Here is a 115,343-nt window from a genome sequence, read left to right as displayed (position 1 = left end):
CCAGCCGCACGGCGCGCTCGGTGCGGCGATGGCGCGCGCGGCACGAAAGCCGGCGGCATGGACCAGGCAACCCACCGAAGGGCTGCCCGAGCTGCGGGAATGGTTCGCCCACGACATCGGCGGCGGATTGCGCGCGGCGGACATGACCATCTGCTCCGGCGGTCAGCCCGCCCTGGCGGCGGCATTCCGCGGCCTGGGCCGTCCGGGCGACGTGGTGCTCGTGGAAGCGCCCACCTATCTCGGCGCGATCGCCGCTGCCCGCGACGCCGGCCTGCGGGTCGTCGGCGTCCCGGCCGACGAGCACGGAGTCCGGCCGGACCTGCTCGCCTCGGCGTTCCGCTGCACGGGCGCTCGGCTGTTCTACTGCCAGCCCCTGCACGCCAACCCGCACGGTGCGGTGCTGTCCGCCGAGCGGCGCGCCGCGGTACTGGACACAGTCGCGAAGGCGCACGCGTTCCTCATCGAGGACGATTACGCGCGCGGACTCACCCTCGACGGCGTCGCCCCGGCTCCGCTCGCGGTGGACGATCCCGACGGCCATGTCGTCTACGTGCGTTCGCTGACCAAAGTGGTGGCCCCGGGCATGCGGTTGTCCGTCATCGGCGCCCGGGGCGTAGCGGCGGCGCGCTTGCGCACGGCCCGCCTGCTGGACGATCTGTTCGTCGCGGGCCCGCTGCAACACACGGCGGTCGAATTCCTCACCTCGCCCTCCTGGCCACGGCACCTGCGGGCGCTGCGAGCCGGACTCCGGCAGCGGCGCGACGCCCTGGTGCAAGCCCTGCGCACACACGTCCCGTGGCTGCACGTACCGCGGCCGTCCGGCGGCATGCACCTGTGGGTGCGGTTGCCGGACGGCTCGGACGAGCAAGCGGTGACGGCCAAGGCGATGGCGCGCGAACTCGTCGTCTTCCCCGGCCGTCCCTGGTTCCCGGCCGAGCCGACCGGGCAGTACCTGCGGCTCAGCTTCGGCGCGCTGACTGCAGAACTGGCGGCTGCGGCGGCAAGCCGGCTGGCCGAGGCGCTTCGTGCCGCCGGATCAGGCCCGACATGAGTGCGGCGAACCCGCACAGGCCGCCCGCCACGTACCACGCGAGGTCGTAGCTTCCGTGCACGTCCCGGATCGCCCCGGCGCCGTAGGCGGCGGCCGCGGCGCCCAACTGGTGCGCGGCGAACACCCAGCCGAAGACGATCGGCCCGCTCATCCCGAAACGTTCCCGGCACAGGGCCACGGTCGGCGGCACGGTCGCGACCCAGTCGAGCCCGTAGAAGATCACGAACACCCACAGGCTCGGCTCGACGTGCGGCTGCAGCAACGACGGCAGAACCAGCAGGGACAGCCCGCGCAGCGTGTAGTAGCCCACCAGCAGGTAGCGCGCATCGAACCGGTCGACGAGCCATCCGGACAAGATCGTCCCGGCGATGTCGAACACGCCGACCAGCGCCAACAGTCCGGCCGCCGTGGTGTGCGGCATTCCGTGATCGTGGGCCGCGGACACGAAGTGCGTCCCGACCAGGCCGTTGGTCGACGCACCGCACACCGCGAACCCACCGGCCAACATCCAGAAAGTCCTGGTCGGGATCGCTTCCCGGAGCGTGTGCAAGGTGCGCAGCACGCTGCTGCCTGCCACCGGGCGAGCGACTTCGGCCGCTTCGGTCGCACCGTAAGCGGTGGTGCCCACGTCGCTCGGGTAGTCCCGCAGGAACAACACGACCAGCGGAACCACGGCGAGTGCCGTAGCCGCCACGGTGATCGACGGGACCCGCCAGCCGTGTTCGGTGGCCAGCGCGGCCAGCAATGGCAGGAAGATCAGCTGACCGGTCGCCCCCGCGGCGGTCAGCACGCCGCTGACCAGACCCCTGCGCTTGACGAACCACCGGCCGGTGATGACGGCGACGAACGGCATCGACATCGACCCGGTCCCGACGCCGACCAGCACACCCCAGCACATCAGCAGCTGCCACGGCTCGGTCATGAACACCGTCAGCCCGGCCCCCGCCGCCACCAGAACCAGCGCCCCGGCGACCACCCGGCGAACACCCAACCGGTCCATCAACGCCGCGGCGAACGGCGAAATCACCCCGAACAGGATCAAGTTGACGGACACCGCGGAGCCGATCGTGCCGCGCGACCAGCCGAACTCGTCGTGCAGCGGATCGATCAGGACCCCGGGCACGGTGCCGAAGGCCGCCGCCGCGATCAGCGTCAGGAACGCGACCGCGGCGATCATCCATGCCCAGTGCAGCCGCCACCGCCGAGATCCGGCAGGCGCACTCGCTTCGATCTCAACCCCTCGCTGAATCACGCGGCCAGTGTTGATCAACAAGCACGTCGGCAACAGTGGCCTGATTGCCAATATGTGAAAGAATCTGGCCATGTTCCGCGACCTGCACCGCGTCGTCGTGCTGGCTTTGGATCCGGTGGTCGGCTTCGACCTCGCCATCCCGCCGATGGTCTTCAGCTGCGCCACCGACGCCGACGGCTCACCGCTGTACGACATCCGCGTCTGCGGCCTCGGCACGGCGCCCATGCCGACACCGTCGAACTACGCGATCGTTCCCGGCAGCGGCCCGGAGGCACTGCGCGACGCGGACACCGTGATCATTCCCGGCACCAAGATGCCGGGGCCCTTCCGGCACGGCGTCCTGCCGGACGACGTCGCTCGCGCGCTCGACATGATCCCGTCGCACGCCCGCGTGATGTCCATCTGCACGGGCGCGTTCGTGCTCGGCGCGGCAGGCATCCTGGACGGCCGCCCGGCGACCACGCACTGGCATCACGCCGACGAGTTTCGCCAGCTCTATCCGCGAGTGAAGCTCGACGAGACGGTGCTGTTCGTGGACGACGGCGACGTACTGACGTCGGCCGGCCTGTCCGCAGGGATCGACCTCTGCCTGCACGTGGTGCGCTCCGACCACGGGAGCGAAGTCGCCAACCGTGCCGCCCGCTACTGCGTCGTCCCGCCGTGGCGCGAAGGCGGGCAATCGCAGTTCATCGAACGACACGTGCCCGACGACGACACCGCCAGCACGGCCCCGACCAGGGCGTGGGCCTTGCAGCACCTGGCCGAGCGGCTCGACCTGGCCACGCTGGCTGCGCACGCCCACATGAGCGTGCGCACCTTCTCCCGGAAGTTCCGGGCGGAGACCGGGATGTCGCCCGGTGCATGGCTGACCCAGCAGCGCATCGACCACGCCCGGCACCTGCTGGAGACCACCGACCTGAGCATCGACGAGGTGGCCAGGGTCTGCGGGCTGGGCACCGCGGCGTCGCTGCGCCAGCACCTGAGGTCGAGCATCGGGGTGAGTCCGCTGGCCTACCGGCGCACGTTCCGTGCCCCGGACGAACGCGCGGGCTAGGGTGAGTCCGTGCTGCTGAGTGACCGCGACCTGCGCAAGGAGTTGGAATCCGGGCGGCTGGTGCTCGACCCGTACGATGCGGAGATGGTCCAGCCCTCCAGCATCGACGTGCGGCTGGACAGGTACTTCCGGGTGTTCGACAACACCAGGTACACCCACATCGACCCCTCCCAGCAGCAGGACGAGCTCACCTCGTTGGTCGAGAAGTCCGGTGACGAGCCGTTCGTGTTGCACCCTGGCGAGTTCGTGCTCGGCTCGACGTTCGAGATGGTGACCCTGCCCGACGATCTGGCCGGACGGCTGGAAGGCAAGTCGTCACTGGGCAGGCTGGGCCTGCTCACCCATTCCACCGCGGGATTCATCGACCCCGGCTTCTCCGGGCACATCACCCTGGAGCTGTCCAACGTCGCCAACCTGCCGATCACGTTGTGGCCGGGGATGAAGATCGGGCAGCTGTGCCTGTTCCGACTGTCCAGCGCCGCGGAGCACCCGTACGGCTCGGAGCGGGCCGGGTCGCGCTACCAGGGCCAGCGCGGGCCGACGCCGTCGCGTGCCTATCTGAACTTCCACCGCACCGACACCACCCGCTGACCCGGCGGGCACCAGGGGCCAGAACTTCCTGGACGTTCGTTCAGATACTCTGGAGCGATGTACGCCTACCTGCTGCTGGGTCTGGCCATCGCGGCCGAGGTGACCGGCACGGTCGCACTGAAGTTCTCCGACGGCTTCACCAAGCTCGGGCCGTCGCTGGTGGTGGCGGCCGGCTACGGCCTGGCCTTCTACCTGCTGTCCCTGGTGCTGAAGGCAGGGATCCCGGTCGGCGTGGCCTACGCGATCTGGGCGGCGTTCGGCATCGCCCTCATCGCCCTGGTCGGCGTCGTCTTCCTCGGCGAACGGCTGAACGTCACCATGATCGCCGGGCTCGGGCTGGTCGTCGCCGGCGTCGTCCTGGTCGAGTTGGGGAGGTCGGCGACATGACCACCATGCAACGCGACGGCCGCAAGGCCCGCGGCGAGAAGCGCCGCCAGGAGATCATCGAAGCCACCCTGCGGGTGATCGAACGCGACGGCGTCGCGGGCGTGACCCATCGCAGCGTGGCGCGCGAGGCAGGCATCCCCACCGCCTCGATCACCTACCACTTCGCCACGCTCGACGACCTGCTCATCGCGACGCTGATCTCGTGCGCCAGGGACATGGCCACCGAGGTGTACTGGATGATCGACCGCGCCCGCTCGCGCGAGGGCCTGCGCCGGTCGAGCGGTTCCCCGTACAGCGGCCCGAGCGCCGCCGACGAGGTCTCCGCGCTGCTGGCCGAGGCCCTCGGCCCGCGCCGCGGCCGCACCATGGCCGAATACGAGCTCTACCTGCTGGCGGCGCGGCGGCCGTCGCTGCGTCCCGCCGCGCGCCGCTGGCTGGACGTGCTCACCTCGATGGTCAAACACGACGACGAGGTGGCCTTTCGGGTCTTCCTCGCCGGCATCGACGGCCTGCTCATTCAGGGACTGATCGACGACGAGCCGCCGACCGCCGAAGAACTGCGCCCGGTCGTGGAATACCTGCTCAACCCGACCGAGCGCCGCCGGCGTGCCCGGCAGGAGGCCTGAGCACGCCGGCGTGCGGCATCAGCCCTTGTTCTCGTAGACGGGGGTGATGTAGGCGCGGGCCAGGGTGTGGAAGAACAGATTGAAGCCCAGCACCGTCGGCGTGGTGTCCGGGGAGAGGTCGAGCTTTTCCACGTCCACCGCGTGCACCACGAACATGTAGCGGTGCGGACGGTGCTTCGGCGGCGGGGCGGCACCGATGTAGCCCACGTGACCGCTGTCCGCGCGCAGCTGGACAGCGCCCTCGGGCAGGCCGGAGCCGTTCTCGTCCCCCGCGCCGGACGGCAGTTCGGTCACGCTCGCCGGGATGTTGAACACCGCCCAGTGCCAGAAGCCCGCCGCGGTCGGCGCGTCCGGGTCGAAGCAGGTCACCGCGAAGCTCTTGGTCTCCGCCGGGAAACCTTCCCACCGCAGGTGCGGCGAACGGTCCTCGCCGCCCGCGCCCATCTTGCCGGACAAGTGCGGCTGCGGCAGGGTCTCGCCGTCTTTGATGTCGTTGCTGGTCACCGTGAACGTCGGGACCTGGGGCAGGAAGTCGTACGGGTTCGGTGGTGCAGGAGTCTGCTCAGTCACGGGCACCTCCATCCGGTTGGGTCAGATGCGCTTGCGAGGTTAGTGGACCCCGGGGTCCGTTCCCCGGTGACAACCAGGGTCGAACCTGGGGATTTCCCCGATGCCGCGCGGGTTCCCCCGGCCTACCGTGAGCACCGTAAGCACGAACGAGGAGACCAGTACATGTCACGTACCGTCAAATTCGTCGCCGGAGTCGCGCTGCTCGCTGTGGCTGTCGGTTTGGTGACCGGATGGTTCTGGCGGTCGGAGGCCACCACGGTGGAACGCGTCGACCAGCGCATCAACACCGTGGAGATCGACAACGAATCGGGCGACGTGGTGGTGCGTGCCGCGGACGTGACGACCATCGAGGTCCGGCAGAAGTTCTCCTACCGGTTCACCGCCCCCGACCGGGCGTTCTCGGTCGACGGCAGCACCCTCACACTGGACGGCTGCGGCTGGTGGTGCGCGGTCGACTACGAGGTGATCGTGCCGCGCTCGGTCAAGGTCGTCGGCGAGATCGACTCCGGCGACCTGCAGCTGGTCGGAACCATCGGCGGCGAGATCGAACTGAACAGCGGCGACGCCGTGGTGCGCGATGTCACCGGACCGCTGTCGATCAGGGCGAACTCCGGGGACGTCACGGTGACCGGGATGTCGTCCGACCTGACCGTGAAGGCGAACTCCGGGGACGTCACCGCAGAGCTCGCCAAGCCGGCGAACGTCACCGCGGACATCGACAGCGGCTCCATCCAGCTGACCGTCCCGGAAGGCCGCTACCAGGTGGACGGGCAGACCGACTCCGGGCGCAGGGACATCCGGATCGGCAACACCCCCGGCGCGCCGTATCGCCTGCAGCTGGACACCGACTCCGGCAACGTACTGGTGCGCACCGCGAGCTGAGTCACATCGACCCGCCCACCGGACCCTTCGGGAACACACGGCACAGCCCACTCGTTGTCCGGGCAGCAAGGTTGAGTGTGGCAGACTCAAGTTCGCACTCCGTCGCCGAACCGGCGGCATCCCAAACTTGAGCGAGTCAGACTCAGGGGTCGAGTCGCACCCCGACGCAACACCACGAACGACTTACAGGAGGAACACCCCATGGCGCGAGCGGTCGGCATCGACCTCGGCACGACCAACTCGGTCGTCGCTGTCCTGGAGGGTGGCGAGCCGACGGTCATCGCCAACTCCGAAGGGTCCCGAACCACCCCGTCCGTCGTCGCCTTCGCCAAGAACGGCGAAGTGCTGGTGGGTCAGCCCGCCAAGAACCAGGCGGTCACCAACGTCGACCGCACCATCCTGTCCGTCAAGCGCCACATGGGCGAGGACTGGAAGAAGGAGATCGACGGCAAGCAGTACACCCCGCAGGAGATCTCCGCCCGCGTGCTGATGAAGCTGAAGCGGGACGCCGAGGCCTACCTGGGCGAGGAGGTCACCGACGCGGTGATCACCGTGCCCGCGTACTTCTCCGACGCCCAGCGCCAGGCCACCAAGGAGGCCGGGACGATCGCCGGGCTGAACGTGCTGCGCATCATCAACGAGCCCACGTCGGCGGCGCTGGCCTACGGCCTGGACAAGGGTGAGAAGGAGCAGACCATCCTGGTCTTCGACCTCGGTGGCGGTACGTTCGACGTCTCCCTGCTGGAGCTGGGTGACGGCGTCGTCGAGGTGCGCGCCACGTCGGGTGACAACCACCTCGGTGGTGACGACTGGGACCAGCGCATCGTCGACTGGCTGGTCAACAAGTTCAAGATGTCGCACGGCATCGACCTGACCAAGGACCGGATGGCCATGCAGCGCATCCGGGAAGCCGCCGAGAAGGCCAAGATCGAGCTGTCCAGCTCGACGACGGCGAACATCAACCTGCCCTACATCACCGTCGACGCGGACAAGAACCCGCTGTTCCTGGACGAGACGCTGACCAGGGCGGAGTTCCAGAAGATCACCGCGGACCTGCTGGAGCGCACCCGCGAGCCGTTCAACAACGTGCTGCGTGACGCCGGCATCTCGGTCAGCGACATCGACCACGTGGTGCTGGTTGGCGGCTCCACGCGTATGCCCGCGGTGAGCGACCTGGTCAAGGAGTTGACCGGCGGCAAGGAGCCGAACAAGGGCGTCAACCCGGACGAGGTGGTCGCGGTCGGCGCCGCGCTGCAGGCCGGTGTGCTCAAGGGCGAGGTGAAGGACGTCCTGCTGCTGGACGTCACCCCGCTGTCGCTGGGCATCGAGACCAAGGGCGGCGTGTTCACCAAGCTGATCGAGCGCAACACCACGATCCCGACCAAGCGCTCGGAGATCTTCTCCACCGCGGAGGACAACCAGCCGTCCGTGCAGATCCAGGTCTACCAGGGTGAGCGGGAGATCGCCGCGCACAACAAGAAGCTCGGCATGTTCGAGCTGACCGGCATCCCGCCCGCCCCGCGCGGCGTGCCGCAGATCGAGGTCACCTTCGACATCGACGCCAACGGCATCGTGCACGTCACCGCGAAGGACCTCGGCACCAACAAGGAACAGTCCATGACGATCACCGGTGGATCGGCCCTGCCGAAGGAGGAGATCGACCGGATGATCAAGGAGGCCGAGGCGCACGCGGAGGAGGACCGGCGGCGCCGCGAGGAGGCGGAGACCCGCAACCAGGCCGAGTCGCTGGTCTACCAGACGGAGAAGTTCGTCAAGGACAACGAGGACAAGCTGCCGGACGACGTCAAGACGAAGGTCAACGACGCCATCAAGGAAGTCAACGAGGCGTTGAAGGGCAGCGACGTGGCGGCCATCCGCACCGCCATGGAGAAGCTGACCAAGGAGTCGCAGGCCATGGGCACCGCGCTGTACGCCAACACGCAGGCGGCGCAGCAGGCCGCGGCGGGCAGCGACGGTCCCGCTTCCGGCACGAACGCCGGTGGCGCCACGGCCTCGGCGGGCGCGGGCGCCTCGGGCGATGACAACGTGGTGGACGCCGAGATCGTCGACGAGGACGAGAAGAAGTGACTGAACTGCGCAACGACGGCAACGGTGAGGAGCCACGGGTAGTAGTGCGTGACCGTCGCAAGATCGACCCGGAGACCGGTGAGGTCCGGCGGCCGGAGGCCGCCGAGGCCGAGCCCCAGCAGGCCGGTGAAACCGGCCCGGCCGGGGCGCCGGGTGGCTCCGCACCGGCGGCCGGCAAAGCTGACAGCGACAGCGGCGCCGCTGCTGCGGATCTGCAGAAGCAGCTGGAGGAGCGCACCGCGGACCTGCAGCGAGTCACCGCCGACTTCGCCAACTACCGCAAGCGGGTCGAGCGCGACCGGCTCGCGGTGATCGAGTCGGCCAAGGCCTCGGTGCTGACCGAGCTGCTGCCGTTGCTCGACGACCTGGAGCGGGCCGACGCGCACGGCGACCTGACCGGCCCGTTCAAGGCGGTCGCCGACAAGCTGCACAGCACGCTGCGCAGTATCGGCCTGGAGTCCTTCGGCAACGAGGGTGATCCGTTCGACCCGCTGGTGCACGAGGCGGTGCAGCACTCGACGTCACCGGACGTGAAGGAGCCGACGGTGACGACGGTGCTGCGGCGCGGCTACCGGTTCGGCGAGCGGGTGCTCCGGCACGCGCTGGTGGCGGTCACCGACCACGAGCCGGAGCCGTCTGCCGAACAGGCCGAGCAGACCGCGGACCAGGCGGAGCAGCAGTCATCTGCGGACAACTGACGAAGCGAGCGAAGGGAGGGGCGTCCGGTGAGTGCACGGGAGTGGATCGGTAAGGACTTCTATCGCGAGCTGGGCGTCTCTCCCGACGCGTCGCAGGAGGAGATCAAGCGGGCGTACCGGAAGCTGGCGCGGGACTACCACCCGGACGCCAACCCCGGTGACGCCAAGGCCGAGCAGAAGTTCAAGGCCATCTCCGAGGCGTACGGCGTGCTGTCGGACCCGAAGAAGCGCCGCGAGTACGACGAGGCGCGCGCGCTCTTCGGGTCCGGCGGCCAAGGCGGGTTCGGCTTCCCCGGCGGCGGGGCGGGCGGCTTCGACTTCGGCGACCTGTTCAACGCCGCCAGGGGCAGCGGGCTCGGTGGCCTCGGGGACATGCTCGGCAACCTGTTCAACCGGCGCTCGTCCGCCACGGCCACGTCGGCCCGGCGCGGCGCGGACGTGGAGACGGAGATCCGTATCGACTTCGTCGAGGCGGTGCGCGGTGCCACGGTGCCGTTGCGGCTGTCCAGCCCGGCGAAATGCGGCACGTGCGGCGGGACCGGCGCCCGGCCGGGCACCCAGCCGCGGACCTGCCCGACCTGCGGCGGCGCCGGTTTGGTCAACAGGAGTCAGGGGGCGTTCGCGTTCTCCGAACCGTGCCGTGACTGCCGCGGACGCGGGGCGATCATCGACTCCCCGTGCCCGGAGTGCGCGGGCGAGGGCGTGAGCACCCGGACGCGCACCTTGACGGTGCGCATTCCGCCGGGTGTGGACAACGAGCAGCGCATCCGGCTCGCCGGTCAGGGTGAGCCGGGTCGCGGCGGCGCCCCGGCCGGTGACCTGTACGTGAAGGTCTTCGTCACGCCGCACCCAGTGTTCGGCCGCTCCGGCAACAACCTCACCATCACCGTCCCGGTGCACTTCTCCGAGCTCGCCCTCGGCACCACCCTGAGCGTTCCGACCCTGGACGGCAAGGTGTCGGTCAAGGTGCCGCCGGGCACCAACAGCGGGCGCGTGCTGCGCGTGCGCGGCAAAGGCATCACGAAGCGAAACGGCCAGACGGGTGACTTGCTGGTGACCCTGCAGGTCGCCGTGCCATCGTCGTTGAACGGCAAGGCAAAAGAGGCCTTGCAGGCCTACGCCGATGCGGTGGCGCAACACGATCCGCGGCCGGAGATCACGAGGTTGCTGCAGGAGCGAGCATGAGCGGGCGTGAGGAAAAGACATACGTCATCTCGGTGGCCGCCCAGCTGGCCGGCCTGCATGCGCAAACGCTGCGGGCCTACGACCGGCAGGGCCTGGTGACCCCCATGCGCACGCCGGGCGGAGGCCGCCGCTACTCGGCGCGGGACATCGAGCTGTTGCGCGAAGTGCAGCGGTTGTCGCAGCAGGAAGGCGTCAACCTCGCGGGTATCAAGCGCATCATCGAGCTGGAGAACCAGATCGACGAGCTCAAGGCCCAGGTCAAGCAGCTCACCGAGGAACTGGCCAGGGCGTACGCGGCGGCCGAGCAGGCCGCGGCCGCGGTGCACGCCAGCTATCGCCGGGAGCTGGTGCCCGCGCGGCAGGAGACCGCGTTGGTGATCTGGAAGCCGCGGAGCCGCCAGGGCGGTCGCTGACGCGCGGAGAATGCCAGCCACTGCGCTGTTCGTTCCGAGACCCGCTGCACAGGTAGCTGCCGGAGACAGCACGGGACGGCAGCTGCCGGAGGCAGAACGGGACGACCGCCGGCGAAAAGGCCCGCCCAGGCCCGCTGACGAGCGCGGCATCGACCCACGCGGGTTCGTTCCAGTGCGCGGCGCGGGTGAAGCCTCCAGCGGAGCCTCCGGCAGCGCGCCGATCATGGTGTCGAGGCGCTGCCACCCCCGTGGAAGTGACAGGTCAGTCCTCGTACCTGTCGTCGCCGTCCCGGGCCTCCCGCTCGACGCGCAGGACCTTCCCGTCCCTGGCTACCACGTCGACCTCGATCTCCTGACGCTGGTGCACGACCTCCACGTGCCACACGCGGCCACCGAGCTCGTAGTCCCGCTCGATGTCGCCACCTTGTCGCCCACATGACCGACGGCGACCGCGACGGCCTCTTTCGCGCTGATCCCGTCGGCGGTGGACGCTAGCTTGCTGACCGCGGCGAGCTGAGCGGACGTCTCGACGGTCTGCCGCTGCATCGCCGGCTCGACCTGAGCCACCTCGGTGCCGTTCGTCGCCAACAGGACAGCACCGGCTACCACCACCGCAGCCGCCGCCAGGCCCGCGAGGGTCGTATCGGCGTCATGACCGTCCTTTCGTCGATCCTTGCTGTCGCCGACGATGATCCCGCGAGTCGCTCGAACTCCACGCTGCTCGACGGTCGAGACAGCCCTAGATGCGGCCCTCGGTGATGAACGAGTCGTAGGAGATCTGGTCGTACGACGTGCCTTCGACCAGCAGCCGGGAAACCGTCGCGCGGATCATCCCCGGTGATCCGGCCACCAGCACGTCGTGTCCGCTCCACGCACCGCCGAGTGCGGTCACGACCTCGGGCAGCTTGCCGCGCTCGCCGTCGTCGACGCTGCCGTCCTCGGTCACCGGGACGAGCTTCAGCCACGGGAGATCCGCCGCCAGCTCGCGCAGCTCCGGCAAGAAGTACAACGCATCTGCGGTCGGGCCGCCGAAGAACAGCGTCACCGACGACGGCTGCGTGGCACGTCCGGCCAGATCTTCGACCACCGCATGCAGTGGCGCAACGCCCGTCCCGCCGGCGATCAGCACGAGGTCGCGCTGCACGTCGCGGTCCCGCCACAGTTCGCCCATCGGCGCACCGACACGCCACCGGTCACCGGGCACCGTCTGCCGCACCAGCGCCCGGCTCACCCAGCCACCGGCCACGACCCGCACGTGGAAGTCGACGGTCCCGTCCTCGCGGGGCGCGTTGGCCGGGGAGAGGTAGCGCCACAACCGCGGCCGTCGGGGCGACTCGACGCTGACGAACTGGCCCGCCAGATAGGGGATCTGCGACTCCGGCCGGACGCGGATGATCGCCGTGTCCCAGTCCCGCCGCTGGTGCGAGACCACCTCGGCGGTCCACCACGCGGGCAGGCTGTCGTCCGCGACGCCCTCCTGCATGATGCGCGCGACGACCTCGTAGGCCTGTGTCCAGGCCTGCTCGACCTCGTCGGTCCACTCGACCGTGGTGTAGGTGCGGACCGCCGCCCGCAGCGCCACCCCGAACGCGCGGAAATGCTCCTGCCGGACGCCGAACTTGCGGTGATCCCTGCCCAGCCGTCGCAGGTACGGAGTCAGTTCCTCCGGCCGATCGGCCGCCTCCACCAGCTGCACCAGCGCCCGGAACAACCTGGTGCGCTGCTTCTGCATGTTCACCGGGAACAGGTCCCTGGCGCTCGGGACGAGCGAGAACAGCACCGCGTAGAAGTGCTCTGCCATCTCGTCCGCCCTGAGCTCGACCGGAGCGAAACTGGCCTGGATGATCCGTACCATGCGATCGCTTCCGGTGCCGCGCGGCCGGGGCTCCGGCGGATCGGCGAAGGAGTTGAGCACAGCGTTAACAGTCATGGACGACGCATTCACTCCAGATGGTGAGGGCGAAGCCCTGCCGAAACGGTGGTCGATACCGATTCTGACGGAAAAATCCGCTGGTGACTGGGGCCAAACGGGGCTTGTGGGGTCTTCCCTGACGGGATTGACACAGAGTGCGGACCGGATGGAAGATGGCGCAATTTCCGCCCAATCGCGTGAGTTCCTTACCCCAGTCGTGGCACAGTAGGCGGCACCCGACCCGAAGTGATCCGGTATGGACCCGACGCTGAAGCACTCGCTCCGGCTGGCCCGCATGGCGCGGATGGACCTGCCGCCGAATCCGCGCCCACGCAGGTCCCGGCGATCCCGGCCCGAAGCGCCTGCGGAGGCGGCCCCTTCGACGCACCCTTCGACGCACTCCGGCGACCGCGCCGCACGGCCCGGCCGGTCAGCCGCCGACCGTGCGCCCGCGCGGCCGGCGGACCCCGCCCCGCCGACCGAGGCCCAGCAGCAACCCCCACCGGACGAAGAGCCGACCGAACAGCTCCCGGTGGTGCGGCCGCCCGCGTTCGCCGACGTGCCACCACCGGACGACCCGCTCGACGGTGCGGCCGACGACCTGCCCGGATCGGCAGGGGAACACCTGCTGCAGCTCGCCTACGACACCCGGGAACAGGCCGAGCGGTTCTACGCCGAGCAGATGACCGACCGGCTGACGCCGACCATGGTGGAGTTCGTCGGCCGGATGGAGATGGCGTTCATCGCCACCGCCGACTCCCGCGGCGAAGCCGACTGCTCGTTCCGTGCCGGGCCGCCCGGGTTCATCCGCGTGTTGGACGACAAGCACGTGGCCTACCCCGAATACCGGGGCAACGGCGTGATGGCCAGCCTGGGCAACATCAGCGAGAACCCGCACATCGGCATCCTGTTGATCGACTTCGCCCGCGACCGCGTCGGCCTGCACATCAACGGGCGCGCGATGATCGTGGAGAACGACGCGATGCGCGCGGAGTTCCCGGACCTGCCGGTGACGGAGGATCGGGGACGACGCGCCGAGCGTTGGGTACTGGTGGAGGTCGACGAAGCCTACATCCACGGCAGCAAGCACATTCCGGCGATGCAGCCGGTCGCCGCCGACCCCGGGCCCGAGCACGACGACTACTTCTGCGTCCGGGCATCACGGCTTGCCGACGCGCGAGCCGCACGCGACACCAGCCAACCGAAAGCGCCGGCGGCCGATGGTGCACCTGATCCGCAGCCTGCGAACGCCGAGGCGGCACCGGATCGCAAGGCGCAGCGGGCGAATGGCAGTCCGGCGCGCAACGGACGGCCGAATCCGCCGGAGACCGATCCGGCCGACGGCGATCACCAACGGTCCGAGGCCGCCGGGAGCAGCCCCGCGCCGCAAGCCGGATCAGCCGGGCCCGATCGAGGCCGGGACGGCCGCCCGGACAGCAGGCCCGACGTGCCAGGGCGGTCCAACGGTGCGGCGCGCCGACGGTCCACGGTTGCGGCCGGTCAGTCCAACGTGAACGGGTCGTAGGCGATCTGGTCCAGCGACGTTCCGGCCACCAGCATCCGTGACACGGTGGCCCGGATCATCTGCGGCGAGCCGGACACCAGGATGTCGTGATCCGGCCAGGCACCTCGGCGGGTCACCGCTTCGGCCAGCGTGCCGCGCTCCGCGCCTGCCACCTCGCCGCGTTCCACCACCGGAATGACGCGCAGCCACGGGTTCGCCGACGCCAGGCGGTGCAGGTCGTCCACCACGTACAGGTCGTCGACCGTGCGACCGCCGAAGAACAGCGTCACGTTCGGGTTCTTCCCCCACCTGGCCAGGTCGTCGAGCAGCGCCAGCAGCGGCGCCACCCCGGTGCCACCGGCGATCATCAGCACGTCCCGGCCCGACTCCCGGTCCACGCTCAACCGCCCGAGCGGCGGACCGATCTGCCATACGTCCCCGGGCTGGGTGTGGCTCACAATCGCCCGGCTCACCCACCCGCCGTCCACCGCGCGGACATGGAACTCCAGCGAGCCGTCCGGGCGCGGCGCGTTCGCCGGGGAGAGGTAGCGCCACAGCCGTGGCCGCTGCGGGATCTCCACGCTCACGTACTGGCCCGCCCGATACGGCAGCCGGGCCTCCGGTTCGACCCGCACCATCGCCAGGTCCCAGCTCAGCCTGCGGTGATCGGTGACCGTGGCGGACAGCCGCGGCGGGGAGGGGTCGGATGCGGCGGCTTCTTGCATCGAGCGGGCCACGATCGTGTAGCCCTCGGCCCACGCCCGCTCCACCTCGGGTGTCCACGCCGGACCGAGGTGGTCGCGCAGCGCCGCCAGCATCGCGGTGCCGATCGCCTCGTAGTGCCTGCTCTGCACGTTGTACTTGCGGTAGTCGCGGCCGAGCTGGGTGAGGAACGGGACCAGGTCCCCCGGCCGGTCCACCATCTGCACCACCCGGGCGATGGCGCGCAGCAGCTTGCCCCTCCGGATCTCGACGTTCACCGGGAACATCTCCCGGATGTCCGGCGCCAAGGTGAACAACAGACCGTAGAAGCGCTGCGACATCTCCGGCAGATACGGCGACGCCTGCCGCCAGGTGTCGGAAATGAGCCGCACCATCGCGGTGACCGCCGGCGGTGCTTCCCGCGGCGCAGCGGACCGCGGCACAGGGCTCACGTCGTCGGTGCTCATCGATCTCCGGGGGATGGTCTCGCCGCATGTCGGGCGGAGGGGCGAACGGGTGCGCGCACCTTGCCCAGCACAGTATCCGCTGTCGCCAGGAAAAACAGGATCAAGCTGCGGAAAGACCCGACTGGCGCATCCGTGAGAGTAACCATATGATCACGCCATTTCGGCGTGTGATCACCCGAACGAGGACCGTGACCATCCCGCCGTGGCGAGCCCCGGTCGGACGCGCCCGGATCGCCACCGAACACGAGCATCCGACGCCCGTGGTTCGGCGCCGACGCGGAGCCGAGAGTGCCGGGAATCCCGGCCTGGAGCACCACAGGCAGGACAGTTTCCCGGCAATTCTGCTCGACACCGGCTCGGGAAGGCGCGTCCCCTGCCAGGGGTACCCCCGGCGGCGGCGCTCGGGTGTCCGCGACGAGCGGAACACCGGGAGCTCGCGGCAGACAGCAATGCCGTCAGCCGCCGAACCGTCCGGACGTCTTCGGCCTCGCACCTCCGCTTCGCCGGCAACCCCAGCCCTACGGACGCCGGACCGCTCCCGGAGTCCCGAGCCGCCCAGCTGGCTTCGCCGCACCAGCCCGGGTGTCCACGGCACCTCACGCCGGGCAGCGTCAAGTCAAGCAACGTGGGCCCCCGAATCGCCCCTCCTTCCGCCCACGACCACCCGACGTCACCCCGAAACCCCCAACCACCCACCCGACCCCACAGGACGCCCGGTGTCCTGCGCCGCCAGCACGGTCCCGCCGGACGAACCAGCCCCGGCAACCGCCGGCCGCTCAGCCCAGCGTGAACGGGTCGCGGGTGGCGCCGGACAGCTCGACCCACACCGCCTTGTCCTCCAGGTAGGCGTCGATCGCTGCGGTGCCGCTCTCCCGGCCGATACCGGACAGTCCCATGCCACCGAACGGCACGCTCGGAGCCACCGCCCGGTCCGGCACGTCTCACCGCACGGCAAGCTGGGCAACCTCTGCGTGACCCACGAAACCTACGCCCGCGGTGTGCTCGACGCCGTGCTCGCGTTCGACCAAGAACTCGTCGTCGTCTGCCAGGAAGGCGTGCTCACCGCGATGGCACGCGAACACGGGCTTCCGGTCGCGGTGATCGGGTTCGCCGACCGCAACTACAACGACGACGGAACTCTGGTCGACCGTCGCCACCCCGACGCGCTCGTGCGCAACGCCGATCTCGTGGTCGAACGCGCTGTGCAGCTGGCCACCAAGGGCACCGTCACCACCGTCAGCGGAACCGAGATACCGGTGCCGTGCGACACGGTGCTCGTGCACGGCGACACGGCTGGTTCTGTCACGCTCGCCCGCCGCGTGCGCGCGGCCCTCGAGGCCGCAGGCGTCACCATCGCCCCGTTCCACGCCCCGGCTGGCGTGCGCTGACCGCGGGCGGAGGCTCAGATCCCCGAGCTTCTTCTTCATGCCTTTCAGGCCGATCCGGCTGATCACGTCGCGCAGCCGGATCGGCGCACCCCGGTCCAGCCACCACGTCACCCGTGCGCCGAGCGGGGCGACGATGACCGGCGCGTCGGTCTCCAGCCCGCGCAATGCGTCGGCGGCCAGCCGCTCCGGCGGGTAGAACTTTGCCGCCCTGCAGCAGCTTCGCCAGGTCGTGGAAGAGCTCCCTGGCTTTCGTCCCGACCGCGGTCTGCGGCAGCCGGTCGTTGGCCTGCGCGAAGATCGGGGTGTCGATCACGCCCGGGCACAGCACGCTCACCTGCACCCCGTGCAGGGCGGCCTCGGCGCGCAGGCTCAGGCTCAACGCCACCACGGCGTGCTTGGTCGCGGTGTACGGGCCGGTGAGCGGGCTGACCACCAAACCGGCCAGCGACGCCGTGTTGAGGATCTGCCCCCGCCCGCGGGCCTTCATCTTCAGGTAGGCGGCGTGCGCGCCGTGCACGACGCCGCGCAGGTTCACGTCGATACAGCGATTCCAGTGCTCGAGCCCGAGCTCGTCGGCCGCACCGCCGACCGCGATCCCGGCGTTGTTCACCATCAGATCCAGCCCGTGCTCGGCGTCGACCTCGTCGACCAGCGCCTGCACGGCTGCCGCGTCGGTGACGTCCAGCCGGCGGGCGAACGCGCGGGACCCGAGCCGTTCGGCCACCCGTGCGGCGCCATCGGTGTCGAGGTCGGCGAGGTAGACGGTGTCGCCGCGGGCCACCAGCTTGTCGGCCAATGCCTCGCCGATCCCGGAAGCGGTACCCGTGACGATCGCAGTTGCCATCAACCGAGCCTACCGATACGAAAGTTGAGCGGAACTCACTCAACTTTTCCGACGTTGACCAGATGACGACGCTGCACACAGCGGTCACACAGGCTTCATCGGAACGCACGGAGAAGGCAGGGGATGGACGCGTTCAACCCGACAACCAAGACGCAGCAGGCGATCTCGTCGGCGGCGCAAGCGGCGACGGTCGCGGGCAATCCGGACATCACGCCCGCTCACCTGCTCGGCGCACTGCTGGCGCAAAGCGACGGCCTGGCCGGCCCGCTGCTCACCGCGGTGGGCGCGGACCCACGGAAGGTGCACGCCGAGCTGGAGTCGATCACCCGCACGCTGCCCACCGCCACCGGTGCGACCGTGTCCGCCCCGTCGTTCGACCGCTACGCGGTCAAGTCGCTGAGCAAGGCGCAGCAGCTGGCCACCGAACTCGGTGACGAGTACGTCTCCACCGAGCACCTGATGGTCGGCCTGGCCTCCGAAGGCGGTCAGGTGGCCGACCTGCTCAGGCGGCACGGCGCCACGCCGGAAGCGCTGCGCGAGGCGTTCACCAAGGTGCGCGGGTCGGCGCGGGTCACTTCGCCGGACCCGGAAGGCACCTACCAGGCGCTGGAGAAGTACGGCGTCGACCTGACCGAGCGCGCCCGCAAGGGTGAGCTCGACCCGGTGATCGGGCGCGACGCGGAGATCCGCCGGGTGGTGCAGGTGCTGTCCCGCCGCACCAAGAACAACCCGGTGCTGATCGGCGAGCCCGGCGTGGGCAAGACGGCCATCGTGGAGGGCCTGGCGCAGCGCATCGTGGCGGGTGACGTGCCGGATTCGCTGCGCGGCAAGCGGGTGGTGGCGCTGGACGTCGGCTCGATGGTGGCCGGCGCGAAGTACCGCGGCGAGTTCGAGGAACGGCTCAAGGCGGTGCTGAAGGAGATCACCGAGTCGGCGGGCCAGATCATCACGTTCATCGACGAGCTGCACACCATCGTCGGCGCGGGCACCACCGGGGAGGGCTCGATGGACGCCGGCAACATGATCAAGCCGATGCTGGCCCGCGGCGAGCTGCGCATGGTGGGTGCCACCACGCTGGACGAGTACCGGAAGCACATCGAGAAGGACGCCGCGCTGGAGCGCCGCTTCCAGCAGGTGCTGGTCGGCGAGCCGTCGGTGGAGGACACCGTCGGCATCCTGCGTGGCCTCAAGGAGCGCTACGAGGTGCACCACGGTGTGCGGATCACCGACAGCGCCCTGGTGGCCGCGGCGACGCTGTCCGACCGGTACATCACCGCGCGTTTCCTGCCGGACAAGGCGATCGACCTGGTCGACGAGGCGGCCAGCAGGCTGCGGATGGAGATCGACTCCCGGCCGGTGGAGGTCGACGAGGTGGAGCGAGCCGTCCGCAGGCTGGAGATCGAGGAGATGGCGCTGGAGAAGGAGCAGGACGAGGCGTCCCGCGAGCGGCTGGCGGCGCTGCGCACCGAGCTGGCCGAGAAGCGCGAGCAGCTGGCCGCCCTCACCACGCGCTGGCAGAACGAGAAGCGGTCGATCGACCGGATCCGTGACCTGAAGGAGCAGCTGGAGCAGCTGCGCGGGGAAGCGGACCGGGCGGAGCGGGACGCGGACCTGGGTCGCGCCGCCGAGCTGCGCTACGGCAAGATCCCGGCGCTGGAGAAGGAGCTGGAGGCGGCCTCGCAGGCGGCGGGCGACAAGGAGAGCCCGATGCTCAAGGAAGAGGTCGGGCCGGACGACGTGGCGGACGTGGTGTCGGCGTGGACCGGCATCCCGGCGGGCCGTCTGCTGGAGGGCGAGACCGGCAAGCTGCTGCGCATGGAGGCCGAGCTCGGCAAGCGGGTGATCGGCCAAGAGGAAGCGGTGAAGGTGGTCTCGGACGCGGTGCGGCGGTCCCGCGCCGGGGTCAGCGACCCGGACCGGCCGACCGGCTCGTTCCTGTTCCTTGGTCCGACCGGGGTGGGCAAGACCGAGCTGGCCAAGGCGCTGGCCGAGTTCCTGTTCGACGACGAGCGGGCGCTCACCAGGATCGACATGAGCGAGTACGCCGAGAAGCACTCGGTGGCCCGGCTGGTCGGCGCCCCGCCCGGGTACGTCGGCTACGACCAGGGCGGCCAGCTGACCGAGACGGTGCGCCGCCGCCCGTACTCCGTGGTGCTGCTGGACGAGGTGGAGAAGGCGCACCCGGACGTGTTCGACGTCCTGCTGCAGGTGCTCGACGACGGGCGGCTGACCGACGGCCAGGGTCGCACGGTCGACTTCCGCAACACCATCGTGGTGCTCACGTCGAACCTGGGCTCGCAGGCGATCGCCGACCCGACGCTGGACGACCGGGGCCGCAAGGACGCCGTGATGAGCGTGGTGCGGCAGCACTTCAAGCCGGAGTTCCTCAACCGGCTGGACGACATCGTGGTGTTCCACTCGCTGGACACCGAACAGCTCGGGTCGATCGTGGACATCCAGGTGCGCAGGCTGAGCGAGCGGCTGGCGCAGCGGCGGCTGACCCTGGATGTCACACCGGCGGCCCGCGAGTGGCTGGCGGTCAACGGCTACGACCCGATCTACGGGGCACGGCCGCTGCGCCGCCTGGTGCAGACCGCGATCGGCGACCAGCTGGCCAAGTCGCTGCTGTCCGGGGAGGTCCGGGACGGCGACAAGGTGCGGGTGGACGTCTCCGACAACCCCACGGCCGACACGCTCGTCGTCACTCGAGCGAGTTGACCTGGATCTGGCGATAGGCTGGCTGACGTGCCTGCCTGGGTTTGGTTCCTGATCGCGTTCATCGCCCTGGTCGCCGGGTTGACCCTGCTGGCGATCGACAAGTCGCGGGAAGGCTCCCGGCATCGTGAGCGGCTGCGCTGGGCGGACTTGCGCGGCTGGAAGTTCGCCGACGAGGACGCCCGCATGGTCAGCCACTGGACCGAGGGCGCGATGGGGTACTACGGCGCCGAGGCGGCGGTCAACGTGGTGGCCGGGTCCACGTTCACCAGCGAGGGCCGCCGCACGGTGTACGTGTTCGACATCGAAGCGGACCGGCAGATCCCGGCGACGGTGGTGGCCATCCGGCTGGGCGAGGTGTTCCCGGTGCTGCTCGAGCTGTGGTTGCCGTCGGTGCCGTTCCAGCGCGCCGAGATGCCCGAGCTGCTCGGGCCGGCAGGCCACCGGTACGCCTTCACCGACGACCTCGAGCTGGCCAAGCAGCACCTGTCGGAGGAGTTGATCGACCACGCCGACGAGCTCGGCGGCGACGTGAGCGTGCTGTGGCTGGAGCAGGACTGGGTGCTGGCCGCGGTGTCGCCGAACGCCGGGCCGACCAGGCTGGAACGGCTGCTGCGCGACCTCGGTGACATCGCCGACATCGTGGACCCGGGTGACGTCAGCGCCTCGGACAAGCACGTGTGGCAGGACCCGCCGGAAGGTGTCCGGCACGTGGATCCGCTCCACGAACGGCCGCACGGCCCGCTGTGAGTGCGGCCGCGAGCGCTGCGATCACCGTTGGTTCGCCGAGCTGCCGGGGCCGTGAGCGGCATGCGCGCCGCCCGGCCCGCGCGCCCGGCCCGTGCTGCCGCGCCACGTTCGACTACGACGTGCTGGTCATCGGGCCCCGCGCGCCCGGCCCGCGCTGCCGCGCCCGGCTGACGCCGCTACGACCGTCGCCCGCGGCTCGACAGGCCGGCGGCGACGACACTCCGGCCACACCGTGGGCTGGAACCGGCACGCTCGGTGATCATGCCGCTAAGCTGGCGGCATGCCGACCGCATTGATCACCGGGGCCAGCGCGGGCATCGGCGCGGAGTTCGCCAGGCAGCTGGCCGGGCGCGGCTACGACGTGGTGCTGGTCGCCCGCACGCGGGAGACGCTGGAGAAGGTGGCGGCCCAGGTGCGTGGCGCGCACGGCGTCGAGGCGCACGTGCTGCCCGCCGACCTCGGCGACGCCGCGCAGCGGCGCACGGTCGAGCAGTGGCTGGCGGACAACCCGGTCGATCTGCTGGTGAACAACGCGGGCTTCGGGCTCAACGGCGCGTTCGCCGACGTGCCGGTCGAGCGGCTGAACGAGCAGCTGGAGGTCAACGTCACGGCGGTGATGCGGCTGACCCACGCCGCGCTGCCCGGGATGATCCGGCGGCGTTCCGGGGCGATCGTCAACGTGTCCAGCTTCGCGGGCTTCTTCCCGGCCGCGGGTGCCGCCTACGGCGCCACGAAGGCGTGGGTGACGGCCTTCTCGGAGGGCTTGGCGGCTTCGCTGGCCGGCACCGGCATCCGGGTGCTCGCCCTCGCCCCCGGGTTCACCCGGACCGAGTTCCACGACCGGGCGGGCGACCAGGATCGCGGTCCACGGTGGATGTGGCTGAACGCGGACCGCGTGGTGCGGGAATGCCTGGCGGACCTCGACCGCGGCAAGGGCGTCTCGGTGCCCGGCAAGCGGTGGAAGACGCTGCTGGCGCTGGTGCGGCTGCTGCCGCCGCCCGCGCGACGGTGGGTGGGGGCCAAGGTCGCGACGCAGCGCGGCCGCACCTGACCGTGCGGCACCCCGGCAATCCGGCCCCCAAGCCACATACGTTTCATCCACGGCACCCGCGAAACGAACCGTGCGGCACGAGCTCGTAGGCTGAAGATTTGTGACGTCATCCCGCCCTACCGCCGCTGTCGACCAAACCGCCCGCGCCCGGCTTGCCCGGCTGATCACCGAGCTGTGCGTCGTGCACGGCAAGGTCACGCTCGCTTCCGGTAAGGAAGCCGACTACTACGTCGACCTGCGCCGCGCGACGCTGCACCACGCCGCCGCCCCGCTGATCGGCAAGCTGATGCGCCAGCTGACCTCCGACTGGGACTACGTCGCCGCAGGCGGCCTCACCCTCGGGGCCGACCCGGTGGCCACCGCCATGCTGCACTCCGCCGCGGCCGACGGCGTGGTGCTCGATGCGTTCGTCGTGCGCAAGGAAAGCAAACAACACGGCCTGCAACGGCGTATCGAGGGCATCGACGTGGCAGGCCAGCGCGTCCTTGCCGTGGAGGACACCTCGACCACCGGCGGCAGCGTGCTCACCGCGGTCGACGCGCTGGAGGAAGCCTCCGCGACCGTGGTCGGCGTGGCGACGATCGTGGACCGCGACACCGGTGCGCGCGAGGCCATCGAGGCCCGCGGCCTGGAATACCGGTCGCTGCTCGGGCTGGAAGACCTGGGACTGGCGTGACGACCGACGAACCGGGCCCCACCGAGTGGACCGCGCGCGGCCAGGTCGGCGTCGGCCCGTGGGAGGGCCCGTGGCCGTCGGACGATCGCTACGACCCCGAGCTGCTGGCCAACGGCGACCGGCGCAACGTGGTGGACCGGTACCGGTACTGGCGCCGGGAGGCCATCGTGGCCGACCTGGACCGGCGCAGGCATCCATTCCACGTGGCCATCGAGAACTTCCAGCACGACCACAACATCGGCACCGTGGTACGCACCGCCAACGCGTTCGCCGCGAAGGCGGTGCACATCGTCGGCAAGCGCCGGTGGAACCGGCGGGGCGCCATGGTGACCGACCGCTACCAGCACATCCACCATCACCCGGACATCGCCGCGCTACAGGCTTTCGCCGACGAGCACGGGCTGACCGTGGTCGCGGTCGACAACACCCCGGGTGCACAGCGGCTGGAACGATGTGAGCTACCGCTGAAGTCGCTGCTGTTGTTCGGCCAGGAGGGGCCGGGGTTGTCCGCCGAAGCGCAGGAAGCCGCCGCTCTGCGGGTGTCCATCGCACAGTTCGGGTCGACCAGGTCGATCAACGCAGGCGTCGCCGCGGGAATCGTCATGCACGCGTGGATCCGGCAGCATGCCGATCTGAACCAGGCCTGGTAGCCCCGCGACGGCATCGTCATCCATCGCAAGCCTGCCCGTTCGAGGCAGGCGGGCAGGGCGTGTCCGGACTAGCCTGCACAACGTGATCGAGCGGGCGGCCGAGGCGGAAGCCGCGGTCCTCGGGCGGCACCTCGGGTTGCTGTGGGCGCTGCCCGGCACCCGGCTGGGCAGGGACGCGTGGCCGCAGGCCATGCGGCACCGGATGCACGCCGGCTGGAACTACTGGTGGCAGGCGCACCTGCTGGATTGCCTGGTCGACGCCCAGCTACGGGCGCCGACGCCGCGGCGCGCCGGGCTCGTCCGCGGTCTGGCCCGCGGCGTGTGGTTGCGCAACCGCATGCGCTGGATCAACAACTACTACGACGACATGGCGTGGCTGGCGCTGGCCTTGCACCGAGCCGCTGCCGTGACCGGCATGAACACCCGGCGCGCCGTGCGTCGGCTGTCCGCCGAGCTGTGGTCGGCCTGGTCCACTACCGAGGGTGGTGGCATCCGCTGGCGACGCGGCACCGAGTACAAGAACGCTCCGGCCAACGGGCCGGCCGCCATCCTGCACGCCCGCCTCGGCGAGCGGGACCGCGCGGCGGCCATCGCCGAGTGGATGACCGAGTGCCTGGTCGATCCGCGCACCGGCCTGGTGTTCGACGGCCTGGCGATCTACCGCGACGGCCGCCCGGCCAAGCTGTCCCGCCGGATCTACACCTACTGCCAGGGCGTCTATCTCGGCGCGTGCGTGGAGCTGTGGTCGGCGCAGGAGCCGAAGTGGTGCGACCGGGCGGTGCGGACCATCGACGCCGTCGCGGAGCATCTGGCTCCCGGTGGCGTGCTGCGCGGAGAGGGAGGCGGGGACGGCGGGCTGTTTCCCGGCATCCTGGCCCGCTATCTCGCCGATGCCGCCATCCGGCTGCCCGGCGAGGCCGCAGGCACGGCAGCGAACCTGGTCCGGACATCGGCGGAAGCATGCTGGCACAACGCCGCACGCGTACACGGCAGACCCCTGTTCGGCCCGGACTGGTCCCAGCCGCTGCGGATCCCGTTTCCCGAGGCGGCCCGCGACCTCACGGTGCAGCTGAGCGGCTGGATGCTGCTGGAGGCGGCGGCCCGGCTGGACCGGGCGGCGCGGTGACCCGGGTCAGCCGACCGGCTCGTCCTCCACCGGCTTGGCGATCTCCTGCCGGTACTTCCACAGACCCCAGATGGTGCCCGCCACGACGCAGACGACCATGCCCCACATCACCAGCTCCTGCAACCACGGCAGCTGATCCAGCAGACCCGATCCGTAGTAGCCGAGCAGCACCAGCGTCGGCACCCACAGCACCGCTCCGACGGCGGTGGCGAACAAGTACTTGCGCTTGTCCATACCGGCGGCCCCGGCGACCAGCGGCGCCAGCGTGCGCACCCACGGCAGCCACCTGGCCAGCACGATCGCGAACACGCCGCGCCGGTCCAGGAACGCCCTGGCACGTTCCAGGTTCTCCCGGTTGAGAATCTTGCCGCCGCGCCTGGCCACGAACCGGGTGCCGACCTTGCTCCCGATCAGATAACCGACGTGGTTGGCCACGACGGCCACGCCCAGCGCCACCAGCGACAACCACCAGGCACTTGCCTCGGCGTCGTGGTCGGCGAGGATCACTCCGGCGGCGAACAACAGCGTGTCCCCGGGCAGGAACAAGCCGACGATCAACGAGCATTCGATGAAGACGAACGACAGAACCACGACCCACACCACGGTCGGCCCTGCATCCGTCAGCCAGCTCAGTCCCTGCACAATGCGTCAGCCTACGTCGATCGGGTGAAGACGACAGAAACCAGGGGCCCGAAGTGCCGTACCCCACGATACGAGCCGTACGACACCGTTTCCACGAACTCCACGGAATTCGGCGTCGTACGGCTCGATGTCTTGTCGTTTCTCACCCCGCGGTTGTTGCCGCGAGTTCGGCATTCGATTCCCGATCGTGCGGGCCGCGGGCGTCGGCCAGTGGGATTTCCTTCAGGAACAGCAGCACCACGGTCGCCAGCAACGCCACGGCGGAGGCGACGTAGAACACCGAATTGATCGACTCGGTGAAGCCGATCAGGAACGGCTTGGCCTGTTCCAGCGGAATTTCCTGCAGGAACGACGAGTCCGCCATGACGTCCACGCCCTTGGGCACGGCCGCGGGCGAGACGCCGAGCGAGCGGAACGCCGACGCGATGTTGCCGGACAGGGTGCTGAACAGGATGGACAGGAACACCGCCACCCCCAGCGTGCCGCCGACCTGACGGAACAGGGTGGCCGACGCCGTCGAGACACCCATGTCCCGGCGCGGCCCGGCGTTCTGCACCGCGATCATCAGCGTCTGCATGCAGGCGCCGAGACCGGCTCCGATGACCGCCATCAGGACCAGCGCGTGCCACGTCGGGCTGTTCCACTCCAGCTGGGCGAACAGCAGCGATCCGAGCGAGATCACCATGGTGCCGATGATCGGGAAGATCTTGTACCGCCCGGTCTTCTGCGTGATCCGGCCGACGATCAGCGTCGACGACATCATCCCGACCATCATCGGCAGGCTCAGCAGGCCGGCCTCGGTCGGCGAGAAGCCCTGCACGATCTGCAGGTACTGCGGGATCAGCACGATCGCACCGAACATCGCCACGCCGAGGATGAACCCGGCGATCAGCGCCACGGTGAACGTCTTGTTGGTGAACAGCCGCAACGGGATCAGGCCCGCCTCGCCCATCCGGCGCTGGACCAGCACGAAGGCGACCAGGCTGGCCAGGCCGACCGCGACGCAGACCAGCGCCGTGGTGGACGTCCAGCCCCACTGGCGTCCCTGCTCGGCCAGGATCAGCAACGGCACCAGGAACGCGGTCAGCGTGGCCGCGCCCCACCAGTCGATGCGCTGCTTGCGCGGCTGGTGCGGGACGTTGAGCACCCTGGTCACCACGACCAGTGCCACGATGCCGACCGGCAGGTTCACCAGGAACACCCAGCGCCAGCCGTCCAGCCCGACGAACGTGTCCATGCCGGCGAACAGCCCGCCCAGGACCGGACCGAGCACGCTGGAGACACCCCAGACGCTCATCATGTAGCCGGCGTAGCGGGCGCGCCGCCGCGGCGGGATGATGTCGCCGACGATCGTCATGGCCAGCGACATCAGGCCACCGGCGCCGAGTCCTTGCACGGCACGGTAGACCGCCAGCTCGTACATGGACGTGGCGAACGTACAGGCCAGCGATCCGATCAGGAACACGGAGATGGCCGTCAGGTAGAGCGGCTTGCGCCCGTAGATGTCGGACAGCTTGCCGTAGATCGGCGTGGTGATCGTCGCGGTGATCAGGTACGCGGTGGTCGCCCACGCCTGGATGCTGAGCCCGTGCAGGTCGTCCGCGATGGTGCGGATGGCGGTGCTGACGATGGTCTGGTCCAACGAGGCCAGCAACATGCCCATCATCAGCCCGGACAGGATCGTCACGATCTGCCGGTGCGACAGCAGCGGAATCTCGTCCGCGTCAGGGGCCGCCGTCGGCGGCTGATGGGTGGTACCCCTGCTCATGCGGTCCTCTCGGTGTGCGATGCGCGATTGCGTTCGGCGGATGGTTCGGTGGCTGCCAGGTTGCGGGTGATGTCGTCGCTGAGCCGGCCGAGCAGCGTCACCAGGCGGTCGACGTCGTCGTCGGGCCAGTGCTGCAAGATCGTCGCCAGCCATCGGTTCCGTACCGCGCGTACGCGCTCGTGAATCTCGTGGCCGGCCTCGGTGAGGGCGAGCAGGCAGGCCCGTCCGTCGTTCGGATCCGCCTGCCGCTCGATGAACCCGGCCTGTACCAGTGCGGATGTCTGCCTGCTGATCGTGGAGACGTCGGCGTGGACCCGCTCCGCGATGGTCGACGTCCGGCTCGGGCCTTCCCGGTGCAGCACGGCCAGGATGGGGAAGGCGCTCGGCTCGATCTCCGGGAGCTCGCTGGACATCCGGAATTTGGCCTTGGTCAGCACCCGGATCAGCCGGCTGAACGTGTCACCGAGCCGCTCGGCGCTCACCATCTTCTCCGGCGGCATCCCGCCGGTGGAGTCGGTGACGGTCGCCGAAAGGTCGGTGGGGGTGGCGGTACCGGACATCGGATGGCCTCACTAGTTGCTTGCATCAATCAACTAATTTCGTCTGTCAACTATCCAGGAAGTCGGGGCGCGTCGCAACCGAATTTCCTGGCGTGTGACCAGATGCACGATTTCGGCCCTACACCCGGGCGGCGCTGCACACCGTGACGGCCGCGCCCGCTGACCGGCCCGAAAGGGAGGTCGCCGACGATCCGGGCGAAGACCGCAGTGCCAAGGCATCGGTGGGCTGGTGAGCCGGACCGTGCGCAACTCGATCGGCGTCCAACACACCGCAGACCGCTCACCCGACCGCCGCACCGCCACACGCCGTACCGAGCCAAACACCGCCCCACCAACCCAAGCGGCAACCACAGCCTCACGCACCCCGGACTGCAGCGACGACCATGCCCACGCGGCCCGGGCGTTCCCGGCGCGCCGCTGACCGATCGCTCGATCAGTGGCAGTCACGGGCAGGCGCTTCCGCTGGGCAACGCCTGCAGCGCTGTCCACACGTGCCAAGCACCAGGAAAAAGGTCCGGCCGTCGCACTCGCCGAGCGAACCTCTCGGCTTGGACGCTTCAAGCCGGGTGCTCGGCGCGGGCAGGCGGCCGCCGCGAAAACATCGCGTCCAGGCGCAGCAGTTACGCCACTTCGATGCGCCGCGGCCCGGGCATCGCCGTCCGGCGGATCGAGCGCATCACGCCGACGCGATCAGTTCTCCGCTTGCGGGCGCACCGGCTCATCGGCCTGCGACTCGGCCGCGTTCTTCTTCTTGCGGCGCGACCGCACGTATTCGATCACGATCGGCAGTACCGACACGAGCACGATCAGGATCGCCATCGCGTCGATGTTGTCCCGGATGAACGCGATGTCGCCGAGCAGGTAGCCGAGCACGATCAGCCCGGCCGCCCACAGGATGCCGCCTAGCACCGTGAAGGTGAAGTACTTGCGCGGATCCATCCGGCCCACGCCGGCGATCCAGGTGATGAACGTCCGCACGAACGGGACGAACCTGGCCAGCACGACCGCCTTGGCACCGTGCTTGTCCAAAAAGGCGTGCGTCTTGTCCACGTACTGCGGCTTGAAGAACCGCGAATCGGGTTTGAACAGCGCGGGCCCGACCTTCCACCCGATGCTGAACCCGACCACGTTGCCGACGACCGCCGCGACGGTGGCCAGCGTGCACACCAACCACAGCGGAGCGTCGATGGCCCCGGTCGCCACGAACAAGCCCGCGGTGAACAGCAGCGAGTCCCCGGGGAGCACCGGGAAGATGCTGCTCTCGGCGAACAGGATCACGCACAGGATGGCGATGACCGCCGGCGTCAGACCGTCGAGCAGTCGCTCGGGGTCCAGCCACTCCGGCAGCAGCGACGCTTTGGCAATCGGCAACGCGAGGTCCACGGGACTTCACGCTACCCGAGTCGCCGGCCACATTCGCAGCGCGGTCGGCCTGTCACGCACCGTCGAAAGCCCGGGATCCGGCCATCGCGGGCGCATGCCGACAGCTCCGAGGCATCCCCGGTCGATCACCAGCTGAGCGTGACCGGAACCAGGCCACGGCCACGGACAGCCATGCGCTGCCCCCTACGGCGAGACACAACATCGACGCGGGCCAGCTCCAGCGCGCCGAAACCGGCCCCCGACCGCGAGGCACAACACACCAGCGCATGCCGGCAGCCCTGGCCGACACCACCTCAACGGTGATCGAGGCCGAGACCACCGCGCCACCTCTGCCGGGAGCGCTCACCGCCGAGGACGGCCACACCGGTCGCACGCTGCACCGTCGACGACGCCTTACACCTGCGCGGTGACCTGGCGATCGGCCAGCAGTTTCCGCAGCTTGGCCAGCGCACGGTGCTGGCACACCCGCACCGCACCGAGCGACATCGACGTCGCCTGCGCGGTCTCCGCCACCGACAAGCCGACCACGAGACGCAGGGTCAGGACGTCTCGCTGGGTGTCGGACAGTTCCGCGAGCAGCGCACCCACCTGCTGACCCAGCTCGTCGTGCAGCAACCGCCGCTCCGGTTCCGCGGCGGTGGTCACCACGTCCGGGATGTCCGCGACCGGCGTGGACCGTTCCCGGGAGTACTTGCGGTGGAAGTCCATGATCTTGTGGGTGGCGATGCCGTAGACGAATCCGAGGAAGCTGGCGCCGGTGGATCGGTACGACCTCAGGGAGGTCAGCACCGCGATGCACACGTCCTGGGCGACGTCGTCGGCGGAGGCGAAGGTGCTCACCGACCGGCCGATGCGGGCGCGACAGTACCGCACGATCAACGGGCGCAGCTGGGCGATCAGGCGCTCGATCGCCCATTGATCGCCCGCCTTGGCCGCTTCGACGAGCTCCGCATACGGATCGGGGGTGGCTTGCTCCGCGCGGCTCGCTTGTTGCGGCCGGCTTGCTTGCTCCGAGCGGCCGGCCTGCCCCCGGCTGGGAGGCGCGGCTTGCCGGCGCTCACCCCGCGCGGGCATGAAGTGCTGGCGCACCCCGAACGACGGAGCCGCTGCGATGGAACTGGACATAGGAACCCCTAACGAGCGCCGATTTCGCGTGGCGTCGCCGGGGTCCAGGACGACGAGAAAGTGTTACTCAAGGTGACCGTGGACTGGGGCCTTTGTAACACACAAGAAGGAACTGTCTGTCATCATAGCGAAAACGGCCGTTCGTCACGATTGGTACATTCGAGGGATTTCGCCAACGGCGCGTCATCGCGCCTACACCACGGTCAGTAATCCGATGACTGCGCCCGCGGCAAGGCCCAATGCCGCGGCGAGCAGCAAGATCCATCGCGGGCTCGCAGACCCTCCCGCCGACCGCATCCCGGCGTCGTGCACGCTCGGTGACCAGTCGTCGGGAACCACCGTCTGTAGTTCTTGCGTAACTCGTTCGGATGAGCTTTGCCGGAAGAGTGCTCCACCGCCGTGGCCGGCTTTCGCCTTCAGCGCGTCGGCGATCAGTCGTTCCTCGTCACGGTCAGTCATCGGTCACGTACGCTTCATCGTCGCCTGCTCGACCTCACGCATGACGCGCTGGAGGGCGTCCAGGCCCCGGCTGGCCGTCGACTTCACCGACCCCCTGCTGATCCCGGTGGCCTCGGCGATCTGCTGTTCGGTCAAGCCGCCGTAGTAGCGCAGCACCAGGACCTCACGTTGCCGGGGCGGCAGCTTGGCCAACGCCTGCACCACGGCCTGGTGCTCGGCCGACATCATCGCCATGGACTCCGCGGACCGCGCCGTCACCGCATGCGGCGGGACGTACTCCCGTGCCGTCTTCCGGCGGCGCAGCACGCTCCTGGCTCCGTTCACGACCGCCGCACGCAGGTATCCGACGGCGGCCGCGGAATCACGCAGCCCTTTCCAGTTCCGGTGCAGTCCGGCGAACGCCTCCTGCACCACGTCCTCTGCGGTCGCAACGTCGTCCACCAGCAAGATCGCCAGCCGGACCAACCGCATCCGGTGCGTCTCGTACAGATCCGCCAGCGTCAACGGCTTGTCGCGTGCCTTGTCGCCGGAAGCCTCCTCGGGAAACGACTGGGGAGCATCCATTCGTCGCAGCTGTCCGAGTGTCCGCTCGACGGCGCTCTCGACGTCAGCTTTGGTCATGCTTCCTCCCCATTCGCACTGCCGCCCACGATATCGGCCCCCCGGCTCCCGCGTGGGAGCCGAACCGGCGAACACCCGCAGATACACCCGAGCGAGCAGTACCGGTGTACCGATTGACAATCGCCGATTTGGCGATCGACCGCTCCTGATCCCTGCGCGAGAGGCGGCAGCGCTGGACGCCACGGACGCGGTAACCGGTCAGTCTTGCCCCGAGCCCCGCACGAAGCGCACCCTCCCGCACAGAACCCCACGAACACCGCACCCACTCCCGCCCGATCCCCACACGACAAGCACCACTACCGGACCCCACGATCCGGCAACCGAACCGCCCCGAGCCACACAGCACCCTCCGCCCCAGGACCCCCCCACACACACCGCACCCACTCCCGCCGACCCCTGCACGCAAGCCACCACTACCGGACCCCACGATCCGGCAATCGGACCTGCCCCCGATCCCGCACGATCCGGCCCCGTAGAGGCACACCGGACACGGCAGGGAGCTCCTCCGACCCTGCACAAAAAGGGGCCCCTCCCCGCTTGGCACCGCGGGGAGGGGCCGTGAGAAGGATCGATGACTCGATCAGCCCTGAATGTGCATCTGCTTGCCGCTCAGCGCGCCGGTCAGCTTGGCCCACAGGCCACGCAGCCCGGTCTGCTTGATGCCGGCGTTCCGCTCCACCGTCGGCAGGTCAGCCGGCGCAGGCAGGTCGACCTGCGGCAGCTGGACGTCCACCGGCAGCTCACCGGCGTCGGGCAGTTCCGGCAGCTCGGGCAGGTCGGCGATCTTCGGCAGCTCCTGGGTGACGTCCGGGGCGCCGGAACGCTGGTACGCCACGGTCTTCACCGGCAGCCCGTTCACCGACGGCAGCTCGGTGGCGAGCAGCTCGGCGCCGTCCAGCACCAGGCTGTGCAGCTCGTCCTCGCCGACGGTGACGTCGACGGTGTTGCCGGTCACCGTGCCGACCGCCTCGCCGAGCACGTCGACGCTGAAGTTGTACACCTGAGCCAGCACACCGACCGGCAGCTGCGCGTCGATCGCGTCGGTGTCGACCGCGCCGCCCGCGGCGCCGACCACCTCGTTCTCGGCGGTGCCGAACGCGTGGCCGCCGACGGCGACCGCGTTGCCCAGGACCTGCGCGATCGCGGCAGCGGGCAGGTCGAAGACGTTGCCGCTCAGCGCCCCAGCCTCGCCGGAGCTGGCGATGTCACCACCGGCGAACGGGTAGGTGCTGTTCTCCGCCCAGCCGTCGGCGAAGCCGGCGACGGTCACCGCGTCACCGAACACCTGGGCCACCGGCACCACGTCGGCGCTCAGCACATTGCCGGACACCGAGCCACCGTCACCGTTGGTCTCGGTGAAGTCACCGCTGATCGCCGTCACGTCGTTGCCCGCAGCGCCCTGGGCGAACCCGACGACCGAGACGGCGTCACCGAACACGCCGGCCGCACCGCCGATCGGGCCGTTGACCACGTTGCCGCTCAGCGCCCCGCCGGAGCCGTCGGTGGTCGTCATCCCACCGGCGAACGCCTCGGTGACGTTGTCCGAGTAGGCCGTGGTGTTGCCGATCAGCGAAGCGCCGAGGCCGTGTGCCTGCGCGGGCAGCGCGTTGGTCACCGCCGCGACGTTGCCCGACGCCACGCTCCCGGCACCGCTGGTGTCGTTGTCACCACCCGCGGAGGTGGAGCTGAAGTTCTCCGCAGCGGCGGTGGTGATGCCGCCCGCCGCAGCGGACGCGCCGAACACCTGGATCGGAGCCGCGCTGGCCGCCTGGACGATGTTGCCGGAGCCGACCGCGTGCTCACCGGAGCCGGTGTACTTGCCACCGGCGGTGGTCTCGGTGTCCGAGGTGGCGAAGCCGTCGGCGATGCCGACACCGGCAGCGGACAGGCCGAACGCCTGCACCGGCTGCGCGATCGGCGTGGCGATCACGTTGGAGGCCAGCACCGCGTTGTCGTCCTCGGTGTTGCCGTCGCCACCGGAGCTGACGTCCTTCTCCTCTTCTGCCGAGGCGTAGCTGTTGCCGACCAGCGAAGCGGCGCCACCGAACAGCTCGATCGGGGTCGCCACCGGGGTCTGGACGATGTTGCCACCGCCGACCGAGCCGTCACCGCGCGAGCCGTTGTAGCCGCCCGCCTTGATCTCCTTGGTCTCGGTCGCCTCGGCGTCCGCCGTCCCGATCACCGAGCCGGCCAGGCCGAACGCCTCGATCGTGCCGCCGACCGGGGTGGTGGCGGTGGTGCCGCCCAGCACCGAGTCGGTGCCGTCGGTGAACGTCTCCCGGCCCGCCTTCGCCGTGGTCTCGTTGTCGCACTGCGCCGAAGCCTTGCCGACCACACCGGCAGCCGCGCAGTAGCCCTCGACCGGGAACGCCACCGGCGCGTCGGCCACCGTGCCGCTCAGCACACCGCCCACCGCGGAGGTGTTCGAGTAGCCACCGGCCTGCGCGGTCGTGCTGCTGGTGTTGCCTGCCGTGGTGCTCTTGCTCTCGCCGAGCCCCGAAGCGGCGATGCCGCCCACCGCACCTGCCAGGCCGTGCACGTTGACGTCGCTGGCCACCTGCGGCTGGATCAGCGTGCCGGAGGCCACGCCGTTGTCACCGTGGGTCTCCGCGTAGGTCTTCATGACCCGCGAGCCGTGCCGCACGTCGCCCGCCTGGGCCTCCGCGGAGGTGGCGTTGTCCGTGCTCTGGGCCTTGCCGATGCCGGCAAGCGCCGAGTTGTTCAGCTCGACCGGCAGCGCGACCGGCACACCGGCCACGTTGCCCGCCAGCACACCGTCGGTCCCGTCGGACAGCAGCGAGCCGCCGCTCTGGGCCTTCACCTCGCTGGTGTTGCCGCTGGAGTCGGCCTTGCCGATGAGCGCCGCGGCGTTGTTGGTCAGCTGCACCGGGGTGGCGCCCTGCGGGGCGATCACGTTCCCGGCGAGGACCCCGCCGGAGCCGTCGGTGGCGGTGTGGTCCCCGGTCTTGATCTCCTGGGTGGCGTTGTTGCCCGTCGAGGTCGCCTTGCCGCCGACGCCGAGCGCGTTGTTGGCGATCTGCACCGGCAGTGCGTAGTCGACGTCCACCACGTTGCCCGCCAGCACCCCGCCGGAGCCGTCGGTGGTGACGCCCGAGCCGCCCTCGTAGGTCTGCTGGTGGTCGCCGCCCGACACCTCGGCGTCACCGAGCAACGCGATGGCGTTGTTGGCGATCTGCACCGGGACGACGATGTCCACGCTGCCGCGGTTGCCCTCCAGCGTGCCTGCCTCGTGCGACGAGGTGGCCTTCTTGGCTTGCTGCGGAGCGGCCGCGGTGGCCTTCTGCTGCACCCCCTGGGCGACCGCAGCCGCCTTCTCGCCAGCCTGCTGCACCCGCTGGCCGGACAGCTTGGCCGCCGCGCCCTTCAGCGCGTCGGTGACCGGCTTGGTGCTGATGGTCTTCTTGACCTCGGGCAGGTTGACCTGGCCGAGCGGGGTGCCGATCGCGTTGTTGCCGATGTCGATCGGAATCGTCAGCGAAGCGTCCAACGGGTTGGCCGGCTTGTCCGGATTCACCGCGTCCTTCTCGTCAGCGGACGCGATGCCGGTGCCCAGCATCAGCAGGCCGCCGGTGACCAGCGCAGTCTGGAGGCCGCGCTTTGCCCAGTTCTGCATGATGATGATCCTTCTCCTTGATGATGTGAGGTTGTCCTGGTCGAGATCCGGCGATTCGGGGGGTCGCCGGGCGCGCCGCCGTCACGCGGGCAGCGCGGGGAGGCCGCAGCGGCGCGGACGAGTGAGCTGAACTGCGAGCAGCGATCGTCCGCAGGCGCCTACGGCCGCGGGGAGAACCTCAGTCAGGGGTGACACCGGGCTGACCGCCTGGGCGGTACACACCCGGAATGGAACGACGCAGCGTCGACGTGACGCCGCAGGCGGCAACAGCCGCCGTCGCAACGGTGATCGCCATCGGCGACCCGTCAACGTGCCCGCCGTGCGCGACACCGGCGTTCGGTGCCGTCGTCGCGGGCTGCCCGGGCGCGTCCGTCGGAACCTTCTCGCCCGGGAAGTCTTCGTCGGTCGACTGGTCGGCAGAGCCGAACCCAGCCTCGATGTCATCGGCGGCGCCGGTGACGGCGGCACGCCGGTTCAGGTCGTGCAGGGACAGCGGCGCGGTGACGGCCCGGTAGGCGGTCGCGTCAGTGGCCGGCAGCTGCTGGCCGACCGACGGCAGCAGCGGCATCAGCCCGACCGCGGGCAGCGTCGGCAGGAGCGGGGACTCCTCGTCGCCCGGCAGCACCGGGAGCTGCTCCTCCGGCCGGGTCACCTCGAACCAGCCGCACCATGCCCGGAAGCGCTTCGCGCACTGCGGGTTTCCCGGCTGGCCGGGCACACCAGGCGCGTCGGCGAACTTGCCGCCGCCCAGCACGTCGGCCAGCAGACCACCCAAGTCGTGCAAGCCCTTGCCGAGGTGGCGACCCAGCTTGCCGATGTGCGGCCGCGCCGACCCGGCTGCGGGGGAGTCCGTCAGCTGCGGCAGGCGCTCCGCCTCGGACTCGGGCTTGCCCGCCTGCTCGTCGTCCTTGCGGCCGCCGCGGAACGCCTCGCGGGCCTTCTCCGCCCCACGCTCGACCGCTTCCTTCATGGAGGCTGCCGCTTCCTTCATGGACGCGGCCGCCTTACGGGACGCCTCGGACAGCTTCTCCGCTGCCTCGGCGGCCTTCTCGCGGAAGTGCTTGCCCGCCTCGTGCATCGGACGGGCCGGGCTCTCGTCGGCCGTAGCGGCGTGCGCGACGCTGCCCGCCAGCGCCCAGGCAGCGACACAGCCCGCGATCACACCGCCGATCATGACGGCAGCGCGAGCCCACCAGCGCCACACGCGCCGGAGTGTCTGCGAGCCGGACTTAGCCACGGGAACCGGTCACTACCTTCGGGTCGGGTTGGACGAGCAATTCGGACAACTCGGGGTCAATGGGACGCAACGATGATCAAATCGTTGCTCTCCGTGTCTGGTTGAACACTATACGTTGCTCTACTTCGAGCTTCGCAGGGAGGGTCGGGGTTGGCACGTCCGGCACGCCCAGAGTCCCCGATCGTGTGACAAACACTCCGTGCAACCGGGAACCACGGCGGGTGATCGCACCAGGTCGAGCGTCTCCCCGGGCGCGACCGCGCCGGGGCGAGCCCGACCATCGTCGTTCCCGCCCCGGCACCCACGGTCGCTCGGCACGTTCAGCCGCCCAAGTAGTTGCCTGCCTCCTCGACGGCGTCGATCACCGAAGCCGGGACCCCCAGGTACGTCGCCGACACCAGCTGCGCGGCGCCCATGCCCAGGTTCTTGCCGCCTTCGATGAAGATCTGCTGCTGCTCGACCGCGCTCGGGAACGGCGGCACGTCGTAGGTCTCGGCCGCACTGGCCACCGCGGAGCCGCAGACGGCCATCCCGGCCGCGATGCCGAAAGCGGCACCGACCCGAATCAAGTTCTTGCGCATGATGTCGTTCTCCCTATCCGCCCGATGACGGGAATCGCAGGTGTTTGCCGAAACCAGGCCGGTGCGCCGGTTTCCGGCAATTGCTTTCCGAACACGGCAACTCAATCACGAGGCATGCCGGACGGCCACCCGAAGATCACACTGACGGGGTCGCCGAGAAGTGTGATGTTTCCGCTGGCAGGAGCGCTCTCAACGGATCACCCCCGACAAACCTCGGCGACCGAGGGCATCCGACGTCGGAATGACACGACGCCCAGCCTTCCATTGTTTCCCGGGCGTGAGCTGACCACTTTCAGCGACCCGGATCACTCGACCGAGCACATTTGTAGAAATGGTGTCACTATCGGTCTCCGCGCTATTCACTCGACGGATGTGACGTTTCCCGTCCGGGCGTCCCACACCGGGGGTGTCGTTCCTACCGGCAGTCGAATCCGGATACCGTGATGTGGTGAGCAACTCCGAGGAGTCCGCACACCGAGGTCAGGACGCTCCCGACGTCGGCGGCGAGCAGGAGGGCCCGGTCCAGCCCGGCGCCAAGGTCGTGCCTCCCCGGGACCTCTCGCCGCCACCGGAGGACGTGACGCCGTACGTGCCGGTCGGCGTCCGCATCGCGGCCGCCTACTCGTGGCGGCTGCTGGTCATCGCGGGCGCGCTCGGCGTGGTGATCTGGCTGATCGGTGAGCTCTCCGTGCTGGCCACCACGCTGGCCATCGCCCTGCTGCTGGCCGCGCTGATGGTGCCGTTGGTCAACCTGCTGACCCACAAGGCGCGGCTGCCGCGCGGGCTCGCCACGGCCGTCACGGTGATCGCCGGGCTCGCCGTGCTCGGCGGGCTGATGACGTTCGTGATCATCCAGTTCTCCGACGGCCTGCCCGCGCTGCAGCAACAGCTGAACCGGAGCCTGGACGAAGCGCGGCGCTGGCTCATCGAAGGGCCGCTGCACCTGAAGTCGAGCGACATCAGCCGGTTCATCGACCAGATGATCACGCTGATCCAGGAGAACCAGGCTTCCATCACCACCAGCGCGCTGACCACGGCGACCGCGGTGGGCGAGTTCCTCACCGGGTTCCTGCTGACCCTGTTCATCCTGATCTTCTTCCTGGTGCACGGCGAGCACATCTGGGCGTTCCTGCTTCGCGCGGTGCCCAAGCCGGCCAGGCAGGTGGTGGACAACGCGGGCAAGGAAGGCTTCGCATCGCTGATCAGCTACGTGCGGGCGACCATGGTCGTCGCGGTGGTCGACGCCGTCGGCGTCGGCATCGGGCTGTGGATCCTCGGCGTGCCGCTCGTCGTCCCGCTGGCCACGCTGGTGTTCCTCGGCGCGTTCGTCCCGATCATCGGTGCCGTGGTGGCAGGCGGCGTCGCGGTGATCATCGCGCTGGTGACGGTCGGCTGGATCAAAGCGCTGGTCCTGCTGGCCATCGTGACCGCGGTGATGCAGCTGGAAGGCCACGTGCTGCAGCCGATCCTGCTCGGCCGCGCGGTGAAGCTGCATCCGCTGGCGGTCATCCTGGCCATCACCGGCGGTCTCATCGTCTCCGGGATCGCCGGCGCGCTGCTGGCCGTGCCGCTGCTCGCGGTGCTCAACGCAGGCACGAAGTCGCTCATCGCCGATCAGCGCAACGCAAACTCCGGGAATTCCCCGGATTCGCCGGAGCCTGCCGAGGACTAGCCTGGCAGGTATGAGCGCCGAGGGCACGACCGTCCACCCGCGCGACTACCGGGTGTCCGACGAGGAGCGCGAGCACGTCGTCCAGCTGCTGCAGAAAGCGATCGGCCGTGGCCTGATCGACCTGGACGAGTTCACCGAACGCACCGACATCGCCTACTCCGCCACCACTCGGAGCCAGCTCAACGTGGTGCTGTCGGACCTGCCCGGGCTGACCCACCCGGACGCCCCGCGGCCGGGATCGAGGCCGGGCGCCGGCCCCGGCGAGCCGGCTTCTCCGCCGTCCGACCGCCTCGAGCTGGTCAGCAGCTACGCGAACCTGGTGCGGGAAGGCCCGTGGTACGTCCCGGAATACGTGCTCGCCCGCAACAGGTACGGGAACACCCGGCTGGACTTCTCCGAGGCGGACTTCGCCGCGGACGTGGTCAACCTCGAGGTCGACTGCAAGTGGGGAAACGTCGTCATCACGATCCCGGAGGGCGCCGCGGTGGACACCAACGGGATCACCCACGTGAAGTTCGGCTCGATCGACGACCGCACGCACACCACCGGCAGGCCGGGCAAGCCGCGCATCGTGATCACCGGGCGAGTCCACGGCGGCACGCTGATCATCAGGTTCCCGCGGCGCGGCTGGTTCGGATCGATGTACGGGCACGGGTACGGCCACGGGCATCGACGGTGGCACTGCTGACGAGCAGCGGCTCGAGCCTCCGCGGCAGCCGTGCGGAAACGTGCGCTGGGGCTACGAGGCCACCTGAGCCCCGTGCCGGGTGACCACCTCCGCCGCCCGCACCACGGCCTTGCCGGTCGCTTCGCGTAGCGACGAACCGGCCGCCAGGTGACTGCACAGCGTCCCGGCGAACGCGTCCCCAGCACCGGTCGTGTCGACCACGTCGACCTGCGGCGCGGGCACCTTCGTGAGGCCTTCGGCGTCAGCCACCACCGCGCCGTCCGCGCCGAGCGTCACCACGACCGATCGGGGGCCCAGCTGACGCAACGCCTCGGCCAGCTCGGCACCATCAGCGGCCGCGTGTCTGCCGGGCAGCAGCGCAGCGGCCTCGTGCTGATTGACGATCAGCGGATCGAGCACACGCATCGTCTCGTCCGGCAGCTTCGCGACCGGAGAGGCGTTGACCACCACCCGCACGCCCGCGCCTGCGGCGATGCGCGCGGCGTACTCCACAGTCGGCAGTGGCACTTCGAGTACGGCGAACAGCACCGCGGCGGCTCGGATGGCGTCCGCGGCCCGGTCCACCATTGCGGTGTCCACCCGGGCGTTGGCCCCCGGCGACACGACGATCGTGTTCTCACCCTCCCGATCCACCGCGATGTAGGCGGCACCGCTGGGGCCGTCGGTGCGCTGCACCCAGGAGGTGTCCACCCCCGCGTCACCGAGCGCGGTGAGCAGCAGCTCACCGTTGGCATCCGAGCCGACCGCGCCCAGCAATGCGACTCCGACCCCGGCCGCGCCTGCGCGCGCGGCCGCCACGGCGGTGTTGGCGCCCTTGCCGCCGGGGGCGGTCACCGTGTCCCCACCGAGCACGGTTTCGCCGGGACGCGGATGCCGGTCGACCGGCACGATCAGATCAACGTTGGCCGAACCGACCACGATCAGGCCGTTACGCATGCCATCACCTTGGCACATCGCCGACAGCGGCCGCTGTGCGTCGATCGGAGGGGTTTCCCGCCGATCATGGCGCTCGTTCCGCACGAATCACACAAGAAGTGCAACAATGCACAGCAGCGGCACGACAGGTTGCTCGAGACCCCACGATCGAGCGAGGAACGCAACACGTCCCATGGCCGTCGGAGGCCTCGCATGCGTGCGGACGGCGTGACCGTCCGCATCACTGGGTCCGGCCGGATCCAGTTCGAGTCACCGGCGTCGGTCGCGTAGCCCCCCGAGCGACCGACGCCGGTGGCACCTCGACCGGGCGAGATCGGGCGCACCGGCGCCGGGCCGGGCTCGGGCCTGCGACGTCAGCCACGACACCGGGCGGTGGACGTCAAGCGACGACGTTGACCAGCCTGCCGGGCACCACGATGACCTTGCGCGGCTCGGCACCACCCAGCAGCGCGGCGATCTTCTCGTCCGCCAGCGCGGCCTTCCGCAGCTCCTCCTCCGAGGCGTCGGCGGGCACCGTCATGCGCGAGCGGACCTTGCCGTTGACCTGGATCGGGTACTCCACAGTGTCCTCGACCAGGTACTGCTCGTCGGCCTCCGGGAACGGGCCACGCACCAGCGACTCCTCGTGGCCCAGCTTGCTCCACAACTCCTCGGCGATGTGCGGGCACAGCGGCGCCAGCATCAGCACCACCGGCTCGGCCAGCTGCCGCGGGGTGCCCTTGGCGCCGTAGTGCTTGGTCAGGTAGTTGCACAGCTCGATCAGCTTCGCGCCGGCGGTGTTGAAGCGCAGCCCGTCGTAGTCGGATCGCACGCCGGCGATCGTCTTGTGCAGCGCCCGCAGGTCCTCGACCGTCGGCTCGGCGTCCGTGACCCGCACCTCGCCGGTGTTCTCGTCGACGATCAGCCGCCACAGCCGCTGCAGGAACCGGTGCGCCCCGACCACGTCCTTGGTGGACCACGGCCGCGAATCGGCGAACGGGCCCATGGTCATCTCGTAGAACCGGAAGGTGTCGGCGCCGAACCTTTCGAACATCTCGTCCGGGGTGACGATGTTCTTCAGGCTCTTGCCCATCTTCCCGTATTCCTGGAAGACCTCCTGGCCCTGGTAGTAGAACTTGCCGTCCCGCTCCTCGACCTCTTCGGCCGGCACCACCGCACCGCGCGCGTCACGGTAGGCGTAGGCCTGGATGTAGCCCTGGTTGAACAGCCGCCGGTACGGCTCCTCGGAGCTGACGTGGCCCAGGTCGTACAGCACCTTATGCCAGAAGCGCGCGTACAGCAGGTGCAGCACCGCGTGCTCGACACCGCCGACGTACAGGTCCAGGCCGCCCGGGTCGTTCTCGCCGTGGATCTCCGGCCGCGGCCCCATCCAGTACCGCTCGTTCTCCGGGTCGACCATCCGCTCGTCGTTGTGCGGGTCGATGTAGCGCAGCTGGTACCAGCAGGACCCGGCCCACTGTGGCATGACGTTGGTGTCCCGCCAGTAGCGGCGTGGGCCGTCGCCCAGGTCCAGCTCGACCTCCACCCAGTCCTTGGCCTTGGCCAGCGGCGGCGACGGCTCGGTGTCGGCATCGTCCGGGTCGAACGTGGTCGGGGAGTAGTCCTCCACCTCGGGCAGCTCGACCGGCAGCATGTCCTCCGGCAGCGGGTAGGCGATCCCGTTCTCGTCGTAGACGATCGGGAACGGCTCACCCCAGTACCGCTGCCGGGCGAACAGCCAGTCGCGCAGCTTGTACTGCACGGTGCCCTGGCCGTGGCCGGTGTCCTCCAGCCAGGCGATGACCTTCTTCTTGGCCTCCTCCACGCCCAGGCCGTTGATGTCCAGGCCGGAGTCGTTGGCCGAGTTGATCGCCGGGCCGTCGTCCAGGTACGGGCCGGAGAAGTCCTCGGTCGGTGGCTGGACGGTGCGGATGATGGGCAGCCCGAACTTCTCGGCGAACTCCCAGTCCCTGGTGTCCTGGCCGGGCACCGCCATGATCGCCCCGGTGCCGTAGCCCATCAGCACGTAGTCGGCGATGAACACCGGGATCTGCTTGCCGTTGACCGGGTTGGTGGCGTACGCGCCGGTGAAGACGCCGGTCTTCTCCTTGGCCTCCTGACGGTCCAGCTCCGAACGCTGCGACGTGGCCAGCCGGTACTCGGCCACCGCCTCCTTCGGGGTCGCCTTGCCGCCGGTCCACCGCTCGTCGGTGCCCTCCGGCCATGCGTCCGTGACCAGCTCGTCGACCAGCGGGTGTTCCGGCGCCAGCGCCATGTAGGTGGCACCGAACAGCGTGTCCGGCCTGGTGGTGAACACCTCGATGGTGTGCTCGCCCGAGCGGAAGTAGACGTTCGCGCCGTGCGAGCGGCCGATCCAGTTGCGCTGCATGGTCTTGACCTTCTCCGGCCAGTCCAGCCGGTCCAGGTCGTCCAGCAGCCGGTCGGCGTACGCGGTGATCCGCATCATCCACTGCTTCAGGTTCTTGCGGAACACCGGGAAGTTGCCGCGCTCGCTGCGGCCCTCGGCGGTGACCTCCTCGTTGGCCACCACGGTGCCCAGGCCGGGGCACCAGTTCACCGGCGCCTCGGCCAGGTAGGCCAGCCGGTAGCCGGCCAGCACCTCCTGCTGCTCGGCCTTGCTCAGCTCGTCCCACGGCCTGCCGTCCGGGGTGCTCCGCTTGCCGGAGCGGAATTCCTCGATCAGCTCGCTGATCGGCCGCGCCCGCTGCTGCGACTTGTCGTACCAGGCGTTGTAGATCTGCAGGAAGATCCACTGCGTCCAGCGGTAGTAGTCCGGGTCGGTGGTGGCGAACGACCGCCGCTGGTCGTGCCCCAGGCCCAGCGCACGCAGCTGGCGCTTCATGATCGAGATGTTCTGCTCGGTGGTCACCCGCGGGTGCGTCCCGGTCTGCACCGCGTACTGCTCGGCGGGCAGGCCGAACGCGTCGAAGCCCAGCGTGTGCAGCACGTTGCGGCCCAGCATCCGGTGGTACCGCGCGTAGGTGTCGGTGCCCAGGTAGCCCAGCGGATGCCCGACGTGCAGCCCCTTGCCGGACGGGTAGGGGAACATGTCCTGCACGAACAGCTTGTCGCCCGGCACCTCACCCTCGGCGAGATCTCCGACCGGGTTGGGCGCGTGGTACACGCCCTCCCGCTCCCACCGGTCCTGCCAACGGCGTTCGATCTCGTTGGCCAGGGCAGCCGTGTAGCGGAATGGCGGGACGTCCTGCGTCTGCTCACCGGTCGCTTCACTCATCGCTCATGCCTTTCTGCGTGCGATCCACCTGCGTACGCGCCCAAAGACGACACAACCCCTCAGCCGTCAGGCATGAGGGGTCGCCGCGCTGGACCTGATCCGGCCTCAGCGCGGCCACATAAGAAGCAGGTGAGCCGGGCTCATGTCCTTCATCGTAATGGGCGTGTCAGGTGGAATAGTGCGCGGGCCCGCGGGCTGCCGCGCTCCCGCCGGAACCGAGCCCGCATGTGCCCGGAAACGCCGTACCCGGGAAGCCGCTGGTCGCCGGGGTGACCGGGCACACCGCGGGCCTGTCCCGGCCGGCCGGTTCCCGTATCCTCGAGCCGTGCAGGTGGTACTGGCGTTGATTCCCATCGTCGCCGGGGTGTTCGTCGGGATCGGCGGACTGCTCGGCTGGCGCGGCAAGCTCTCCCGGGACACCGGGGCGGGTCTGCGTACCGCCGCGACGCTGCGCAGCGACGAAGCATTCGCCGTCGGCAACCGGGTCGCGGCGCTGCCGACGATGGCCGCGGGCGTGGTGGGTATCGCCTCCGGGCTGGCCGCACTGGCCATGCCGACCGACGCGGGCGCGATCGTCGCCGCGGTCATCGGCATCGTCGGCGTCGTCGGCCTGGTCTACGGCGGCGGCGTGATGGGCAGCAGGGCGGCGGCCGCGGTGCCCGAGCCCAAGCCGGCGCGCACAGGTTGCGGCGGATGCGGCTGCGGCGGCGGAGGCTGCGGCGCGACTGAGTAGCCACGTCGGACCTGGTTTGCTCGTTTGCCAGGCCCATACGGATGCATCTTCTGTCCAGGCACGTGGGCCCTGCCGTGGATTCCCGTGATGCGGTGACGCCGTGACGTTCATGTCCGGTGGACGCTGCGCCGGGTTCCCGCCTCCCCGATCACAGGTCGTCCCGGCGCAGCGTCACACGCTCGTCAGTTCAGCTGCAGGTCCCCCGGATGCGTCGCGAGCAACGCCAGCGGCAACCCCTGCCTGCGCAGCACCGCCGCCCACAGATCCGTGCTCGGCTCCGCCAGCACGTCGCTCGGCAGCGCGGGCGCGACGATCCAGTCGCCGCGTTCCAGCTCACCGGCCAACTGGCCGGCGTCCCATCCCGCGTAGCCGGCGAACACCCGCATGCCCCGGAGCCGTGGCACCAGCGGCTCGGGGTCGGAGTCGAGCACCACCAAAGCGAGCGGACCGTGCACGCCGATGGTGCCGGGGACGGATCCCGGGACCTCACCGGTCCGCAGGGTGGCCACCCCCAGTGGCGTGTCTCGCTCCACCGGACCGCCGACGAACACCGACGCCGGGGCCGCGACATGATCGGCCCAGTGCGGCAACACCGAGGCGACCGGAATTTCACTCGGTCGATTCAGCACCACGCCCAGCGTCCCCTGCGAGCTGTGGTGCAGCACGAGCACCACGGTGCGCCGGAAGTTCGGGTCGGACATGGTCGGGTCGGCGATCAGGAGGGACCCCGGTTCAACGGCGTCGACATCTCGCACGCATGAATCATGCCACCGGCCACCGACGACTCCGCCTGCTCGCACCGGGCCCGATGCCGCTTCGCTACCCGACCGTGATCGATTTCGGCGAAGTCCCGTGCGGACGCCGAGCGGGGACGCAAGGATAGGTTCGGCAAGCGAGAACTGGAGGGATTCTGCGTGCGCCATCAGGTCTATCCCGCGACGCACCCGGACGCGTTGTACGCGATCTGGGGCGACCGTCCGTACCAGGCTCAGCGCTCGACCTCGGACGGGACGGTGCTGCTCACCGCGCCACGGGACGAGGACCCACCGGAAGGCTTCGACCGGGAGTTCGAGGGCGCACCCGCGAAAGTGGTGCCCGCGGAGGAGGTGCCGGACAGCTTCGTCATCCACACCCACTTCCGGTTCTGCGACGAGACGTTCGTGCTGGCCGCGCAGGCCCCCACCGGTGAGCTGACACTGCAGTGGACCGGGACGGACGAACGGAACGCCCGCCGGCTCGGTCTGATGTCGGACCAGACGCCGAACGGGACGGCGTTCGGCACCATCGCCCACCCCGAGCACATCGAGGCGTGCTGGCAGGAGCGGTTGGACTTCTCCGAGCGCACCGGCCCGGTGACGACGGAGTTCGAGACCACTCAGCTGCTGCGGGACATCGGCAGGCTTCTGCGCGGCATGCGGCCGGAAGGCGCGGGCCCGATCGCTGCCCAGTTCCGGCAGGTCGGCGGCTACAGCGAGCTCGAGGTCCGCACCGCGGTGGAGGACGTCACCTACTCGCTGGCCGCCCCACCCCAGCTGGGTCAGCTGTTCAACGTGCTGCGGGCGGCGATGTACGAGCCGGGCAAGGGCTCCTGGTTCACCGGCACGTTCTCGCTGACCCCGGACAACAAGTTCGACTTCGACTACGACACGACGTCGCAACCGCAGTGGCGGCGTCCGCCCGACGCCGACGGACGGCCGACGGGCAAGGCCTACGCGCACGAGCTCGCCCGCTTCCCGCGGGACAAGCAGAACATCCCGCCGTGGCTGGCTGCCCGCGCCGGCCTGCCGCTGGACGTGCAGTTCCGGCACGCGCAGGTGGTCGACGCGCACACGCCGGGTCAGCGGCCGGTGGTGAACCGGCCGCCGGTGCCGCAGCAGGAGGTGCGCGGGGTCTTGCACTACCTGTATTCGGCACCGGTGGTGCTGGTGGGCAACGGTCCGCAGCCGGACATCTTCGCGCCGCAGACCGCGCCGAGCGTGCCGAACGCGTACCACACCGACGGGAAGTGGATCTGGCCCGCGGCGGTGCCGCACTACTTGCGGATGCACGGGGTGGCGCCGGAGCCGGAGCTGCTGGAACACATCAGGAAGAACTCCTACCGGCCGCCGTTCGTCAGCCAGAAGCTGCGGGAGACGGCGCGGGCGGAGCTGCTCGGCGAGCCGTACCCGCCACAGTCTGCGGACGACCTGGACGAGCCGGACGCGGTGACCGAAGTCGAACGAGACGACTCGTCGCGCCCGGTGCTCAGCGCGTCCGAGGTGCTGCAGCTGCTCGACAAGCGGCTCGGCGAGCTGGGGGTGTCCCCGCAGGTGTACCGGATCGGCGAGATCGCCGACGACGCGTGGTGCCTGTACCGGAGGGATGCCGACCCGGAGGAAGGCTTGCCGCCGCGGTGGGAGGTCGCGCTGCACACCGGCGGCCGGGTGTTCCGGCACCAGATGTTCGAGGACGTCAGCGCCGCCGCGGCGTATCTGCTGGGCATGCTGGCCTTCCACCCGACGCGGGCGCTGGCCAAGCCGGACCCGGCCGAGCACCCGACGGATTGGCCGATCCAGCCGATGCGGGGCGAGCCGCCGCTGCGCCTGCTGCGAGGCAAGCGGATGGTCGTGCTGCCGGTGGGCACCGAGCTGGTCCGCTGGGGCGGCGAGAACGGCAACCTGACGCACGCGGCGGGCACGACGTTCCGGGAGGCCGCGCTGCTGCCGGATCGCGAGCAGTTCAAGGCCTACTACCGGGTGGCGCGGCCGTTGCGGGTGCTCACCGGGGTGTCGCTGCCGTTCGGCGGCATGCCGGGCGGTGCGCTGGCGTACCTGCTGCCACGAGCGGTCGGCTACCACGTGCAGACCGGGGCGCTGGAGAAGCTGGACGAGGCGGACGTGGGCCAGCGCGCAGGGCAGTGAACGTCGTGCAGATCGGCTTGGGCGAGCAGCGCCCGAAAGCGTTCGCGGACGTCAGGCGGGGCTAGCCGCAGCGAGGTGTCCAAGGCGGCTTGATTGACCGGCCGCGGCCGTATGCACCGGCCACCGGCTTCCCACTTCTCGACCGCCCGGGCGCTCACCCCCAGGTGCTCGGCGAAGCGCCGCACGCTCATGCGCCGGGCAATGCGGAGCGCCCGGGCGGTGGCACCGGTCCATTCGCCGACAACGGTCATAGCCCGCGTCGACGGTCCCGCAGGGCGTCCCGGATGAGGCCGCCGAACGCGGCGAGCACCGCGACGACGAACAGCGCGGCGATGAGCGGTGTTTCGGGAAGGAGCTGCATGGCGTGTGCTCCTGGGTGTCGGTTTGCCGGTTCCGGCTTCCGACGGTCCACCCGGAAATCACAAACCTGTGGGACACGGAACCGGAAACTCCGGATCTGAAATGTTCACTTGTGAAGATGGGGGTGACGGGTAGTGACGGAGCGCACACATAGTGGAGACGAGCCCAAGCTTTCGACGACGACGTCTCGGCCGCCGCCTGCGTCAGCTGCGGGAGAAGGCGGGCCTGACGCTCGACGAGGCAGCGAAGCTACTGGAGAAGCATCGGCTGGCGCTCTGGCGCATCGAGAACGGCCAGACGAAAGCTGACGTGCACCTGGTCCGCTCGATGATGGACGTCTACGACGTCCGTGACGATCAGCTGTTGAATCTGGCGCGTGATGCCGCACGCAAGGGGTGGTGGCGGCAGTACGGGCTGGCAGACCTCGGCTACGTCGATGTCGAGACCGAAGCGGTACGGGTGCTGGAGTACGCGGTGCAGACCATTCCCGGCCTCCTGCAGACCGAGGCGTACTTGCGCGCTCACATGGCTGGAGCGAGTTTGCCGCGCACCCCGGAGGAGATCGAGAACCAGTGAAGGTGCGGCAGATACGCCAGGAGCGCCTCACCGACGACGAATACCCGCTTGAGCTCGTGGCGGTGATCGACGAGGCAGCGTTGCACCGGCCGATCGGCGGCCCGGACGTGATGCGAGCTCAGTTGACGCACCTACAACTCGTCGGGGAGCTGGATCGCGTAACTGTTCAGATCTTGCCGTACTCCGCAGGGCGACACGACGGAATGAACGGCGCCTTCACGGTGCTCGAGTTTCCTGAGCCGGACGACCCTGAGTTGCTCTATGTACATCACGTGGCCGGTGCGCTGCCTTAGAGAAGGCCGAGGATGTGCGGGCAGCTAGGATGACTCACGACAAGTTGCGTGCTCAGGCACTGACGCCTGAGGAATCAGTGAGGTTCATCGAGCGCCTCGTCCAGCAGTTCCCAAAACCGAAAAGAGGGCGACGTGTCACCAGTGGTGTGGCGTAAGAGCAGCTTCAGCGGCACTGACGGCAACAACGACAACTGCGTCGAGGTCGCCGCCTTGCCCGATGGACGGATCGCCATGCGCAACAGCAAGCACCCCGAAGCCGGCACCGTCTACTTCACCCGCGAAGAAATGGCCGCCTACATCGCAGGCGTCAAAGCCGGAGAATTCGACGACCTCACCTGACGGCCGCTTCGCGCACAGCGCGTCTGGCAAGCACGCGCGTCAGCTTTCGGCTCGCCCCTGCTCGTCCGCCTGCACCTGATCGGCCGCGTTCTCCGGCACCTCGATGCCCTGCTCCTGGGCCCAGGCCAGCAGCTCCGCCACCGCCTCGTCGCGCTCCAGCGGGCCGCGCTCCAGCCGCAGCTCCTTCAGATGACGCCACGCCTTGCCCACCAGCGGACCCGGCGGGATCTGCAGGATGCGCATGATCTCGTTGCCGTCCAGGTCCGGGCGGATCTTGGCCAGGTCTTCCTCCGCGGCGATCCGCGCGATGCGGCGCTCCAGGTCGTCGTAGGTCCGCTGCAGTGCGGCCGCCTTGCGCTTGTTCCGCGTCGTGCAGTCGGCCCGCACCAGCTTGTGCAGGCGGGTCAGCAGCGGGCCCGCGTCGTTAACGTACCGGCGGACCGCGGAATCCGTCCACTGGCCCCGGCCGTAGCCGTGGAACCGCAGGTGCAGATACACCAGCCGGGACACGTCCTCCACCACGTCCTTCGGGTACTTCAGCGCACGCAGCCGCTTGCGCGCCATCTTCGCCCCGACCACCTCGTGGTGGTGGAACGACACCCCGCCGCCCGGCTCGAACCGGCGGGTGGCCGGCTTGCCGATGTCGTGCAGCAGCGCCGCCCAGCGCAGCACCAGGTCCGGCTCCATCGCCGGCTCGTGCTTGGTCTCCAGTTCGATGGCCTGCTCCAGCACGGTCAGCGAATGCCGGTAGACGTCCTTGTGCTGGTGGTGCTCGTCGATGGTCAGCTGCATGCCGGGCACCTCCGGCAACACCACGTCGGCCAGCCCGGTGTCCACCATCAGCTCGATGCCCGCGCGCGGGTACCGGCCGAGCAGCAGCTTGGTCAGCTCCTGCTGCACCCGCTCCGCGGTGATCCGGCCCAGCTCCTTGGCCATCGCCGTCATCGCCTCGACCACCCGGGGCGCCGGCCGGAAGCCCAGCTGGGACGCGAACCGGGCGGCCCGCAGCATGCGCAGCGGGTCGTCGGCGAACGACTCCTCCGGCGGGGCCGGGGTGTCCAGCACCTTCGCCTTCAGCGCCGCCATTCCGTCGAACGGATCGACGAACCGCTTCGACGTCAGGTCGACGGCCATCGCGTTGACGGTGAAGTCACGCCGCAGCAGGTCACCCTCGATGGTGGAGCCGAACTCCACCTGCGGGTTACGGCTCACCCGGTCGTAGGTGTCCGAGCGGAACGTGGTGATCTCCAGCGTGGCGTCACCGCGGCGCAGCCCGACCGTGCCGAACTCGATTCCGGTGTCCCACACCGCGTCCGCCCAGCCCGCGATCAGCTGCAGCACCCGCTGCGGGCGGGCGTCGGTGGTGAAATCCAGGTCGGTCGACAAGCGGCCGAGCAATGCGTCCCGCACACTGCCGCCGACCAAGTACAGCTGGTGACCACCCGCGGCGAAGCGCGCAGCCAGCTCGTCGGCGACCCCGGAGACGCGCAGCAGCTCGGCGACGGCGTTGCGCTTGGCGGCTTCTGACACAGAGGACGAGCCTACCGGGACGGCCGTTACGGCTAGCATCGCGATATGCCTTCGTCGGCCGGCAGCAACCCCGATGGCGACGCACCGAAAGGCCGTCCGCAAGGCCGGAAGGGTCGCCGGCGGCGACGTGCGGCCATGCGAACGCGCCGGAGGCGGCGTGGCAGCAAACTCACCACGGTCAACGAGACGTCCGCGGGCGGTCTGGCGATCGATCCGGAACGGGAATGCGCGGTGCTGATCGGCCGCCTGGACCGGTCCGGCACACTGCTGTGGTCACTGCCCAAGGGCCACATCGAACCCGGCGAGACGCCGGAGCAGACGGCCGTGCGTGAGGTGAAGGAGGAAACCGGCATTTCCGCTGAGGTGCTCATGCCACTCGGCACCATCGACTACTGGTTCGTCGCCGAGCACAAGCGCGTGCACAAGACGGTGCACCACTTCCTGCTGGCCGCCGTCGGCGGGGAGCTCAGTGACGCCGACGTCGAGGTGACCGAGGTCGCGTGGGTGCCGTTCGCCGACCTGCAGCACAAGCTCGCCTACGCCGACGAGCGCGAGCTCGCCGGCAAGGCCCTGGAGCTGATCGAGGCCGCGAAGGCCCGACTGACCCCTCGCTCGTCCGATGAAGCCGGTGACTGAACGCGTGAGAACGACCGCCGCCGCCGTCGCCGCATTGTTCGTCCTGCTCGGCTCGCTGTGCGGCATCCCAGCATCCGCCCAGACCCGCCAGGTGCCGCCGCCCGAGCCGGTACTCAAGGTCGACGTCACGGCGATGACCCCCCGGATCGTCACGGAATCCGACGACGACCTGCGCATCACCGTGCGGGTGCGCAACATCGCCAAGGTTCCGGTGCGCAACCTGGCTGCCCGCCTGCAGTTCGGCGAACGCCAGCGGACCAACCTCCAGGTGCGGCAAGCGCTGCGCGGCACCGCGCCCCAAGACGCGCAAAGCACCCCGTTCCAGCAGGTCAGCCCGGAACTGATGCCCGGGGAGGCGACCGAGTTCACGCTGACGGCGGCGCTGACGCCGGGGGCGCCGAACGGGGTGGCCTTCCTCGAGCCCGGGGTGTACCCGCTGCTGGTGAACATCAACGGCATCCCGGACGGCGGCGCCGAGGCCCGGCTGGCCGGGGTGAACATGCTGCTGCCGGTCCGATCGGCACCCGGCCAGGTGACGACCGCGACGCAGCGATCGCTCCCGCTCACCGTGCTGTGGCCGATCGCGGCCCGTCCGCGGGTGGCGGCGCGCCCGTTCAACCAGTCCGTCGTGCTGGCCGACGACATGCTCGCCGCCGAGCTCCGGCCGGGTGGCCGCCTGCACACACTGGTCGAAGCGGCCGCGAAGGTCCGGACCGGTGGTATCGGCGACGGACTGTGCTTCGCCATCGACCCCGACCTCGTCGCGACCGTGCGCGACATGGCGAACGGCTACCGGGTTCGCACCCGCGAAGGCCTGGTCCGTGGCGAGGGTTCGGAGGAGGCCAAGGCTTGGCTGACGTCGCTGCGGGAGCTCGTCGCCGACCAGTGCGTCGTGGCCACCCAATACGCGGGCGCCGACCTGGCCGCGCTGGCCGCCCATTCGCCGCGACTGGCCACCGCCGCGGCGAACCGCAGCTCGGTGCTGTCCGAGGTGCTGGATGCCGATCCACTGCCGGGCGCGCTGTGGACGACCGACGACATCGACGAGCGCGCTGCCAAGGCCGTCGCGAAAGCAGGCACGGACCTGGTCGTCGCCAACGCGCGCGGGGTCGACGTGCGGTGGGCTCCGGCCGAGCCGCTCACCGTGGACGGAGACGACTCGGGCAGGCTGCGGGTGCTGCCGTTCGACGAGCTGGGTGCGCTGGCGTTGCGGCCGCGTTCGGCAAGTCCCCAGCTCGGCTACCCGGCGACGGTCGCGGCCGACGATCGCACCATCGCCGGCCAGAACGCGATCGCGACGGTGCTGTTCAAAGCCATGGCCGACCCGAGCAAGCCGATGCTGCTGGCACCGCCGCGCACTTTCGCCGCCACCGCGGACGAGGTCGACTGGCTGCTGGGCACACTGAACGGCTTCATCGCGGACGGTCTCGTCCAGCCGGTGAGCCTGACGGCGCTCGCGGGGGCGGACAGCGTGGGCAGGGCCCGGTTCGACCGGAACGCGACTGGCGGCCGCCTGCCGAAGGGCATGATGCGTGAGCTGGACGAGCTGGACGGCCAGATCACCGACCTGTCGGAGGCGATGAAGGAGGACCCGACCAGTCAGGTCGAGCCGCAAGCCATCGTCTCCCCGCTGCGCGAGGCGCTGCTGCGCACCGCCTCGGCCGACTTCCACGGCGTGCGGGGTGCCCGTGCCAGGGCCCTGGAGTCGGCCACCGCACAGCTGCAGACGGTGCGTCACGGCGTGCGTATCTCCGATCCCGGTCGCACCATCGGGCTGGCGTCCGGGTCGTCACCCATCCCGGTGTCGGTGACCAACCGGCTGCCGGTCCAGATCACAGTCCGGGTCAAGCTCACCTCCGGGGCGGGTTTGCGCTTGTCACAGCCGTCCGCGGTGGAGATCCCTGCCGGCCGGTCACGCAATCTGAAGATCCCCGCGGAAGTGTTGCGAGCAGGCCGCTTTACGGTGAACGTGTACTTGTCGACCCCTGGTGGCACCCAGCTCGGTGAGCCGACAACCTACGAACTGACGTCCACCGAATACGGTGTCATCACGGTGATCGTGACCGCGACGGCGGCAGGCGCGTTACTGTTGTTGGCCGGTCGCCGCATCTACCGGCGGCTGCGCTCGAACGGCGCGGGCCGCGGGTAGACCGATACCCGAGCAAGGACGAGTCGATCGAGTGAACCCACCGCCGCCCCGGCACTCGCGGCCGCCACCAGGCGGCCAGCCGCCCCGTCAGCAGCCGCCGCGCGATCCGCGCGACCCGCGCTACGGGCGTCCCAGCGAACCCCCGCCACCCCCGGTGACGAGGCAAGACGGCACGCCGGTCGCACCGCGGCCCGGTGGACGGGGTGACGTACCGCAGCCGCCGCGACCGGTGTCGCCCGACGAAGAAGGCACCCGGCCGGTCCGCAGGCGGATGCCGCCGGCTTCCGGGCAGCCTCCCCGTCGAGGCCCGGCCGGTCGAGGCGTGCCACCACGGCGGCAGCCGGCCGCTGGTCAGCCGCCGCGCCCGGCAGGCAGTGGTGGCCAGCCGGCACAGCGGCGTGTGCCCGGTGGTCCTCCTGGCCGTGGCGGACGACCTCCGCTGCGGCCGCCGCAGCGAACGCAACGGCTGGCCGCCGGTCCGCAGTGGCCGACCACCGATCCGGACGAGCTGCGGCCGTTCGAGGTGACCACGATGCTGCCGCGCATCAGCGCGGCCAGCCAGACCGGCTTCCTGCGTTCGGTCGACGCCGGCCCGGAAACCGGCCTGATCGCGGCGGTCGAGAAGGAACCGTCGCTGGCCCGGTCCACCGGCAAGATCGCGATCGCGTCACTGACCAGCCGGATCACCGGCTTCCTGTGGAAGATCATGCTGGTCTGGGTGGTCGGCATCGGCGTGGTCAACGACTCGTTCAACGTGGCCAACACGCTGCCGAACATCGTCTACGAGCTGCTGCTCGGCGGGGTGCTCGCCAGCGTGGTGGTGCCGTTGCTGGTGCGGGCGCAGGACGACCCGGATGGCGGGGAAGCTTATACCCAGCGCCTGCTCACCATGGCGTTGACGCTGCTGGGCGGCGCGACCGTCGTCGCCGTGCTGGCCGCGCCGTGGTTCACCGCGCTGTACGTGGACAGTTCGACCAATCAGGCCAACCCCGAGCTGACCACCGCGTTCGCCTACCTGCTGCTGCCGCAGATCCTGTTCTACGGCATTTTCGCGCTGCTGATGGCGATCCTGAACGCCAAGCAGATCTTCGGGCCGCCCGCGTGGGCGCCGGTGGTGAACAACCTCGTGGTGATCGCCACCATCCTGGTGTTCGCCATGGTGCCGGGGGAGATCTCGCTCGACCCGGTGCGGATGGGCGACATCAAGCTCCTGGTGCTGGGCGTCGGCGTGACGCTGGGCATCGTGGCGCAGGCCGCCATGCTGGTGCCGCCGCTGCTGCGCACCGGGTTCCGCCCGAAGTGGAACTGGGGCATCGATCACCGGATGCGTGAGTTCGGCGGGCTGGCCCTGTGGATCGTCGCCTACGTCGCGATCAGCCAGATCGGCTACATGGTCACCACCCGGGTGCTGACCGCGGGCGATGCCGGCGGCATGACCGCGTACTACAACGCGTGGCTGCTGTTCCAGCTGCCGTACGGCGTCATCGGGGTGTCGCTGCTGACCGCGATCATGCCGCGCATGTCCCGGGCCGCCGCGGACGGCAACATCAAGAAGCTGATCAGCGACCTGTCGTATGCGTCGCGGATCACCACGGTGGCGCTGCTGCCGATCGCCGCGGTGATGACCGTCGTCGGCAGCTCGATCGGTGTCGCGCTGTTCTCGCTCGGCCGGGGCGGTGCCGGCGACGGTGCCGAGCGGCTGGGTGAGGCGTTGGGCATCGGCGCGTTCGGCCTGCTGCCCTACGCGCTGGTGATGCTGCAGCTGCGGGTCTTCTACGCGATGAAGGACGCGCGCACCCCGACGCTGATCATGCTGGTGATGACGGTGGTCAAGGTGCCGCTGCTGTACCTGTGCCCGGTGCTGCTGGAAAGCCACCAGATCGTGCTCGGCGCGATGCTGGTGAACTCGCTGACCTTCCTGGTCGGCGCGGTGCTCGGCCAGATGTGGCTGTGGGTGCGGCTGGGCAACCTGCGCAGCAAGCGGGTGCTCGGAGTCATCCTGTTCACGTCGTTCGCCAGCATCATCGGGGCGCTGGCCGCGTTCGGCGCCGGATGGCTGATTCCCGATTGGCTGCCCGTGACGCTGACCGCGTGGCTGAAGTTGTTCGTGCAGTCGGCGGTCGGTTTCGGTGTCACCCTCGGCGTGCTGGCGCTGCTCAAGGTGGACGAACTCAAGCCGATCACCACACGGCTCAATGCGCTGCGCAGCAAAGTGCTGAAGAAGTGACCGAGTTCGCGGCACCCTGCGACAACCTCGGCCCGCGCCACAGCGTCTACCCGACTGAAGGTCGTCGCGAAATAGGTAATGTCGGTGGAAAATGGGCTGTGTCGCAGGTGTGGGAGGTAGTCGGCGAGGGTGAACAGGCGGACCGAGCACGTTGAAGCTGCGCCGGGGACGAGCGTTCGGACCCGGAGCGGTTCGTTGGCGCCGGGTGGCGTCGTCGGTGACGGCCGTTACCGCCTTCTCGCCCAGCTCGGCATCGACCAGCGCGCGGGGGCGCATTTCTGGCGGGCTCGCGACGGCCAGCTGCGCCGCGACGTCGCCCTGACCTTGCTGGTCGGGGACCCGGCGGACGCCGAGGCCGCTCGTGCCGCGCGGCGCACGCTCGAGCGGGCGGCGCATGCCGCGCAGTTCAACCACCCGGCGGTGGCGCGGGTGCTGGACGTGCTCAGCCTCGGCAGCGGCATCTCCGCGGGGGAGGGGCTGCTCGGCATCGTGGTGTCGGAGTGGAGCAAGGGCACCGACCTGATCGACGTGATCGCCGACGGCCCGGTCACGCCCGCGGCGGCGTGCCGCATGCTGGAGCAGCTGGTGGACGCCGTCGAGCAGGCGCACAACCACGGTCTTGTCCTGGGCATCGATCATCCGCAGCGGATCCGGGTGGGCCCGGACGGTGTGCTGCGGCTGGCTTTTGCGGGTCCGATGCCGCAGGCGACGTTACGGCACGACGTCCGCGCCCTCGGTGCGCTGCTGTACCTGCTGCTGACCGCTCGGTGGCCGCTGCCCGGCGGGCCGGGGATCATGCAGCCCGCTCCGCAGGGGCCGAACGGGCGGGTGGTTCCGCCGCGGTCGATCAACGCCTGGGTGCCGCAGGAGCTGTCGGCGCTGGCCACGCACACGTTGGCGGACGGCGGCGAGGGCGGTATCCGCACCAGTGCGGCGTTCTTGCGGGTGCTGCGGCAGGCCGCCGAGGTGGCCGAGCGGGACGAGCTGATCCAGAGCGGTCAGCTGCCGCCGGACAGCCACCAGGATCCGGACGGCGGGATCTGGACGACCCAGCGTCCGACCAACGATCCGGCCCGCCGGCGGAAGGTGGCGCTGGGCGCGACGCTGCTGGTGGTGGCCGCGGTGGCGATCATCGCCTGGGTCGGCTTGTCGTTGATCAGCTTCTTCGAGACCGACGACGGCGCCACCGGCCCGGAGGTCAACGTCGCGGAAAGCTCGGGCAAGAGAGGCCAGAAGGACAAGAAGGACAAGGAGAAGCAGGTGGCCGCGGCCGCGGTCACCCCGTCGCAGGTCCAGGTCTACAACCCGGAAGGCACCGGGGACTCGGTCGACCGGGCGCCGAAGGCGATCGACGGTGACCCGTCGACGCTGTGGAAGACCGACGTCTACAAGCAGCAGCTCCCCGCGCTGAAGTCCGGTGTCGGCCTGTCGGTGAGCTTCGACAAGCCGATCGACCTGGCCAAGGTGGTGATCCACCGGGCGACCAAGGGCAGCAAGGTCGAGGTGCGGGTGGCGGACAATCCGAACCCGTTCCTGGACGACGCCCGGGTGGTGGTCAAGGAGACCGAGGTGTCCGGGGACAAGGTGGAGTTGACCTTGGCCAAGCCGACGAAGACGTCGCACGTGATCGTGTGGATCACCAAGCTCGGCGGGGACGAGGGCGCGTTCGCCACCAGCATCGGCGAGCTGAAGTTCTTCCCGGCTGCCCAGCCGTGACGAGCCGCGCACGGACGAGCACGGGCCGGGTAGTCTCTGGCGAGTGACCGCAGCAGCACCAACGGATGAGGACCTCATTCGCGCGCATGCGGCTGGGGACCCGCATGCGTTCAGCGAGATCGTCCGGCGCCATCGGGACCGGATGTGGGCGGTCGCCTTGCGCACCATGCGTGATCAGGAAGAAGCCGCGGACGCGTTGCAGGACGCGTTCATCTCCGCCTACCGGGCCGCGGCCAACTTCCGCGCGGAGTCCCAGGTCAGCACGTGGTTGCACCGGATCGTGGTGAACGCCTGCCTGGACCGGATTCGCAAGCGCCAGGCCCGACCGACCGTGCCGTTGCCGGAGACCGACGAGTACCGCGAGCCGGCGGCTCCCGGTGACTCGATGGCACAGCGGGAAACCAGGATGCTGATCGAGCACGCGTTGCGCCAGTTGCCTGAGGAGCAGCGCATTCCGATCGTGCTGGTCGACGTCGAGGGGTACTCGGTGTCGGAGACCGCGCAGATGCTGGGCATCGCGGAGGGCACGGTGAAGAGCCGGTGTGCGCGAGGTCGCGCGAAACTGGCAAAGGTTCTGGGCCATCTGCGGAACCCCGATGCAAATGCGAACGTCCCAATTTCCGATAGCAAGCGCGGTGCCGCGTCCGGCACTGCACGTGGCAGCCGACAGGACGCGCCACGCGAGAGGGAGGGACGATGACCGAGATGGGCAAGCCAGGGGGGCCGGGCGGTCCACCGTGGTCTGTCGATCTGCTAGCCGACCTGCACGCTGGCGCCGTCGACGAAGCGCAGGCAGAACGGTTGTGGCCACTGGTCCGCAAGGATCCGGAGGCGATGGCGGTGCTGGCCGCGCTGGACCGCACGCAGGAGGCTCTCGCCGACCTGGCGCAGGCTCCCGCCCCGCCGATGCCTGCCGAGGTCGCCGCCCGTATCGACGCGGCACTGGCAGCCGAGGCGGCCCGCGCCGGACAGTCCCAGCAGGCACTGTCGTCGCAGCAAGCGGAACAGCAGGGCAGCACGGCAACGGATGCGGTCGAGCAGCCGCACGCCGAGCAGGAGCGGCTGGCGCCGGTGGTGGATCTGGCCGCGGCTCGTCGGCGGCGCAACCGGGTGATGGGCTGGAGCGCCGGGCTGCTGACCGCGGCCGCGGCGGTGGCCGCGATCGCACTGATCAGCCCGGGGACCACGACCACCGGTAGCCCGATGGCCGGGGGGAGTCCCGACACGGGGGCGCCGTCGAACCAGGGTGTGGTGGTCGATCCGGGGAACCCGGCCGCGGCGTTCGGCGACATCCAGGGTGTGCAGGACTACGGCCCGCTCGGCAGCCGGGAGCAGCTGGAGGCGTGCCTGAAGGCCAACGACATCCCGGTGACGGGGCAGCCCATCGGGGTGAAACCTGGCAAGGTGGACGGCCAGGACGCCGTCCTCGTGGTGTTGACCACCGGTGAGCTGGCGCGGTATCGCATCGTCGCGGTGTCGCCGGACTGCAGTGGGAGCAACCCCGGAGAGGTGTACCTGGACAAGGAGTTCGGCCGATAGAGCGAGCGGCCCGGACACGGGTCCGCTCGCTACTGGCCCCTTCCTTTGCCCATGGCCGCTGCGGCGGCCTTTTTCTTTGCCCGTACATGACGGTCACCGCGAACCGCGAGCGGTACGGGTGGCTGGTGTTCCGTCATCTGAACAGCCGGTGCCGTTCGCGGGGTCGCTGTGGCGTGTGCGTTCGGGCGGGTGTGGCGCGCACCGCCCCAGCGCGGGAACACCGCCGCCTACGATCGTGTTGAGGTCGATAGATGACAATGGCCGGCTGACAGGAGCGAGCGGGCCGAGCGGAGGTTCGTGTGGCATCGGAACAGGTTCGGAACCTGATCATCGTGGGTTCGGGGCCCGCTGGGTACACCGCCGCCTTGTACGCGGCGCGGGCTCAGCTGGAGCCGCTGGTGTTCGAGGGCACGCAGTTCGGTGGTGCCCTGATGACGACCACCGACGTGGAGAACTATCCGGGCTTCCCGGACGGCATCATGGGGCCGGACCTGATGCAGCAGATGCGGGCGCAGGCGGAGAAGTTCGGCGCCGAGCTACGTACCGAGGACGTGGAGGAGCTGGAGCTGACCGGCGACATCAAGTACGCCACGGTGAACGGTCAGCGGTACGCCGCCAAGGCGGTGATTCTGGCGATGGGTGCGGCCCCGCGCTACCTGCACGTCCCCGGCGAGCAGGAGCTGCTGGGCCGCGGTGTCTCGTCCTGTGCCACCTGTGACGGGTTCTTCTTCCGTGACCAGGACATCGCCGTCGTGGGCGGCGGGGACTCGGCCATGGAGGAGGCGACGTTCCTGACCAAGTTCGCCCGCTCGGTGACCATCGTGCACCGTCGTGAGGAGTTCCGCGCCTCGAAGATCATGCTGGAGCGGGCGCGTGCGAACGAGAAGATCCGGTGGCGGCTGAACACCCGGGTCACCGAGGTACTCGGCGAGGACAAGGTGACCGGGCTGAAGGTGCAGGACACGGTCACCGGTGAGGAATCGACGCTGGACGTGACCGGGTTCTTCGTCGCGATCGGGCACGACCCGCGCAGCGAACTGGTGCGTGGCCAGGTCGATCTCGACGAGCAGGGCTACGTCCTGACCAAGGGCCGGAGCAGCTACACGACTCTGGACGGCGTGTTCGCGTGCGGTGACCTGGTCGACCACACGTATCGGCAGGCGATCACGGCCGCGGGGTCCGGCTGCGCCGCCGCCATCGACGCCGAGCGATGGCTCGCCGAGCACGGCGACGTCGCTCAGGCCCAGGAAGCCGCGGAACTGGTTGGTGGTGGTTACGGCGCCTCGTCCTGACCGCTCCACACGACCGCAACGTTTCACGTAAAACAATTCGAGGAGATGAGATGGCCGGATCGACCATCGAGGTGACCGACGCGACGTTCAAGGACAAGGTCCTGGGCAGCGACAAGCCCGTGCTGGTGGACTTCTGGGCCGACTGGTGCGGTCCGTGCAAGATGATCGCTCCCGTGCTGGAGGAGATCGCCGCCGAGCACTCGGACAAGCTGACGATCGCGAAGCTGGACACCGACGCCAACCCGTCGACCGCGCGTGACTACCAGGTCATGTCGATTCCGACGCTGATCCTGTTCAAGGACGGGCAGCCGGTGAAGCAGATCGTCGGTGCGAAGCCGAAGCCGGCTCTGCTGCAGGATCTCGCCGACGTCATCGGCTGATTCACGCCTTCGTCAGCGAGCCGTCACCGGGCCCGTTACGGCCGGTGGCACCCTGCCGAGCGGACCTGCATGCAAACGGGTAGCCCCGCCGACACCGTCGACCTACTCGTACCTACGGACAGTTCACAGGGCACAATGGGATCCCCGGGACCAACCATCCCGGGGATTCCTGCGCCGGGTGATGCTGGCGGCTGAGTGAAGGACGAGACAAGTGCGAGGAGTGCATGCGAGTACTCCGCCGCGGTGATCGCGGCCCGGACGTCGCAGAGATCAGATCGCTGCTGGTCAAGCAGGGTCTGCTCGCCGACGACGGCTCGTCCAGCGACGTTTTCGACCATGCCGTTGAACACGCGGTTCGCACGTTTCAGCAGCAACGTGGACTGATCACCGATGGAGTCGTGGGTCCGGCCACGTATCGGACTCTCCGGGGAGCGAGCTTCCACCTCGGCAGCCGGCCGCTGGCGTACTTGATGTCCGCCCCCGTACACGGCGATGACGTGTTCGCGTTGCAGGAGCGCCTGACCGAGCTGGGTTACGACAGCGGCCGCCCGGACGGCATCTTCGGCAAGGCGACCGAGCGCGCGCTGCGGAACTTCCAGCGGGACTACGGCCTGGTGCCGGACGGTATCTGCGGCGCGGCGACGGTCCGGGCGTTGAATCAGCTGTCACCGCGGGCACGTGGCGGCCGCCCGGTGCTGCTGCGGGAGCAGGAGCGGGTGCGTCAGTCGGGCCCGCGTTTGCGCGGTAAGCGCATCGTCATCGACCCGGGGCACGGCGGCGCCGACCCTGGCGTCCAGGTGGCAGGGCTGCGCGAGGCCGACATCGCGTGGGACCTGGCGCGGCGGCTCGAGGGCAGGATGAAGGCCACCGGAATGGAGGCGTTGATCTCCCGGGGCCCGCACCACAGCCCGTCGGACGCGGAGCGCGCCCAGTTCGCCAACGACGCCGGCGCGGACCTGTTCTTGTCGTTGCACTGCGACCAGAACAGCTCGCCGAAGGCTCAGGGAGTGGCGACGTTCCACTTCGGAACCGGCAACGGGACGACGTCGACCGTCGGTGAGCTTCTGGCCGGCTACATCCAGCGCGAGCTGGTGGCCCGCACGGGTTTCAAAGACTGCCGGACGCATCCGAAGACGTGGGAGATCCTGCGGCTGACCCGCTGCCCGGCGGTAAGGGTGGAGATCGGTTACCTGACCAACGAGCGCGACCGGGCGCGCCTGTCCGACCCGGCGTTCCGGGACATCGTGGCCGAGGGAATCCTGGTCGCGGTGAAGCGTCTGTACCTGCTGGGCGAGAACGACCAACCAACCGGGACGTTCACGTTCGCCGACGTCCTCGCGCATGAGCTGACAAAGCAGCAGTAGGCCGAAAAACGTCGCTGCCCACGGCACACCTGCTTTCACGGCCGTCCGGCCGCCGACGCACGGCTTCTCCGCCCTTCGCAGCCCCATCCTTCGCAGCCCCCGCCCTCCCTGGGGGGCGACCCCGTCTCGAGCCTAGAGAGGACGGAAAGAAGCGCGTCATCCACACACCTGTGGATAACTCCCAGAACTGTGGATAAATCCTGTGGATAACGTGTGGATCACTCGGAGCGCACGACCATCAACCCAGTGTGACGGACGTCTCACCGACGCACAAACCCGCTGGACTGAGCCGTGGAGATCGACACCTGCCCGAGCAACTGCTCCAACGCGGCCTCCACATCCTCTTTCCACAGCATCCCCCCACGCAGCTCCAGCCGAAGCCGCGGCCAACGCGCATGCGGCGCCACCGTCTTGAAGCCGACCCGCGACAAGAACTCCGCCGGCACGACGCAGTGATGCTCACCCTCGTCACGCTCGTCCGGCCGCGCGTCCCCGAAAGCTTCGATGGCACGCACGCCACGCCGCGTGAGGTCCTTCGCCACTTCCTGGACCAGCACACGGCCGATCCCGCCACCCCGGAACTCCGGTTGCACGTGAAACGCGGTCAACAACACCGCATCCGGGCTCGCCGGAGAAGTCGGGAACGCACCCGCGCGCGGCACGACCGTCGGCGGCGCGTACAGGACGAACCCGACCGGCAATTTGTTGCTGTACAGCAACCGCCCACACGACCCCCACTCCAGCAGCACGCTGGACACCCACGCTTCCTTCTCCAGCTCGGTTTCGCCGAACTGCTCGACCTCACTCCGCAGGTGCGGGGCGACTTCCCAGTACACGCACTTGCGGCAATGCCGCGGAAGGTCCTCCAGATTGTCCAGCGTGACGCCCACGACCTGCCGCGACACGTAACCTCCCAAAGCGGTGTGCGCCCCCCCCCAGAAGCAAACGGGCCGACTCGAGGCAGATCGCTCGAATGGCCCACGACGATCGTGATCGAGGATAGGCGGCCCACGACGAGCCTGACTACCCCGGGGTAGCCCGGGCGACATTCTGTGACATCCGACCCGAGCCTGACGACCCACCCGACATCGGCGTTTACACTCGACAGACCATGGTGCTGCAACCCTCCGCGGCCGGCGACCCAGCCCGCCACAACCTGGACCCCCACCTCGCGCGCTATGCCGCGCGCACCGAGGGGATGACCGCGTCGGAAATCCGCGCGCTGTTCGCGGTGGCGAGCAGGCCGGAAGTCGTCTCACTCGCCGGGGGCATGCCGAATCTCGCCGCGCTTCCACTCGAATCCCTGGCCAGCCAGGTGCAAGACATCATCGCCCAGGACGGCCTGGTGGCCCTGCAATACGGGTCGGCGCACGGCGTACCGAAGCTCCGGGAACAAATCTGCGAGGTCATGGCCTTGGAAGGCATCAAGGCCCACCCGGACGACGTCGTGGTGACCGTCGGCTCACAAATGGGCCTGGACATGATCACGCGGCTGTTCTGCGACCCGGGCGACACCGTCATCGCCGAGGGCCCGTCGTATGTGGGAGCACTCGGCTCGTTCGCCGCGTACCAGGCCCGGGTCGTGCACGTCGCCATGGACGACGACGGTCTGGTACCCGAGCTGCTGGAAGAAGCGCTCACCTCGGCCGCCGCCCAGGGCAGGCCGGCCAAGCTGCTCTACACGATCCCGAACTTCCACAACCCGGCGGGCGTGACGCTCTCGGTCGAGCGCAGGTCACGCATCGTGGAGATCTGCCGCAAGCACAACGTGCTCATCGTCGAGGACAACCCCTACGGCCTCCTCGGCTTCGACGGCCAGACCTACCCGGCGCTGCGGTCGCTCGACCCGGACAACGTGGTCTACCTCGGCTCCTTCTCCAAGACGTTCGCGTCCGGGCTGCGGGTCGGCTGGGTACTGGCCCCGCACGGCATCCGGGAAAAGCTCGTGCTGGCCGCCGAATCCGCCACGCTGTGCCCACCGACGTTGAACCAGCTCATCGTCAGCCGGTACCTGGACACCCACGACTGGAAAGGCCAGATCAAGAAGTTCCGGGAAAGCTACCGGGAACGACGCGACGCCATCCTGGCCGCCCTCGCTCAGCACATGCCGCAAGGCTGCACCTGGACCGAGCCGGAGGGCGGCTTCTACGTCTGGGTCACGGTCCCGGAAGGCATCGACACCAAAGCCATGCTGCCGCGCGCGGTCACCGCCCGCGTCGCCTACGCGTCCGGAACCGGCTTCTACGCCGACGGCTTCGGCTCCCGGCAGATGCGCCTGTCCTACTGCTACCCGACCCCCGAACGCATCAAGGAAGGGGTGCGTAGGCTGGCAGCGGTTCTCGAGTCCGAGATGGAGCTCGTGCAGACGTTCGGCACGGTCCAGCGGCGACCCGTGTCCGGACCGCAAACTCCCGGACCCGACACCGCCTGACAGCTGACATCACGCAGATCGCACCACACGGTCCACATAAGGACTGTTCGGGACGAGAGGGGTAGTGGCCTGATGGCTGACCGTGCTGTTGCCGTGCTCGCTGGCGGCCTCTCGCACGAGCGCGACGTGTCGCTGAGATCAGGACGGCGACTGTCGGCCGCGCTCAGAGCCGAAGGCATCCACGTCGAGGAATGGGACACCGACGCGGAACTCGTCTCTCGCCTCCGCGAGCAGCGCCCGGACGCCGTCGTGGTGGCCCTGCACGGCGGAGAAGGGGAGAACGGTTCGGTCCAAGCAGTGCTCGAACTGCTCGACGTGCCCTACGTGGGCACCACAGCACAGGCGTGCCGCCGCGCGTGGGACAAGCCGATCGCCAAGTCGGAACTGCGCGAGGCCGGCTTCCACACCCCGGACTGGGTGGTCCTGCCGCACAGCACGTTCCGTGAACTCGGCGCGCAGGCCGTCCTCGACGCGATCGTGGACCGGCTCGGCCTGCCCCTGATCGTCAAACCGGACCAGGGCGGATCCGCCCTCGGCGCCCAAGTCGTCCGCGACGCCGCCGAACTGCCGGCCGCCATGGTCGGCTGCTTCGCCTACGGCGACACCGTGCTGGCCGAGCGCTACATCGAGGGCACAGAGGTGGCGGTCACCGTCGTCGAACGCGACGGTGAGCCCCAAGCCCTACCGCCGGTCGAGATCGTGCCCGAATCGGGCATCTACGACTACACGGCCCGCTACACCGCGGGGCTGACCGACTTCTTCACCCCCGCACGGCTGAGCCCGGAAGCCGCGGCCGCGGTGAAAGAGCTCGCGGTCGCCGCTCATCGCCGCCTCGGATTGCGCGACGTTTCCCGCACCGACGCTGTGGTCCAACCCGACGGCACCGTCCAGTTCCTCGAAGTGAACCTGTCGCCGGGCTTGACCGAGACGTCGACCGTTCCGATGGCTGTCGAAGCGGCGGGCGGCTCGCTCGGCCAGATCTACGCCGAACTGATCGAGCGAGCCGTCGCACGTGCCTCGACCAAGGACATCACCGGCTGAGATCGTCCGTCACGTGACGAAATAGCACGCGTGTCATTTGTCGTCGAGATTCATCAGTCCGACGATCCGTTCCAGGTCGTCGATCGACCCGAACTCGACGACGATCCGGCCCTTCCGCTTGCCCAAGTCCACCTTCACCCGGGTGTCGAACTTGTCCGACATCCGCTCGGCCAGCTCCTGCAGCCCGGGGGCATGCAGCGGCTTGCGCGGTGACGACTTGCGCTTGGCCGACGGCTTCTCGCTGCGGGCCAGGGTGACCGCTTCCTCGGTCGCCCGCACCGACAGCCCCTCGGCCACGATGCGCGCCGCGAGCTCTTCCTGCTTCTCCGGATCGTCCAGCGCCAGCAGGGCACGGGCGTGACCCGCCGACAACACACCGGCGGCCACGCGCCGCTGCACCGGCAACGGCAGGCGCAGCAACCGAATGGTGTTGGTGATGACCGGACGGCTCCGGCCGAGCCGGTGAGCCAGCTCGTCGTGCGTGACGTTGAACTCCTCCAGCAGCTGCTGGTACGCCGCCGCTTCCTCCAGCGGGTTCAGCTGGACCCGGTGAATGTTCTCCAACAACGCGTCACGCAACATTGCGTCATCGGACGTCTGGCGCACGATGGCCGGGATCTTCTCCAAACCGGCCCGCTGCGCGGCTCGCAGCCGGCGCTCGCCCATCACCAGCTCGAACTTGTCGTCGTCCAGCTGGCGCACCACGATCGGCTGCATCAGGCCGAACTCGCGGATGGAGTGCTCGAGCTCGGCCAGCGCGGCCTCGTCGAACACCTGGCGCGGCTGGCGCGGGTTCGGCGTGACCGATTCGACCGGTACCTCACGATAGACCGCGCCGGCGACTTCGCCGCCGACCTCGGACGTGGCTCGCACCGCGCCGTTCGCGGCGAACCAGTCACCTTTCGCCTTGCCGCTCTCACGCACCGATTCGGCCGCACCGGTCGGGATGAGAGCCGCCAGGCCTCGTCCCAGTCCGCCCTTACGTTCCGCGCTCATCGGTTCTCCCTCGCACCCCGCTCGGCCAGCTCACGCGCCGCGTCGAGGTAGCTCATCGAGCCCCGCGACCCGGGGTCGTAAGCCAGCACCGTCTGCCCGAAGCCCGGAGCCTCCGAGACCTTCACGCTCCGCGGAATGATCGTCCGCAGCACCACCTCACCGAAGTGACTGCGCACCTCCTCGGCCACCTGGTCCGCGAGTTTGGTGCGACCGTCGTACATGGTGAGCAAGATCGTGGTCAGCGAGAGCGACGGGTTGAGGTGTGCCCGAACCAGCTCGATGTTGTTCAACAGCTGCCCAAGACCCTCCAGCGCGTAGTACTCGCACTGGATCGGGATCAGCACTTCCTGGGCCGCGACCAACGCATTGACGGTCAGCAGGCCCAACGACGGCGGACAGTCGATGAAGACGTAGTCGACGCCCAGCTCGTTCAACGCCTGCTCGGTGAGCGCCTCCTTCAGCCGCGACTCGCGCGCCACCATGCTGACCAGTTCGATCTCGGCGCCGGCAAGGTCGATGGTCGCCGGAACACACAGCAGGTTCGGAGACTGGTCGCTGGCCTTCACCGCGTCGAGCAGGGAGATCTCACCGATGAGAATCTCGTACACGGACGGCGTGCCGGATCGGTGCTCGATCCCCAGTGCGGTACTGGCGTTGCCCTGCGGGTCCAGGTCGATGACCAGAACCTTCAGCCCGTGCAGGGCGAGCGCGGCGGCGAGGTTCACCGTGCTCGTCGTCTTCCCGACCCCGCCCTTCTGATTCGCGACCGTCATGATGCGACGGCGGACGGGGCGAGGCAGCTTCTCCTTGGGGTGCAGCACCCGCGCAGCGGTGAACGCTTCTTCGGCGATCGGCGTCCACGCGGGGGAGTCACCGCTGTGGTCGGCAAACGTGCCGGTCACCGGGCGTAGCACCTCCCCGGCGCCAATGGCCCCTGTGGTCGTGGTGCTGGTGTTGACATCGGTGTCCGACGGGACCGGGACCGCGGCCGGACTGTGTACGCCGGTTTCACGTGAAACATCCCTCACTTCGTCACGGATAGGCACACCATCGCTCCCTCGACCCAGTACGTCGTCCATCGCGTCAATGGTCGCATGCGAAGCGGTCAATTTTTCAGCGCCGCTCCGGTCTGACGCACGGGTTGAGGGTCTTCCCCGGGAAACGGTGGGAATTACGACATTAATGACACCACTCGCGTCACCATGCGGTGACCCCGGGGAACCATCGCAGTGCTCGGACAGAGGGGTCGCCAACCTGAGGATTGGACCACGCATCACGGTGGCGCGAAAAAGGGAGGGCGCAATCCCGACCCGAGCCAGCGCCGAACAGCGGGCAAGCGGGTCGATCACGGGGTCAACCAGGAGGATGTCCCATGTGCCGCGTCCAGTAGGACGCCGAACCTGTCCGGGGGAGGTCCAGCGACACGCGATCAGGCACGCACAGAGACCGACCATCAAGCCGGCCACTGTTTCACGTGAAACGTGACCGCGGGCATGGCACGGATGCCTCGCGCCGGAGGACGGACGCAACCGCTTTCACGTCACCTCGGCAGCGCCGCCGATTCACCAGCCCGGCAGTGCCGCCGATTCATCGCCGACGCCGGCGCCCCTTCCTCGAGCGCACGGATCGTGGTGCAGCCTCGATCACGACGACGGTGGCAGGAACTTCGAGAACGTCCACACCACACTGGACGACATCGATGCTTTCCCCGCCCGCCTTCTCCACGATCGCCTCGTCACGCGCGATCTCCTCGGCAACGCTCGCACCCTTGACGGCGAGCAACAAGCCACCGGTGCGCAGCAACGGCAGGCACCACTGCGCCAGTCGCCCCAACGGCGCCACCGCGCGAGCCGTCACGACGTCCACCGCACCCAGTTCAGCACGAACCGCCTTGTCTTCCGCACGGCCGCGCAGCACGTCAGCGTTCTCCAGTGACAACTCGTCGAGGACTTCCTCCAGCCACTGCACACGCCGCGCCATCGACTCCAGCAAGGTGATCGAGATGTCCGGACGCGCCAGCGCGAGCGGCACACCGGGGAAGCCCCCACCGGATCCGACGTCGACGACGTGAGCGCCTTCGGGAACGAGTTCACCCACGACGGCGGAATTGAGCACGTGACGATCCCAGATGCGCTCGATCTCGCGTGGCCCGATCAACCCCCGCTCGACACCCTGCTCGGCAAGCAGGGCAACGAACCGGTTCAACCGCTCCACGCTCTCACCGAACATCTCCGCCACCACGGTCGGCGGCGCAACGAGCCCGTCGGGTTCCTTGGTCACCACAACTCCCACCATCTCGTGCGATCCGTAGCCAATGCCAGCCGATCACCCCGGGCAACCGACGCCAGTTTTACGTGAAACGAGCTCCTCGACGAGGTACCGGGTCCGGCCCGAGCGCCGGGCGACACACATCGACACCCACCCGATGATCCCCGGCGGCACACCCCGAGCACCGTTTCACGTGAAACGTCTCCCCACAGCGAAGGGGTGCGACCGCCGAAGCGATCGCACCCCTCAGCCCGTCGGCGATGTCACTTCTCGGGAATCACCACAACACGACGACGCGGCTCCTCGCCCTCGCTCTCGCTCGTCACGCCGTCCACTGCGGCAACGGCGTCGTGCACCACCTTGCGCTCGAACGGCGTCATCGGCTGCAGCTTCATCGGCTTGCCGGTCTTGGCCACCTGCTCCGCCGCGGACCGGCCGAGCTCCTGCAGCTCCCGCCGCCGGTTCGTCCGCCAGCCGGCGATGTCCAACATCAGGCGGCTGCGCACACCGGTCACCTGCTGGACCGCGAGGCGGGTCAGCTCCTGCAGCGCCTCCAGTACCTGACCACGGGGACCGACGAGCTTGTCGAGATCCTTGCCACCATCGATGCTGACGACAGCGCGCCCGGCCTCGACATCCAGATCGATGTCTCCGTCGTAGTCCAGCAGATCGAGCAGGCGCTCCAGGTAGTCACCCGCGATGTCGCCCTCGCGCACCAACAGGTCGTCGGTGTCGGACTCGTAGTCGTCGTCGATCACTTCCACGGGGTCCGTGTCGTACACCCCCGGTGGCGTCGCCCCATGCGCCCCCAAGGGGTGTTGCGCCGTCTCAGACATGATGGGTCTCCTTCTGTTGCTCGCGCGCTCACCACGCGCGGAATGCCTGGGTGCTGATCAACGCCGCTTGCGGCCGGGCTTCTTCTTCGCCGCACCGGCCCCGCTCGACGCGGTGGACGGCTTGCCGGGAGCCGTGGAGGGTTTGTTGTTCGCGCCGCCGGGCTGCCCACCCGACTTCGACTTCTGAGTGGCCGGTTTCTGAGCGGCCGGCTTCTGACCCGGCTTGGGCGCCTTGCCCGCCGACGACGCTGCGCCCTTCTTCTTGGTCTGCATCGGCCGCGCACCCGGCTTCGGAGCCAGCGCGCTGCGCTTCTCCAGCGCCGCCTTCTTCTTCTCCTCTTCCTCCCGGTCGATGCGGCGGTAGACGATCCGCTGCTGCATCAACGTCCACGCGTTGTTGGAGAGGAAGTAGATCAACAGACCGATCGGGATGAACGCACCGAACACCAGCAGGCCGATGGGGAAGACATACAGCGTCAGCTTGTTCATGACCGCTGTCTGCTGCGTGGCGTTCGCCGGGTTCTGGCGCGAGACCGAGTGACGGGCGGTCAGGTGCGTCAGCGCACTCGCCAGCACCATCAACGGAATCGCAACGGGGACTGCGGGGGAGTGGAACCCGTCGCCGCTCATCCCCATCACGCCGGTGTTGTAGATGGCCTGACCGAGGTTGGAGCCGAACAGGTCGGCCTGCATGTACTGCTGCGTGGCCTCGGGGCTGAACGTGTAGTTCCCCCAGCCCTTCTCAGCGTGCACCGCGAAGGCCCGCAGCACGTGGTTCAGACCGATGAAGACCGGGATCTGCAGCAGGATGGGCAGACAGCCACCCAGTGGGTTCACGCCGTGTTCGCGCTGCAGCTTCTGCATCGCCAGCGCCTGCCGCTGGCGATCGTTGGCGTAGCGCTTCTGGATCTTCTTGATCTCCGGCGCGAACTCCTGCATCTTCTTCATCGACCGCACCTGGCTGACGAAGGGCTTGAACAGAATCGCCCGCACGGTGAAGGTCAGGAAGACGATGCCCAGCACCCAGGAGATCGCCTGGGCCTCGCCGAAGATCGTCCCGAACACCTTGTGCCAGATCCACAGGATGAAGGTGACCGGGTAGTAGAGGAGATAGTCGAACACTGCGGTTACTCCTGGGGTGTGCTGTAGCGGCGGAGTCGCCGGCCGGGCCCGGCCGACTCTCCGTGCCTATCACTGTCAGGTCGAGGTGCCCGCCACCGGAACCGCTCAGGAACTTCGTCGATTCCGCCCGGATGCCACGGGTGGCAGCGCAACAACCGGCGCACCGTCAGGTACAAACCGGCGAACGCACCATGACGGGTGATCGCCTCCACCGCATACGTACTGCACGTGGGGTAGAAGCGGCAGCTGGGCGGCAAGAGCGGACCGATCGTCTTGCGATACAGGTGGATCGGGAGCAACAAAACGAACGCCAGCGGACCCGGACGTGGCAACGGCGACCGTTCGGTGGTCGCCACATCCGATTCCTGCATGGTCGCCGTCATCTCCGCTCGCCCTGAACCAGGCGAAGCTTGCGCAACGCGGCGTCGAAATCCGACGCCAGTTCGGCACTCGTGGCCGAGGAAGCTGGGGGCAGTGCTCGCACGACCAACGCGCAACCCGGCGGCAACGTTCCCAAGCGCGCCGCGACGACATGCCGCAGCCGGCGAACGACCCGGTGCCTGACCACCGAATTGCCGATCGCCTTGCTCACCACGAACCCCGCCCGCGGCTGCTGCTCGGGCAGGCCCGTCACGGCGTGCACCACGAGCCGCCGCCGTCCGGCCTTGGCGCCGCGGCGCAGAATCATCTGGAAGTCCGCGCTGCGGCGCACCCGCGCCGACCGGGGAAGCACGGTCGAGGCATGCCGGCGGCCGTCAGGCCGTCAGCCTCTCCCGGCCCTTGCGGCGGCGCGCGGAAATGATGGCCCGACCCGCACGCGTGCGCATCCGCAGACGGAAACCGTGCTTCCGTGCGCGCCGACGGTTGTTCGGCTGGAAGGTACGCTTACCCTTGGCCACGACAGTTTCTCCCGCATCGTCGTCGTCTGTGCTGTCTCCAACCGGCGACGCGAACCGCTTCTGTGGCGGTAACCCGGGCATGCCAACACCGCCCGATGCCGACGGGAGACTCATACGAGGGTACGGCAGGCCCTCCTCCCCTCACCCAACCGCCCCCACTTAACCGCTCCAGGTGCAACGTCGGCCAGCCGAACTGCGACACGCCGAATAGGATGAAATCCTTGCCCCTATCGGGACCTTGTGGCACTGGCTCGGCCTTGTTAGCGTGCCCCTTCTAGCGCTCAACCAGGGGGCCGCCCGCGGGCAGCGTCAGCGGGGCACGCGTCAGGCCGGGGCGGCGGCACGGCCTGACGCGGGCCGTCGTACGTTAGTGCACAGTTGTGGATAACCGTGTGGATACCCGGTCGCCGGGTGGAAGCACGGCGAAGAGCGTAGCCGACCGCAGCGTGGTCACGCGATGCGGCCGTGGCGGGGGATGGGAGCGGAACAGGTGTCGTCGGAGCACCAGGTCAACCTGGGCGTCGTGTGGGAGCAGGTCGTTCGGGAACTGTCCGCCGGGACGCTGTCCCCTCAGCAGCGCGCCTGGATGCGGGTGACCCGGCCGATCGGCCTGCTGGACGGGACCGCGTTGCTCGCCGCACCGAGCGAATTCGCCAAGGACGCCATCGAACGCGTGTTGCGCGAACCGATCACCGACGCGTTGTCCCGCCGGCTCGGCGGGCCCGTTTCGCTCGCGGTGAAAGTCGACACGATGGAAACCGGCGAGGCGGCCTCCGCCGTGCCGTCGGTGCCCGAGACGCAGCCGCCCGGCAACGGCGCATCAGCTTACCGGCCCCCGGCCCCCGAACCGATCGGGGTACCGTCGGCCGACGGGGAAGTCGGCGACGGGGACAACGCCGAAGTCGACGAAGAAGGCGAAGCGCTGGCGGCGGTGCACGACATGTGGCCGTCGTTCTCCGGCCGTCCGGTGGCCGGGCAGCCCTACACCGCCCCGGCGCAACCGGAGACGTCCAAGACGAAGCTGAACGAGAAGTACACGTTCGACACCTTCGTCATCGGGGCGTCGAACCGGTTCGCGCACGCTGCGGCGGTCGCCGTCGCCGAGGCCCCGTCCCGCGCGTACAACCCGCTGTTCATCTGGGGGGAGTCGGGGCTCGGCAAGACGCACCTGTTGCACGCGGTAGGCCACTACGCCCAGCGGTTGTTCCCCGGGATGCGGGTGCGCTACGTCTCCACCGAGGAGTTCACCAACGACTTCATCAACTCGCTGCGTGACGACCGCAAGGTCGCGTTCCAGCGGCGGTACCGCGACATCGACATCCTGCTGGTCGACGACATCCAGTTCCTGGAAGGCAAGGAAGGAACCCAGGAGGAGTTCTTCCACACCTTCAACACCCTGCACAACGCCAACAAGCAGATCGTGGTCTCCTCCGACCGGCCGCCGAAGCGGCTGGAGACGCTGGAGGACCGGTTGCGCACCCGGTTCGAGTGGGGCCTGATCACCGACATCCAGCCGCCCGAGCTGGAAACCCGGATCGCGATTCTGCGCAAGAAGGCCGCACAGGACCGGCTGGACGTCCCCGGCGAGGTGCTCGAGTTCATCGCCACCCGCATCGAGGCCAACATCCGGGAACTGGAAGGCGCGCTGATCCGGGTGACCGCGTTCGCGTCGCTGAACCAGCAGCCGGTCGACGTCAACCTGGCGGAAATCGTGCTCCGCGACCTGATCCCGGATTCCCAGGCGCCGGAGATCACCGCGGCCACGATCATGGGGGTCACCGCCGAGTACTTCGACGTCAGCATCGACGACCTGTGCGGCCCGGGAAAGACCAAGGCGCTGGCCACCGCGCGGCAGATCTCGATGTACCTGTGCCGGGAACTGACCGACATGTCGCTGCCGCGGATCGGACAGGCCTTCGGTGGCCGCGACCACACCACGGTCATGTATGCGGAGAAGAAGATCCGTAAGGAAATGGCCGAGCGTCGTCGCATCTACGACCAGGTGCAGGAGCTGACCAGCCGTATCAAGCAGCGCGCCCGCCAGTAGACGCGGGCCTCGCTTGCATCTCGGACTTCACGAGCATCGGCTGCCCCGTGTTGCGCGCCGATCAAGACGCCACGTACACGCGCCTGTATAAGTACTGTCTCCCCTATAAGCACTGTCAGTACTGTCGCCACGTTCGCGAGGTACGCGACGTCTTCCGCACAGTATCTATATACGCGCTGTACGTGACCCTTATATAGATACTGTGCGCGCCGGTCGGTTGCCGGCGTCTACACAGTTGTCAACGCGAGCCTTCGCTAGGGCGCGTACGCGATCCCGTCCGCTCGCGGAACGCGCGGACCTTCTGCCGGTTTCCGCAGCGTCGCATCGAGCACCACCGCCTATTGCCCGGACGCGACGTGTCCAAGAACAGCAACGAGCAATCCTCGCCCAGACATTCGCGAACCCGGCTCGCCCTGACGCCAATGACGTCGATGGCGTCGCGCGCAATCGCCCCCAACACTTGCTGGCCGCTCATGGGCGCCCAGCGCAGTTCGAGCGTGTGGGGATCGACCTCCAGATGCACCGCTTCACGCGCGTAATCGTTGATTGCCTCCAGCTGCTCCGGCCGCGGAGCCTCGTGTCGAGCGAGCGTGGACATCACCCGCCATGCGAGCTCCCGCAGCTCCTTGACCCGCCGCAGCTCGGACGGCCGCACGGTCACATCCCGAGGGTCGATCGCCGAGACGCGCGCCAGCCGTGACGCGGCCAGCCAGCGCACGAAGTCCGCGGGCGACCGCAGCGATTCGCCCTCGGCGAACCCAGCCGGGCCTCCGGTCAGCAACAACTCGAGACACAAGCTGCCGGGATCGAACAGCCACCGCCGGCCATCCGCTCCGGTGACCATCCTGACGCCTGGATTCATGTAACTACTATATTCGGTTTCTTACACCTCTTTAACCAGTTACGTCGGATGTCGCCGGCACACGGCTTCTGCAGCCGAGCCCTGGACGATCCGCACGGTCACCGTCGCTCGCACCCATTCCCGAGAGACCAGGGGCACACCGCTCAGCCGACAGACCGGGGCGCACTGCTCACCCGACAGACGGGGGCGTACCGCACTCCCAAGAGACCGGAGGCGCACCGCACTCCCGAGAACCGGGGCGCATCGAACCCGTGAGACCGGACGCATCAGCCGAACGAGCGGACGGTGACGAAGCCGGGTGAACGGTCGCCACCGGCCCCACCGACCGTCAGCCGTCTGGGGCAGCGCGCGTTACTCGTCGATCGCCGGCGGGCGTTATCCACCGAGCGGCCAACGACACGAGTGCCGAGACGGTGGGCGTGCGTGGACGGCACCGACCTCCGCAGACAGGCCACCCCCAGGCCCCGATGAGCCAGTGACGGCCGCCCCACCGTGATCGGACTCCTGCTGAACTTCGCCGGCACCGAACTTCCACCGAACCGAAGAACTCGTGTGGAACTTCTGCCGAAGCGAAGTGCGGCCGATGCGCCTGGCTCGATCGGCTTGATGGCATTCAGCGCGGCGAGCATGCGCACGTGGCAAGGCGGCACACGCGACGAACATCGGTGGGCTAGGGACACCAACATCCCCGGGGGCGCCCGCCACGTCCGAACGCGGATCAGCCCCGTCCCTCAGGACTCGGGTGCCGACACCGATCACATTCGCCGTCGGGACGACCGCCACGCCGAGACACTCTGGGCCACCGACTCCCGCGCATCGTCAGTCGTCGTCGACGCGAAGTGCCACCGCTGCGACTGCGCCCGATCACGACAGAGCGTCCGACAGCACCGGATCGCAATCGACGAGAGCCGACACCCCCGAAGCAGCCTCCCCGTCGAAGTGCGCCGCCGGGTCGGCGCAAGGCGACACGCCACCGGGTGGTCCTCCTCACCTCCTGGGGGGATTTCCATCGGCACCCAGGCCACGCCCGCGAACTCGGCTCATCACCACCGAACTACCCCACATCTGGGGACAACCCTGTGGATAACTGTGGAGAACCGGTGGATCGACGGTGGACAGCTGCGAACAACCCGAAGTTGTCCACGGTGGCGCCCAGTTGTCCACGGATCCATCCCCGGGACTATACACAGACCGTGACGGCCTCTCACGTGCAGTGATGGTCAGTTATCCACAGTTTCCACAGCACCTACTACTACGACGGTATTTCTCTCCGATTGGGAAAAGATCCCAAGATTGGCAGCGCTCGCGCTTTTCTGTGGACAACCTCTGAACTTTCGCCGAACTCCAGCTTGGGGGCCGAGGTGACGGGGGTGGGCGGGACGTTCTACCGTTGAAGGTCCGCGCGGAAGGTGCGCCGTTCGCAGGGGAGCCACCTGTCGTGCACGACGTCCGCTGCGCCGAGCGATCTCGGCTGTCGGGAAAGGGTGACGCATGAAGATCCGCGTCGAGCGTGACAACCTCGCCGATGCCGTTGCCTGGGTAGCCAAGAGCCTGCCCACTCGACCGTCCGTCCCGGTGCTTGGTGGTGTGCTGCTCGACGCAGGTGGCGACGACGGCGACGGAGCGTTGACCGTCTCCGGCTTCGACTACGAGGTCTCGGCGACGGTGAGCGTGTCGGCCACCATCGCCGAGGGCGGGAAAGTCCTGGTCTCCGGCCGGTTGCTGGCCGACATCACGAAAGCCCTGCCTGACCAGCCGGTGGACATCACCGTCGACGGCGCCCGGGTCGGCATCACCTGCGGCAACGCCAGGTTCAGCCTGCCCACCATGCCGGTGGAGGACTACCCGCAGCTGCCCGCCCAGCCACAGTTCGTCGGCGAGCTCGACGGGCACGCGTTCGGCGAGGCCGTGGCGCAAGTCGCGGTCGCATCCGGCAAGGACGACACGCTGCCGATGCTGACCGGCATCCGGCTGGAGATCTCCGGCGAGACGCTGACCATGGTCGCCACCGACCGGTTCCGGCTGGCGCTGAAGGAGTTCACCTGGAAGCCGGCCGACGGCGTCACCGGCGCGGCCGTGCTGGTGCCTGCGAAGAACCTGGCCGACGCGGCCCGGTCGCTCGGCGCAGCGGGTTCGACCGTGCGACTCGGGCTGTCCAGCGGCGAGGGCATGCTCGGGCTGTCCGGCCCGGACCGGCACACCACGACCCGGCTGCTGGACGCCGAGTTCCCGCCGTATCGCAAGCTGCTGCCTTCGCAGTACACCTCGCGTGCCGTGCTGGACGTGCCCGCGGTCACCGAGGCGATCCGGCGCGTGTCACTGGTCGCCGAGCGCGGCACCCAGGTGCGGCTGGAGTTCACCGAGGGGTCGTTGCGACTCGCCGCGGGCGGGGACGACGAGGGCTCGGCCGAGGAAGAGCTGCCGGTGACCTACGAAGGCGAGCCGGTGGTGATCGCGTTCAACCCGAACTACCTGCTCGACGGCCTGACCGCGCTGCCGACCGACCAGGCCGAGCTCACCTTCACCACGCCGAACCGTCCGGCGTTGATCAAGCCGCTGGACGACGAGGGCAAAGTCGCCGCCGGGTACTTGTACCTGCTGATGCCGGTTCGCCTGCCGGGCTGACCGGCGTCCGCCACCGCCGGGCTAGGGTCGGGGCTGACCGGCCACGAACGGAGGTTCACATGGTGCAGCTGGGCATGATCGGCCTCGGCAAGATGGGTTCCGGGATGCGTGCGCGGCTGGAAGCCGCCGGGCATCAGGTCATCGGCTACGACCGCGATCAGTCGGTGTCGGACACCTCGTCGCTGGCGGACCTGGTGGCGTCGCTGGACCGGCCGCGGTTCGTGTGGGTGATGGTTCCCGCCGGGGACGCCACCCGCCAGACGATCGCCGAGCTGGCTGATCTGCTGGACGAGGGCGACCTGGTCATCGAGGGCGGCAACTCCCGGTTCACCGACGATGCGGCGCACGCCGAGAAGCTGGCCGCAGGAGGCGTCGGCTACATCGACGCGGGCGTCTCCGGGGGCATCTGGGGTGAGAAGAACGGCTACGCCCTGATGGTCGGCGGCCTGCCCGAGGACGTCGAGCGCGCGATGCCGATCTTCGACGCGCTGCGCCCGGAGGGGCCGCGCGAGGAAGGGTTCGTGCACGCCGGCGGCGTCGGCGCGGGCCACTTCGCCAAGATGGTGCACAACGGCATCGAGTACGGCCTGATGCAGGCCTACGCCGAGGGCTACGAACTGCTGCGCGCGGCCGACCTGGTCACCGACGTGCCGGGGGTGCTCAAGGCGTGGAAACGCGGCACGGTGGTGCGATCGTGGCTGCTCGACCTGCTGGTCAGGGCGCTGGAGGAGGACCCGGAGCTGGCGCAGCTGAAGGGGTACGTCAACGACTCCGGCGAAGGTCGCTGGACGGTCGAGGAGGCGATCAACCACGCGGTGCCCGCACCGGTGATCTCGGCCGCGCTGTTCGCCCGGTTCGCCTCGCGGCAGGACGATTCGCCCGCCATGAAGGCGGTCGCGGCGTTGCGCAACCAGTTCGGCGGGCACGCCGTCAGCAAAGCGGGGGAGTGACGCCGGGCGCGGGGCACGGAGCCTGCTGAGCCGATGTATCTCAGACACCTGCAGGTCGAGGACTTTCGGTCGTGGAAGCACGCCGACCTGGCGCTCACCCCGGGTGCCACGGTGCTGGTCGGCCGCAACGGGCGCGGCAAGACCAACCTGCTGGAGGCGGTCGGCTATTTGGCCACCCTCGGATCGCATCGGGTGGCCACCGACGCTCCACTGATCAGGCAGGGGTGCGACCGGGCGATCGTGCGGGCCGCGGTGGTCAACGGCGACCGTGAGCTGACCGTCGAACTGGAGATCAACGCAGGCCGGGCCAATCGGGCACGGGTCAACCGCGGCCAGCCCGGCCCGCCGCGGTCGGTGCTGGGAATCTTGCGCACGGTGCTGTTCGCGCCGGAGGACCTGGCGCTGGTCAAGGGTGACCCGGCCGAGCGGCGCCGGTTCCTCGACGAGCTGCTGGTGCAGCGTGCCCCGCGGTTCGCCGGCGTGCGAGCCGACTACGACAAGGCCTTGCGGCAGCGCAACGCCCTGTTGAAGACCGCGGGTAAGCGCGGCAGGAGCGGACGCGAAGACCCGTACGCGCTCAGCACGCTGGATGTGTGGGACGCGCAGCTGGCGGATGCGGGAGCCCGTCTTCTGGCCGGCCGGCTGGATCTGATCGCTGCGCTCACCCCGCACGCCGTCGCCGCGTACTCCGCGGTGGCGGGATCTGCGGCGGTGGGCCGGGAAGCGTCACTCGTCTACCGATCGAGCCTCGGTGACGCGCTGCCGGAAGGATTCGGCATGCCGGAAGGCCGGGAGGCCGACAACGAACCGGGAGTCGCGCAGCTGCGCGACGTCCTGCTCGATGCGCTCGGGCGGGCGCGCGACGTCGACTTGGAACGGGGCGTCAGCACCGTCGGCCCGCACCGCGACGAACTCGAGTTGCGGCTCGGTGAAGCGCCGGCGCGTGGTTATGCCAGCCATGGCGAATCGTGGTCGCTGGCGTTGGCACTCCGGCTCGGCGCCTATGAACTGTTGCGTGCGGAGGCGGGCGAACCGGTGCTGATGCTGGACGACGTCTTCGCCGAGCTCGACCGCGATCGGCGTGCCCGGCTGGCCGAGGTCGCCGCGCAGGCCGAGCAGGTGCTGATCACCGCAGCGGTCGACGAGGACGTGCCGAGCAAGCTGACGGGTACCCGATTCCGTGTCGCCGAGGGGGAGGTTTCCCGTGAAACATGAGCCGCACGACGCTCGGCCGACCGGGCTACCCGGGGTGACACCTGGGGAGAATCAGGGTCACCCGCCTGGGGATAAAACTGTGGATAGTGTGGATAACTCGAGGTCTCGCCCCGCCTCGTCGGCCAATTTCGAACGCGGAGAGCGACCTTCTCCCCCTGCCGGGGGTGAACTATCCACAGGCAACAAGCCACAGAACGCGGGTGCTTCCGGCCGGGATCTGGCGTTCGCGGCGCTGGACGCGGCGCGGCAGGCCGCGGGGCGGCGTGGTGCGCAACGGCCGGGCTGGCGGCCGCCCGGGGTCAGCCCCCGCGAGCTGCGCAGCAGGCGCCGGAGATGGTCCGGCCCGGGGCCCGACGATCGCGACCCCCAGCCGCTCGGCCGGGTGCTGGAACGGCTGACCAGGGAGCGCGGCTGGCGGTCCCGGCTGGCCAACGGCACGGTGTTCGGCGAATGGGCCAGCCTGGTCGGCGCGGAGATCGCCGAACACGCCCGGCCGGTGTCGCTGCGCAACGGCGAACTGACCGTGCAGGCGGACTCGACGGCATGGGCCACCCAGCTGCGGCTGCTGCAAGGCCAGCTCATCGGCAAGATCGCCGCGGGCGTCGGCGCCGGGGTGGTCAAGCGGATCCGGATCAACGGGCCGGTCCGGCCGGATTGGCGGCACGGCCGCAGATACATCGCCGGGCGCGGGCCCAGGGACACCTACGGCTGATCGCCGAACGTGGGCCAGGGCCCCGTACGCCGCGAGTGGAGCCAGGGGTGCGGTTCCCTCCCGTCCTGGGTCGAATTCGGCGCTCTGTGACGCCGTGAGGGGTGTCCTTGCCGCCCGTTCGCATAAGCAGGCAAGTAGACTTGCAGTAGTGCGTCGGGCGCTTGCGTGCGATGACCCGCGCCCGTGAACATTCCGCCGCGTTCACCGCTGCGGCGACGACCCAGGGAGACACCGGAGCAGGTGGCAGCCAAGAAGAACGAGTACAGCGCATCGTCCATCACCGTCCTGGAAGGCCTCGAGGCCGTCCGCAAGCGGCCCGGCATGTACATCGGCTCTACCGGTGAACGCGGCCTGCACCACTTGATTTGGGAGGTCGTCGACAACGCGGTCGACGAGGCGATGGCCGGGTACGCCACCCGGGTCGAGGTCACACTGCTGGCCGACGGTGGCGTCCGTGTGGAGGACGACGGCCGGGGTTTCCCGGTCGACGAGCACCCGACGATGAAGAAGCCGGGCGTCGAGGTCGCACTGACGGTGCTGCACGCCGGCGGCAAGTTCGACAGCAAGTCGTACGCGGTGTCCGGCGGTTTGCACGGCGTCGGCGTGTCGGTGGTGAACGCCCTGTCCAAGCGCCTGGAGGTGGAGATCCACCGCGGCGGCGTGATCTGGACACAGAAATATGTCAACTCCGAGCCCGGCCCGCTGCAGAAGGAAGGCACCACCGACCGCACCGGCACCATCCTGTCGTTCTGGCCGGACGAGACCATCTTCGAGACGACGTACTTCAACACCGAGACGGTCGCCCGCAGGCTGCAGGAGATGGCGTTCCTCAACAAGGGGCTGACCATGGTGCTGCGGGACGAGCGCAAGCAGGAGGACGCCGAGGACGCCGAAGGCGAGGAGGCCGCGCTCACCGAGCGCACCTACTACTACCCGGGCGGCCTGGTGGACTTCGTCAAGCACATCAACGCCAGCCGGGACACCGTGCACGACAAGGTCATCTCGTTCGAGGCCAAGGGCGACGGCATGCAGGTCGAGGTGGCCATGCAGTGGAACACCGGCTACACGCCGTCGGTGTACACGTTCGCCAACACGATCAACACCCACGAGGGCGGCACCCACGAGGAAGGCTTCCGCGCGGCGCTGACCAGGGTGGTCAACGCCTATGCCAGGGACAAGAAGCTGCTGAAGGACAAGGACGCCAACCTCACCGGCGACGACGTCCGGGAGGGGCTGGCGGCGATCGTGTCGGTCAAGCTGGCCGAGCCGCAGTTCGAGGGGCAGACCAAGACGAAGCTGGGCAACTCGGAGGCCAAGTCGTTCGTCCAGACCACCACCAACGAGTGGCTGGCGGACTGGTTCGAGCGCAACCCCAGCGAGGCCAAGCTGATCATCTCCAAGGCGATCTCCAGCGCCCAGGCCAGGCTGGCCGCGCGCAAGGCGCGCGAGCTGGTCCGCCGCAAGGGCGCGCTGGACATCGGCGGCCTGCCGGGCAAGCTGAAGGACTGCCGGTCCACCAACCCGGAGGAGTGCGAGCTCTACATCGTGGAGGGCGACTCGGCCGGTGGCTCGGCCAAGGAGGGGCGGGACTCCCGCTACCAGGCGATCCTGCCGATCCGCGGCAAGATCATCAACGTCGAGAAGGCCCGCATCGACAAGGTGCTGAAGAACGCCGAGGTGCAGTCGCTGATCACCGCGCTGGGCACCGGCATCCACGAAGAGTTCGACATCAGCAAGCTGCGCTATCACAAGATCGTGCTGATGGCCGACGCGGACGTCGACGGCAAGCACATCACCACGCTGCTGCTCACCTTGTTGTTCCGGTTCATGACGCCGCTGATCGAGCACGGGCACGTGTACCTGGCGCAGCCGCCGCTGTACAAGATCAAGTGGCAACGGGCCGAGCCGGAGTACGCCTACTCCGACCGGGAGCGGGACGGCCTGCTCGAGCGCGGCCTGGCGGCCGGCAAGAAGATCAACAAGGACGACGGCATCCAGCGGTACAAGGGTCTCGGCGAGATGAACGCCGACGAGCTGTGGGAAACCACCATGGACCCGGCCAACCGCATCCTGTTGCAGGTGACGCTGGACGACGCGGCCACCGCCGACGAGCTGTTCAGCGTGCTGATGGGCGACGACGTGGAGTCGCGACGCGCCTTCATCACTCGCAATGCCCGCGAAGCCGGACTGCTCGACATCTGACCCAGCCGCCTGACGTGCGCATCACTGGACACAAAGGAACGTTTTCGTGACTGAGACGCCGGAACGCAGCCGCATCGAACCTGTTGACATCCAGCAGGAGATGCAGAGCTCCTACATCAACTACGCGATGAGTGTCATCGTGTCGCGAGCTCTGCCGGATGTCCGCGACGGTCTCAAACCGGTCCACCGCCGGGTCCTGTACTCGATGTACGACAGCGGCCTGCGACCGGAGCGCAGCTACACCAAGTGCTCGCGCATCGTCGGCGACGTCATGGGGAACTACCACCCGCACGGCGACTCGGCGATCTACGACACGTTGGTCCGGCTGGCGCAGCCGTGGGTGATGCGCTACCCGCTGGTCGACGGCCAGGGCAACTTCGGCTCGCCGGGCAACGATCCCGCGGCGGCCATGCGGTACACCGAGGCCAAGCTCACCCCGCTGGCCATGGAGATGCTGCGGGAGATCGAAGAGGACACCGTCGACTTCGTCGCCAACTACGACGGCAAGACGCAAGAGCCGACGGTGCTGCCGTCGCGGATCCCGAACCTGCTGGTCAACGGCGGCTCCGGGATCGCGGTGGGGATGGCGACGAACATCCCGCCGCACAATCTGCGCGAGGTGGCCGAGGCGGTCTACTGGGCGCTGGACAACTGGGACGCCTCGGACGAGGAGACCCTGGCCGCGGTGATGCAGCGGATCAAGGGCCCGGACTTCCCGACCAAGGCACTGATCCTGGGCACGTCCGGCATCGAGGAGGCCTACCGCACCGGGCGCGGGTCGATCCGGATGCGGGCCGTGGTCGAGGTGGAGGAGGACTCCAAGGGCAGGCAGGCCCTGGTGGTGTCCGAGCTGCCGTACCAGGTCAACCCGGACAACCTGATCGAGAGCATCGCGACGCTGGTGCGCGAGGGCAAGATCAGCGGCATCGCCGACATCGCCGACGAGTCCAACAAGCGCAGCGGCATGCGGATCGTGATCTCGCTGAAGCGGGACGCGGTGCCGAAGGTGGTGCTGAACAACCTCTATAAGCACACCCAGCTGCAGCACAACTTCGGCGTGAACATGCTGGCGATCGTCGACGGCGTGCCGCGCACGCTGCGGCTGGACCAGATCATCCGGCACTACGTCAAGCACCAGGTCGACGTCATCGTCCGGCGCACCCGGTACCGGTTGCGCAAGGCCGAGGAGCGGGCGCACATCCTGCGTGGCCTGGTCAAAGCGCTGGACATGCTGGACGAGGTGATCGCCTTGATCCGGCGGTCGCCGAACACCGAGGAGGCCCGCACCGGCCTGATGCAGCTGCTGGACGTGGACGAGGTGCAGGCCACCGCGATCCTGGACATGCAGCTGCGCAGGCTGTCGGCGTTGGAGCGGCAGAAGATCATCGACGAGCTGGCCGAGATCGAGCGCACCATCGCCGACCTGGAGGACATCCTGGCGCGGCCGGAGCGGCAGCGTCGGATCGTCGGCGACGAGCTGCGGGAGATCGTCGACAAGTACGGCGACGACCGCCGGTCGAAGATCATCCCGTACGACGGCGACGTGACGATGGAGGACCTGATCGCCGTCGAGGACGTCGTGGTGACCATCACCCGCACCGGGTACGCCAAGCGCACCAAGACCGACCTGTACCGGGCGCAGAAACGAGGCGGCAAGGGCGTGCAGGGGGCGGCGCTGAAGCAGGACGACATCGTCCAGCACTTCTTCGTCTGCTCCACGCACGACTGGATCCTGTTCTTCACCAACAAGGGTCGGGTGTACCGGGCCAAGGCCTACGAGCTGCCCGAGGCGAACCGCAACGCTCGCGGTCAGCACGTAGCCAACCTGCTGGCGTTCCAGCCGGACGAGGAGATCGCCCAGGTCATCGAGATCCCCAACTACGAGGTCGCGCCCTATCTGGTGCTGGCGACCAAGGGCGGGCTGGTCAAGAAGTCCCGGCTGAGCGACTTCGACTCCAACCGGTCCGGCGGCCTGATCGGCATCAACCTGCGCGACGGCGACGAGCTGGTCGGTGCCCAGCTGGCCGGCCCGGAGGATGACCTGCTGCTGGTGTCGGCGAACGGGCAGTCCATCCGGTTCCACGCCAACGACGAGGTGCTGCGCCCGATGGGCCGGGCCACCTCCGGTGTGCTGGGCATGCGGTTCAACGAGGGCGACGAGCTGCTCGCGATGGCCGTGGTCCGGCCGGGCACGTATCTGCTGGTGGCCACCTCCGGCGGGTACGCCAAGCGCACCCCGATCGAGGACTATCCGGTGCAGGGTCGCGGCGGCAAGGGCGTGTTGACCATTCAGCACGACGACCGTCGCGGGAAGCTGGTGGCAGCACTTATCGTGGACGTCGAGGACGAGTTGTTCGCCATCACGTCCAGTGGTGGTGTCATCCGCACCGCCGCCAAGCAGGTCCGCAAGGCGGGCAGGCAGACCAAGGGCGTGCGGTTGATGAACCTCGACCAGGGAACGACACTGCTGGCAGTGGCGCGCAATGCCGACGAGCCCAACGGCAACGGGCAGGGCGAGACCGCTGACGCGACGAAAGCGACCGACGGAGAAGCATGACTGGCCCGGACAAACCCAGCGGAGGAACCCCCACCCACCAATCGGAGGCCTACCCAGGCGGTGAGGGAGCTGCGGGCGGGGAAGCCGGCTCTCCGCCGTGGCAGCGGGTGACCCAGGAGGGTGGATCCGACGGATTCGGCGGCGGTGAGCTGTCGCCGCACACCGGGAACATCCCCAGGGTCGACGGGGCCGCGGGGCAGGGCGGCGCTCCGAACGGCCTTTCCAACGCCGAGCAGCGCACCGACTACCTCCCGCAGCCGGAGCGGGACAAGCCGCCGCGGGACGTCGAGGGGGTCACGTTGAGCACTCGAGGCCGGGCGTCGTCCTCGTCCGCGCCGTCGGCGCTGCGCCGGCCGGGTCGGGGCCCGCGGCGGGCCAGCCTGATGGTCAAGCGCATCGACCCGTGGTCGGTGCTGAAGCTGAGCCTGGTGCTCGGCGTGGCGATGTTCTTGGTGTGGATGGTCGCCGTCGGCCTGCTCTACATCGTGCTGGACGGCATGGGGGTGTGGGACAAGCTGAACGGCACCTACACCTCGCTGGTGTCCGGCGCGAACGCGGACGCCGTGGCGGAACCGCTGATCAGCGCGGGCCGGGTGTTCGGCGTGGCGGCCATCATCGGCATGGTGAACATCGTGCTGCTGTCGGCGCTGGCGACGGTCTCGGCGTTCATCTACAACGTCTCGGCCGATCTGGCCGGCGGGCTGGAGATCACGCTGTCCGAACGGGATTAGGCCGGCGGTGCGGAGCGGGCCCCCGGGCGCAAGGGCCGTCCACCGGTGCGGTACGCTCTCATACGTCGCGAGGGCCTATAGCTCAGGCGGTTAGAGCGCTTCGCTGATAACGAAGAGGTCCCAGGTTCAAGTCCTGGTAGGCCCACCCAGAACGGACAACCCCCTGACCGGCGGGTCAGGGGGTTGTCCGTTCTCGGAAGCCACAAGGCCGCCACATCCGGGCAAGCTTCCCGGCGTCACGAACGGCCGCGGACTATCCGGCCGAGATCACTGGGAGTGCGTTCAGCAGCTGGCGCACCTTTTCTGCGCGGCTACGGCCGTTGATGAAGTAACTGGGGTAGTGCTTCTTGACGGCATCGATGCTCGGCGCGCCAACCAGAAGGACGTCCACGTTCGAAGGGCCGTGATGGCGACGATCGGTGAACCGCTCTTCCGCTTCGTTCAGCGCTGCGACCGCCATGGTCTGATCGGTGAACTCGCGGATGTCGGTCCGGCCCTCGTTCTTGTGGTTGACGAGGAGGTACCACCGGTTACCTACTGTCACGGTGCGAGCCTCCTTCCTCGTCAAGCCATGCGACCACCTCGGCAGCCGAAGCCTCGAGTGGTGCACGGTCCATCTCCGATTCTGCTACGCCGTCATCCCGTAGGCAGAGATACCGACTTAGTTCACGAAGGTAACGAAGGAGTGGTTCAGGACCTGTCTCGTGCTTGAGGTCGGTACCGAAGGCAGTGTCGAACTGTTCGACGGTGTCGGCCCAGCGCTGCTGACGTTGCGTCCTCAGCTGCACCTCGACCTTGAAGCCGTCTTGGCGGCACCAGAGGTGAAGCGCTCGATAACCCCCAGATTGCTGGCTTGGCGTTGTAATCGCGCACGCGTTCGATCTGCAGTGCACCAGCCAGCTCGAGATGCTCCTTGACCCGCACCACGTGCTGACGTGTCGGGAGAATTGCGCGACAACCGGCAGTGTCTTCCATCTCCGCCAGTCGCGACCGCTCGCGGACGAGCTTGGCGACGATGCTTTCCCATCGCTTCAGTCGCCGGACAACGGGGGAGACAGGCGAACATACCCCTGTCAATGCTGCTTCGAGGGCTGCGCAAGCCCTGGCGAGAGGCATGCTGTGTGCAGAGCGCCACCGCTCTACCAGGACCTCGTCGTGTGCTGCTTGTTCGGCGTCGATCTCCAGCTCGCCGGTTGCGCGCTTGCGGATGCGGCGTCCGGCGGTGTTGAGCTGATTCTTGGAAGGAAGGGACCAGCCGTCGTCCCTGTCATCGGCGCCATGTGTGGAGCCATTGGTTACTTGTACCCGGTAGGTCTCCGGCGCCGGTGCTCGGGGCATCTGCAGATGTTCAGGGAGGACCGTCGGCAGGTTCGACATGGCGCGAGCCCGTGTGCGCAGCACCGAGACAGATGTGTCCGTGAGGTTGGTTTCACGTGAAGCAAACGGGGTTGTTGCCCAACGCCGATCGCGGTACAGGTAGCATCGTGACGGTTGTGAGGCGTTGAGGAGGCATACGGGGATGAAGAAGCTTTTGGCCATCGCAGCCGTGGTGGGTGTCCTGTTCGCGATCAAGCGGAGCCGGGACGCCAAGGCCGACGCTGACCTGTGGCGCGAGGCCACCGCGCCGTCCGGTACCTCCGGCGCGGGCAGCGCTAACGGTTCGACGCCGGCGACCGCGACCCACGGTTCGGCCAGCAAGAACTGACCGACGTCCACGCGGGTCCGCCCGCGTTCCGGGGCCGTAGCTCAATTGGTAGAGCGCTGCTTTTGCAAGGCAGAGGTCAGGGGTTCGATTCCCCTCGGCTCCACTTCGTGACCCGCCGCGTGCGGCGGATCGGATGCACTCCTCGGGCGGCGTGTACCGCGCTGTCTCCTTGACGCCTCATCGAGCCTGCGGCAGCGCCGCTCGACTTGGATTTCTGGCGGCTCTGGCGCTCGGTAGCGACCGTCGACAGCGGGAAATCACCGAGAGTATCCGCGGCCCGTGTCGGCGCGACGAGGCCTTACGTCCCGTTCCTGCGGCCCCTACGGCACGGAGTCCGCCTCTTTCTGCCGTGTGGTGTCGCCCTGAGCGCGATAGCGTCCGGGGGTGACGCCGAAGTGCCGCTTGAAGGCGTGCGAGAAGGCGAACGGCGAGCTGTACCCGACCTGGCGGGCGACAGCTGCCAGCGGCCGGTCCGTGGTGCGCAGGAGTCCCGCAGCGGTCGTCATGCGCCACCAGGTCAGGTACGCCATCGGTGACTGTCCGGTGAGCGCGGTGAACTTTCGCGCCAGGGTGGCGCGGGAGACGCCGACGTGCGCGGCCAGATCCTCCACCCGCCAGGGCGCGTCCGGTTTGTCGTGCAGTGCCGCGAGTGTGGCGGCGACGTAGCGGTTGCGGAGCGCCCGCGGCCATCCGTCGTGGTCGTTGTCGTCCAGCCACGCGCGGATCAGATAGGTCAGCAGCAGGTCGAGCAGGCCGGTGATCACGGCTTCCCGGCCGGGTCGTGCTTCGGCGAGCTCGATGGTGAGCAGTTCGATGGCCGAACTCAGTTGACCATGACGCCGGGCGCGCGCCGGCACGTGGACGACGTCGGGAAGCTCCGCCAGCGCGGGATGCATGCGCGTGTGGTCGAGCCGGTACTTGCCACACAGGAACTCCGTGTCGCCGAGCGGGTCGTCGCTGACGCGTGAATCGAACGGTACGGAGTTGTCCGCGCGCGGGGTGTCGGACAGGACGTGTGCGGTGCCTCGGGGCAACAGCACGATGTCGCCGCTTGCCAGGTAGGTCGGCTCACCGTCGTCCAGGACGAGCCACCCGGTGCCGTGCAGGAGAACGTGGAATCCGGCGCCGTCGTAGCGGTCGAAGCGATAGCACCACGGCGAGTTCACCCGCAGCCGGCTCGACGACGGGCGGCCCGTTCGCATGGCGGCGATGGCGTCGCTCAGCACGTCCACAGCGTCAGCCTATACGAGCTTGAGACGATCGCGTATCAAACTGCGCCATTTCAACATTGGAACGCTCACGCTTTGCTCGTAGGTTGCTTGTGTGGACACAGTGCAGCTCGGTGACGTCGAAGTGACCAAGGTGGTGGAGTGGCAGGGCGAGTTCGGCCGCGCACGGGACGCGATCCCGGACAGTCCGCCGGAGGTGTGGCGGGACAACGCGTCGTGGCTCGACCCCGAGCACTGGAACGCAGAAACCGACGGCTGCCGCGCCGCCGTTCAGACGTGGGTGTTACGCAGCGAGGGCAAGACCATCCTGGTGGACACCGGCATCGGCAACGACCGGGACCGGCCCCAGATGCCGCTGTTCGATCACCTCGGCACTGACTTCCTGGACCGGCTCGCGCGGGCCGGAGTGCAGCCGGACGACGTGGACATCGTGGTCAACACGCATGTCCACTACGACCACGTCGGATGGAACACCCACCTCGTCGACGGCGAGTGGGTTCCGACATTTCCGAACGCCACCTACCTGATCCCCGCCGCCGACCAGGTGTACTTCGACCCACGCAACGAACACCGCCGCCCTGCGCCGGTGAACGAATACGAGCAGCTGCGGCGCAAGGGAAGCCACATCGTCTACGCCGACAGCATCGCCCCGGTGCTGGACCGAGCCGTGCTGTGGGAGGACGACTACCGCATCGACGCAAACCTGAGCCTGGAACCTGCGCCCGGACACACACCCGGCTCGTCAGTCGTTCGCCTGGAATCCGGACGAGACCGGACGGTGTTCGTCGCCGACGTGCTGCACAGTCCGGTGCAGATCCTCGCGCCGCACTGCAACAGCCGCTTCTGTGAGCACCCCGGGCAGGCCGCCGACACCCGCCGACGGGTGCTCGAGCGGGCGGCGGACAACAACGAGCTGGTCATCCCCGCGCACTTCGCGGGGTCCGGCGCGGTGGAGATCCAGCGGGACGGAAGCCGCTTCGCCATCCGCCGGTGGGTGCCATGACGGGAACCGTTCGAACGTCCGCTTTCCCGGCGGCCGGGCACACCAGCGCCCTGCGTCGTCCGGGAAGCCAGGGCGCCGGCACGCGCGGTGACAGCCGTCGTAACAAGACCGCGGATGCAGCGACAATCTGGCGATGAGATCGATCCTGATGGTGCCCGTGCTGCTGCTCGCCCTTGTGCTGGCAGCGTGCACCGCTGGGCAACCTGTGCGGGAATCGGATCCGAGCCGGACGAGTGGTTCGGCCGCGTCGCCGACGACGGCGGCCCCCACGCCAACGACCACCACGACCACCACGAGGACGGCCGCCACCAAGCCGACAACGTCGGCTCGGGCGGTGGTCGAGCAACCATCCAAGGCCCGCCCCACCGAGCAGACCCCGGTTCAGCCCAGATACTCCTGCGAGCCGGGCGCGCCACCCAAGTTCGACGATCCGGTCAACCCGAACATCATCACCAACAGGGACTGCCCGGAGCTCGACGCCGAGAAGGAACGCTCGCACCGCGAGTTCATCAACTGCGAGCCCAGCGGTGGCACCTGGGACATCGACCGGCAACGGTGCGTCTACGGGCAGGACCGGCAGGAGCCCCCGGGGTGATCCAGCCGACGGTGCGATGGTGATTCCGGACCACTCCTGGCAGGGCGGAGCTGGGCCGACTGGGAGGCACGGCGGGGCGCAGGGCGGGCGGGCCGGTAGGTGTGCGAGGTGGGGGTGCGCTGCTTGGTGTGCGGGGCGGGGTCGCGCGGGTCGAGGTCGCGCTGGTCGGGACGCACGGCGGGGCTGGGCCGGTTCGGACCCCGGGCAAAGCCGGGTCGGGGCGCACTCGGGCAGGCCTGGTCCGTGCGCACTCAGGGCAAGGCTGGGCCGCTTCGGCGCGGCCGGGTCACCGGTTCGATCGACGGCCTACCATCGCCATGTGATCCAGCGATCGGCCCTTCATGCCTGACATCGTCGAACGGCTTGTCGAGCGGCTTCGAGCCGCCGGATGTGTCTTCGCCGAGGACGAGGCGCGGATCCTGCTTGACGCGGCACGGCGGCCGGACGAGCTGGAAACCATGGTCGCCCGCCGGGTCGCCGGGGAGCCGCTGGAGCACGTCGTCGGCTGGGCGGAGTTCTGCGGGCTGCGGATCACCGTCGCCCCGGGCGTGTTCGTGCCGCGGCGACGCACCGAGTTCCTGGTCGCGCAGGCGCTCCTGCTGGCACCGGCATCGGCCGTGATCGCCGACCTGTGCTGCGGTTCCGGCGCCATCGGTGTCGCGCTGTCCGCGCGATTGCCGGACGCACAGCTGCACGCCGCGGACATCGACCTCGCCGCGGTGCGGTGCGTCCGGGTCAATGTCGGCGATCGCGGCACGGTGTATCAGGGCGACCTGTTCGATCCGCTGCCCGCTCGGCTACGGCAACGTGTCGACCTGCTGACGGTCAATGTGCCGTATGTGCCCACGGCTGAGCTCGACCTGCTCCCGGTCGAAGCTCGCCGGCACGAGCCACGCGCGGCGCTGGACGGCGGCCACGACGGCCTGGACGTGCTGCGCCGGGTGGCCGGGGAAGCACCGGCTTGGCTCACCGACGGCGGCCACCTGCTGTGCGAAGTCGCCGAGCACCAGGCCACCGCAGCCGTCGCCGTGGTGGCCGCTCATGGCCTGCAGGGTCGCACGGTCACCGACGGGGAAGCGACCGTCCTGATCGCAACACGCTGATCGTCGCCGTCACCGCGATGGCAGGACGGCCTGAGTCTGCGTCACCTGGGCGACCCGCCGCTCCTGCTCGTCGAACAGGTCGGTCTGCGCCACGATCGTCATCTTGCCCACGTGCAGCGGCTTGCTGACGGCGATCACCGCGGAGTCCTTCACGGCGCGGAACAGGTTGGTTTTCGACTCCAGCGTTGCGGTCGACGCGCCTTCCGGCAGGTTCAAGAACGCGCACACGGCGCCAACGGTGTCGGCGAACGCCATCAACGCGCCGCCGTGCAGGATGCCGCCCACGGTGCAGTTTCCGGGATTCCACGGCAGCCGGGCGCGGACCTCGGTGGGTGACGCCTCCGTCAGTTCGATGCCCAGCGCCGCGGCGAACGGCATGGCCGAGACCAGCTGGGCGAGATCGTCAGTGCGCTGGCTCATGAACGCACACTAGACACCCCGTCCGGCTCCGGCCCAGCCCTTTACTTCGTGCCGGTGGCCTCCACCTCCGCCATCAGGTCGCGCACCCGCGCCTGGATGATCTCGTCGGACCAGTGATCGTCCTCCCGCAGCAGGCCGGTCAGTGCGAGGCCGCGCAGGGTGATCAGCAGCGCCTCGAAGGCCGAGCGCACACCGGTGCCGGCCGTGCCGGTGGACCGGCTGAACACCTCCCACAGCTCTTTGCCGATCCGCCGCTCCGACGGGACGAGCGCCGCCCGCAGCCTGGGATCGGTCCTGGCCGCCATCCACAGTTCCAGGCCGGCCAGGAAGTTCGGCCCGGACATCGCCTTGCGCAGCACTTCCACCAACCCGGGTACCGCCTGCTTGCCCGGCGCCATCTGCTCCGCCGCGGCTTTGATCTGCTCCAGGTGCAGCTCGGCGATGTGCCCGATGGCGGCGACGAACAGCTGCTCCTTGGACCCGAAGTGGTGCAGGAGCGCGCCACGGGAGACACCGGCGCGGTCCTGGATGCGCTGCGTCGTCGTGCCCGCGTAGCCGTACTCGACCAGGCAGTCCACGGTGGTGTCGAGCAGGTGTTTCCTCGTCTGATCGCGTTGTTGCTGTCTGGTTGTGGGTGGCACGGACCCAGCCTAAACCTCGGCCGTCATCACCCGATCGAAGACATTGACAGTCCGGACGGTCTGTGAAAATGTGCTGTGCCGTGCGAGGAGTGGATTTGGTGCGACGCGGTGCAGCGCGGCACCGCGACAGGATCGCTGTGGTGGCGGGCGACCGGGCCATGACGTACCGCGAGGTCGACGTCATGGCGAACCGGATCGCGAACGTCCTGCTCGGCATGGGTTACGGGCGTGGCTCACGCGTCGGCTTGCTGCTCAACAACGAGATCTGGTCGATGCCGATCGACTTCGCATGCCTGAAGGCCGGGGTGGCGCGGGTGCCGTTGAACTCCCGGCTGGCGCAGGCCGAACATGCGAAGATGCTGGCCGAGACCGGCGTCCGGCTGCTCATTCACGGTGCGGACCTGACCGAGCGGGCACTCGCACTCGCCGAGGAGCTCGACGGGCTGACCCTGCTCGGTCTCGGCGAACCGCAACGGGCGGGCGACCGCAACCTGTTCGCCGAGGCCGACCGGGCGCAACCCACCGATCCGCAGGTTCCGGTGGAACCCGACGACGTGATGCTCGTGCTCTACACCTCGGGCACCACCGGCACGCTCAAGGCCGCTCAGCACACGCAGGCCAGCTGGGCCGCGATCGCGCGCAACATCCTCACCAACCTCATCTCGCCGGGCCGTGGCGACGCGATGGTGCACGCCGCGTCGCTCATCCACGCGAGCGGAACGTTCGTGCTGCCGTTCTGGCTGGCCGGTGGCCGGTCCATCATCCTGCCCGGTTTCGACCCGGAGCAGTTCGTGGCGACCATCGAACGGGAGCGGGCCACCGCGATCAACCTGGTGCCCACCATGCTCGGCATGCTGCTGGCCAGCGGTGTGGTCGAGCGTGCCGACACCAGCAGCCTGGACACCATCATCTACGGCGCCAGCCCGATGCCACGGCCGCTGCTCGAGCAGGGCATGGCGACGTTCGGCAACAAGTTCGTCCAGTACTACGGGCAGACCGAGGCGCCGCTGTGCCAGACGGTGCTGACCAAGGACGATCACGCCGAGGGCGGCGACCTGCTCGGCTCGTGCGGATACCCGTCGGTCGACGCGGAGATCATGATCACCGACGACGACGGCAACCCGGTCGAGCAGGGCGAGATCGGCGAGATCCGCGTCCGCGCCCCGTTCACCATGGCCGGCTACTTCAACGCCGACGAGCTCAACGCGCAGACCATCACCCCGGACGGCTGGATCCGTACCCGGGACATGGCGCGCGCCGACGACCGCGGCTACCTCTACTTGGTCGACCGGGCCAGCGACATGATCATCACCGGCGGATACAACGTCTATCCCCGGGAAGTCGAAGACGCTTTGCTGGCCCATCCCGCGGTGGCCGAATGCGCCGTGGTCGGCGCACCCGACCCGAAGTGGGTGGAAGCGGTCACCGCGTTCGTGGTGTTCCGTCCCGGCGCCTCGGCGTCCACCGAGGAACTGCGCGATTTCGTGCGTGGCCCGCTGGCCGGCTACAAGGTGCCGAAGCAGGTCCACGTGGTCGATGCCATTCCCAAGTCGCCGGTCGGAAAGGTCTTGCGCCGCAAACTGCGCGATCCATTGTGGGAAAGGTGACAGGTCGATGACGAATCGCGATTCCGCAAAGAAGCGGACTCGGTCACTGGTGCGCCGAATGGCGACCGGGGTGACGCTGGCCGCCGCATTGTGCATGTCGATGGCGTCGCCGGCCGTGGCCGAACCGGCGGCACAAAACGACACAGCGAACGTGGAGTGCCGCGACGTGCGCGTACCGGTGACGTTCATCGGCGGCTCGGGCCACATCGCGGGTACGTTGTGCGTGCCGCAGGGGGCCAAGACCGTCCAGCTGCTGGTGCACGGCTACAGCTACGCGCGCTACTACTGGGATTTCCCGTATCAGCCGGAGACCTACTCGTACGTGCGCCGCGCCAACGAGGCCGGGTACGCCACGCTGGCGATCGACCGGATCGGCGACGGCGAATCGACCCATCCACCAGGGGCGACGCTGACCTGGGACACCGCGGCCCGTACCGTGCAGCAGGTCGTCACGGCGCTGCGTGACGGCAGCCTTGGCCGGTCGTTCGACAAGGTCGTCCTGGTCGGCCACAGCTACGGTTCGGTGACCAGCTACCTGGTGGCGGGCCGCTACCACGACGTGGACGCGATGATCGTCACGGGCATCGCGCACCGGGTGAACCTCGCGGACCTCACCGCACGGCTGATCGCGCAGTCACCGCCTGCGGTGCTCGACCCGAAGTTCGCCAAGTCCGGCTACGACCCGCTCTACGTCACGACCAGGAAGGGCGCGCGCAGCCTGTTCTACAACACCGACAACGCCGACCCGAAAGTCGTCGAAATCGACGAGGAATTGAAGCAGACCGCCGGGGTGCTGGAAATTCCGACCGCCGCGGTGTACCTGCTGAACGACGTGTCGAAAACGACGAACATTCCGGTGCTGACCGTCAACGGGGACGCGGACACGTTCTTCTGCGGGCCGCTGGCTGCCGATTGTTCGTCGGACGAGGCCTTGGCTGCGTTCGAGCGCCCGTTCTACGGGCCGAACGCGAAGGTCGAGGCGATGGTGATCCCCAACGGGGGCCACGACATCAACCTGGAGCTGACGGCGCCGCAGGCGTACGACCGCATGATCGAGTTCGCCGACAAGTACGTCGGTGCCTGATCGGTCGCCGATCACTGCGACATCGCCCATCCGACGGGCCGATCACTTCGACATCGCCCATCCGACGGACCGGGCCCGGCGCATCGCCGGCCGTGCCATGGCGCATCGGCCGACGAGCCGGGTCCGGTCTTCCGTGTGCCAGGCTTGCTCGTGACGCACGGCCGGGCCGGAGGTCGCCGAGGGCACCCGACCGGTGAGAGAGGAACGCATGACACAGCAGTACGAGTCGATCCGCGTCGAGAAGCGCGACCGCGTGACAACCGTCGTGCTCAGCCGCCCGGAACGGCGCAACGCGGTGGACGGACCGATGGCCCGCGAACTGGCGAGTGCCTTCCGCGCGTTCGACGCCGACGAGGAGTCCGACGTCGCGGTGCTGTGGGGCGAAGGCGGTACGTTCTGCGCGGGCGCCGATCTGAAGGCGATCGGCACCGACCGGGGCAACGAGGTGTCGCACAGCGGCGACGGCCCGATGGGCCCGACCAGGATGATGCTGCGCAAGCCGGTCATCGCCGCGGTGGAAGGTTATGCCGTGGCGGGCGGCCTGGAGCTGGCGCTGTGGTGCGACTTGCGGGTGGCGGCATCCGACGCCACGTTCGGTGTCTTCTGCCGCCGGTGGGGTGTCCCACTGGTGGACGGGGGCACGGTGCGCCTGCCCCGGCTGATCGGCATGAGCCGGGCCATGGACATGATCCTCACCGGCCGTCCGGTGGACGCGCAGGAAGCGCTGTCGTTCGGCTTGGTCAACCAAGTGGTGGACCCGGGCGCTGCGCGGGAGGAAGCGGAAGCGCTCGCTCGCCGGCTGACCTCGTTCCCGCAGACCTGCATGCGCAACGACCGCTGGTCCGCCTATCAGCAGGCCGGAATGTCGGAGGAGCAGGCGCTGCGGTTCGAGACGAGCATCGGGCTGGAGTCGCTGCGCTCCGACGCCGTCGCGGGTGCGGCCAGGTTCTCCGCCGGGGAGGGCCGCCACGGGAGCTTCGGCTGAGCGTTCACGAGCCGGCTTCGCCGGCACCCGCGGCGGGCGATCACCTCCGCCACCGGTACCGGACCGCTCTCCGGAGGTCGGACGGCCGCTGGGCCCGGCGGGGTCGGGCGTTCAGGCGAGCAGGCCGGCTTCGTGCAGGGCCCGCACATGGCTGCTGATCTGCGGACCGAGCGCGCGCAGCGCGTCCATGTCGCCCGACACCAGCGGCCCGGTCACCATGGCGCTGGTTGCTGCCACGACCATCTGACATGCGAGGCGCCCCTGTGCGGTCTGTACGCCGAACACCTCGGCGATCGCGTCGACGAACCAGGTCTGCTGCGCCAGCCGCGCCTCGATGGCTTCCCGCCCCGCGGCGTGCACTTCGACCAAGAACAGCCGCGCGAACGTCGCGTGCGTGGCCAGCGCATCCAGGTAGGCCTCGAAGAGGGCCGAGAATCGCTCCACCGGATCATCGGCTGCCCGGCCGGCTTCCGCACGTGCCGAGATGTGGCTGATCAACAGCTCGCCCGCGCGCCGGAACGCCGCCATGAAGCAGTCCTGCTTCGAGCGGAACATCCGGTAGAACGTCTCCCGGGACACCCCGGCCTGCTTGACGATGTCCTCGACGACCGTGCGCGCGTAGCCCTTCTCGGACATGGCGGACGCGGCGGCCAGCAGCAGGCGATCCCGCTGTGACCGCTCCACTTCCTCGCGCGACAAGCCGTGCCTGCCGTGCGGGAGGCGCCCGGGGATGGACGTCGACATGTCGTCACCGTATGGCAGGAGCGGGCCGGGTGATCACCCGGGCTCACCCGGCGGCGACGACCGCGGCCCAGCCCGCCCTGGCGTCCGGGTAGCGCGGCGACCACGACGCGGTCTGCCGGAAACGCCGGTTGCTGACGCGCTGCGAGCGGGTGAGGGCCGCCGTGTTGCGCCCACCGAGCGACGTCAGCCGTCCCGGGCCGCGCAGCCACGGGCGACGGCCCACCGCGGCGGCGATGGCGTCGGTGAACTCCCGAGCCGTCAGCGGCTCGTCGTCGCACACGTTGTAGGTGCCCGACGGAACGTCCAGCGCCGCCACGACCGCGGACGCGGCATCCTCCAGGTGAATCGCCGGCTGGTAGGCCCCCGGCCTGCCCAGCTGCACGCCGAACCGCTTGCGGGCGAAGCTGAGCATTTCGTCGCTGTGGCTGGAGCCCGGCCCGTAGAACAGCCCGAAGCGCAGGACGACACCGGCCCCGTGCTGCTCACCGAACTCGCGCGTGTTGCGCTCGGCCACCAGGTTCGCTTCCAGGATGGGGAAGACGTCCGGCTCGACGGTCTCGTCGATCCATTCGTCACCGCGATCCGGGTACAGGAACACCACGGATTCCTGAATCAGCCTTCCGACACCGGCGGACCGCGCGGCCTCGGCCACGGCCGTCGACCCTTCGGTGCGGATGCGGTCGTTGGCCCGCCAGGCGCGCCGGAACGCATAGCGCGCCGTCGAGGGGATCGCGGTGGCGAGGTTGATCACCGCGTCGTGGCCCGCGAACGCCGCCGCCAGGGCTTCGGCGTCGAACAACGACACCTGCACCGGCGTGGCGCCCTGCCGCTGCAGGCCGTCGGCCTTCTCCGGGCTGCGGGCAAGGGCGCTGACCTCGTGTCCGGCCTCGACGAGTTTCGGCACCAGGTGCCTGCCGATCGCCCCGGTGCCGCCGGTGAGGAAGACCTTCATGCGATGACCACCTCGTCGTGTTCGCTTGACGTGACTCGGCCCCGACTCTCGGCGCCGGACCCGTGCCAGGGCAAGTGACCCGGGTCGCTTTCGATCAACGGTCGCTCTGCATCGACGAGCGGATCTCGTGATCACACTTCCCGGTCAACCCGCCGCTCCGCACGTTTTCAACGTCCGGCCCCCGAGGGCAGTATCCGGCGCTGTGAGTGGCCAGGCACGGCGTTCTGCGGAGAGCAGCGGCGGGTTGACCCGCGTGCTCGTCCGTGCATGTGCCGTGCTCGGTGGCACGATCGCCGGAACCGCGGTCGCCTGGGCGCTCGCCTCCGGAACCGCATCGGCCGAGGACGACCGGGTCGTCGAGCCGTCGATGCCCGTGACCGACGCGGTGCACGTGGTCGAACACGGCGGTGACCGGCTCACCGAAGCGGCGGACCGGGTAGCCCCGCGGCTGTCCGGCGCCGACCAGGTCGTCACCGAGGTGGCCGCCCCGCATCAGGTGGGGGTTCCGGCCGTCCAACCGGCCGAGGCGATGGCGATCGAGTCACTGGTACCCGACCGGTTTCCGCTGCCGGATACCGTCCAGTGGTCCGCCGATCACAGCCGCGACGTGAGCGAGCTGGGGGCGGACCGGGCAGGCACTCACCGTGCCGACAGCGACCGTGCCGAGGTCGCTGACCCGACGCGGCAGGCGGACGACACGGCAACGTCCGGCACGAAGCTGCAATCCGCACCCGGCACCGATGTCCCGGAAGACCGGACGGGTGAGCAGGCAGTGCACCACCCGGAGTCCGTTCCGGCTGTGCCGTCTTCGCCGGTCACGTCGTGCCCGGCGGCCGCCACGTGCGGCGGCTCGGCCGGACACCTGTCGATGCTCGCTTTCGTCGGCACGATTCCCGCGGCCACGACGTACCACGGTGACCACGTCCTGGTGGTGACGAACACGCCACACGGCCGCACTGTCAGCACGGGCGATCAGCCCGGCACTTCCCCCGACTAGCACCAGCCAAGGCCCGCGGTCCCTCGCTCGGGCATGTCGGCGCATGCCGGCGCCCTGGCGGGTACGCGGGCCTTGCTTGTGCCCTTTTCCAGCAATTCGACCGGAACAAGCGAAGGAGAACCATGCAGCAGAGGACCCGTCGCGGCATCCAGGCCGCGGTCGTCACCGGTGGCCTGTGGATGATGGGGGCCGGTTTCGCCGCGGCCGATCACGGCATCGTGCCGACCGACGGCGTGCTACCGCCCGTCGACACCACGGTGCCCGCGGCCGTCGATCCCACCACACTTGATCTTGAGCAACCCGCGTTGATCGACAGCGAGGACACGAACGTGGCAGCAACACTTCCGCGCGAGCTCTCCGACGGCGGGCGGCCCGAGGGGCTCGGGGAAGCGGTCCGGGGAACCGAACCGCTGGGCGTTCCGGCGCAGGGTCGCGCGCATCCCGAGCTGGAGCAGGTGCCTGCGCGGCTCGGTGCGGCGGTGCAGCAGGCCGTTCCCGGCAGCGGCGAGCGGGCGGCGAAGCGTCCGGCGGACCACGTCATCCCGTTCGTCGGGCCGCTCGACGACCTGCTGGCGGCCGACGAGGTGGCGGAGCCGGAGGACTTCGACCCGTTCGCGCTGAACCCATCCGACTACTTGCTGCCCGCAACCGGGGTGCCGGCGTTGCCCGTCGACGGCGTCGTCGCGCCGCCGTCGGTGCGGTCGGACATCCCGGCGGCCGACCTCGTGGAAGACACCGTCCTGCTGCCCGCCGTGGGGCAGCTCGACCTGGCTGGGCCTGCCGTTCTGCCCGCGGCCGACCTGCCGGAGGCCGACGTTCCGGAGTTGCCCGGCGCCGACCTGCCGGAGCTTCCCGAGGCCGAACTTCCCGAGTTTCCCGAAGCCGAACTGCCCGACCTGCCCGGCGCCGAGCTGCCGACCATGGAGTACCCGGGCCTGACCGACGCGCTGGCCGCGCTGGAGCAGGGCATGCCCGCCCGGGCGGAGCGTGACCTGCCGACGACGCAGTTCCACGTTCCGGAACTGACCGAGGCCACGTCCAACAAGCACGTCCAGATCCCGCTGGACCGTGAACTGCAGACGGACAAGCTCGGCCGCACCCGGTCGAATGCGGAAGCGTTCCGCGGCACGTCGACGGACCCGGTGGAGCCGTCCCAGGTCGGTTCGATGAGCGGTTACCTGCCGCTGGACGAGCTGTACGGTGCCGAGGAAGCGATCGACGAACTGCCGACGACCGGCGTCGGCGCGCACCGGCCCGACACGGCCGGACTCGTTAGCGTCGCTACCGGTCAGCGGATCATTTGACGGTAGCGCACGCAGTCAACGGCGACATGGAAACCCCGAGCATCGGCGCTGCTCGGGCGTGCATTACCGTGTGGCGCATCTTGATCACCCCCAGTACTTAGGTGAAAGGCAGTACCCGTGACGACTTTGAAGTCTGCCCTGCTGGACTCGTCCACTCGTCCTTCCGTGGTGTCCGACCTGAACCAGCTGGTCGACACCGAAGTTGACAAGAAGGGCATTGCCATCAAGAGCAGCTACGGGCTGGTCAAGAAGATCAAGCCGGGCATCATCGAGGCAGCGATCGACTCGCTGCTGGACGACTTCGTCGAGCGGCTGGAGCCGTTCTACGCCGAGTACGCCCAGTCGGGTGGCGGGTCGTTCGGCGAGTACTTGGCTGGCCGCGCCGACGAGGTGTCCGACGCGATGCTGTCGGTGACCGACGCGCGCGCGGAGAAGTCGCAGCGCGAGACGATCAAGAAGGTGTACAACAAGCTGCGCCCGCAGGGGAAGAAGAACGTGGAGGAGGCCCTTCCCGCGCTGGGTACGGTGATCGAGAAGTACACCAGCTGACCCGAGCCTCAGCACGGAAACGGCCCGCCGAGCACGCGCTCGACGGGCCGTTTTCCTGTACCTGGCCTCGCTCCGGGTGATCGCCCTGCGCCGGTTCGTCCGGCGGCTCCACTCCTCCGGCGACCAGCCCTGCCCAGCGCCGGTCAGGCGGTGCCGGACGTGTCGTCCTTCGCGGAGTGCTTGCCCGAGCTGGACTTGGACTTCGCCGACTGCGTGCCGCCCGACGAGTCGGCGTTCTTGCCGGAGCCGCCGGCATCCGCTTGCGACTCCGCGGTCGGCGGGGCGTCCTCGGCGGCGGATGCGGCCTTGCCGGTGTCCGCCGTCCCGCTGGACGCCGTGCCGCTCGTGCCGGACTTGCCGGAGGCACCGGAACTCGGCTCACCCGACGGGTTCGCCGTGGTCGGCTTCGGCGCGGGCGGAGGTGGCGGTGTGGCCGCCGACTGCTGCTCCTGCTTGGACCGCATCGCGTACGCCACGGCGCCGACGATCAGCCCGAGGCCGATCAGCTTCGGCAAGCGCCGCTTCTTCTTTTTCTGCACCGGCGCCGCCGCGCGCTCCGCGGCCTTGGTCTGCTTGCCCGCGGCCTTCGCCGCGCTCTTGGCCTTCTTCGACGCCTGCGCGGCCGACCGGAACTCCTCGGCGGCCTGACGGATGGTGTCCCGTGCCTCCTTCTTGGCCGCCTTGCGGGCCTTCCGGTCGGCCTCCAGCTTGCTCAGCTGCTCCCTGGTCTGCATGACCGTGTTGCGGAACTCCTCCCGACGACGAGCCACCTCCTGCTTGGCCGCTTTGCGGCTCGCCTTGGCGCCGCGGGCGATGTCCTTGCGCGCCCGTTTGGCCGTCTTCTCCGCCTTCTTGCGGGCGCGGCGGGACTGTTTGGCCACCTCCTCGGCGCCGCTGCTGAGCGTGTCGGCCAGTTTCTCTGCGGCCGTCGTCATGGCCTTCACCTCGTATTCGGATAGCTCGACGGTGCAAGGGATCTTGTCAACAGGTCTGTCACCCATCCTGCCCCTTGCCGCTGTTCTTCGCTCGTGATGGCACGATGTATCGGGTGACTGACAGTAGAAGTACCCCAACCCGTGCGACCTTGCACACCAACTTCGGGGACATCCGGCTGACCCTGTGGCCGGAACTGGCCCCGCAGACGGTGGCGAACTTCGTCGGCCTGGCGCAGGGCACCAAGGAGTACACCCGGCCGAACGCCAAGGGATCGGTGTCCGGGCCGTTCTACGACGGCTGCATCTTCCACCGGGTCATCGACGGTTTCATGATCCAGGGCGGGGACCCGACCGGCACCGGACGGGGTGGCCCCGGGTACCAGTTCCCGGACGAGATCCACGAGAAGAACAGCTACGACCGGCCGTACCTGATCGGTATGGCCAACGCGGGCCCGAACACCAACGGCTCGCAGTTCTTCATCACGCTCGGCCCCCAGCCGCACCTGAACGACCTCCACACGATCTTCGGTGAGGTGTCCGACGCGGAGTCGCGCGAAGTGGTGGACAAGATCGGCGCGGTGCCCACCCGGCCGCCCGCCGACCGGCCCATCGAAGACGTGGTGATCGAGCGAGTGACGGTGGGTTGACGGCCCGCCATGTGGGGTGAGTGGTGACCGAACCGCAACCCGGAAGTCCCCAGGCCGCGCCTGCGACCTGCTGGTGGCACCCGGACCGGCCCACCGGGCTGCGCTGCGTGCGGTGTGAGCGATCCGCCTGCCCGGACTGCCTGCGCGAGGCGGCCGTCGGTTATCAGTGCATCGACTGCGTGGCGGCGGCCCGCCGGGAGGAGAAGGCCCGCGCGGCGCTGACCCGCAGCCGGGGCTTCGGCCCGCGCACGGTGGCCGGCGCGCGGGTGACCGACCGCGTGGTGATCACGCCGCTGCTGATCGCCCTCAACGGGCTGGTCTACGTCGCCACCGCGGCCGAGGCCGGCGACGTGATGAACAACCAGTCGTCCGGTCTGTTCCTCGAGGGTGCGCTGTGGCCGCCGCTGATCGCCGCCGGGGAGTGGTGGCGGATGATCACCTCGGCGTTCCTGCACATCGGCCCGTTCCACCTGCTGATGAACATGGTGGCGCTGTGGTTTCTGGGCAGGGACCTCGAGCAGCTGCTCGGCAAGGCCAGGTTCGTCGCGCTGTACGTGGTGTCGCTGCTGGGCGGGAGCGTCGCGGTGTACCTGTTCGAGGACATCCGGCAGTGGACCGCGGGCGCTTCCGGGGCCATCTACGGGCTGCTCGGCGCGATCCTGGTCGCGGCGATCCGGTTGCGGCTGGATCTGACCTTCATCGTGGTGATCATCGGGATCAACCTGGTGATCAGCTTCCGGGTGCAGGGCATCTCCTGGCTCGGCCATCTGGGCGGGTTCGCGGTCGGCGTGCTGGTGACCATTGCGTTGGTCTACGCCCCGGCGAAGGTCCGCACTCCGGTTCAGGTCGGCACCGTCGTGGCGGTGACGGTGGCGCTGGTCGTCTTGTTCCTGGTGCGGGACGCGCAGCTGGCTGCGCAGCTCGCGCCGTTGCTCTGAGGCCCGGTCGTCACGACGAGCGCAGCCGGTTGAGGTCTGCCAGGACGTCGTCCGGTTCGGCACCGAGCTCGAACTGTCCGAGCACCACCAACTCGGGGTCGGCCATCACGTCGTCGGCGTCGGCCAGCTCGAGCTCGAGCGTGCGGGTGTCCCGGCCCAGGCGCCTTGTCGTGGTCACCCTGGCCTCGACGTGCCGCCATTCGGCCGACCGCACGCCTTTCATGGTGCGCACTTCCACCCCGACCTCGTTGGCGAACAGGCGAGGGTTGAGCAGCGAGCCGTACGCGGTGACGGCGACGAACACCAGGGCGCCCAGCCACAGCAGCAGCGCGCCCAGCCGGTCGCCGTCGCGTCCGTAGAGCGTCGCGCCGATCGCGCACCCGATCCCCACCAGGCCGAGTGCCACGATCACCGAGCGGCGAGGGCCCCAGGTCATCCCCAGGTTGTCCACAGGGCGGCCGCTGTCCGAGAGGTTATCCACAGGAGTTGTCCCCAATGGGGATCGGTTACAGGGGTGTAATTCCGCGTGTTCGCGGGGTCACCGCCACCGCATGGTCATCAGCAGGCCGGCGATGAGCAGCGCGAAGCCGATGGCGAAGTTCCAGTTGCCCAGCTCGGCCATGAAGCCGATCTTGTCGCCTGCCAGGTAGTTGACCACCAGCCAGGCCAGTCCGAGCAGCATGAGCCCGAACATGACGGCCTTGTACAGCGGATGCGACGGCCCCTGCGCCTTGACCTTGACCGGTGTGGTCCGGTTGGACGGCGGCGTGTACGCGGTCTTCTTGCGGACCTTCGATTTCGGCATGGTTCGGACCCTCTCACCACTGCGCTGTCGCGGTTGCAGTTCGGCATCTGTGCAGGCCGGAGCCGTCACGAGCCGTCTGCTCCCACGTTAACGTAACGACCGCCGCTGATGTACCGGGATCCCGGGGGTGCCAGGTGGGCCGACCGTCGCTCGGGGTGTGGTATCGCGTCCTGCGTACCGTCGGCGAGCTGCTGATCACCGCGGGCGTAGTGGTGCTGCTGTTCGTGGTCTACGCCCTCTACGTCACCGGCTTCCAGACGGCCGAGCGGCAGCGCAGCGCCGAAGCGGAGCTGGACCGGGCATTCGCGGCCGCCGCGGCACAGCGGCAGCGCCCCGCGTTGATCCGCGGCAAGCCGTTCGCCCGGCTCTACGTTCCCGCTTTCGGCACGGACTACCGGTTCGCTGTGGTGGAGGGCGTGGGCAGGGACGAGCTGGCCGTCGGGCCCGGGCACTACCCGCATTCGGCCCTGCCTGGCGAGCCGGGCAACGTGGCGATCGCCGGGCACCGGGTAGGCCGGGGCGCGCCGTTCCGGTGGGTGGACGAGCTGCGTTCGTGCGATGCGATCGTGCTGGAGACCAGCCGGGACTTCCTGGTCTACCGGGTACTGCCGATGGCGGGCGAGCACGCGAGCTGGGAGCAGCGCAGGCGGACGGATCCGCACTGCGCTCAGGTACCGTCGCTGGCCGACGACCGCGAGTACCGGCAAGTCCTCGGCCGGAAGGTGGTGGCGCCGGACCGCTCGGACGCCGTGGCGGCGGTTCCGTATCGGGCGGACTCCACGCTGCCGATCGCGCAGCGGAAGGCGTTGCTGACGCTGACCACGAGCCATCCGGAGTACGACAACAGTCAGCGGTTGGTCATCCACGCCGTGCTGACCAATCAGTTCTCGAAGGATGTGGCCGACCGGGACGACCAGCACGGCCCGGCCGGCTATCCGAGGGTGCTGCGGCAGATCGGAGGACGCTGAATGGGCGCCTGGACCAGGCGGCGTCCACCGCCGCGACCGGGCGGCGGTGGACGCCGCCATCCGGTCCGCCGTCACCCGCTCGAGCCGATCGGAGGGGCTGAATGTACGCGTGGATCTGGCGGCACCTGCCCGGACCGTTCGCCGTGCGGCTGATCCTGGCGGTCGTGCTCGCCGCTGCCGCCGTGGCCGTGCTGATGCTGATCGTCTTCCCTTGGCTGGAGCCGATGCTGCCGTTCAACGACGTCCTGGTGGGCAGCGTCGCAACCGCGACGGCGGTCAGCGGCGCGGCCGGCTGGGCGGATGCGCAGGCGGCTTCTCCAGCACCGTGAAGCTGATCCCGGCCTTGCGCAGCCGCTCGATGAGTGCATCGCCCATGGCGACGGCGGTGGTGACCTGGCCGGCCGTCGGCGGGAGGTCGTCGAAGGCCAGGCACAGCGCGGACTCGCTGAGCATTTTGGCGGTCTCCTCGTAGCCGGGATCGCGGTCGCCCGACACCTCGGTGATCACGCTGCGGCCGTTCGCCACCCCGTGGAACCGTGCGGTGAACCAGCCCCTGGCGCGAGTGTCCGGATCGGGGCCGTCGCCGGGCTCGCGCAGCTTGCCCAGCAGCTTCCTGGCCTGCGGAATCTGCGCCACCGCGGCCACCAGCGCCGTGCCTGCGGCGGTGCCGACCGCGACCGGCAGACGACGGAAGGCCGCGTAGTGGCTGTAGGTGAAGCGCGGCCCGTACTGTTCGAGCACCGCGGCCGACCTGGCGACGATCTGCGGATCGATGGTGGGCATCGGCAACACCCACGCCTGCGCCACGCTGTTGCGGTGCGGCTTGCCCGCCACCACACGCACGGTCCGGTCACGCGGCTTCTCCTCGGCACGGCGGCGAGCCCTGGCCACCGCCTGGGCCTGCCGGAGCCTGCCCATCGCGCCCAGCGCGGACGCCACCGTCCCGCCGGACGGCGCGCCTCCCGCACGGATGAAGCCGTCGACGTGGATCGGCTGGTCGTCGGGCAGCTGCCGGACGGTGAAGTACACCCCGAGGTCGTACGGGATCGAGTCGAACCCGCACGCGTGCACCAGGCGTGCGCCGGACTTCTTGGCCTGCTCGTGGTAGCGCAGGTACATCGTGTCGACGAACTCCGGCTCACCGGTCAGGTCGACGTAGTCGGTGCCTGCGGCGGCGCACGCCGCCACCAGCGGCTCGCCGTAGGTCAGGTAGGGGCCGACGGTGGTGATCACGACCCGAGCGGATTCGGCGATCCCGGTCAGGGTGTGCGGTGCGGTGACGTCGGCGGTGAGCAGTTCGAGCCGTGCGCAGGCCGGGTTGATCGAGGCCAGGCGGTCACGGACCGCCTCGAGCTTGGCGCGGTTCCGTCCGGCCAGCGCCCAGCGCGCCTGCCCAGGGGCGTTGCGAGCCAGGTACTCCGCGGTCAGCTGCCCGGTGAACCCGGTCGCTCCGAACAGCACGATGTCGAACCGTCGATCGGCCATGCGCCCCACTGTAGACGCATTCGCCTACCGTCGGTATGCGGCGCGAGCCGGGTGCCGCCTGCCGGATTCCCGGTCGCGCACAAGGATCGCTGGGCGGCGCCGGATAGCCTTGATGCATGCGCGTCCTGGTCGTCGACAACTACGACAGCTTCGTCTACAACCTGGTGCAGTACCTGGCGCAACTCGGTGCCGACTGCACGGTGCAGCGCAACGACGCGGTCGATCTGGCCGCGCTCGATCGATACGACGGCGTCCTGATCTCCCCGGGGCCTGGCACGCCGGAGCGCGCGGGCAGCAGCATCGAGGTCATCCGTCGCTGCGCTCAGGCGGCGCAACCGGTGCTCGGCGTGTGCCTCGGCCACCAGGCGATGGCCGTTGCCTGGGGCGGCACCGTCGACCGCGCCCCGGAACTGCTGCACGGCAAGACGTCCGAGGTGCACCACGAAGGCAAGGGCGTGTTCGCCGGCCTACCCAGCCCGTTCACCGCGACCAGGTACCACTCGCTGGCGGTGCTGCCGGACACGGTGCCGGAGGAATTCGAGGTGACCGCGCGCACCGAGTCCGGGGTGATCATGGCGATGCGGCACCGTGAGCTGCCGGTGGAGGGCGTGCAGTTCCACCCGGAGTCGGTGCTGACCGAGTACGGGCACCGCATGCTGGCGAACTGGCTGGCCATCGCCGGTCACCCGGTGCCGGACGAGAAGGTGAACGAGCTGGTCAACGCCACCCGGGCCCTGCAGGAAGCCGCGTTGCACTGAGTTCGGGCCGCGAATCACCAGGCGGCCGATCCCGCCGCCCGTCGTCGGCCCAGCCCGTCAGGATCAGTCCCACCCGGACAGGGCGGCCGTGTCCGAGCGATGTTTGTCGACAAATCGACTTCTCATGCCGAAGTCGTGCTTGCCTCGGTGCCGCCGAGCCCGTGGCAACGAACGAGCGGCAGCGACCACGGCCTACGGCGCGATCGCTGCCGCTCGTCGACGCCGCTCGCTGCTCGGCGCCCTGGCTACTGCCCTGGCGGGCAGGCTGGCTGCAACGGTCCGCCACAGTCGGAGCCGTCACCACCGCCACCGTCGTCGTCTCCGCCGCCGTTGCCCGGATCCTGATACCGGTAGACGTGCAGCACGACCTTGTCCGACGCCTTGAGTTTCGAACGTTCGCCGGGCTCGGTGGAGGCGACTCGGCCGTCCTTGTTCGGGTCGTCGGTGGCTTCCTCGACCACCTCGACACTGCCCTTGTGCCCGGCTTCGGCGAGTTTCGCCTTGGCCTCGTTCACCGTCAGGTCGACCAGGTACGGCATCTCGATCTCGGCGTTCGCGCCGTTGGACACCTCGAGCGTGATCACCGAGCCCTTGACCACCTCGCCGCTGCTCGGCGACTGGCCGACCACGGTGCCTTCCGGCTCGTCCGAGTCGACGTCCCGGCGCTCGACCTTCAGGCCGAGGGCCTCCAACCCGGCCTTGGCCTCCTCGAACATCTTGCCGGTGTAGTCGGTGACGGTGACCATCTCCGGCTGGGCGTAGATCTTCAGCGTCACCTCGGAGCCCTCGAGGACCTTCGTGCCCGCGGGCGGGTCCTGCTCGGCGATCCGGCCCGCCTTGTCCGGATCGTCGTTGGGCACTTCCTCCATCTCCGGGTTGACCAGCAGATTCTTCTCCTGCAGCCGCTTGATCGCCTCGTCCTTGGTGCGATCGGTCACCGTCGGCATGGTGACTTCGTCCGGAAGCACGCCGTAGCGCACCGAGATCGGGTCGTTCTTGGCGATCTGCACCCCGTGCCGGGGATCGGTGGACAGGACCTTGAGCTTGTCCTGCTCCTTGTCGCAGGCCGGCTTGGCGCCCCACTCGGTGGCGATGCACTTCACCGGCTGCCACTTGATGTTGGTGAACCCGGCCTCGCGCAGCGTCATCTCGGCCGACGGCTTCTGCTGACCGATGATGTTCGGCACCGCGATGCGTTCCTCGCCGGAATCGAACAAGCCACCCAGCCACAGCGCGAGGAACACGCCGATGACGCCGAGCGCGGCCAGCGCCACCACCAGCTTGCGGCGACCGCGCTTGCGGTCTTCCTCGTCTTCCTCGTCGTACTCGTCCGTCGGCCGGGCGGCGCTGAGCACCTGGGTGCGCTCTTCGTCCGACATCACCATCGGCGCGGCCGGGCGCTGGTTGGACAGCACCCGGATCAGGTCCGAGCGCATTTCGGCGGCCGACTGGTAACGGTTGGCCGGGCCCTTGGTCAGTGCCTTGAGCACCACCGCGTCCAGCTCGGGGCTGACCGCCGGGTTCAGCGTCGACGGCGGGACCGGATCCTCCCGCACGTGCTGATAGGCCACCGAGACCGGGGAGTCACCCGTGAACGGTGGCTGGCCGGTGACCAGCTCGAACAGCACGCAGCCCGCCGCGTAGACGTCCGACCGAGCGTCCACGGACTCGCCGCGCGCTTGCTCCGGCGACAGGTACTGGGCGGTTCCGATCACCGCCGCGGTCTGGGTCATCGCCGCCTGGCCGTCGTGAATGGCCCTGGCGATGCCGAAGTCCATCACCTTGACCGCCCCGGTCCGGGAGATCATCACGTTGGCCGGCTTGACGTCGCGGTGGATGATGCCGTGCCGGTGCGAGAAGTCCAGCGCCGCGCAGACGTCGGCCATGATCTCCATGGCCCGCCGCTGGTCCATCGGGCCCTCGGTCTTGATGATGTCGCGCAGGGTCCGGCCCTCGACGTACTCCATCACGATGTAGGGCAGCGGCCCGTACTCGGTCTGCGTCTCGCCGGTGTCGTACACCGCGACGATCGCCGGGTGGTTCAGCGCTGCCGAGTTCTGCGCCTCGCGCCGGAAACGCTCCTGGAAGACGGCGTCACGGGCCAAGTCGGCGCGCAGGATCTTGATCGCCACCTCGCGGCCCAGCCGCACGTCGTGCCCGCGGTGCACCTCGGACATGCCGCCGTAGCCGAGCGTCTCGCCCAGCTCGTAGCGGTTGGAGAGCAGGTTAGGGGCACTCATTGCAGTGTCGTCCTCTTCATCAGGCGCCTACCACCCCTCAACGGGTTGACGCACGTGGTCACCGCCCAGGTTGGCTCCGAAGCCGGCATCCGGCGCGTCGTACGGCGCCGCCGGGTTCTCCTGCTCGGCAGGGGGCTGGCTCGGTTGCTCCTGGGGCTGCTCATTCTCGTCCTGATCGGGCTTGCCGGCGTCCGGCGCGGGCGACGTGGCCGGGGCCTGCCGGGCCGGGGGCTGCTGCGGGTTCGGCTCGGGCGCCATCCCCGGTCCCTGGTCGTGCGGCACCTGCTGGCTGGACGGCGTGGCGCCGTCGCCAGGGCGGGGATCGCCGTCGGAGTCCTCCGACAGCAGCTGCGGGAGCAGCACCGCCGCCACGACGACCAGTGTGACGCCGACGACGGCCAAGACCACCCAAGGCCACACCGCGCGTTTGACACCTTGCGGCTGATACGCCGGGGCGCCGGGGGTCGGTGTGGGCGGTCCGGGGGCGGACACCGGCATCATTGCAGGATGGGACGGTGGTCCCAGCGGGCCACCCGCGACCGGCAGGCCGCTCGGCGGGGTGCGGGTGACGCCGACCGGAGCAGGGGGCATGTGCCCGGCCCGCACCATCGCCACCGCGTTCGCGAACTCGCCTCCGTTGGCATACCGCTGTGCGGGGTCCTTCACCAACGTCGATTCGATCAGCGCGCGGACCGAGGGCGGCACGTCGGGCGGCAACGCCGGAGGGGTGTCCCGGATGTGCATCATGGCCACGGTCACCGCGCTGTCCGACACGAACGGACGGCGCCCGGCCAGGCACTCGTACCCGCACACGGCCAGCGAGTAGACGTCGCTGGCCGGCGTCGCCTCGTGGCCCATGGCCTGCTCGGGCGCGATGTAGTGCGCCGTGCCCATCACCATGCCGTTACGGGTCACCGGCGCCGCGTCGGCCGCCTTCGCGATGCCGAAGTCGGTGATCTTGACCGTCTCGGAACCGTCCGCCTCGCGGACCACCAGGATGTTGCCCGGCTTGACGTCCCGGTGCACCAAGCCGCGTTCGTGCGCGGCGTTCAACGCGCGCGCCGCCTGCTCCAGGATGGGCAGCAGCCGCTCCGGCGCGATCCGGCCCTCCCTGGCCAGGATGCCTGCCAGCGGCTCGCCGCTGACCATCTCCATCACCAGGTACGCCAGGTCGTTGCCCGGCTCGGTGCCGGGCACGCCGGATGACGCCTCGCCGTAGTCGTGCACCGCGGCGATCCCCGGATGGTTCAGCGACGCCGTGGTGCGGGCCTCGGTACGGAACCGGTGCAGGAACTCCGCGTCCCCGGACAGCTCGGCCTTGAGGATCTTGACCGCCACGGTGCGATCCAGCCGGGTGTCCGAGGCCTGCCACACCTCGCCCATGCCGCCCACCGCGATGCGGGTGTCCAGGCGGTAGCGGTCGGCGAGCAGCTGGCCGGCGGAGAGCGTCACTGGTCACCCTCCAATACCGCGGCCATGGTGATGCGGCCGATCTCCGAGGCCAGCGCGCCACCGGTGGCGGCCAGGTCACCGTGCTTGCCGCCGCTTTCCACGATCACCGCGACGGCCACTTTCGGGTCGTCGTACGGGGCGAACGCGGTGTACCAGGCGTGCGGCGGCGTCTCCTTCGGCCGCGCGCCGTGCTCGGCGGTCCCGGTCTTGGACGCGATCTTCAGGTGGGAGTAGGCGCCAGCGCCCCGCGTGTTCTGCTCGGACTTGATCATCATGTCGCGCAGTACCTCGGCATTCTCCGCGCTCAGCGCGGGCTCGCCGGTCAGCTCCTCCGGTTCGAACTCGTCCAGGCTGGACAGGGCCGGCGCCAGCAGTTCCCGCACCAACTGCGGCCGCATCGCCATGCCACGGTTGGCGATGGTCGCCGACAGCAACGCGTCCTGCAAGGGCGTCAGGCGAACGTCACGCTGCCCGATGGCCGCCTGGTACAGCTCGGCATCCGAGGCCAGCTCCCCGAGGTGCGACGGCACCACGCTCATCGGGATCTCCAGGTCGTCGATGCCGATGCCGAAGTTCTCCGCGGTCTCCCGCAGCTTGTCCGCGCCCAGTTCGGCGGCCAGTTTGGAGAAGGCGGTGTTGCACGAGTGGGCAAGCGCCGCTTCCAGCGTCGAGCCCGGGCACGGCGTGCCCGCGAAGTTCGACAGCGACGTCCTGGTGCCGGGCAGCACCACGCTGGCCGCCGACTCCACCTTGGTGTCCTTGGTCGCGCCGTTCTCCAGGGCCGCGGCGGCGACCACCAGCTTGAACGTCGACCCGGGCGGGTAGAACTCCTGGATCGCCCGGTTGCGCATCGGGTTGCCGTGCTCCCGGCAGCCGGAGTCGCTGTCCGGATCGCAGTTCCACCTGATCCACGCGCGTTCCTGCTTGCGGCCGTCGTGCGAGGCGAGCTGGTTCGGGTCGTAGCTCGGCACCGAGACCATGGCCAGGATCTCGCCGGTGTCCGGCCGCAGCGCCACCACCGCGCCGCGGTGGCCGCGCTCCACCATGGCCCGGTAGGCGGCCTCCTGCGCCCGCGGGTCGATGGTCAGTCGGACGTGGCCGCCCCGTGGGTCACGGCCGGTGAACATGTCCGACAGCCGCCGCACCAGCAGCCGGGCGTCGTTGCCCGCCAGGATCTCGTTCTCCGCGTGCTCCATGCCGCCGGAACCGTAGCGCAGCGAGTAGTACCCGGTCACCGGCGCGAACATCGGGCCGTTCGGGTAGCGGCGCTGGTACTCGTACCGGCCGCCGGTGGCCCTGCTGTGCGCCAGGATCTTGCCGTCCCGCGCGATGATCTGCCCACGCTGCCGCGAGTACTCCTCCAGCAGCACGCGCTGGTTGCGCGGGTCGTCGCGGTAGTCGTCGGCATCGACCACCTGGATGTAGGTCGCGTTGGCCAGCAGCAGCGCGACCATCGCCAGCATGGCCAACCCGACGCGACGCAGCGGCGTGTTCATGACTTACCACCCGGCCCGTCCGGTGCCTGCACCATGACGGTGTGCTGCTCGGCGATCGCCGGCTGCTGCGGGCGCGGCTTCTGCGGCTTGCGTGGCCTGCGCGCCGCGTCGGAGATGCGGAGCAGCAACGCCACCAGTATGTAGTTCGCCAGCAGGGACGACCCGCCGTAGGACAAGAACGGCGTGGTGATACCGGTCATCGGGATGAGCTTGGTGACGCCGCCGACGATGATGAACACCTGCAGCGCGATGGCGAACGCCAGCCCGCCGCCGAGCAGCTTGCCGAACGTGTCGCGCACCGCGAGCGCGCCGCGCAGCCCGCGCATGGCCAGCAGCAGGTAGATCATCAGCACCGCGGCCAGCCCGACGAAGCCGAGCTCCTCGCCGATCGCGGCGGTGATGAAGTCGGTGTTGGCCGCGGGCACCGTCTCCGGCCTGCCGGAACCCAGCCCGGTGCCGAACACCCCACCGGTGCCCAGCCCGAACAGGCCCTGGGCGATCTGGTAGCCGCCGCCCGGCTGGTCGTAGGTGGCCAGCGGGTCGATCCAGTTCGCCACCCGCTGCTGCACGTGGGTGAAGAGCGAATACGCGATCACGCACCCGACGCTGAACAGGGTCAGGCCGAGCAGTACCCAGATGAACCGCTCGGTGGCCACGTACAGCAGCACCAGCACCACGCCGAAGAACAGCAGCGCGGGCCCGAGGTCCTTCTGCAGCACGAAGATGCCCAGGCACACCCCGGCGGCGATGACGATCGGCCCCATGTCCCGCGCCCTGGGCAGCTCCATGCCGAGCACCCGCTTCCCGGCGGACATGAACAGGTCCCGCTTGGAGACCAGGAACGCCGCGAAGAAGATCATCAGCAGGATCTTGGCGAACTCGCCGGGCTGGATGCTGAAGAAGCCGAGCTTGATCCACACCTTGGCGCCGTTGATCTCGGACAGCGACCGCGGCAGCAGCGCGGGAAGCGCCAGCGCGACGAGGCCGACCAGGCCGCACGTGTAGCCGTACCTGGTCAGGGTGCGGTGGTCCTTGATCAGGATGAGCACGGCGAGGAACAGGGCGAGCGCGATCGCCGTCCAGATCACCTGCTTCGGGGCGTCGCCGGTGTGTGTGGTGCCGATCTGTTCGGCTTTCGCCGCCAGCGCCAGGTCGATGCGGTAGATCATCACCAGGCCGAGCCCGTTGAGCACCGCCACGGACGGCAGGATCAGCGGATCGGCGTACGGCGCCCAGCGTCGCACCGCGACGTGCGCGATGAGGAAGACGCCGAAGTAGGCCAGGCCGTACCAGACGATGGCCCAGGTGAGCTCCTGCTCCTGGTTGGCTTCCACCAGCACCAGGGCGGACGTCATGATGACCGCGGCGAACCCGAGCAGCCAGGCCTCGGTGCCGCGGCGTGTTGCGGGCTTACCGAGCGGGCCGATACCTGGGCTGGTGGCTGACCCGTCGCTCCTTCCACCCGCCAACCCGACCGGCCGGCTCATCAGCCACCGCCGCCGTCATCGGGACAACGTTGCGTGGGTGCCGCAGGCGCTTGCGTTTGGCCGTTGGCGTGGTTGCGGCCGCCGTCGCTGCCCTTCTGGCCGCTGCCACCGGGGGCATTGGTGGCGCTGTCGGGGGGCTTGATGCCACTGCCGCTCGGATCGCCGGTGCCGTCCTCGGGGGGTACGCAGTCCTTGACGAACTTGGTGCGCAGCGTGTGGATGTAGGTGCGGGCCTCGTCCAGGCTTTGCCGTTTCACTCCGCTGCGCAGCAGGTCCTGCACGTTCTCCTCGAGGTCGGCGGCCATCAGCGGCTCGCAGGCCGGGCCGTCCGCCGGGCCGCACGAGCGCTGCTCCAGGCTGCTCAGCTCGACGCCGAGGATGTCGCCCTGGATGCCGCGAAAAATCGACACCTCGCCGTCGTGGATCCCCACGTAGTACTGCTGGATGACGAAGTACCGCGTGGTGATCGCGGCCGCCGCCAGCACGACGATCGCGGTGGCCAGGCCGAACAGGAGCTTCCAGCGCTTGCGGCGCTTGGCGCGTGGGTCCGGGGGTTCCTCCAGCTGCAGCGGCTGCGGCGGAGGTGGCGGGGGCGAGGTGAGCGCGTGTGCCCGCGCCGCAGGCGAGTCGAGGCGGGGAGCCTCGTCCGTGCCGTCACCGGCGGCGCCGCCCACGATGGGCGCGTCGTCGCCGTAGTCGACGTCGACCACGTCGGCGACGATGACCGTCACGTTGTCCGTGCCGCCGCCCTTGAGCGCGAGCTCGATCATGCGATCGGCGCACTCCTGCGGGTCCGGGATCTGGATCGCCTCTTCCAGCGTCTCCTTCGAGACCATCCCGGACAGGCCGTCCGAGCAGAGCAGGTAGCGATCGCCCGCGCGCGCCTCCCGGATCGTCAGGCTCGGCTCCACCTCGTGTCCGGTGAGCGCCTTGAGCAGCAGCGACTTCTGCGGGTGGGACTCGGCTTCCTCTTCGGTGATGCGGCCTTCGTCCTGCAGCTTCTGCACGAACGAGTCGTCGTGCGTCATCTGGGTCAGCTTGCCGTCCCGCCACAGGTAGGCCCGTGAGTCGCCGATGTGCAGCAGGCCCAGCCGGTTGCCGGAGAACAGGATCGCGGTGAGCGTGGTGCCCATGCCCTCCAGCTCGGAGTCGGCGGCCACCAGCTCGGCGATGGCGCTGTTGCCGCCTGCGACGGACTCCCGCAGCTGGCCGAGCAGGTCGTCGCCCGGTTCGTCGTCGTCCAACGGCGCCAGGGCGGCGATGACCACCTTGCTGGCCACCTCGCCTGCCGCGTGCCCGCCCATGCCGTCCGCGACGGCGAGCAGGCGTGGTCCGGCGTACACCGAGTCCTGGTTGTTGGACCGCACCAGGCCCCGGTCACTGCGGGCCGCGTAACGAAGCACAAGGGTCATGGGCGAAGCTCGATCACCGTCTTGCCGATCCGGATGGGTACCCCAAGTGGCACTCGGAGTGGTGCTGTGACCTTAGCCCGGTCGAGGTAGGTGCCGTTGGTCGAACCCAAATCTTCCACGTACCAGTCGGTTCCGCGCAGCGACAACCGGGCGTGTCGGGTGGATGCGTAGTCGTCGTCGAGCACCAGTGTGGAGTCGTCCGCCCTGCCGATGAGGATGGGACGGCCGTCCAGCGCGATGCGGGTGCCTGCCAGTGCGCCGTGCGTGACGACCAGCTGGCGGGCGGTCTTGCGGCCGCCGATCGGCCGCTTGGCCTGCTTGTCCCGCCGTCCCGGCAACTCGACCCGCAGTCCGGACGCGGCGTAGAGGTCGGACCGGACCACCCGCAACGCCGCGAAGACGAACAACCAGAGCAAGGCGAGGAAGCCCGCTCTGGTCAGCTGCACGACGAGCTCTGGCATCGCAGTTGGTCCGCTTCCACTTCCGAGCCGGTAGGGGTGTATTCACGAGTATGCCCATGCCTGGTCGGCGGGTGTGCACCACCAGCAGAAAACAGGTCCGTGCCGGCATGCCACGAGGCATGTCGGAGGAAGGGCCGCGGTCACCGAGGGGGCGACCACGACACGGTGGACCAGCCGCTGCGGAGCGCCGCCGACCGGTGCCTCCCGCCAGGGGCAGGCTCAGCTGGGCGTCGTGCGGAAGGTCAACGACGAGTGACCGACCCGGATGACGTCGCCGTCCGCCAGCTGCCACGTCTGCACCGGGGTGCCGTTCACGGTCGTGCCGTTGGTCGACCCGATATCGGCGAGCGTGGCGCTCTGGCCGTCCCAGGTGATTTCCAGGTGACGACGGGACACACCGGTGTCGGGCAGGCGGAAGTCGGCGTCCTGGCCGCGCCCGATGACGTTGCCGCCCTGCTTGAGGTTGTAGGTGCGGTTGGAACCGTCCTCCAGGTGCAGGGTGGCGGTCAACTGACGGCTGGTCTGGGTGGCCGGCGGCTGGTATCCGCCCTGGTCGTACCCGCCTTGGTCGTAGCCGGGCTGGCCGTACCCGCCCTGGTCGTACCCGGGCTGGGAGTAGCCGCCCTGGTCGTACCCGCCTTGGTCGTAGCCGGGCTGGCCGTAGCCGCCTTGGTCGTAGCCGGGCTGGCC

General features: G+C 69.2%; 107 protein-coding genes, 2 tRNA genes and 1 pseudogene (1 of these 110 running past the window's edge). 60 read left to right on the top strand and 50 right to left on the bottom strand.

Features of this window, described 5'->3' with window-relative positions; all coding sequences use genetic code 11:
- Positions 1–1,051 carry the 3' portion of an aminotransferase-like domain-containing protein gene (locus YWY_RS0109775; protein WP_028847469.1) on the top strand. The gene continues 362 nt to the left of window position 1, outside the view, so only the last 1,051 of its 1,413 coding nucleotides appear in the window; its start codon lies off the left edge, out of view; its stop codon occupies positions 1,049–1,051.
- Here the strand turns inward: YWY_RS0109775 and YWY_RS21200 are convergent.
- Positions 960–2,228: an MFS transporter gene (locus tag YWY_RS21200; RefSeq protein ID WP_051310111.1), complete on the bottom strand. Its 1,269-nt coding sequence runs from the start codon at positions 2,226–2,228 to the stop codon at positions 960–962. The two genes, YWY_RS0109775 and YWY_RS21200, sit on opposite strands and share 92 nt — an antisense overlap.
- Positions 2,229–2,373: 145 nt before the next feature.
- Between YWY_RS21200 and YWY_RS0109765 the strand changes: the two genes are divergently transcribed.
- From YWY_RS0109765 to YWY_RS21195, 4 genes are read left to right on the top strand one after another with little or no spacing between them, the layout of a single operon-like run.
- Positions 2,374–3,357 (top strand): GlxA family transcriptional regulator, encoded by a 984-nt coding sequence (locus YWY_RS0109765; RefSeq protein WP_038044916.1) that lies wholly within the window; start codon positions 2,374–2,376, stop codon positions 3,355–3,357.
- A gap of 9 nt (positions 3,358–3,366) precedes the next feature.
- On the top strand, positions 3,367–3,948 hold the full coding sequence (dcd, locus tag YWY_RS0109760; RefSeq protein ID WP_028847467.1) for a dCTP deaminase: 582 nt from the start codon (positions 3,367–3,369) through the stop codon (positions 3,946–3,948).
- A 57-nt stretch (positions 3,949–4,005) separates the two neighbouring features.
- Complete coding sequence (locus YWY_RS0109755) at positions 4,006–4,335, top strand: DMT family transporter (RefSeq protein ID WP_028847466.1); 330 nt, start codon at positions 4,006–4,008, stop codon at positions 4,333–4,335.
- Complete coding sequence (locus tag YWY_RS21195; protein ID WP_051310110.1) at positions 4,332–4,961, top strand: TetR/AcrR family transcriptional regulator; 630 nt, start codon at positions 4,332–4,334, stop codon at positions 4,959–4,961. Before YWY_RS0109755 ends, YWY_RS21195 begins: the two co-directional genes overlap by 4 nt.
- Positions 4,962–4,979: 18 nt before the next feature.
- Here the strand turns inward: YWY_RS21195 and YWY_RS0109745 are convergent, their stop codons facing one another.
- Positions 4,980–5,531, bottom strand: a complete 552-nt coding sequence (locus tag YWY_RS0109745; RefSeq protein ID WP_245566627.1) for a YbhB/YbcL family Raf kinase inhibitor-like protein — start codon at positions 5,529–5,531, stop codon at positions 4,980–4,982.
- A 162-nt stretch (positions 5,532–5,693) separates the two neighbouring features.
- Between YWY_RS0109745 and YWY_RS0109740 the strand changes: the two genes are divergently transcribed.
- The 5 genes from YWY_RS0109740 to YWY_RS0109720 all read left to right on the top strand — a co-directional run bounded on the left by YWY_RS0109740 (position 5,694) and on the right by YWY_RS0109720 (position 10,797).
- Positions 5,694–6,413 carry a DUF4097 family beta strand repeat-containing protein gene (locus YWY_RS0109740; protein WP_038044913.1) on the top strand — a complete coding sequence of 240 codons (720 nt, stop codon included), beginning with the start codon at positions 5,694–5,696 and terminating at the stop codon, positions 6,411–6,413.
- A gap of 201 nt (positions 6,414–6,614) precedes the next feature.
- Positions 6,615–8,501: a molecular chaperone DnaK gene (gene dnaK, locus YWY_RS0109735; RefSeq protein WP_028847463.1), complete on the top strand. Its 1,887-nt coding sequence runs from the start codon at positions 6,615–6,617 to the stop codon at positions 8,499–8,501.
- The gene (grpE, locus tag YWY_RS0109730; protein WP_028847462.1) at positions 8,498–9,199 is read left to right on the top strand and encodes a nucleotide exchange factor GrpE; all 702 of its coding nucleotides are present in this window, start codon (positions 8,498–8,500) and stop codon (positions 9,197–9,199) included. The genes dnaK and grpE overlap by 4 nt, the downstream gene beginning before the upstream one ends.
- A 27-nt stretch (positions 9,200–9,226) precedes the next feature.
- Positions 9,227–10,384: a molecular chaperone DnaJ gene (gene dnaJ / locus YWY_RS0109725; protein ID WP_028847461.1), complete on the top strand. Its 1,158-nt coding sequence runs from the start codon at positions 9,227–9,229 to the stop codon at positions 10,382–10,384.
- Positions 10,381–10,797, top strand: a complete 417-nt coding sequence (locus tag YWY_RS0109720; RefSeq protein ID WP_028847460.1) for a heat shock protein transcriptional repressor HspR — start codon at positions 10,381–10,383, stop codon at positions 10,795–10,797. Before dnaJ ends, YWY_RS0109720 begins: the two co-directional genes overlap by 4 nt.
- A 262-nt stretch (positions 10,798–11,059) precedes the next feature.
- Here YWY_RS0109720 and YWY_RS24775 read toward each other — a convergent pair whose 3' ends face one another.
- Positions 11,060–11,182, bottom strand: a complete 123-nt coding sequence (locus YWY_RS24775) for a hypothetical protein (RefSeq protein WP_281168980.1) — start codon at positions 11,180–11,182, stop codon at positions 11,060–11,062.
- A gap of 354 nt (positions 11,183–11,536) precedes the next feature.
- On the bottom strand, positions 11,537–12,727 hold the full coding sequence (locus tag YWY_RS0109710; RefSeq protein WP_245566626.1) for a globin domain-containing protein: 1,191 nt from the start codon (positions 12,725–12,727) through the stop codon (positions 11,537–11,539).
- 238 nt (positions 12,728–12,965) lie between these two features.
- On the opposite strand from YWY_RS0109710, the gene YWY_RS23695 reads away from it, so the two are divergent.
- Positions 12,966–14,234 carry a pyridoxamine 5'-phosphate oxidase family protein gene (locus YWY_RS23695; RefSeq protein WP_245566625.1) on the top strand — a complete coding sequence of 423 codons (1,269 nt, stop codon included), beginning with the start codon at positions 12,966–12,968 and terminating at the stop codon, positions 14,232–14,234.
- Here the strand turns inward: YWY_RS23695 and YWY_RS0109700 are convergent.
- Together YWY_RS0109700 and YWY_RS24640 are read right to left on the bottom strand one after the other, a co-directional pair.
- Positions 14,210–15,382, bottom strand: coding sequence for an FAD-binding oxidoreductase (locus tag YWY_RS0109700; RefSeq protein ID WP_028847458.1), 1,173 nt, complete (start codon positions 15,380–15,382; stop codon positions 14,210–14,212). The two genes, YWY_RS23695 and YWY_RS0109700, sit on opposite strands and share 25 nt — an antisense overlap.
- A 776-nt stretch (positions 15,383–16,158) precedes the next feature.
- Positions 16,159–16,320, bottom strand: coding sequence for an aldehyde dehydrogenase family protein (locus YWY_RS24640; protein ID WP_425426122.1), 162 nt, complete (start codon positions 16,318–16,320; stop codon positions 16,159–16,161).
- A 33-nt stretch (positions 16,321–16,353) separates the two neighbouring features.
- Here YWY_RS24640 and YWY_RS24635 point away from each other — a divergent pair, with 33 nt between their 5' ends.
- Positions 16,354–16,770 (top strand): LamB/YcsF family protein, encoded by a 417-nt coding sequence (locus YWY_RS24635; protein WP_245566624.1) that lies wholly within the window; start codon positions 16,354–16,356, stop codon positions 16,768–16,770.
- Here YWY_RS24635 and YWY_RS21180 read toward each other — a convergent pair.
- Positions 16,730–17,614 (bottom strand): SDR family oxidoreductase, encoded by an 885-nt coding sequence (locus YWY_RS21180; protein ID WP_156899176.1) that lies wholly within the window; start codon positions 17,612–17,614, stop codon positions 16,730–16,732. The two genes, YWY_RS24635 and YWY_RS21180, sit on opposite strands and share 41 nt — an antisense overlap.
- Before the next feature lie 123 nt (positions 17,615–17,737).
- On the opposite strand from YWY_RS21180, the gene clpB reads away from it, so the two are divergent.
- The 6 genes from clpB to YWY_RS0109655 all read left to right on the top strand — a co-directional run bounded on the left by clpB (position 17,738) and on the right by YWY_RS0109655 (position 24,582).
- Positions 17,738–20,332, top strand: a complete 2,595-nt coding sequence (gene clpB / locus YWY_RS0109680) for an ATP-dependent chaperone ClpB (RefSeq protein WP_028847457.1) — start codon at positions 17,738–17,740, stop codon at positions 20,330–20,332.
- 27 nt (positions 20,333–20,359) lie between these two features.
- Positions 20,360–21,079, top strand: coding sequence for a type III secretion system chaperone family protein (locus YWY_RS21175; protein WP_245566623.1), 720 nt, complete (start codon positions 20,360–20,362; stop codon positions 21,077–21,079).
- A 280-nt stretch (positions 21,080–21,359) separates the two neighbouring features.
- Positions 21,360–22,130 (top strand): SDR family NAD(P)-dependent oxidoreductase, encoded by a 771-nt coding sequence (locus YWY_RS0109670; protein ID WP_028847456.1) that lies wholly within the window; start codon positions 21,360–21,362, stop codon positions 22,128–22,130.
- Positions 22,131–22,230: 100 nt separating this feature from the next.
- Entirely contained in the window at positions 22,231–22,806 is a 576-nt protein-coding gene (pyrE, locus tag YWY_RS0109665; protein WP_028847455.1) for an orotate phosphoribosyltransferase, read from the top strand.
- Positions 22,803–23,456 (top strand): TrmH family RNA methyltransferase, encoded by a 654-nt coding sequence (locus tag YWY_RS0109660; protein ID WP_028847454.1) that lies wholly within the window; start codon positions 22,803–22,805, stop codon positions 23,454–23,456. The genes pyrE and YWY_RS0109660 overlap by 4 nt, the downstream gene beginning before the upstream one ends.
- A gap of 73 nt (positions 23,457–23,529) precedes the next feature.
- Positions 23,530–24,582, top strand: a complete 1,053-nt coding sequence (locus tag YWY_RS0109655; RefSeq protein ID WP_028847453.1) for a glycoside hydrolase family 76 protein — start codon at positions 23,530–23,532, stop codon at positions 24,580–24,582.
- A gap of 6 nt (positions 24,583–24,588) precedes the next feature.
- Here the strand turns inward: YWY_RS0109655 and YWY_RS0109650 are convergent, their stop codons facing one another.
- The 10 genes from YWY_RS0109650 to YWY_RS0109610 all read right to left on the bottom strand — a co-directional run bounded on the left by YWY_RS0109650 (position 24,589) and on the right by YWY_RS0109610 (position 36,592).
- Positions 24,589–25,173 (bottom strand): DedA family protein, encoded by a 585-nt coding sequence (locus tag YWY_RS0109650; RefSeq protein ID WP_245566622.1) that lies wholly within the window; start codon positions 25,171–25,173, stop codon positions 24,589–24,591.
- A gap of 193 nt (positions 25,174–25,366) precedes the next feature.
- Positions 25,367–26,992 (bottom strand): DHA2 family efflux MFS transporter permease subunit, encoded by a 1,626-nt coding sequence (locus YWY_RS21170; protein WP_051310109.1) that lies wholly within the window; start codon positions 26,990–26,992, stop codon positions 25,367–25,369.
- On the bottom strand, positions 26,989–27,552 hold the full coding sequence (locus tag YWY_RS21165) for a MarR family winged helix-turn-helix transcriptional regulator (RefSeq protein WP_051310108.1): 564 nt from the start codon (positions 27,550–27,552) through the stop codon (positions 26,989–26,991). The genes YWY_RS21170 and YWY_RS21165 overlap by 4 nt, the downstream gene beginning before the upstream one ends.
- A gap of 690 nt (positions 27,553–28,242) precedes the next feature.
- On the bottom strand, positions 28,243–28,935 hold the full coding sequence (locus YWY_RS0109635; RefSeq protein WP_156899175.1) for a DedA family protein: 693 nt from the start codon (positions 28,933–28,935) through the stop codon (positions 28,243–28,245).
- Positions 28,936–29,328: 393 nt separating this feature from the next.
- A complete protein-coding gene (gene shbA / locus YWY_RS21160) occupies positions 29,329–30,009 on the bottom strand; it encodes an RNA polymerase sigma factor ShbA (protein WP_084609155.1) in 681 nt (226 codons plus the stop codon).
- Positions 30,010–30,252: 243 nt separating this feature from the next.
- Positions 30,253–30,519, bottom strand: a complete 267-nt coding sequence (locus YWY_RS24060) for a hypothetical protein (protein ID WP_156899174.1) — start codon at positions 30,517–30,519, stop codon at positions 30,253–30,255.
- A gap of 3 nt (positions 30,520–30,522) precedes the next feature.
- A complete protein-coding gene (locus YWY_RS0109625) occupies positions 30,523–31,140 on the bottom strand; it encodes a SigE family RNA polymerase sigma factor (protein WP_028847450.1) in 618 nt (205 codons plus the stop codon).
- Positions 31,141–31,720: 580 nt separating this feature from the next.
- Positions 31,721–34,774: a beta strand repeat-containing protein gene (locus YWY_RS0109620; RefSeq protein ID WP_028847449.1), complete on the bottom strand. Its 3,054-nt coding sequence runs from the start codon at positions 34,772–34,774 to the stop codon at positions 31,721–31,723.
- Positions 34,775–34,952: 178 nt separating this feature from the next.
- Positions 34,953–35,948 carry a hypothetical protein gene (locus YWY_RS0109615; RefSeq protein ID WP_028847448.1) on the bottom strand — a complete coding sequence of 332 codons (996 nt, stop codon included), beginning with the start codon at positions 35,946–35,948 and terminating at the stop codon, positions 34,953–34,955.
- A gap of 383 nt (positions 35,949–36,331) precedes the next feature.
- On the bottom strand, positions 36,332–36,592 hold the full coding sequence (locus YWY_RS0109610) for a hypothetical protein (RefSeq protein ID WP_038044912.1): 261 nt from the start codon (positions 36,590–36,592) through the stop codon (positions 36,332–36,334).
- A gap of 541 nt (positions 36,593–37,133) precedes the next feature.
- On the opposite strand from YWY_RS0109610, the gene YWY_RS21155 reads away from it, so the two are divergent.
- Positions 37,134–38,264, top strand: coding sequence for an AI-2E family transporter (locus YWY_RS21155; protein ID WP_084609154.1), 1,131 nt, complete (start codon positions 37,134–37,136; stop codon positions 38,262–38,264).
- A gap of 10 nt (positions 38,265–38,274) precedes the next feature.
- Entirely contained in the window at positions 38,275–38,952 is a 678-nt protein-coding gene (locus tag YWY_RS21150) for a DUF1707 SHOCT-like domain-containing protein (protein WP_051310106.1), read from the top strand.
- Between the two features lie 51 nt (positions 38,953–39,003).
- Here YWY_RS21150 and YWY_RS0109595 read toward each other — a convergent pair whose 3' ends face one another.
- Both YWY_RS0109595 and leuS read right to left on the bottom strand, forming a co-directional pair.
- Positions 39,004–39,888 carry a ribokinase gene (locus tag YWY_RS0109595; RefSeq protein ID WP_028847446.1) on the bottom strand — a complete coding sequence of 295 codons (885 nt, stop codon included), beginning with the start codon at positions 39,886–39,888 and terminating at the stop codon, positions 39,004–39,006.
- A gap of 379 nt (positions 39,889–40,267) precedes the next feature.
- Positions 40,268–43,123: a leucine--tRNA ligase gene (gene leuS / locus YWY_RS0109585; protein WP_028847444.1), complete on the bottom strand. Its 2,856-nt coding sequence runs from the start codon at positions 43,121–43,123 to the stop codon at positions 40,268–40,270.
- A gap of 325 nt (positions 43,124–43,448) precedes the next feature.
- On the opposite strand from leuS, the gene YWY_RS0109580 reads away from it, so the two are divergent.
- Positions 43,449–43,856 (top strand): SdpI family protein, encoded by a 408-nt coding sequence (locus tag YWY_RS0109580; protein ID WP_028847443.1) that lies wholly within the window; start codon positions 43,449–43,451, stop codon positions 43,854–43,856.
- A gap of 182 nt (positions 43,857–44,038) precedes the next feature.
- On the opposite strand, the gene YWY_RS0109575 is transcribed toward YWY_RS0109580, so the two are convergent.
- Positions 44,039–44,611, bottom strand: coding sequence for a YqgE/AlgH family protein (locus YWY_RS0109575; RefSeq protein ID WP_028847442.1), 573 nt, complete (start codon positions 44,609–44,611; stop codon positions 44,039–44,041).
- A 159-nt stretch (positions 44,612–44,770) separates the two neighbouring features.
- Between YWY_RS0109575 and YWY_RS0109570 the strand changes: the two genes are divergently transcribed.
- On the top strand, positions 44,771–46,756 hold the full coding sequence (locus YWY_RS0109570) for a TNT domain-containing protein (protein WP_028847441.1): 1,986 nt from the start codon (positions 44,771–44,773) through the stop codon (positions 46,754–46,756).
- Here the strand turns inward: YWY_RS0109570 and YWY_RS23685 are convergent.
- Positions 46,687–47,007 (bottom strand): helix-turn-helix domain-containing protein, encoded by a 321-nt coding sequence (locus YWY_RS23685; RefSeq protein WP_084609145.1) that lies wholly within the window; start codon positions 47,005–47,007, stop codon positions 46,687–46,689. The genes YWY_RS0109570 and YWY_RS23685 overlap by 70 nt on opposite strands.
- Before the next feature lie 262 nt (positions 47,008–47,269).
- Between YWY_RS23685 and YWY_RS25025 the strand changes: the two are divergent.
- Together YWY_RS25025 and YWY_RS0109555 are read left to right on the top strand one after the other, a co-directional pair.
- Positions 47,270–48,140 (top strand): annotated as a pseudogene (locus YWY_RS25025) (helix-turn-helix domain-containing protein).
- Positions 48,118–48,324 carry a DUF397 domain-containing protein gene (locus YWY_RS0109555; protein ID WP_028847440.1) on the top strand — a complete coding sequence of 69 codons (207 nt, stop codon included), beginning with the start codon at positions 48,118–48,120 and terminating at the stop codon, positions 48,322–48,324. The pseudogene YWY_RS25025 and the gene YWY_RS0109555 overlap by 23 nt, the downstream one beginning before the upstream one ends.
- A gap of 39 nt (positions 48,325–48,363) precedes the next feature.
- Here YWY_RS0109555 and YWY_RS21140 read toward each other — a convergent pair whose 3' ends face one another.
- On the bottom strand, positions 48,364–49,893 hold the full coding sequence (locus YWY_RS21140) for a CCA tRNA nucleotidyltransferase (protein WP_051310105.1): 1,530 nt from the start codon (positions 49,891–49,893) through the stop codon (positions 48,364–48,366).
- Between the two features lie 96 nt (positions 49,894–49,989).
- Here YWY_RS21140 and YWY_RS0109545 point away from each other — a divergent pair, with 96 nt between their 5' ends.
- The 9 genes from YWY_RS0109545 (at position 49,990) to YWY_RS0109505 (ending at position 61,157) form a co-directional block, all read left to right on the top strand.
- The gene (locus YWY_RS0109545) at positions 49,990–50,490 is read left to right on the top strand and encodes an NUDIX hydrolase (RefSeq protein WP_038044911.1); all 501 of its coding nucleotides are present in this window, start codon (positions 49,990–49,992) and stop codon (positions 50,488–50,490) included.
- Positions 50,483–52,639 carry a DUF6049 family protein gene (locus tag YWY_RS0109540; RefSeq protein ID WP_169725236.1) on the top strand — a complete coding sequence of 719 codons (2,157 nt, stop codon included), beginning with the start codon at positions 50,483–50,485 and terminating at the stop codon, positions 52,637–52,639. Before YWY_RS0109545 ends, YWY_RS0109540 begins: the two co-directional genes overlap by 8 nt.
- A gap of 271 nt (positions 52,640–52,910) precedes the next feature.
- Positions 52,911–54,866, top strand: coding sequence for a murein biosynthesis integral membrane protein MurJ (murJ, locus tag YWY_RS0109535; protein ID WP_084609153.1), 1,956 nt, complete (start codon positions 52,911–52,913; stop codon positions 54,864–54,866).
- 129 nt (positions 54,867–54,995) lie between these two features.
- Positions 54,996–56,582: a protein kinase family protein gene (locus YWY_RS0109530; RefSeq protein ID WP_051310101.1), complete on the top strand. Its 1,587-nt coding sequence runs from the start codon at positions 54,996–54,998 to the stop codon at positions 56,580–56,582.
- 43 nt (positions 56,583–56,625) lie between these two features.
- The gene (gene sigM, locus YWY_RS0109525; RefSeq protein ID WP_028847435.1) at positions 56,626–57,282 is read left to right on the top strand and encodes an RNA polymerase sigma factor SigM; all 657 of its coding nucleotides are present in this window, start codon (positions 56,626–56,628) and stop codon (positions 57,280–57,282) included.
- Positions 57,279–58,121 (top strand): hypothetical protein, encoded by an 843-nt coding sequence (locus YWY_RS0109520; RefSeq protein ID WP_028847434.1) that lies wholly within the window; start codon positions 57,279–57,281, stop codon positions 58,119–58,121. The genes sigM and YWY_RS0109520 overlap by 4 nt, the downstream gene beginning before the upstream one ends.
- A gap of 299 nt (positions 58,122–58,420) precedes the next feature.
- On the top strand, positions 58,421–59,413 hold the full coding sequence (trxB, locus tag YWY_RS0109515) for a thioredoxin-disulfide reductase (protein ID WP_028847433.1): 993 nt from the start codon (positions 58,421–58,423) through the stop codon (positions 59,411–59,413).
- A gap of 50 nt (positions 59,414–59,463) precedes the next feature.
- The gene (gene trxA / locus YWY_RS0109510) at positions 59,464–59,793 is read left to right on the top strand and encodes a thioredoxin (RefSeq protein WP_028847432.1); all 330 of its coding nucleotides are present in this window, start codon (positions 59,464–59,466) and stop codon (positions 59,791–59,793) included.
- 224 nt (positions 59,794–60,017) lie between these two features.
- The gene (locus YWY_RS0109505; protein WP_028847431.1) at positions 60,018–61,157 is read left to right on the top strand and encodes an N-acetylmuramoyl-L-alanine amidase; all 1,140 of its coding nucleotides are present in this window, start codon (positions 60,018–60,020) and stop codon (positions 61,155–61,157) included.
- Positions 61,158–61,417: 260 nt separating this feature from the next.
- Here the strand turns inward: YWY_RS0109505 and YWY_RS0109500 are convergent, their stop codons facing one another.
- On the bottom strand, positions 61,418–62,062 hold the full coding sequence (locus YWY_RS0109500) for a GNAT family N-acetyltransferase (protein WP_028847430.1): 645 nt from the start codon (positions 62,060–62,062) through the stop codon (positions 61,418–61,420).
- Between the two features lie 206 nt (positions 62,063–62,268).
- Between YWY_RS0109500 and YWY_RS0109495 the strand changes: the two genes are divergently transcribed.
- Positions 62,269–63,588, top strand: a complete 1,320-nt coding sequence (locus tag YWY_RS0109495) for an aminotransferase-like domain-containing protein (RefSeq protein ID WP_028847429.1) — start codon at positions 62,269–62,271, stop codon at positions 63,586–63,588.
- Between the two features lie 72 nt (positions 63,589–63,660).
- Positions 63,661–64,629 carry a D-alanine--D-alanine ligase family protein gene (locus YWY_RS0109490; protein WP_028847428.1) on the top strand — a complete coding sequence of 323 codons (969 nt, stop codon included), beginning with the start codon at positions 63,661–63,663 and terminating at the stop codon, positions 64,627–64,629.
- Positions 64,630–64,662: 33 nt separating this feature from the next.
- On the opposite strand, the gene YWY_RS0109485 is transcribed toward YWY_RS0109490, so the two are convergent.
- From YWY_RS0109485 to rpmH, 8 genes are all read right to left on the bottom strand, one after another.
- Positions 64,663–65,625: a ParB/RepB/Spo0J family partition protein gene (locus YWY_RS0109485; RefSeq protein ID WP_028847427.1), complete on the bottom strand. Its 963-nt coding sequence runs from the start codon at positions 65,623–65,625 to the stop codon at positions 64,663–64,665.
- Positions 65,622–66,704 carry a ParA family protein gene (locus YWY_RS21135; RefSeq protein WP_425426124.1) on the bottom strand — a complete coding sequence of 361 codons (1,083 nt, stop codon included), beginning with the start codon at positions 66,702–66,704 and terminating at the stop codon, positions 65,622–65,624. Before YWY_RS21135 ends, YWY_RS0109485 begins: the two co-directional genes overlap by 4 nt.
- 508 nt (positions 66,705–67,212) lie before the next feature.
- Positions 67,213–67,854, bottom strand: a complete 642-nt coding sequence (gene rsmG, locus YWY_RS0109475) for a 16S rRNA (guanine(527)-N(7))-methyltransferase RsmG (RefSeq protein ID WP_245566628.1) — start codon at positions 67,852–67,854, stop codon at positions 67,213–67,215.
- 302 nt (positions 67,855–68,156) lie between these two features.
- Positions 68,157–68,729 (bottom strand): Jag family protein, encoded by a 573-nt coding sequence (locus YWY_RS0109470; protein WP_028847425.1) that lies wholly within the window; start codon positions 68,727–68,729, stop codon positions 68,157–68,159.
- Between the two features lie 57 nt (positions 68,730–68,786).
- Positions 68,787–69,851, bottom strand: a complete 1,065-nt coding sequence (gene yidC / locus YWY_RS21130) for a membrane protein insertase YidC (protein ID WP_038044906.1) — start codon at positions 69,849–69,851, stop codon at positions 68,787–68,789.
- Between the two features lie 5 nt (positions 69,852–69,856).
- Positions 69,857–70,222 carry a membrane protein insertion efficiency factor YidD gene (gene yidD / locus YWY_RS23680; protein WP_084609152.1) on the bottom strand — a complete coding sequence of 122 codons (366 nt, stop codon included), beginning with the start codon at positions 70,220–70,222 and terminating at the stop codon, positions 69,857–69,859.
- 8 nt (positions 70,223–70,230) lie between these two features.
- Positions 70,231–70,584: a ribonuclease P protein component gene (gene rnpA / locus YWY_RS0109460; protein ID WP_028847424.1), complete on the bottom strand. Its 354-nt coding sequence runs from the start codon at positions 70,582–70,584 to the stop codon at positions 70,231–70,233.
- Between the two features lie 22 nt (positions 70,585–70,606).
- Positions 70,607–70,750, bottom strand: a complete 144-nt coding sequence (gene rpmH, locus YWY_RS23675; RefSeq protein ID WP_084609144.1) for a 50S ribosomal protein L34 — start codon at positions 70,748–70,750, stop codon at positions 70,607–70,609.
- Positions 70,751–71,240: 490 nt separating this feature from the next.
- Between rpmH and dnaA the strand changes: the two genes are divergently transcribed.
- Positions 71,241–72,797 carry a chromosomal replication initiator protein DnaA gene (dnaA, locus tag YWY_RS0109455; RefSeq protein WP_245566616.1) on the top strand — a complete coding sequence of 519 codons (1,557 nt, stop codon included), beginning with the start codon at positions 71,241–71,243 and terminating at the stop codon, positions 72,795–72,797.
- Between the two features lie 238 nt (positions 72,798–73,035).
- On the opposite strand, the gene YWY_RS0109450 is transcribed toward dnaA, so the two are convergent.
- Positions 73,036–73,659 (bottom strand): CGNR zinc finger domain-containing protein, encoded by a 624-nt coding sequence (locus YWY_RS0109450; protein ID WP_028847422.1) that lies wholly within the window; start codon positions 73,657–73,659, stop codon positions 73,036–73,038.
- Between the two features lie 1,491 nt (positions 73,660–75,150).
- On the opposite strand from YWY_RS0109450, the gene dnaN reads away from it, so the two are divergent.
- The 8 genes from dnaN to YWY_RS0109410 all read left to right on the top strand — a co-directional run bounded on the left by dnaN (position 75,151) and on the right by YWY_RS0109410 (position 84,796).
- Positions 75,151–76,284 (top strand): DNA polymerase III subunit beta, encoded by a 1,134-nt coding sequence (dnaN, locus tag YWY_RS0109445; RefSeq protein WP_028847421.1) that lies wholly within the window; start codon positions 75,151–75,153, stop codon positions 76,282–76,284.
- A complete protein-coding gene (gene gnd, locus YWY_RS0109440; RefSeq protein ID WP_281168981.1) occupies positions 76,281–77,234 on the top strand; it encodes a phosphogluconate dehydrogenase (NAD(+)-dependent, decarboxylating) in 954 nt (317 codons plus the stop codon). The genes dnaN and gnd overlap by 4 nt, the downstream gene beginning before the upstream one ends.
- Before the next feature lie 33 nt (positions 77,235–77,267).
- The gene (gene recF / locus YWY_RS0109435) at positions 77,268–78,449 is read left to right on the top strand and encodes a DNA replication/repair protein RecF (protein WP_028847419.1); all 1,182 of its coding nucleotides are present in this window, start codon (positions 77,268–77,270) and stop codon (positions 78,447–78,449) included.
- 88 nt (positions 78,450–78,537) lie between these two features.
- Positions 78,538–79,161, top strand: a complete 624-nt coding sequence (locus YWY_RS0109430) for a DciA family protein (protein ID WP_084609143.1) — start codon at positions 78,538–78,540, stop codon at positions 79,159–79,161.
- Positions 79,162–79,401: 240 nt separating this feature from the next.
- Entirely contained in the window at positions 79,402–81,363 is a 1,962-nt protein-coding gene (gyrB, locus tag YWY_RS0109425) for a DNA topoisomerase (ATP-hydrolyzing) subunit B (protein WP_028847417.1), read from the top strand.
- A gap of 46 nt (positions 81,364–81,409) precedes the next feature.
- A complete protein-coding gene (gene gyrA, locus YWY_RS0109420) occupies positions 81,410–83,920 on the top strand; it encodes a DNA gyrase subunit A (RefSeq protein ID WP_028847416.1) in 2,511 nt (836 codons plus the stop codon).
- On the top strand, positions 83,917–84,651 hold the full coding sequence (locus YWY_RS0109415; protein WP_028847415.1) for a DUF3566 domain-containing protein: 735 nt from the start codon (positions 83,917–83,919) through the stop codon (positions 84,649–84,651). The genes gyrA and YWY_RS0109415 overlap by 4 nt, the downstream gene beginning before the upstream one ends.
- Before the next feature lie 71 nt (positions 84,652–84,722).
- Positions 84,723–84,796 (top strand) — tRNA-Ile (locus tag YWY_RS0109410).
- A gap of 108 nt (positions 84,797–84,904) precedes the next feature.
- Here YWY_RS0109410 and YWY_RS0109405 read toward each other — a convergent pair.
- A complete protein-coding gene (locus tag YWY_RS0109405; RefSeq protein ID WP_028847414.1) occupies positions 84,905–85,195 on the bottom strand; it encodes a hypothetical protein in 291 nt (96 codons plus the stop codon).
- Between the two features lie 146 nt (positions 85,196–85,341).
- Positions 85,342–85,767, bottom strand: coding sequence for a hypothetical protein (locus YWY_RS25020; protein WP_425426123.1), 426 nt, complete (start codon positions 85,765–85,767; stop codon positions 85,342–85,344).
- A 403-nt stretch (positions 85,768–86,170) separates the two neighbouring features.
- On the opposite strand from YWY_RS25020, the gene YWY_RS0109400 reads away from it, so the two are divergent.
- Complete coding sequence (locus YWY_RS0109400; RefSeq protein ID WP_028847413.1) at positions 86,171–86,356, top strand: DLW-39 family protein; 186 nt, start codon at positions 86,171–86,173, stop codon at positions 86,354–86,356.
- Positions 86,357–86,386: 30 nt separating this feature from the next.
- A tRNA-Ala gene (locus YWY_RS0109395) sits at positions 86,387–86,459 on the top strand.
- A 217-nt stretch (positions 86,460–86,676) separates the two neighbouring features.
- On the opposite strand, the gene YWY_RS21125 is transcribed toward YWY_RS0109395, so the two are convergent.
- Positions 86,677–87,588: an AraC family transcriptional regulator gene (locus YWY_RS21125; RefSeq protein ID WP_051310100.1), complete on the bottom strand. Its 912-nt coding sequence runs from the start codon at positions 87,586–87,588 to the stop codon at positions 86,677–86,679.
- A 91-nt stretch (positions 87,589–87,679) separates the two neighbouring features.
- Between YWY_RS21125 and YWY_RS0109385 the strand changes: the two genes are divergently transcribed.
- The 3 genes from YWY_RS0109385 to YWY_RS0109375 all read left to right on the top strand — a co-directional run bounded on the left by YWY_RS0109385 (position 87,680) and on the right by YWY_RS0109375 (position 90,286).
- Positions 87,680–88,588, top strand: a complete 909-nt coding sequence (locus YWY_RS0109385) for an MBL fold metallo-hydrolase (protein WP_038044904.1) — start codon at positions 87,680–87,682, stop codon at positions 88,586–88,588.
- A 334-nt stretch (positions 88,589–88,922) separates the two neighbouring features.
- The gene (locus YWY_RS24050) at positions 88,923–89,183 is read left to right on the top strand and encodes a hypothetical protein (RefSeq protein WP_156899171.1); all 261 of its coding nucleotides are present in this window, start codon (positions 88,923–88,925) and stop codon (positions 89,181–89,183) included.
- A 341-nt stretch (positions 89,184–89,524) separates the two neighbouring features.
- Positions 89,525–90,286, top strand: a complete 762-nt coding sequence (locus tag YWY_RS0109375) for a putative protein N(5)-glutamine methyltransferase (RefSeq protein WP_028847410.1) — start codon at positions 89,525–89,527, stop codon at positions 90,284–90,286.
- Between the two features lie 9 nt (positions 90,287–90,295).
- Here the strand turns inward: YWY_RS0109375 and YWY_RS0109370 are convergent, their stop codons facing one another.
- Both YWY_RS0109370 and YWY_RS21120 read right to left on the bottom strand, forming a co-directional pair.
- Positions 90,296–90,706 (bottom strand): PaaI family thioesterase, encoded by a 411-nt coding sequence (locus tag YWY_RS0109370; protein ID WP_028847409.1) that lies wholly within the window; start codon positions 90,704–90,706, stop codon positions 90,296–90,298.
- Positions 90,707–90,747: 41 nt separating this feature from the next.
- On the bottom strand, positions 90,748–91,347 hold the full coding sequence (locus YWY_RS21120; RefSeq protein WP_038044903.1) for a TetR/AcrR family transcriptional regulator: 600 nt from the start codon (positions 91,345–91,347) through the stop codon (positions 90,748–90,750).
- A 98-nt stretch (positions 91,348–91,445) separates the two neighbouring features.
- Here YWY_RS21120 and YWY_RS0109360 point away from each other — a divergent pair, with 98 nt between their 5' ends.
- From YWY_RS0109360 to YWY_RS0109350, 3 genes are all read left to right on the top strand, one after another.
- Positions 91,446–92,954, top strand: a complete 1,509-nt coding sequence (locus YWY_RS0109360; RefSeq protein WP_211227514.1) for a class I adenylate-forming enzyme family protein — start codon at positions 91,446–91,448, stop codon at positions 92,952–92,954.
- Positions 92,955–92,961: 7 nt separating this feature from the next.
- Positions 92,962–94,038, top strand: coding sequence for an alpha/beta hydrolase (locus YWY_RS21115; RefSeq protein WP_169725234.1), 1,077 nt, complete (start codon positions 92,962–92,964; stop codon positions 94,036–94,038).
- A 208-nt stretch (positions 94,039–94,246) separates the two neighbouring features.
- On the top strand, positions 94,247–95,023 hold the full coding sequence (locus YWY_RS0109350) for a crotonase/enoyl-CoA hydratase family protein (RefSeq protein WP_028847407.1): 777 nt from the start codon (positions 94,247–94,249) through the stop codon (positions 95,021–95,023).
- 111 nt (positions 95,024–95,134) lie between these two features.
- Here the strand turns inward: YWY_RS0109350 and YWY_RS0109345 are convergent, their stop codons facing one another.
- On the bottom strand, positions 95,135–95,767 hold the full coding sequence (locus YWY_RS0109345; RefSeq protein WP_028847406.1) for a TetR/AcrR family transcriptional regulator: 633 nt from the start codon (positions 95,765–95,767) through the stop codon (positions 95,135–95,137).
- Positions 95,768–95,810: 43 nt separating this feature from the next.
- Entirely contained in the window at positions 95,811–96,719 is a 909-nt protein-coding gene (locus tag YWY_RS0109340; protein WP_028847405.1) for an NAD-dependent epimerase/dehydratase family protein, read from the bottom strand.
- A 202-nt stretch (positions 96,720–96,921) separates the two neighbouring features.
- Between YWY_RS0109340 and YWY_RS0109335 the strand changes: the two genes are divergently transcribed.
- The 3 genes from YWY_RS0109335 to YWY_RS0109325 all read left to right on the top strand — a co-directional run bounded on the left by YWY_RS0109335 (position 96,922) and on the right by YWY_RS0109325 (position 99,569).
- Complete coding sequence (locus YWY_RS0109335) at positions 96,922–97,716, top strand: hypothetical protein (RefSeq protein ID WP_156899169.1); 795 nt, start codon at positions 96,922–96,924, stop codon at positions 97,714–97,716.
- 122 nt (positions 97,717–97,838) lie between these two features.
- On the top strand, positions 97,839–99,020 hold the full coding sequence (locus tag YWY_RS0109330; protein WP_028847403.1) for a hypothetical protein: 1,182 nt from the start codon (positions 97,839–97,841) through the stop codon (positions 99,018–99,020).
- A 117-nt stretch (positions 99,021–99,137) separates the two neighbouring features.
- The gene (locus tag YWY_RS0109325; RefSeq protein WP_028847402.1) at positions 99,138–99,569 is read left to right on the top strand and encodes a DUF6918 family protein; all 432 of its coding nucleotides are present in this window, start codon (positions 99,138–99,140) and stop codon (positions 99,567–99,569) included.
- A gap of 143 nt (positions 99,570–99,712) precedes the next feature.
- Here the strand turns inward: YWY_RS0109325 and YWY_RS0109320 are convergent, their stop codons facing one another.
- Positions 99,713–100,504: a hypothetical protein gene (locus YWY_RS0109320; protein ID WP_156899168.1), complete on the bottom strand. Its 792-nt coding sequence runs from the start codon at positions 100,502–100,504 to the stop codon at positions 99,713–99,715.
- A 104-nt stretch (positions 100,505–100,608) separates the two neighbouring features.
- Here YWY_RS0109320 and YWY_RS0109315 point away from each other — a divergent pair, with 104 nt between their 5' ends.
- Positions 100,609–101,151 carry a peptidylprolyl isomerase gene (locus YWY_RS0109315; protein WP_028847400.1) on the top strand — a complete coding sequence of 181 codons (543 nt, stop codon included), beginning with the start codon at positions 100,609–100,611 and terminating at the stop codon, positions 101,149–101,151.
- A 23-nt stretch (positions 101,152–101,174) separates the two neighbouring features.
- Positions 101,175–102,089 carry a rhomboid family intramembrane serine protease gene (locus tag YWY_RS0109310; protein ID WP_245566615.1) on the top strand — a complete coding sequence of 305 codons (915 nt, stop codon included), beginning with the start codon at positions 101,175–101,177 and terminating at the stop codon, positions 102,087–102,089.
- Between the two features lie 10 nt (positions 102,090–102,099).
- Here YWY_RS0109310 and YWY_RS0109305 read toward each other — a convergent pair whose 3' ends face one another.
- Both YWY_RS0109305 and crgA read right to left on the bottom strand, forming a co-directional pair.
- Entirely contained in the window at positions 102,100–102,525 is a 426-nt protein-coding gene (locus YWY_RS0109305) for a PH domain-containing protein (protein ID WP_038044922.1), read from the bottom strand.
- A gap of 102 nt (positions 102,526–102,627) precedes the next feature.
- On the bottom strand, positions 102,628–102,894 hold the full coding sequence (gene crgA / locus YWY_RS0109300) for a cell division protein CrgA (RefSeq protein ID WP_028847479.1): 267 nt from the start codon (positions 102,892–102,894) through the stop codon (positions 102,628–102,630).
- A 134-nt stretch (positions 102,895–103,028) separates the two neighbouring features.
- On the opposite strand from crgA, the gene YWY_RS21110 reads away from it, so the two are divergent.
- Both YWY_RS21110 and YWY_RS21105 read left to right on the top strand, forming a co-directional pair.
- Complete coding sequence (locus tag YWY_RS21110) at positions 103,029–103,862, top strand: class E sortase (protein WP_038044901.1); 834 nt, start codon at positions 103,029–103,031, stop codon at positions 103,860–103,862.
- A gap of 101 nt (positions 103,863–103,963) precedes the next feature.
- Positions 103,964–104,191 carry a hypothetical protein gene (locus tag YWY_RS21105; protein ID WP_038044900.1) on the top strand — a complete coding sequence of 76 codons (228 nt, stop codon included), beginning with the start codon at positions 103,964–103,966 and terminating at the stop codon, positions 104,189–104,191.
- Here the strand turns inward: YWY_RS21105 and YWY_RS21100 are convergent.
- Positions 104,139–105,347, bottom strand: a complete 1,209-nt coding sequence (locus YWY_RS21100; RefSeq protein WP_038044899.1) for a saccharopine dehydrogenase family protein — start codon at positions 105,345–105,347, stop codon at positions 104,139–104,141. The two genes, YWY_RS21105 and YWY_RS21100, sit on opposite strands and share 53 nt — an antisense overlap.
- Positions 105,348–105,463: 116 nt before the next feature.
- Here YWY_RS21100 and YWY_RS0109280 point away from each other — a divergent pair, with 116 nt between their 5' ends.
- On the top strand, positions 105,464–106,105 hold the full coding sequence (locus YWY_RS0109280) for an aminodeoxychorismate/anthranilate synthase component II (RefSeq protein WP_028847397.1): 642 nt from the start codon (positions 105,464–105,466) through the stop codon (positions 106,103–106,105).
- Between the two features lie 245 nt (positions 106,106–106,350).
- On the opposite strand, the gene pknB is transcribed toward YWY_RS0109280, so the two are convergent.
- From pknB to YWY_RS0109245, 7 genes are all read right to left on the bottom strand, one after another.
- Positions 106,351–108,345, bottom strand: a complete 1,995-nt coding sequence (pknB, locus tag YWY_RS21095) for a Stk1 family PASTA domain-containing Ser/Thr kinase (RefSeq protein WP_051310098.1) — start codon at positions 108,343–108,345, stop codon at positions 106,351–106,353.
- A 27-nt stretch (positions 108,346–108,372) separates the two neighbouring features.
- Positions 108,373–109,797: a protein kinase domain-containing protein gene (locus YWY_RS21090; protein ID WP_084609141.1), complete on the bottom strand. Its 1,425-nt coding sequence runs from the start codon at positions 109,795–109,797 to the stop codon at positions 108,373–108,375.
- The gene (locus YWY_RS0109265) at positions 109,794–111,293 is read right to left on the bottom strand and encodes a peptidoglycan D,D-transpeptidase FtsI family protein (protein ID WP_028847396.1); all 1,500 of its coding nucleotides are present in this window, start codon (positions 111,291–111,293) and stop codon (positions 109,794–109,796) included. The genes YWY_RS21090 and YWY_RS0109265 overlap by 4 nt, the downstream gene beginning before the upstream one ends.
- A complete protein-coding gene (locus YWY_RS0109260) occupies positions 111,290–112,780 on the bottom strand; it encodes an FtsW/RodA/SpoVE family cell cycle protein (RefSeq protein WP_028847395.1) in 1,491 nt (496 codons plus the stop codon). The genes YWY_RS0109265 and YWY_RS0109260 overlap by 4 nt, the downstream gene beginning before the upstream one ends.
- Positions 112,780–114,192 carry a PP2C family protein-serine/threonine phosphatase gene (locus YWY_RS21085; protein ID WP_084609140.1) on the bottom strand — a complete coding sequence of 471 codons (1,413 nt, stop codon included), beginning with the start codon at positions 114,190–114,192 and terminating at the stop codon, positions 112,780–112,782. The genes YWY_RS0109260 and YWY_RS21085 overlap by 1 nt, the downstream gene beginning before the upstream one ends.
- The gene (locus YWY_RS0109250) at positions 114,189–114,653 is read right to left on the bottom strand and encodes an FHA domain-containing protein FhaB/FipA (protein WP_028847394.1); all 465 of its coding nucleotides are present in this window, start codon (positions 114,651–114,653) and stop codon (positions 114,189–114,191) included. The genes YWY_RS21085 and YWY_RS0109250 overlap by 4 nt, the downstream gene beginning before the upstream one ends.
- A 219-nt stretch (positions 114,654–114,872) precedes the next feature.
- Positions 114,873–115,343, bottom strand: a 471-nt coding sequence (locus YWY_RS0109245) for an FHA domain-containing protein (protein ID WP_028847393.1), incomplete at its 5' end; no start/stop codon positions are given.

This window comes from Thermocrispum agreste DSM 44070 (assembly GCF_000427905.1).
In the GTDB taxonomy this organism is placed as follows: Bacteria; Actinomycetota; Actinomycetes; order Mycobacteriales; family Pseudonocardiaceae; genus Thermocrispum; species Thermocrispum agreste.
Note: the sequence above shows the minus strand (reverse complement) of the source record. Positions and strands in the feature narration are given on the sequence as shown.

Bases quoted from the DNA above. Each gene is read 5' to 3' on its own strand.
- YWY_RS21200 (WP_051310111.1), bottom strand. From the start codon at position 2,228: ATGATCGCCGCGGTCGCGTTCCTGACGCTGATCGCGGCGGCGGCCTTC.
- YWY_RS0109765 (WP_038044916.1), top strand. From the start codon at position 2,374: ATGTTCCGCGACCTGCACCGCGTCGTCGTGCTGGCTTTGGATCCGGTG.
- YWY_RS0109755 (WP_028847466.1), top strand. From the start codon at position 4,006: ATGTACGCCTACCTGCTGCTGGGTCTGGCCATCGCGGCCGAGGTGACC.
- YWY_RS21195 (WP_051310110.1), top strand. From the start codon at position 4,332: ATGACCACCATGCAACGCGACGGCCGCAAGGCCCGCGGCGAGAAGCGC.
- YWY_RS0109740 (WP_038044913.1), top strand. From the start codon at position 5,694: ATGTCACGTACCGTCAAATTCGTCGCCGGAGTCGCGCTGCTCGCTGTG.
- dnaK (WP_028847463.1), top strand. From the start codon at position 6,615: ATGGCGCGAGCGGTCGGCATCGACCTCGGCACGACCAACTCGGTCGTC.
- YWY_RS0109720 (WP_028847460.1), top strand. From the start codon at position 10,381: ATGAGCGGGCGTGAGGAAAAGACATACGTCATCTCGGTGGCCGCCCAG.
- YWY_RS0109710 (WP_245566626.1), bottom strand. From the start codon at position 12,727: ATGACTGTTAACGCTGTGCTCAACTCCTTCGCCGATCCGCCGGAGCCC.
- YWY_RS23695 (WP_245566625.1), top strand. From the start codon at position 12,966: ATGGACCCGACGCTGAAGCACTCGCTCCGGCTGGCCCGCATGGCGCGG.
- YWY_RS0109700 (WP_028847458.1), bottom strand. From the start codon at position 15,382: ATGAGCACCGACGACGTGAGCCCTGTGCCGCGGTCCGCTGCGCCGCGG.
- YWY_RS21180 (WP_156899176.1), bottom strand. From the start codon at position 17,614: ATGGCAACTGCGATCGTCACGGGTACCGCTTCCGGGATCGGCGAGGCA.
- clpB (WP_028847457.1), top strand. From the start codon at position 17,738: ATGGACGCGTTCAACCCGACAACCAAGACGCAGCAGGCGATCTCGTCG.
- YWY_RS0109670 (WP_028847456.1), top strand. From the start codon at position 21,360: ATGCCGACCGCATTGATCACCGGGGCCAGCGCGGGCATCGGCGCGGAG.
- YWY_RS21170 (WP_051310109.1), bottom strand. From the start codon at position 26,992: ATGAGCAGGGGTACCACCCATCAGCCGCCGACGGCGGCCCCTGACGCG.
- YWY_RS21165 (WP_051310108.1), bottom strand. From the start codon at position 27,552: ATGTCCGGTACCGCCACCCCCACCGACCTTTCGGCGACCGTCACCGAC.
- shbA (WP_084609155.1), bottom strand. From the start codon at position 30,009: ATGCCCGCGCGGGGTGAGCGCCGGCAAGCCGCGCCTCCCAGCCGGGGG.
- YWY_RS24060 (WP_156899174.1), bottom strand. From the start codon at position 30,519: ATGACTGACCGTGACGAGGAACGACTGATCGCCGACGCGCTGAAGGCG.
- YWY_RS0109625 (WP_028847450.1), bottom strand. From the start codon at position 31,140: ATGACCAAAGCTGACGTCGAGAGCGCCGTCGAGCGGACACTCGGACAG.
- YWY_RS0109620 (WP_028847449.1), bottom strand. From the start codon at position 34,774: ATGCAGAACTGGGCAAAGCGCGGCCTCCAGACTGCGCTGGTCACCGGC.
- YWY_RS0109615 (WP_028847448.1), bottom strand. From the start codon at position 35,948: ATGATCGGCGGTGTGATCGCGGGCTGTGTCGCTGCCTGGGCGCTGGCG.
- YWY_RS0109610 (WP_038044912.1), bottom strand. From the start codon at position 36,592: ATGCGCAAGAACTTGATTCGGGTCGGTGCCGCTTTCGGCATCGCGGCC.
- YWY_RS21150 (WP_051310106.1), top strand. From the start codon at position 38,275: ATGAGCGCCGAGGGCACGACCGTCCACCCGCGCGACTACCGGGTGTCC.
- YWY_RS0109595 (WP_028847446.1), bottom strand. From the start codon at position 39,888: ATGCGTAACGGCCTGATCGTGGTCGGTTCGGCCAACGTTGATCTGATC.
- leuS (WP_028847444.1), bottom strand. From the start codon at position 43,123: ATGAGTGAAGCGACCGGTGAGCAGACGCAGGACGTCCCGCCATTCCGC.
- YWY_RS23685 (WP_084609145.1), bottom strand. From the start codon at position 47,007: ATGACCGTTGTCGGCGAATGGACCGGTGCCACCGCCCGGGCGCTCCGC.
- YWY_RS21140 (WP_051310105.1), bottom strand. From the start codon at position 49,893: ATGCTAGCCGTAACGGCCGTCCCGGTAGGCTCGTCCTCTGTGTCAGAA.
- YWY_RS0109545 (WP_038044911.1), top strand. From the start codon at position 49,990: ATGCGAACGCGCCGGAGGCGGCGTGGCAGCAAACTCACCACGGTCAAC.
- murJ (WP_084609153.1), top strand. From the start codon at position 52,911: ATGCCGCCGGCTTCCGGGCAGCCTCCCCGTCGAGGCCCGGCCGGTCGA.
- YWY_RS0109520 (WP_028847434.1), top strand. From the start codon at position 57,279: ATGACCGAGATGGGCAAGCCAGGGGGGCCGGGCGGTCCACCGTGGTCT.
- trxA (WP_028847432.1), top strand. From the start codon at position 59,464: ATGGCCGGATCGACCATCGAGGTGACCGACGCGACGTTCAAGGACAAG.
- YWY_RS0109505 (WP_028847431.1), top strand. From the start codon at position 60,018: ATGCGAGTACTCCGCCGCGGTGATCGCGGCCCGGACGTCGCAGAGATC.
- YWY_RS0109495 (WP_028847429.1), top strand. From the start codon at position 62,269: ATGGTGCTGCAACCCTCCGCGGCCGGCGACCCAGCCCGCCACAACCTG.
- YWY_RS0109490 (WP_028847428.1), top strand. From the start codon at position 63,661: ATGGCTGACCGTGCTGTTGCCGTGCTCGCTGGCGGCCTCTCGCACGAG.
- YWY_RS0109485 (WP_028847427.1), bottom strand. From the start codon at position 65,625: ATGAGCGCGGAACGTAAGGGCGGACTGGGACGAGGCCTGGCGGCTCTC.
- YWY_RS21135 (WP_425426124.1), bottom strand. From the start codon at position 66,704: ATGGACGACGTACTGGGTCGAGGGAGCGATGGTGTGCCTATCCGTGAC.
- rsmG (WP_245566628.1), bottom strand. From the start codon at position 67,854: ATGTTCGGTGAGAGCGTGGAGCGGTTGAACCGGTTCGTTGCCCTGCTT.
- YWY_RS0109470 (WP_028847425.1), bottom strand. From the start codon at position 68,729: ATGTCTGAGACGGCGCAACACCCCTTGGGGGCGCATGGGGCGACGCCA.
- yidD (WP_084609152.1), bottom strand. From the start codon at position 70,222: ATGCAGGAATCGGATGTGGCGACCACCGAACGGTCGCCGTTGCCACGT.
- YWY_RS0109450 (WP_028847422.1), bottom strand. From the start codon at position 73,659: ATGAATCCAGGCGTCAGGATGGTCACCGGAGCGGATGGCCGGCGGTGG.
- dnaN (WP_028847421.1), top strand. From the start codon at position 75,151: ATGAAGATCCGCGTCGAGCGTGACAACCTCGCCGATGCCGTTGCCTGG.
- recF (WP_028847419.1), top strand. From the start codon at position 77,268: ATGTATCTCAGACACCTGCAGGTCGAGGACTTTCGGTCGTGGAAGCAC.
- YWY_RS0109415 (WP_028847415.1), top strand. From the start codon at position 83,917: ATGACTGGCCCGGACAAACCCAGCGGAGGAACCCCCACCCACCAATCG.
- YWY_RS25020 (WP_425426123.1), bottom strand. From the start codon at position 85,767: ATGCCTCTCGCCAGGGCTTGCGCAGCCCTCGAAGCAGCATTGACAGGG.
- YWY_RS0109400 (WP_028847413.1), top strand. From the start codon at position 86,171: ATGAAGAAGCTTTTGGCCATCGCAGCCGTGGTGGGTGTCCTGTTCGCG.
- YWY_RS0109375 (WP_028847410.1), top strand. From the start codon at position 89,525: ATGCCTGACATCGTCGAACGGCTTGTCGAGCGGCTTCGAGCCGCCGGA.
- YWY_RS0109370 (WP_028847409.1), bottom strand. From the start codon at position 90,706: ATGAGCCAGCGCACTGACGATCTCGCCCAGCTGGTCTCGGCCATGCCG.
- YWY_RS21115 (WP_169725234.1), top strand. From the start codon at position 92,962: ATGACGAATCGCGATTCCGCAAAGAAGCGGACTCGGTCACTGGTGCGC.
- YWY_RS0109350 (WP_028847407.1), top strand. From the start codon at position 94,247: ATGACACAGCAGTACGAGTCGATCCGCGTCGAGAAGCGCGACCGCGTG.
- YWY_RS0109345 (WP_028847406.1), bottom strand. From the start codon at position 95,767: ATGTCGACGTCCATCCCCGGGCGCCTCCCGCACGGCAGGCACGGCTTG.
- YWY_RS0109340 (WP_028847405.1), bottom strand. From the start codon at position 96,719: ATGAAGGTCTTCCTCACCGGCGGCACCGGGGCGATCGGCAGGCACCTG.
- YWY_RS0109330 (WP_028847403.1), top strand. From the start codon at position 97,839: ATGCAGCAGAGGACCCGTCGCGGCATCCAGGCCGCGGTCGTCACCGGT.
- YWY_RS0109320 (WP_156899168.1), bottom strand. From the start codon at position 100,504: ATGACGACGGCCGCAGAGAAACTGGCCGACACGCTCAGCAGCGGCGCC.
- YWY_RS0109315 (WP_028847400.1), top strand. From the start codon at position 100,609: ATGTATCGGGTGACTGACAGTAGAAGTACCCCAACCCGTGCGACCTTG.
- YWY_RS0109305 (WP_038044922.1), bottom strand. From the start codon at position 102,525: ATGACCTGGGGCCCTCGCCGCTCGGTGATCGTGGCACTCGGCCTGGTG.
- crgA (WP_028847479.1), bottom strand. From the start codon at position 102,894: ATGCCGAAATCGAAGGTCCGCAAGAAGACCGCGTACACGCCGCCGTCC.
- YWY_RS21105 (WP_038044900.1), top strand. From the start codon at position 103,964: ATGTACGCGTGGATCTGGCGGCACCTGCCCGGACCGTTCGCCGTGCGG.
- YWY_RS21100 (WP_038044899.1), bottom strand. From the start codon at position 105,347: ATGGCCGATCGACGGTTCGACATCGTGCTGTTCGGAGCGACCGGGTTC.
- YWY_RS0109280 (WP_028847397.1), top strand. From the start codon at position 105,464: ATGCGCGTCCTGGTCGTCGACAACTACGACAGCTTCGTCTACAACCTG.
- pknB (WP_051310098.1), bottom strand. From the start codon at position 108,345: ATGAGTGCCCCTAACCTGCTCTCCAACCGCTACGAGCTGGGCGAGACG.
- YWY_RS0109265 (WP_028847396.1), bottom strand. From the start codon at position 111,293: ATGAACACGCCGCTGCGTCGCGTCGGGTTGGCCATGCTGGCGATGGTC.
- YWY_RS0109260 (WP_028847395.1), bottom strand. From the start codon at position 112,780: ATGAGCCGGCCGGTCGGGTTGGCGGGTGGAAGGAGCGACGGGTCAGCC.
- YWY_RS21085 (WP_084609140.1), bottom strand. From the start codon at position 114,192: ATGACCCTTGTGCTTCGTTACGCGGCCCGCAGTGACCGGGGCCTGGTG.
- YWY_RS0109250 (WP_028847394.1), bottom strand. From the start codon at position 114,653: ATGCCAGAGCTCGTCGTGCAGCTGACCAGAGCGGGCTTCCTCGCCTTG.